The sequence below is a fragment of the uncultured Porticoccus sp. genome (genome assembly GCF_963975625.1).
Taxonomy (GTDB): Bacteria; Pseudomonadota; Gammaproteobacteria; order Pseudomonadales; family Porticoccaceae; genus Porticoccus.
Genome location: NZ_CAXBHS010000012.1, coordinates 1 through 110,788 on the forward strand (window position 1 = coordinate 1; position 110,788 = coordinate 110,788).

Annotated in this window: 96 protein-coding genes and 5 tRNA genes; 41 read left to right on the plus strand and 60 right to left on the minus strand. The window is 52.6% G+C overall.

What is annotated here, in order from left to right; genetic code table 11:
* Nucleotides 1–306: 306 nt before the first annotated feature.
* From AACZ64_RS11035 to AACZ64_RS11045, 3 genes are all read left to right on the plus strand, one after another.
* Nucleotides 307–666 (plus strand): hypothetical protein, encoded by a 360-nt coding sequence (locus tag AACZ64_RS11035; protein ID WP_339640070.1) that lies wholly within the window; start codon nucleotides 307–309, stop codon nucleotides 664–666.
* Between the two features lie 68 nt (nucleotides 667–734).
* A complete protein-coding gene (locus AACZ64_RS11040) occupies nucleotides 735–1,139 on the plus strand; it encodes a hypothetical protein (protein WP_339640072.1) in 405 nt (134 codons plus the stop codon).
* A gap of 41 nt (nucleotides 1,140–1,180) precedes the next feature.
* Nucleotides 1,181–1,507: a DUF1330 domain-containing protein gene (locus AACZ64_RS11045; protein WP_339640074.1), complete on the plus strand. Its 327-nt coding sequence runs from the start codon at nucleotides 1,181–1,183 to the stop codon at nucleotides 1,505–1,507.
* Between the two features lie 642 nt (nucleotides 1,508–2,149).
* Here AACZ64_RS11045 and AACZ64_RS11050 read toward each other — a convergent pair.
* Nucleotides 2,150–2,650 carry a DUF2489 domain-containing protein gene (locus AACZ64_RS11050; protein WP_293615299.1) on the minus strand — a complete coding sequence of 167 codons (501 nt, stop codon included), beginning with the start codon at nucleotides 2,648–2,650 and terminating at the stop codon, nucleotides 2,150–2,152.
* A gap of 71 nt (nucleotides 2,651–2,721) precedes the next feature.
* Nucleotides 2,722–4,059: a DNA recombination protein RmuC gene (rmuC, locus tag AACZ64_RS11055; protein WP_339640075.1), complete on the minus strand. Its 1,338-nt coding sequence runs from the start codon at nucleotides 4,057–4,059 to the stop codon at nucleotides 2,722–2,724.
* A gap of 85 nt (nucleotides 4,060–4,144) precedes the next feature.
* On the opposite strand from rmuC, the gene AACZ64_RS11060 reads away from it, so the two are divergent.
* The 3 genes from AACZ64_RS11060 (at nucleotide 4,145) to AACZ64_RS11070 (ending at nucleotide 11,427) form a co-directional block, all read left to right on the plus strand.
* Nucleotides 4,145–6,838 carry a PD-(D/E)XK nuclease family protein gene (locus AACZ64_RS11060; RefSeq protein ID WP_339640076.1) on the plus strand — a complete coding sequence of 898 codons (2,694 nt, stop codon included), beginning with the start codon at nucleotides 4,145–4,147 and terminating at the stop codon, nucleotides 6,836–6,838.
* Nucleotides 6,835–10,233, plus strand: coding sequence for a UvrD-helicase domain-containing protein (locus AACZ64_RS11065; RefSeq protein WP_293615297.1), 3,399 nt, complete (start codon nucleotides 6,835–6,837; stop codon nucleotides 10,231–10,233). The genes AACZ64_RS11060 and AACZ64_RS11065 overlap by 4 nt, the downstream gene beginning before the upstream one ends.
* A gap of 129 nt (nucleotides 10,234–10,362) precedes the next feature.
* Complete coding sequence (locus AACZ64_RS11070) at nucleotides 10,363–11,427, plus strand: 3-deoxy-7-phosphoheptulonate synthase (protein ID WP_293615296.1); 1,065 nt, start codon at nucleotides 10,363–10,365, stop codon at nucleotides 11,425–11,427.
* 75 nt (nucleotides 11,428–11,502) lie between these two features.
* On the opposite strand, the gene AACZ64_RS11075 is transcribed toward AACZ64_RS11070, so the two are convergent.
* Both AACZ64_RS11075 and nfuA read right to left on the minus strand, forming a co-directional pair.
* Complete coding sequence (locus AACZ64_RS11075) at nucleotides 11,503–12,093, minus strand: TetR/AcrR family transcriptional regulator (protein ID WP_293615295.1); 591 nt, start codon at nucleotides 12,091–12,093, stop codon at nucleotides 11,503–11,505.
* A 95-nt stretch (nucleotides 12,094–12,188) separates the two neighbouring features.
* A complete protein-coding gene (gene nfuA, locus AACZ64_RS11080) occupies nucleotides 12,189–12,770 on the minus strand; it encodes a Fe-S biogenesis protein NfuA (protein ID WP_293615294.1) in 582 nt (193 codons plus the stop codon).
* 198 nt (nucleotides 12,771–12,968) lie between these two features.
* Between nfuA and metH the strand changes: the two genes are divergently transcribed.
* A complete protein-coding gene (metH, locus tag AACZ64_RS11085) occupies nucleotides 12,969–16,661 on the plus strand; it encodes a methionine synthase (RefSeq protein WP_293615293.1) in 3,693 nt (1,230 codons plus the stop codon).
* Nucleotides 16,662–16,663: 2 nt separating this feature from the next.
* Nucleotides 16,664–16,879, plus strand: coding sequence for a DUF2970 domain-containing protein (locus AACZ64_RS11090; protein ID WP_036860500.1), 216 nt, complete (start codon nucleotides 16,664–16,666; stop codon nucleotides 16,877–16,879).
* A 90-nt stretch (nucleotides 16,880–16,969) separates the two neighbouring features.
* On the opposite strand, the gene AACZ64_RS11095 is transcribed toward AACZ64_RS11090, so the two are convergent.
* Nucleotides 16,970–17,101, minus strand: coding sequence for a methionine synthase (locus tag AACZ64_RS11095; protein WP_152556826.1), 132 nt, complete (start codon nucleotides 17,099–17,101; stop codon nucleotides 16,970–16,972).
* A gap of 240 nt (nucleotides 17,102–17,341) precedes the next feature.
* On the opposite strand from AACZ64_RS11095, the gene AACZ64_RS11100 reads away from it, so the two are divergent.
* The 3 genes from AACZ64_RS11100 (at nucleotide 17,342) to AACZ64_RS11110 (ending at nucleotide 20,781) form a co-directional block, all read left to right on the plus strand.
* Nucleotides 17,342–19,009 (plus strand): nitrite/sulfite reductase, encoded by a 1,668-nt coding sequence (locus AACZ64_RS11100; RefSeq protein WP_036860502.1) that lies wholly within the window; start codon nucleotides 17,342–17,344, stop codon nucleotides 19,007–19,009.
* The gene (locus AACZ64_RS11105; RefSeq protein ID WP_036860503.1) at nucleotides 18,990–19,478 is read left to right on the plus strand and encodes a DUF934 domain-containing protein; all 489 of its coding nucleotides are present in this window, start codon (nucleotides 18,990–18,992) and stop codon (nucleotides 19,476–19,478) included. The genes AACZ64_RS11100 and AACZ64_RS11105 overlap by 20 nt, the downstream gene beginning before the upstream one ends.
* Nucleotides 19,479–19,614: 136 nt before the next feature.
* Nucleotides 19,615–20,781: a cation:proton antiporter gene (locus AACZ64_RS11110; RefSeq protein WP_036860505.1), complete on the plus strand. Its 1,167-nt coding sequence runs from the start codon at nucleotides 19,615–19,617 to the stop codon at nucleotides 20,779–20,781.
* A 24-nt stretch (nucleotides 20,782–20,805) separates the two neighbouring features.
* On the opposite strand, the gene sohB is transcribed toward AACZ64_RS11110, so the two are convergent.
* The 7 genes from sohB to AACZ64_RS11145 all read right to left on the minus strand — a co-directional run bounded on the left by sohB (nucleotide 20,806) and on the right by AACZ64_RS11145 (nucleotide 27,284).
* Nucleotides 20,806–21,828: a protease SohB gene (gene sohB / locus AACZ64_RS11115; RefSeq protein ID WP_036860507.1), complete on the minus strand. Its 1,023-nt coding sequence runs from the start codon at nucleotides 21,826–21,828 to the stop codon at nucleotides 20,806–20,808.
* 57 nt (nucleotides 21,829–21,885) lie between these two features.
* The gene (locus tag AACZ64_RS11120; RefSeq protein WP_036860509.1) at nucleotides 21,886–22,533 is read right to left on the minus strand and encodes a hypothetical protein; all 648 of its coding nucleotides are present in this window, start codon (nucleotides 22,531–22,533) and stop codon (nucleotides 21,886–21,888) included.
* Nucleotides 22,530–23,363, minus strand: a complete 834-nt coding sequence (gene nudC / locus AACZ64_RS11125; protein ID WP_036860511.1) for an NAD(+) diphosphatase — start codon at nucleotides 23,361–23,363, stop codon at nucleotides 22,530–22,532. Before nudC ends, AACZ64_RS11120 begins: the two co-directional genes overlap by 4 nt.
* 29 nt (nucleotides 23,364–23,392) lie before the next feature.
* A complete protein-coding gene (locus AACZ64_RS11130) occupies nucleotides 23,393–25,045 on the minus strand; it encodes a hypothetical protein (RefSeq protein ID WP_293615292.1) in 1,653 nt (550 codons plus the stop codon).
* A 203-nt stretch (nucleotides 25,046–25,248) separates the two neighbouring features.
* On the minus strand, nucleotides 25,249–25,983 hold the full coding sequence (gene dnaQ, locus AACZ64_RS11135) for a DNA polymerase III subunit epsilon (protein WP_293615291.1): 735 nt from the start codon (nucleotides 25,981–25,983) through the stop codon (nucleotides 25,249–25,251).
* Nucleotides 25,984–26,009: 26 nt separating this feature from the next.
* Nucleotides 26,010–26,459, minus strand: coding sequence for a ribonuclease HI (rnhA, locus tag AACZ64_RS11140; protein WP_293615290.1), 450 nt, complete (start codon nucleotides 26,457–26,459; stop codon nucleotides 26,010–26,012).
* On the minus strand, nucleotides 26,460–27,284 hold the full coding sequence (locus tag AACZ64_RS11145) for a methyltransferase domain-containing protein (protein WP_293615289.1): 825 nt from the start codon (nucleotides 27,282–27,284) through the stop codon (nucleotides 26,460–26,462).
* A 78-nt stretch (nucleotides 27,285–27,362) separates the two neighbouring features.
* Here AACZ64_RS11145 and gloB point away from each other — a divergent pair, with 78 nt between their 5' ends.
* Both gloB and AACZ64_RS11155 read left to right on the plus strand, forming a co-directional pair.
* Nucleotides 27,363–28,130: a hydroxyacylglutathione hydrolase gene (gloB, locus tag AACZ64_RS11150; RefSeq protein WP_293615288.1), complete on the plus strand. Its 768-nt coding sequence runs from the start codon at nucleotides 27,363–27,365 to the stop codon at nucleotides 28,128–28,130.
* 305 nt (nucleotides 28,131–28,435) lie between these two features.
* Nucleotides 28,436–29,857, plus strand: a complete 1,422-nt coding sequence (locus AACZ64_RS11155) for a LysM peptidoglycan-binding domain-containing protein (protein ID WP_339640079.1) — start codon at nucleotides 28,436–28,438, stop codon at nucleotides 29,855–29,857.
* A gap of 32 nt (nucleotides 29,858–29,889) precedes the next feature.
* Here the strand turns inward: AACZ64_RS11155 and nqrM are convergent, their stop codons facing one another.
* From nqrM to AACZ64_RS11205, 10 genes are all read right to left on the minus strand, one after another.
* On the minus strand, nucleotides 29,890–30,135 hold the full coding sequence (gene nqrM / locus AACZ64_RS11160) for a (Na+)-NQR maturation NqrM (protein WP_293615286.1): 246 nt from the start codon (nucleotides 30,133–30,135) through the stop codon (nucleotides 29,890–29,892).
* On the minus strand, nucleotides 30,136–31,140 hold the full coding sequence (locus AACZ64_RS11165) for an FAD:protein FMN transferase (protein ID WP_293615285.1): 1,005 nt from the start codon (nucleotides 31,138–31,140) through the stop codon (nucleotides 30,136–30,138).
* Nucleotides 31,141–31,181: 41 nt separating this feature from the next.
* Entirely contained in the window at nucleotides 31,182–32,405 is a 1,224-nt protein-coding gene (gene nqrF, locus AACZ64_RS11170) for an NADH:ubiquinone reductase (Na(+)-transporting) subunit F (RefSeq protein WP_293615284.1), read from the minus strand.
* 21 nt (nucleotides 32,406–32,426) lie between these two features.
* Nucleotides 32,427–33,044, minus strand: a complete 618-nt coding sequence (gene nqrE / locus AACZ64_RS11175; protein ID WP_339640080.1) for an NADH:ubiquinone reductase (Na(+)-transporting) subunit E — start codon at nucleotides 33,042–33,044, stop codon at nucleotides 32,427–32,429.
* On the minus strand, nucleotides 33,044–33,703 hold the full coding sequence (locus AACZ64_RS11180) for an NADH:ubiquinone reductase (Na(+)-transporting) subunit D (protein WP_339640081.1): 660 nt from the start codon (nucleotides 33,701–33,703) through the stop codon (nucleotides 33,044–33,046). Before AACZ64_RS11180 ends, nqrE begins: the two co-directional genes overlap by 1 nt.
* A gap of 5 nt (nucleotides 33,704–33,708) precedes the next feature.
* On the minus strand, nucleotides 33,709–34,482 hold the full coding sequence (locus AACZ64_RS11185) for a Na(+)-translocating NADH-quinone reductase subunit C (protein WP_339640083.1): 774 nt from the start codon (nucleotides 34,480–34,482) through the stop codon (nucleotides 33,709–33,711).
* Nucleotides 34,475–35,677, minus strand: a complete 1,203-nt coding sequence (locus tag AACZ64_RS11190) for an NADH:ubiquinone reductase (Na(+)-transporting) subunit B (RefSeq protein ID WP_339640085.1) — start codon at nucleotides 35,675–35,677, stop codon at nucleotides 34,475–34,477. The genes AACZ64_RS11185 and AACZ64_RS11190 overlap by 8 nt, the downstream gene beginning before the upstream one ends.
* Before the next feature lie 2 nt (nucleotides 35,678–35,679).
* Nucleotides 35,680–37,026, minus strand: a complete 1,347-nt coding sequence (locus tag AACZ64_RS11195; RefSeq protein ID WP_339640087.1) for a Na(+)-translocating NADH-quinone reductase subunit A — start codon at nucleotides 37,024–37,026, stop codon at nucleotides 35,680–35,682.
* A 280-nt stretch (nucleotides 37,027–37,306) separates the two neighbouring features.
* Nucleotides 37,307–38,767: a glyceraldehyde-3-phosphate dehydrogenase gene (locus AACZ64_RS11200; protein WP_339640089.1), complete on the minus strand. Its 1,461-nt coding sequence runs from the start codon at nucleotides 38,765–38,767 to the stop codon at nucleotides 37,307–37,309.
* A gap of 205 nt (nucleotides 38,768–38,972) precedes the next feature.
* Nucleotides 38,973–39,623 carry a hypothetical protein gene (locus tag AACZ64_RS11205; protein ID WP_339640091.1) on the minus strand — a complete coding sequence of 217 codons (651 nt, stop codon included), beginning with the start codon at nucleotides 39,621–39,623 and terminating at the stop codon, nucleotides 38,973–38,975.
* Between the two features lie 120 nt (nucleotides 39,624–39,743).
* On the opposite strand from AACZ64_RS11205, the gene mfd reads away from it, so the two are divergent.
* Both mfd and AACZ64_RS11215 read left to right on the plus strand, forming a co-directional pair.
* Nucleotides 39,744–43,193, plus strand: coding sequence for a transcription-repair coupling factor (gene mfd, locus AACZ64_RS11210; protein WP_339640093.1), 3,450 nt, complete (start codon nucleotides 39,744–39,746; stop codon nucleotides 43,191–43,193).
* A complete protein-coding gene (locus tag AACZ64_RS11215; RefSeq protein ID WP_293614850.1) occupies nucleotides 43,194–43,997 on the plus strand; it encodes a CsiV family protein in 804 nt (267 codons plus the stop codon).
* 51 nt (nucleotides 43,998–44,048) lie between these two features.
* On the opposite strand, the gene AACZ64_RS11220 is transcribed toward AACZ64_RS11215, so the two are convergent.
* Genes AACZ64_RS11220 through nagZ form a run of 3 tightly spaced genes read right to left on the minus strand, consistent with a single transcriptional unit; the run spans nucleotide 44,049 to nucleotide 46,936 of the window.
* Complete coding sequence (locus AACZ64_RS11220; RefSeq protein WP_293614851.1) at nucleotides 44,049–44,804, minus strand: S-methyl-5'-thioinosine phosphorylase; 756 nt, start codon at nucleotides 44,802–44,804, stop codon at nucleotides 44,049–44,051.
* Complete coding sequence (locus tag AACZ64_RS11225; RefSeq protein ID WP_051921422.1) at nucleotides 44,801–45,904, minus strand: mechanosensitive ion channel family protein; 1,104 nt, start codon at nucleotides 45,902–45,904, stop codon at nucleotides 44,801–44,803. The genes AACZ64_RS11220 and AACZ64_RS11225 overlap by 4 nt, the downstream gene beginning before the upstream one ends.
* 18 nt (nucleotides 45,905–45,922) lie before the next feature.
* Entirely contained in the window at nucleotides 45,923–46,936 is a 1,014-nt protein-coding gene (gene nagZ, locus AACZ64_RS11230; RefSeq protein WP_339640094.1) for a beta-N-acetylhexosaminidase, read from the minus strand.
* Between the two features lie 320 nt (nucleotides 46,937–47,256).
* Here nagZ and AACZ64_RS11235 point away from each other — a divergent pair, with 320 nt between their 5' ends.
* Nucleotides 47,257–47,574, plus strand: a complete 318-nt coding sequence (locus AACZ64_RS11235) for a DUF6763 family protein (protein ID WP_036860529.1) — start codon at nucleotides 47,257–47,259, stop codon at nucleotides 47,572–47,574.
* Nucleotides 47,575–47,603: 29 nt separating this feature from the next.
* Here AACZ64_RS11235 and AACZ64_RS11240 read toward each other — a convergent pair whose 3' ends face one another.
* Nucleotides 47,604–48,260 carry a TIGR00730 family Rossman fold protein gene (locus AACZ64_RS11240; protein WP_339640096.1) on the minus strand — a complete coding sequence of 219 codons (657 nt, stop codon included), beginning with the start codon at nucleotides 48,258–48,260 and terminating at the stop codon, nucleotides 47,604–47,606.
* A gap of 221 nt (nucleotides 48,261–48,481) precedes the next feature.
* On the opposite strand from AACZ64_RS11240, the gene lexA reads away from it, so the two are divergent.
* Nucleotides 48,482–49,099, plus strand: a complete 618-nt coding sequence (gene lexA / locus AACZ64_RS11245) for a transcriptional repressor LexA (RefSeq protein WP_339640097.1) — start codon at nucleotides 48,482–48,484, stop codon at nucleotides 49,097–49,099.
* 75 nt (nucleotides 49,100–49,174) lie between these two features.
* On the opposite strand, the gene AACZ64_RS11250 is transcribed toward lexA, so the two are convergent.
* From AACZ64_RS11250 to AACZ64_RS11265, 4 genes are all read right to left on the minus strand, one after another.
* Nucleotides 49,175–49,423: a hypothetical protein gene (locus AACZ64_RS11250; protein WP_036860532.1), complete on the minus strand. Its 249-nt coding sequence runs from the start codon at nucleotides 49,421–49,423 to the stop codon at nucleotides 49,175–49,177.
* A gap of 113 nt (nucleotides 49,424–49,536) precedes the next feature.
* Nucleotides 49,537–50,049, minus strand: a complete 513-nt coding sequence (locus tag AACZ64_RS11255) for a DUF6586 family protein (RefSeq protein ID WP_293614854.1) — start codon at nucleotides 50,047–50,049, stop codon at nucleotides 49,537–49,539.
* A gap of 12 nt (nucleotides 50,050–50,061) precedes the next feature.
* A complete protein-coding gene (gene topA, locus AACZ64_RS11260; protein ID WP_293614855.1) occupies nucleotides 50,062–52,695 on the minus strand; it encodes a type I DNA topoisomerase in 2,634 nt (877 codons plus the stop codon).
* 115 nt (nucleotides 52,696–52,810) lie between these two features.
* A complete protein-coding gene (locus AACZ64_RS11265; protein WP_293614856.1) occupies nucleotides 52,811–53,335 on the minus strand; it encodes a hypothetical protein in 525 nt (174 codons plus the stop codon).
* A gap of 61 nt (nucleotides 53,336–53,396) precedes the next feature.
* Here AACZ64_RS11265 and AACZ64_RS11270 point away from each other — a divergent pair, with 61 nt between their 5' ends.
* The 6 genes from AACZ64_RS11270 to AACZ64_RS11295 all read left to right on the plus strand — a co-directional run bounded on the left by AACZ64_RS11270 (nucleotide 53,397) and on the right by AACZ64_RS11295 (nucleotide 58,894).
* Entirely contained in the window at nucleotides 53,397–53,825 is a 429-nt protein-coding gene (locus AACZ64_RS11270; RefSeq protein ID WP_293614857.1) for a universal stress protein, read from the plus strand.
* 107 nt (nucleotides 53,826–53,932) lie between these two features.
* Nucleotides 53,933–55,900, plus strand: a complete 1,968-nt coding sequence (locus AACZ64_RS11275; protein ID WP_293614858.1) for a transglycosylase SLT domain-containing protein — start codon at nucleotides 53,933–53,935, stop codon at nucleotides 55,898–55,900.
* Complete coding sequence (locus AACZ64_RS11280; RefSeq protein ID WP_293614859.1) at nucleotides 55,897–56,718, plus strand: TatD family hydrolase; 822 nt, start codon at nucleotides 55,897–55,899, stop codon at nucleotides 56,716–56,718. The genes AACZ64_RS11275 and AACZ64_RS11280 overlap by 4 nt, the downstream gene beginning before the upstream one ends.
* A 164-nt stretch (nucleotides 56,719–56,882) precedes the next feature.
* Nucleotides 56,883–57,401, plus strand: a complete 519-nt coding sequence (locus tag AACZ64_RS11285; protein WP_293614860.1) for a DUF3365 domain-containing protein — start codon at nucleotides 56,883–56,885, stop codon at nucleotides 57,399–57,401.
* Between the two features lie 30 nt (nucleotides 57,402–57,431).
* Nucleotides 57,432–58,394, plus strand: a complete 963-nt coding sequence (gene dmeF, locus AACZ64_RS11290) for a CDF family Co(II)/Ni(II) efflux transporter DmeF (protein WP_293614861.1) — start codon at nucleotides 57,432–57,434, stop codon at nucleotides 58,392–58,394.
* Nucleotides 58,395–58,477: 83 nt separating this feature from the next.
* The gene (locus AACZ64_RS11295; protein ID WP_293614862.1) at nucleotides 58,478–58,894 is read left to right on the plus strand and encodes a hypothetical protein; all 417 of its coding nucleotides are present in this window, start codon (nucleotides 58,478–58,480) and stop codon (nucleotides 58,892–58,894) included.
* Between the two features lie 7 nt (nucleotides 58,895–58,901).
* Here AACZ64_RS11295 and AACZ64_RS11300 read toward each other — a convergent pair whose 3' ends face one another.
* The 3 genes from AACZ64_RS11300 to rlmKL all read right to left on the minus strand — a co-directional run bounded on the left by AACZ64_RS11300 (nucleotide 58,902) and on the right by rlmKL (nucleotide 63,031).
* Entirely contained in the window at nucleotides 58,902–60,548 is a 1,647-nt protein-coding gene (locus AACZ64_RS11300; RefSeq protein ID WP_293614863.1) for a SulP family inorganic anion transporter, read from the minus strand.
* Nucleotides 60,549–60,632: 84 nt separating this feature from the next.
* Complete coding sequence (locus AACZ64_RS11305; RefSeq protein ID WP_293614864.1) at nucleotides 60,633–60,875, minus strand: glutaredoxin family protein; 243 nt, start codon at nucleotides 60,873–60,875, stop codon at nucleotides 60,633–60,635.
* Nucleotides 60,872–63,031: a bifunctional 23S rRNA (guanine(2069)-N(7))-methyltransferase RlmK/23S rRNA (guanine(2445)-N(2))-methyltransferase RlmL gene (rlmKL, locus tag AACZ64_RS11310; protein WP_293614865.1), complete on the minus strand. Its 2,160-nt coding sequence runs from the start codon at nucleotides 63,029–63,031 to the stop codon at nucleotides 60,872–60,874. The genes AACZ64_RS11305 and rlmKL overlap by 4 nt, the downstream gene beginning before the upstream one ends.
* A 220-nt stretch (nucleotides 63,032–63,251) precedes the next feature.
* On the opposite strand from rlmKL, the gene AACZ64_RS11315 reads away from it, so the two are divergent.
* Nucleotides 63,252–63,458: a ribosome modulation factor gene (locus AACZ64_RS11315; protein ID WP_293614866.1), complete on the plus strand. Its 207-nt coding sequence runs from the start codon at nucleotides 63,252–63,254 to the stop codon at nucleotides 63,456–63,458.
* 133 nt (nucleotides 63,459–63,591) lie between these two features.
* Here AACZ64_RS11315 and AACZ64_RS11320 read toward each other — a convergent pair whose 3' ends face one another.
* Complete coding sequence (locus tag AACZ64_RS11320) at nucleotides 63,592–68,460, minus strand: NAD-glutamate dehydrogenase (RefSeq protein ID WP_339640103.1); 4,869 nt, start codon at nucleotides 68,458–68,460, stop codon at nucleotides 63,592–63,594.
* A gap of 198 nt (nucleotides 68,461–68,658) precedes the next feature.
* Between AACZ64_RS11320 and AACZ64_RS11325 the strand changes: the two genes are divergently transcribed.
* From AACZ64_RS11325 to AACZ64_RS11355, 7 genes are all read left to right on the plus strand, one after another.
* Entirely contained in the window at nucleotides 68,659–69,618 is a 960-nt protein-coding gene (locus tag AACZ64_RS11325) for a MoxR family ATPase (protein WP_339640104.1), read from the plus strand.
* Nucleotides 69,619–69,621: 3 nt separating this feature from the next.
* Nucleotides 69,622–70,557, plus strand: coding sequence for a DUF58 domain-containing protein (locus AACZ64_RS11330; protein ID WP_339640105.1), 936 nt, complete (start codon nucleotides 69,622–69,624; stop codon nucleotides 70,555–70,557).
* Nucleotides 70,554–71,045, plus strand: coding sequence for a DUF4381 domain-containing protein (locus AACZ64_RS11335; protein WP_339640106.1), 492 nt, complete (start codon nucleotides 70,554–70,556; stop codon nucleotides 71,043–71,045). The genes AACZ64_RS11330 and AACZ64_RS11335 overlap by 4 nt, the downstream gene beginning before the upstream one ends.
* Nucleotides 71,039–72,028, plus strand: coding sequence for a VWA domain-containing protein (locus AACZ64_RS11340; RefSeq protein ID WP_293614870.1), 990 nt, complete (start codon nucleotides 71,039–71,041; stop codon nucleotides 72,026–72,028). The genes AACZ64_RS11335 and AACZ64_RS11340 overlap by 7 nt, the downstream gene beginning before the upstream one ends.
* Nucleotides 72,028–73,875, plus strand: coding sequence for a VWA domain-containing protein (locus tag AACZ64_RS11345; RefSeq protein WP_293614871.1), 1,848 nt, complete (start codon nucleotides 72,028–72,030; stop codon nucleotides 73,873–73,875). The genes AACZ64_RS11340 and AACZ64_RS11345 overlap by 1 nt, the downstream gene beginning before the upstream one ends.
* A 6-nt stretch (nucleotides 73,876–73,881) precedes the next feature.
* The gene (locus AACZ64_RS11350; protein WP_293614872.1) at nucleotides 73,882–75,591 is read left to right on the plus strand and encodes a BatD family protein; all 1,710 of its coding nucleotides are present in this window, start codon (nucleotides 73,882–73,884) and stop codon (nucleotides 75,589–75,591) included.
* Nucleotides 75,592–75,822: 231 nt separating this feature from the next.
* The gene (locus tag AACZ64_RS11355) at nucleotides 75,823–76,617 is read left to right on the plus strand and encodes a ParA family protein (RefSeq protein ID WP_293614873.1); all 795 of its coding nucleotides are present in this window, start codon (nucleotides 75,823–75,825) and stop codon (nucleotides 76,615–76,617) included.
* A gap of 207 nt (nucleotides 76,618–76,824) precedes the next feature.
* On the opposite strand, the gene pepN is transcribed toward AACZ64_RS11355, so the two are convergent.
* From pepN to AACZ64_RS11395, 8 genes are all read right to left on the minus strand, one after another.
* Nucleotides 76,825–79,458 (minus strand): aminopeptidase N, encoded by a 2,634-nt coding sequence (gene pepN, locus AACZ64_RS11360; RefSeq protein WP_293614900.1) that lies wholly within the window; start codon nucleotides 79,456–79,458, stop codon nucleotides 76,825–76,827.
* Between the two features lie 8 nt (nucleotides 79,459–79,466).
* Nucleotides 79,467–80,294, minus strand: a complete 828-nt coding sequence (locus tag AACZ64_RS11365; protein ID WP_339640112.1) for a DUF2797 domain-containing protein — start codon at nucleotides 80,292–80,294, stop codon at nucleotides 79,467–79,469.
* 3 nt (nucleotides 80,295–80,297) lie between these two features.
* Nucleotides 80,298–80,570: a DUF1315 family protein gene (locus AACZ64_RS11370; protein ID WP_293614875.1), complete on the minus strand. Its 273-nt coding sequence runs from the start codon at nucleotides 80,568–80,570 to the stop codon at nucleotides 80,298–80,300.
* Between the two features lie 81 nt (nucleotides 80,571–80,651).
* The gene (locus AACZ64_RS11375) at nucleotides 80,652–81,515 is read right to left on the minus strand and encodes a rhomboid family intramembrane serine protease (protein ID WP_293614876.1); all 864 of its coding nucleotides are present in this window, start codon (nucleotides 81,513–81,515) and stop codon (nucleotides 80,652–80,654) included.
* 5 nt (nucleotides 81,516–81,520) lie between these two features.
* Nucleotides 81,521–82,441 (minus strand): NAD(+) kinase, encoded by a 921-nt coding sequence (locus tag AACZ64_RS11380; protein WP_339640115.1) that lies wholly within the window; start codon nucleotides 82,439–82,441, stop codon nucleotides 81,521–81,523.
* 363 nt (nucleotides 82,442–82,804) lie between these two features.
* Nucleotides 82,805–83,536: a helicase associated domain-containing protein gene (locus AACZ64_RS11385; protein WP_293614878.1), complete on the minus strand. Its 732-nt coding sequence runs from the start codon at nucleotides 83,534–83,536 to the stop codon at nucleotides 82,805–82,807.
* A 379-nt stretch (nucleotides 83,537–83,915) separates the two neighbouring features.
* Nucleotides 83,916–83,992, minus strand: a tRNA-Asp gene (locus AACZ64_RS11390).
* Between the two features lie 20 nt (nucleotides 83,993–84,012).
* Nucleotides 84,013–84,088: transfer RNA gene (locus AACZ64_RS11395), tRNA-Val, on the minus strand.
* 118 nt (nucleotides 84,089–84,206) lie between these two features.
* On the opposite strand from AACZ64_RS11395, the gene queD reads away from it, so the two are divergent.
* Together queD and thpR are read left to right on the plus strand one after the other, a co-directional pair.
* Nucleotides 84,207–84,569 carry a 6-carboxytetrahydropterin synthase QueD gene (gene queD, locus AACZ64_RS11400; protein ID WP_339640124.1) on the plus strand — a complete coding sequence of 121 codons (363 nt, stop codon included), beginning with the start codon at nucleotides 84,207–84,209 and terminating at the stop codon, nucleotides 84,567–84,569.
* A 13-nt stretch (nucleotides 84,570–84,582) separates the two neighbouring features.
* Nucleotides 84,583–85,098 (plus strand): RNA 2',3'-cyclic phosphodiesterase, encoded by a 516-nt coding sequence (gene thpR, locus AACZ64_RS11405; protein ID WP_339640117.1) that lies wholly within the window; start codon nucleotides 84,583–84,585, stop codon nucleotides 85,096–85,098.
* Here thpR and AACZ64_RS11410 read toward each other — a convergent pair.
* The 6 genes from AACZ64_RS11410 to AACZ64_RS11435 form a co-directional block, all read right to left on the minus strand.
* Complete coding sequence (locus AACZ64_RS11410; RefSeq protein ID WP_293614880.1) at nucleotides 85,095–85,997, minus strand: TIGR01777 family oxidoreductase; 903 nt, start codon at nucleotides 85,995–85,997, stop codon at nucleotides 85,095–85,097. The two genes, thpR and AACZ64_RS11410, sit on opposite strands and share 4 nt — an antisense overlap.
* A gap of 78 nt (nucleotides 85,998–86,075) precedes the next feature.
* Nucleotides 86,076–87,428: a phosphomannomutase CpsG gene (locus AACZ64_RS11415; RefSeq protein ID WP_293614881.1), complete on the minus strand. Its 1,353-nt coding sequence runs from the start codon at nucleotides 87,426–87,428 to the stop codon at nucleotides 86,076–86,078.
* Nucleotides 87,429–87,489: 61 nt separating this feature from the next.
* Nucleotides 87,490–88,422, minus strand: coding sequence for a UTP--glucose-1-phosphate uridylyltransferase GalU (gene galU / locus AACZ64_RS11420; RefSeq protein WP_293614882.1), 933 nt, complete (start codon nucleotides 88,420–88,422; stop codon nucleotides 87,490–87,492).
* 218 nt (nucleotides 88,423–88,640) lie between these two features.
* On the minus strand, nucleotides 88,641–89,960 hold the full coding sequence (gene mgtE, locus AACZ64_RS11425) for a magnesium transporter (protein ID WP_293614883.1): 1,320 nt from the start codon (nucleotides 89,958–89,960) through the stop codon (nucleotides 88,641–88,643).
* The gene (locus AACZ64_RS11430; RefSeq protein ID WP_293614884.1) at nucleotides 89,950–90,804 is read right to left on the minus strand and encodes a hypothetical protein; all 855 of its coding nucleotides are present in this window, start codon (nucleotides 90,802–90,804) and stop codon (nucleotides 89,950–89,952) included. Before AACZ64_RS11430 ends, mgtE begins: the two co-directional genes overlap by 11 nt.
* The gene (locus AACZ64_RS11435) at nucleotides 90,791–91,618 is read right to left on the minus strand and encodes a hypothetical protein (protein WP_293614885.1); all 828 of its coding nucleotides are present in this window, start codon (nucleotides 91,616–91,618) and stop codon (nucleotides 90,791–90,793) included. The genes AACZ64_RS11430 and AACZ64_RS11435 overlap by 14 nt, the downstream gene beginning before the upstream one ends.
* 447 nt (nucleotides 91,619–92,065) lie before the next feature.
* On the opposite strand from AACZ64_RS11435, the gene AACZ64_RS11440 reads away from it, so the two are divergent.
* From AACZ64_RS11440 to AACZ64_RS11450, 3 genes are all read left to right on the plus strand, one after another.
* The gene (locus AACZ64_RS11440; RefSeq protein ID WP_293614902.1) at nucleotides 92,066–94,504 is read left to right on the plus strand and encodes a vitamin K epoxide reductase family protein; all 2,439 of its coding nucleotides are present in this window, start codon (nucleotides 92,066–92,068) and stop codon (nucleotides 94,502–94,504) included.
* A gap of 386 nt (nucleotides 94,505–94,890) precedes the next feature.
* Nucleotides 94,891–95,316 (plus strand): CBS domain-containing protein, encoded by a 426-nt coding sequence (locus AACZ64_RS11445; protein ID WP_293614886.1) that lies wholly within the window; start codon nucleotides 94,891–94,893, stop codon nucleotides 95,314–95,316.
* Nucleotides 95,317–95,390: 74 nt separating this feature from the next.
* The gene (locus AACZ64_RS11450) at nucleotides 95,391–95,711 is read left to right on the plus strand and encodes a rhodanese-like domain-containing protein (protein ID WP_293614887.1); all 321 of its coding nucleotides are present in this window, start codon (nucleotides 95,391–95,393) and stop codon (nucleotides 95,709–95,711) included.
* A 69-nt stretch (nucleotides 95,712–95,780) separates the two neighbouring features.
* Here AACZ64_RS11450 and AACZ64_RS11455 read toward each other — a convergent pair whose 3' ends face one another.
* On the minus strand, nucleotides 95,781–96,242 hold the full coding sequence (locus tag AACZ64_RS11455; protein ID WP_293614888.1) for a hypothetical protein: 462 nt from the start codon (nucleotides 96,240–96,242) through the stop codon (nucleotides 95,781–95,783).
* 744 nt (nucleotides 96,243–96,986) lie between these two features.
* Here AACZ64_RS11455 and AACZ64_RS11460 point away from each other — a divergent pair.
* Nucleotides 96,987–97,685 (plus strand): DUF5666 domain-containing protein, encoded by a 699-nt coding sequence (locus AACZ64_RS11460; RefSeq protein ID WP_293614889.1) that lies wholly within the window; start codon nucleotides 96,987–96,989, stop codon nucleotides 97,683–97,685.
* A gap of 182 nt (nucleotides 97,686–97,867) precedes the next feature.
* Here AACZ64_RS11460 and AACZ64_RS11465 read toward each other — a convergent pair whose 3' ends face one another.
* The 10 genes from AACZ64_RS11465 to thrS all read right to left on the minus strand — a co-directional run bounded on the left by AACZ64_RS11465 (nucleotide 97,868) and on the right by thrS (nucleotide 106,912).
* On the minus strand, nucleotides 97,868–98,809 hold the full coding sequence (locus AACZ64_RS11465) for an FRG domain-containing protein (RefSeq protein WP_293614890.1): 942 nt from the start codon (nucleotides 98,807–98,809) through the stop codon (nucleotides 97,868–97,870).
* Nucleotides 98,810–99,394: 585 nt separating this feature from the next.
* A tRNA-Pro gene (locus AACZ64_RS11470) sits at nucleotides 99,395–99,471 on the minus strand.
* Nucleotides 99,472–99,522: 51 nt separating this feature from the next.
* On the minus strand, nucleotides 99,523–99,879 hold the full coding sequence (locus tag AACZ64_RS11475) for a MerR family transcriptional regulator (RefSeq protein ID WP_293614891.1): 357 nt from the start codon (nucleotides 99,877–99,879) through the stop codon (nucleotides 99,523–99,525).
* Nucleotides 99,860–100,162, minus strand: a complete 303-nt coding sequence (ihfA, locus tag AACZ64_RS11480) for an integration host factor subunit alpha (protein WP_036860585.1) — start codon at nucleotides 100,160–100,162, stop codon at nucleotides 99,860–99,862. The genes AACZ64_RS11475 and ihfA overlap by 20 nt, the downstream gene beginning before the upstream one ends.
* 7 nt (nucleotides 100,163–100,169) lie before the next feature.
* Entirely contained in the window at nucleotides 100,170–102,551 is a 2,382-nt protein-coding gene (gene pheT, locus AACZ64_RS11485) for a phenylalanine--tRNA ligase subunit beta (RefSeq protein ID WP_339640121.1), read from the minus strand.
* Nucleotides 102,552–102,602: 51 nt separating this feature from the next.
* Nucleotides 102,603–103,616, minus strand: a complete 1,014-nt coding sequence (gene pheS / locus AACZ64_RS11490) for a phenylalanine--tRNA ligase subunit alpha (RefSeq protein WP_293614893.1) — start codon at nucleotides 103,614–103,616, stop codon at nucleotides 102,603–102,605.
* A 113-nt stretch (nucleotides 103,617–103,729) separates the two neighbouring features.
* Nucleotides 103,730–104,086, minus strand: coding sequence for a 50S ribosomal protein L20 (gene rplT, locus AACZ64_RS11495; protein ID WP_036860588.1), 357 nt, complete (start codon nucleotides 104,084–104,086; stop codon nucleotides 103,730–103,732).
* Nucleotides 104,087–104,114: 28 nt separating this feature from the next.
* Nucleotides 104,115–104,306, minus strand: coding sequence for a 50S ribosomal protein L35 (rpmI, locus tag AACZ64_RS11500; protein ID WP_036860590.1), 192 nt, complete (start codon nucleotides 104,304–104,306; stop codon nucleotides 104,115–104,117).
* Nucleotides 104,307–104,429: 123 nt separating this feature from the next.
* Complete coding sequence (gene infC, locus AACZ64_RS11505) at nucleotides 104,430–104,972, minus strand: translation initiation factor IF-3 (protein ID WP_293614903.1); 543 nt, start codon at nucleotides 104,970–104,972, stop codon at nucleotides 104,430–104,432.
* A gap of 23 nt (nucleotides 104,973–104,995) precedes the next feature.
* Nucleotides 104,996–106,912: a threonine--tRNA ligase gene (gene thrS / locus AACZ64_RS11510; RefSeq protein ID WP_293614894.1), complete on the minus strand. Its 1,917-nt coding sequence runs from the start codon at nucleotides 106,910–106,912 to the stop codon at nucleotides 104,996–104,998.
* 222 nt (nucleotides 106,913–107,134) lie between these two features.
* Here thrS and AACZ64_RS11515 point away from each other — a divergent pair.
* Together AACZ64_RS11515 and AACZ64_RS11520 are read left to right on the plus strand one after the other, a co-directional pair.
* Nucleotides 107,135–107,211: transfer RNA gene (locus tag AACZ64_RS11515), tRNA-Val, on the plus strand.
* Nucleotides 107,212–107,509: 298 nt separating this feature from the next.
* The gene (locus tag AACZ64_RS11520) at nucleotides 107,510–107,923 is read left to right on the plus strand and encodes a hypothetical protein (protein WP_293614895.1); all 414 of its coding nucleotides are present in this window, start codon (nucleotides 107,510–107,512) and stop codon (nucleotides 107,921–107,923) included.
* Nucleotides 107,924–107,950: 27 nt separating this feature from the next.
* Here the strand turns inward: AACZ64_RS11520 and uvrB are convergent, their stop codons facing one another.
* On the minus strand, nucleotides 107,951–109,969 hold the full coding sequence (uvrB, locus tag AACZ64_RS11525; RefSeq protein WP_293614896.1) for an excinuclease ABC subunit UvrB: 2,019 nt from the start codon (nucleotides 109,967–109,969) through the stop codon (nucleotides 107,951–107,953).
* 126 nt (nucleotides 109,970–110,095) lie between these two features.
* On the opposite strand from uvrB, the gene AACZ64_RS11530 reads away from it, so the two are divergent.
* Nucleotides 110,096–110,171: transfer RNA gene (locus tag AACZ64_RS11530), tRNA-Asn, on the plus strand.
* Nucleotides 110,172–110,463: 292 nt separating this feature from the next.
* Nucleotides 110,464–110,712, plus strand: coding sequence for a hypothetical protein (locus tag AACZ64_RS11535; RefSeq protein WP_293614897.1), 249 nt, complete (start codon nucleotides 110,464–110,466; stop codon nucleotides 110,710–110,712).
* Nucleotides 110,713–110,788: the final 76 nt, after the last annotated feature.

A 110,788-nucleotide genomic window follows, 5' to 3' on the forward strand; every position in this document is an offset into this window, starting at 1 on the left:
ACACAGGTTGACTCAATCCCGGCCTTCAGACTCATTTAGGGATTGGAAAATACTGGCCTACGCACCCCTCGGGGGCACTGATTGTTGGTAACGGTGTCATACGGACGACTTTTCAGTGGCAAATACTGGAGCAAATACTGATGGATCCAGTAGGGAACAGGCTTTTTACCAGCACCACCTCTGTTCACGAGATTTGCACTTGCGGCAAATCTCGTGTTTTATTGCGGCTGCTTTACCGGGAAAGCCTATTTAACCCGTTTAAAACCCATTCGATATAACCAATTCTCTGGATAGTTAGTCACGCTTATGCAGCCCATCAAAGCATCTCTTATCGGACTGGCAACTTTCTTTATCTTTTACCTGTCCATGCTTAGCGTACAACTGCCATGGATGTTGGCAGCGGGTATTATCGGTTTGTTGGCAAACACGTTCCTTTCCGGGTTCAGTGCCCTATATCATCTGAGAGATGGCATGATGACGGCCCTCGCTTATAGCGCACCAATGGCCGTTTTTTCAGCTTTGACAGTGGGTGATTTGGTACTACATGGAAAGAGCGGACCTTTTATTTTCTGGTGTACAACCGCATTCGTTACGCTCTGCGCAGGTTTTTTGGGCGTTGCCGCCATTTATCTGTTTCGTCTGGCCCGTTCTGGAAACAAACAATAGTATGGTCAATATTCCGATCCCAGTAATGACCCAGGACATCGTTTTCATGTACCACTGGAGACGATGCGGTGAATGATATCGTAATAAAGAAACCGGCTGTTTACTCACCTCTGCAAATTGGACTGGGATCATTTTTCGGTGGTCCCATCGCCATGACGTATTTCTTGTGGGAAAACTTTCGCACCCTGGATAAGATGCCAGCCGCCAGAAATACACTGGCGTTTGGTTTTTTATTTATCGTGGCATTACTGGTTTTCACGCCGATGCTGCCCGGTGAGCTGCCAGCTATCGCAGTCCAGTTCATCTACTCACTGGTGGCATTGCAAATGGCCGTTACCTGGCAACTGCGAAAGGACGCTATAACACACTCCATTCGTTACTGTTTTCAGTCAAACTGGCGCGTACTGTTATTCTGTATACCTTTCTATTTCACATGGCTCGGCGTGTGCCTGTTGGCTGCCAAAATAAGCTGAAAAGAACCGTCAAAACACCAGACAATATCGGAGTATGAATTATGGCTGTTTATTTAATCGCTGATGTCACTGTGACCGATGAAGCATGGATAGCGGATTACGCCACCAACGTGCACGACATCGCCCACAAACACGGCGGCAAGTACCTATCCCGTAGTGCCAACATCAGTACTGTTGAGGGAGAACCGTGCACAGCGGACATGATCGCTCTGGTTGAGTTTCCTGATATGGCTGCGTTACAGGCGTTTATCAACGATCCCGAATACAAGGCATTCCGGGAGTCAAGAATAAAAGGCAGTATCAGCAATTTGCATGTGATCGATGACTCTGACGCGGCAAAGACCATTCCCTATTTGCCAAAAGGCTGATCATTCAGCCCACTCGCCCCGCACCAGCCACTCCGTACCAGCCAGAGCTCACAACCTGCCGGGACTGCAGCCTCGCAGTCATGCTACTGGCTTGATACCTGCTTTCGGTCATCATTATTGTTTGACTGTTTCTGTGATTCGACGGTGTGTGCAACTGTGGCAGATTGGCCATCGGGTTGGGGGATAATTCGACACACAGGCCAATTTTGCTGCTTTAGACCCTGATTACCCTGCTGGATCGTTTTGTACGACGACTGACGTTTCTCATACAATTTACTCATAACCTAAAACTCCTTTTCAAATCTGACCTAGCCAAAGAGCATGGCAAAATAACGAAACTCAATCATATGAAGAGCTTCGCCACAGTTCTGATAACTGGCGCACAAAATTCTCTTTAATAAAGTATAGGTCTTTCCTTGTTGCAGACTTATTTCATTTTCATTTCTGGTGGAGACTTATTCCCCAAACAGCTTACAAAGTTTTAATCAAAAACTTTTGGCTGACATCACCGACATGCATAACACGCACTCACTCCCCATGCGGGTTACAACAATGCAGCCTAGGGAATATAAGGACTTTTACCCCCTATACAAATGACGTTCACGTCAAAACAGCCAGGCACCAAGAAATGGCACCCGACGACTAATGTCGGCCAACCGGATAGAATAGCGGTTCTGCATCCTGCCCAGGCTGAGGAGGTTGCTGCAACACCTTACTCGCGGCATTTACCGCGAACTCCCGGTACTTTTTCTCAATGTCCTCCCGTTCCTGATCATAGCGCAGTTTGTCGCGGGTACTGAGTTTCTGCCATTCATCAAGGATCGGGATATGGGCTGTGGCCTCCGTCAATTGGAAAAACACCTGGTAATGCTCCCGCTCGTACTCGGGAAGATCCAGTTGCGCAGCCATCATGCTGATGCGAATGGCCCCTTCCGTGAGTGTGACCTGATCGGCCACAATAGCCGAGGCAATCACATGTATACTCTTGCGGTAGTGGGCTTTACGATCATCCTGCTCTACTGCCAACGCTTCTTCCCTGGCGTTCTGTGCGTTTTTCAACTTACGCAGTTGCAGGTAAAGGTATAAGGCATAGCCACTCAAGCCAATTAAAATAACCAGCGCCAGACTCGTGATCAGTTCCATTACAAACTCCTCTGAAAGATGTGCGACCAGATACCGGATCGCAGTCGTCCGATAAACCCGCTAGCGGGCAATTATTCCGGCTGATGAAGGCTGGCCCGCAATGAGACATCATCCTGTTCGGTGGCCTGCTCGACCAGATTATCGGGTAGTGAACGCTTGGTGCGGGCACCCAGTTTTTTGATGTCTTCAAATTTTTTGATCAGGTTGCCCCTGCCATCGACGAGGCGTTTACGGGTTTGTTGCCAGGCCTCCTGACTCTTGTCGATGTGCCGACCCAGGTCGTCCAGAGACTCCACAACCAACACCAGCTGGTCATACAGCTTGCCCGCTTCAGCAGCAATCTGCTGAGCGTTGCGGTTCTGGTCTTCATAACGCCAGATATTGTGGATCGTTCGCAATGTTGCCAGCAGGGTGGAAGGACTCACTAGAATAATACCCTTGTCGTAGGCATCACGAAAAAGTGTATGGTCATTTTCCAGCGCCAGCATAAAGGCAGCCTCCACAGGTACAAAAATCAGCACAAAGTCCAGACTGTTTACGCCTTCGAGTTGCTCGTACGCTTTGCGGCTCAGTCCATTAATGTGTGCGCGCAGGGAAAGAATATGTTGTTTCAGCGAGCGCTGTTTCTCTTCGGGCAATTCTGCGCGGCAATAGCGTTCGTAGTCCGTTAATGACACTTTCGCATCCACCACAATGTCCCGCTGATCCGGCAAGTGAATAATAACATCAGGGTTTCGACGATCGCCCTCCTCGTTCTTTAGAGCCACCTGGGTTTCATATTCACGCCCCTTGGTCAGCCCGGACTGTTCCAGAATCCGCTCCAGAATAACCTCACCCCAGTTGCCCTGGAACTTGCTCTCACCCTTCAATGCATTGGCCAGCAAAACGGCGTCTTCCCCAACCTTCTGGGCCTGTTTCTGCAGCTCTACGATCTGACCCACCAGTTTGTTGCGCTCGGCGTTTTCCTTGTCATAGGCATCCTCAACTTTCTTTCGGAAATCGTGGATCTCCTTTCTCAGCGGATCAATACTGCTGTTGAGTGTCCGACTGCTCTGCTCTGAAAATTTTTGCTGTTTTGCATCAAAGATGCGATTGGCAAGGTTTTCGAACTCCTGAACTAGGGACTCACGGGCCTGCCTGAGCAACTGCAATTGCTCTTCGTAACGGGTCCGCTCACCTTCGAGACGGGCCTCGAGTGAGGCTTTGTCACGGTTGAGCGCACCAAGCTCTGTCTCGCGCTGATGAAGTCTATTGCCTTGGTTTTCCAGATCTTCTGACAAACGGGAAATGGTCACATCGGACACTGCACGCTGTTTTTCAGACAGCTGGCGGGTCAGCAGAAAAGTCAGCAATACGCCGGTAACAAAGCCAGCAGCAAGCAATAAAAACGTGTTCAAGGTCAGAAGCATGATGTTTCCCGGGTACAAAAATTTCAGTGCTGGCAAACAACACCATCACGGTACTGTTTTGGTAAACATTGAGGGTTGTGCGATCATGAAAGATGATTCAAGGATAACAAAGAAACCCACCATGATGCGCCCGCTTTTTGATATTGACCCACTCAGGGAAGAGCTCGGTAAGGGCGCATTGATTCTTACGCCCAACAATCGACTGGCCAGCAAAATCCGTCAGGCCTGGGGCTTTTCGCAACATTCCTGCACTCTGCACTGGTCGGCACCCGAAGTTTATGCCCTGGAGCAATGGGTCCATGAACAGTGGCTGCGCTGCTGTGACGCCGGTTTCATCGAGGCAGCGGCAGGTTCCGGACTGAGTACTGCCATGGAGTTATTCCTCTGGGAGCAGGTGATTGCAGAAGACCGCGAGCGACCCGCCACGGTATTGCCGGCGAATTTTGCCAGATTGGCGAGTAACAGTTATGCCAACATCCAAAACCACCTGGTACCGGATACCCGTCTACAGCAGGAAGCACCACTGCTGTGGCGGTGGATCAGTCATTTTCGCGAAAAGCTCAGGCAACACAGCCTCATCACATCAGCCGATAAGGTAAAAATACTCCAGCGGGCTTATAGCTGCGGGATCCTGCCCGCCATTCCAACCATAACACTCTGCGGGTTTGATACCCTGCCCCCCTTGCACCGTAAACTGCTTGAAGGAATCAGCAATAATCTCGCCTTTGCCGAGCCAAAACCCATTCTGCCACAGCCGCAACAGGTCGCGTTATACGATCAACAAGCCGAGCTGACTGCCGCTGCCGACTGGGCAGTGGCCCATTATCTGGCCGCACCTGAAACCCGCATTGGTATCCTTGTTCCGGAGCTGCCAAAACTGCGCAACAAAATTGTGCGGCTTCTGCAAACCCGCCTGCAACCGGATTACAGTGAGCCGGGGCAGGTAAGAGCCAGCGCGTCTTTCAACTTGTCAGCGGGCATACCGCTCGCTGAAACACCACTGATCGCTTCAGCATTGCTACTGTTGACGCTCAATCGGGCCGAATTACCGCTGACGGATTTTTGCCGTATGCTCAACGCGCCCTTTTGGGGCGACCTGTCTCCCGAACCGAGAGCCAAAGCGGAGTTATTGCTACGCAAACAGGGCAGAGTCTCTCTCCGAAGTGGTGAGTTTCGCCATCTGGTCAATGAGGTGGAGAAAATCACCGACTCCGGCATCAGCCAACGGTTGTCAAAAATGGAAGTCCTCCGTCGGTCATTGCCGTCGACTGCCGGGTTTTCTGCATGGCTGGCACTGTTTCAGCAACAGTTGACCACGCTGGGGTGGCCCGGTGAACGCACACTGGACAGCGAGGAATATCAGCAGCGACAGCATTGGCTGGACATACTGGAACAATACCAGTCACTGGACCAGCTGAATTGCAAGGTAAGTCTGAACGAAGCATTGCAACAGCTCCAACAACTGGCTTATAGCACTGTTTTTCAGGCAGAAACACCCGATAGCAGTATTCAGGTTCTGGGGTTTCTCGAAGGTGCGGGGCTGCATTTTGATCATCTCTGGGTCATGGGCCTGGACAACCGCCGCTGGCCACAACCCACAGCGCTCAACCCGCTGTTACCGGTTGGCCTGCAGCGAGAATTTGGCATGCCGAGAACTGACCCCGGGCGAGAACGCGAACTGGCAGAACGGCAACTGGCCAATCTGATGAAGGCGGCGCCCAAAGTCATCTTGAGCTACAGCCAGTTTGACGGTGACCAGCAGTTACAACCCACCAACCTGATTACTGGCGCAGCAAAAATCGAACCGGATGAACTGCCTCGAAAAACCGGTCAGGCTACGAATTTCGTCGCACTGGAATCGGTTTCCTGTGAGTTTGCACCACCACTTGCTACAGCAAAAGAAGCTGTTAGAGGTGGCACCCGTATCCTGAAAAATCAGGCCAGTTGCCCCTTCAACGCCTTTGCCATTCATCGATTGGGCGCAGAGCAACCCCGGGAACCCTCCATCGGTCTCAATGCAGGAGATCGAGGCTCATTGATTCATGAATGCCTCAGGCAACTCTGGCACGACCTGGAAAACCAGCAACAGTTGCTGGCACTGTCCGAACCGGAGCTGGCTTCATTGATTGAGTCAACCGTCAATACTGCCCTGAAACCCTGGCAGATGCGACGGGCAGACCTGTTCGGCAAGGCGTTTACCCGCATCGAACAACAACGGTTGGCTGGGTTACTGAAACAATGGCTAACCGTTGAGAAACAGCGGCCACCCTTCAGCGTGGCCGCACTCGAAAAGCACGAAAATACGCAGTTTTGTGGCTTACCGCTACATTTGGTCATCGACCGGATTGATCAGTTGGCTGATGGCCAGACGGTCATTATTGACTACAAAACTGGCAAAGCGGCGACCGGCCAGTGGCTGGGAGATCGCCCGGATGATCTCCAGCTACCGCTTTATTTATTGTGCAGCGAAACACCCGCATCGGCTATTTGCTTTGCCCTCATCAACCCATCGGAACCTCTGTTTACCGGCTATTCCGAGACCGACGGCCTGCTGGCGGGGGTAGCTCCACCCAAGGGCAAAAAGAACGAGCCGGAAAGCTGGCAGGCCCTGATGGATCATTGGCAACAGGCTGCGGCTACCCTGGCGGACGAGTTCAAGGCCGGCTATGCCGCTGTCTCTTTCCATGGCGATTATGCCCTGCGGTATCAGACCGAGCTTGAACCGCTGAACCGGGTCGCAGAAAGGCAGCAGCTATTTGCAGATGAGGACGAGGTATGACCGTAGCAGATGCGGCACAACGCCAGCGGGCACTGGATCCAGAACGATCCTTTGCGGTTGCCGCACCGGCTGGTTCCGGCAAGACAGAACTGCTTACCCAGCGGGTATTGGGGTTACTGGCAACGGTGGAAGCACCGGAAGAAATTCTCTGCATGACCTTTACCCGGAAAGCGGCGGGTGAAATGCGACATCGCATTATTCAGGCACTGACAATGGCAGATAGTCATTCTCTGCCGGACAGCGACCACCAGCAGGCCACACTGCAACTCGCTACTGCGGCCCTTGCCAGAGACCGGGAAAAAAACTGGCAGCTCCTGCAGTCCCCCAACCGCTTGCGGATCCAGACCATTGATGGCTTTTGCCTCAACCTCGCCCAGCAACTGGGCCTGGAAAGTGGTATCGGCGACTATGCCGAGCCTCTGGAAGATGCGGAACCCCACTTTCGCCTGGTCATTGCCGAATGGCTGCTCCGCGAGCTGGAACAGCAAACAGCTTTGGGACAGGCAGTGGAAACCCTCCTCCAGCATCTGGATAACGACCTCGACAAGCTGGAGCAGCTGCTGATCGCATTACTGAAAAAGCGCGAGCAGTGGCTGTCCCATATGTTCAGTAGCAGGGATGCCCGGGATTACCTGGAATCATTCCTGAACAATGTGATTGAAGAAACATTGGCCGCAACAGCCGAGCTCCTGACACCCTTCGCTAGCGAACTGGCCCTACTCGCTGATTATGCCGGTAGTCAGCTGCCATCGGAGAAAAATGATCTGCCGCTCAAATTGTGCAAGGGAATGATGGGATTACCCGGCCACTCCGCCGAAGAGTTACCCATCTGGCTGGGCATTTGTGAGCTCTTGCTGACCAAGGATTTAAAATGGCGGAGCCGCGTGGACAAGAACACGGGCTTTCCAACCGAGGTCAACGGCGACAAGATCCTGGCCAAACAGCAAAAGGCGAGCTATGGCGAGTTGGTCGATCAACTGCAGGCCATCAGCGGCCTGAAAGACCTGCTGGAAGATATTCGAGCACTGCCCGCGCCCCGCTATGAAGAAAATCAGTGGTTGGCACTCAATGCACTGACCTATTTACTCCCCACCCTGGCGGCGGCGCTTAGCCTGCATTTCCAGCAGCATCGGGTGTGTGATTTTACCGAAATCACCCTGGCCGCCCTCCGCGCATTGGGTCCCGAAGATGAACCAACCGATCTGGCACTGCGGCTGGACTATCAGATCAAACATATTCTCACCGATGAGTTTCAGGATACCTCATCGGTACAGTTTGATATTTTGCGCCGTCTTGTTGCAGGCTGGGAGCAAAATGATGGCCGCACGCTGTTCATCGTCGGCGATGCCATGCAATCGCTGTACAGTTTCCGCAACGCTAATGTGGGCTTGTTTCTGGAGGCTCGAACACTGCCCATCGGCCAACTGCAACTTGAAGCACTGGATTTGCAGGTCAACTTTCGCTCCCAGGAAAACCTCATCCACTGGGTAAACGACGCCTTCCCCCATATTTTCCCTGCACGCGACGAGATCGGTCGTGGCGCCGTCAGTTACAGTGCCGCCACTGCTTTTCATGGTGCTCTACCGGAGCAGCCGGTCACACTGGATGCCTTCATCAATGCACCTGACAACAGCGCTGAAGCCTCGCGGGTAGTGGCACTGGTTAATGCCGCTAAAACACGCAATCCTCAGGGTTCGATCGCCATACTGGTCCGCACCCGAACCCAGCTGCCCGACATTCTTGCAGCACTCCGGGAGGCGGGGCATCACTGGCAGGCAACCGATATTGACCCACTCGGTAACCGCATGCCCGTGGTCGATCTGATGTCCCTGACTCGCGCACTCCTGTCACCTGCTGACCGGATTGCCTGGCTGGCTGTGCTCAGGGCACCCTGGTGCGGACTGGACATGGCTGACCTCCTGACGATCAGTACAGCGGAACCCGCTCGAGACGACTGCGAAACAACGCAGGAGCGTTTTCCACTAATGCTGAACCAACTGGCTCGCATAACAGCAATATCAGGTTTATCGCCAGACGGTCGACAAATCCTCCAACGGGTTGGGGAAACACTGATTGAAGCCTGGCAACAACGCCAGCGACTCCCCCTGCGCTGCTGGATTGAGGGAACCTGGCGTGCCCTTGGGGGTACCGTTGCACTGAACTCAATCACGGACCAGCAACACTGTGACCAGTATTTGGATTTGCTGGAAAAACACGAGTCTGCAGGAACTCTCGAGCATTGGCCCACCTTTGAAAAAGCAGTTAAATCGCTCTACGCCAAAGCCGATGTCGGATCGGACAGCACCCTCCATGTGATGACCATTCATAAAGCCAAGGGACTGGAGTTTGATACGGTCATTCTCCCCGGCCTGAACCGTAAACCCCGGGGAGAAGACAAACAATTGCTATTGTGGCAAGAGCGCACCAGTAGCAACGGGGAGAATCAACTGCTCATCAGTCCACTGTTCCGGACAGACCAACAGAACGACTCGCTTTATCAGTTCCTGAACCGCGAGCGAAAACTGAAAATTAAACTCGAAACCGCACGAATCCTTTATGTTGCGACCACACGCGCCATTGGTCATCTACACCTGCTCTGCACCATGTCTGGTGACAATCCGGCAGCAGGCAGCCTGCTGGATAGCCTTTGGCCAGCGCTGAACGCCGACTTTGAATCCAGAGCCACGTGGATTCAGTGGCACGATTACCCACCCGGAGAAAACACACCTGTGCGTGCCCATGATACGGCGCTCAGTTCTCTGCGCCGTCTACCGGCTGACTGGGGCACACCACCAACAACCGGAGCTATACAGACTCCACCAACTGCAGTAAAGGAGTCCTTGACACAAAATGAGCTGGGCGGTGGCAAGACGGCTCCGGAAGCTCGCCATACCGGTACCGTATTACACCGTATTCTTCAGCAGATAGTGATTGAAGGTGTTAACCAATGGTCCACAGAGACTATTCAGCAACGCATGCCTTTCTGGAAGATTCAGCTACGACAGCTCGGTCTATGCGCTACTTCAGCGCCCTTGGCAGTATTGGCTAAGGCTGTAGAAAACTGCCTTAGTGATCCAACGGCCAGGTGGATTCTGGACAATCGGCACCAAGATAGCGCCACCGAACTGGCTATTGGCTACATGTCACCAAACGGTGAGCCGAAAACGGCTGTCGTCGATCGAAGTTTTGTCGACGGGGGCATCCGCTGGATCATCGATTACAAAACCGCCGCCCCGGCAGTAGGGCAATCAGACCAACAATTTCTGAAGCAACAAGTGGCCCAATATCAGGAACAACTTCAGCGCTACGCCCGGCTGTTCGAGGAACCCACTGCCACACCCATCAGGAAAGCGCTGTATTTTCCTTTACTGCAGGCAATCGAGACCATTCCCTGAGTATTTTTTAGTGACTTGCCGCCCCCGGAGACACCATCTTCCTCTCCGCAAGGCCTGTAGAGTGCCAAAGCACCCGGAGTTTCATGTAGAATAGCTTGCTGACTGAACCCTTATCGATTCGAGAAACCAATGACCAACGCCGTTGATAACATTAATATTCTCTCTCAGGATGTGCTGATCACGCCAAGAGATTTGAAACAGGAATTGCCCCTGTCCGATGCTGCCCGAAAAACCATCACCGAGGGCCGCCAAGTCATTCAGAATATCCTGAACCACAAGGATCACCGAATTCTTGTGGTCGTCGGGCCCTGCTCTATTCATGACACCAAAGCTGCGCTGGATTATGCCGCACGACTGAAGAAACTGGCCGATGAGGTCAGTGATTCGCTATTTATTGTCATGCGTGTGTATTTTGAAAAACCCCGCACCACCACCGGCTGGAAGGGGCTAATCAACGACCCCTACCTGAATGACTCCTTCAAGATATCCGAGGGGCTGCATGTGGGGCGCAAGCTGTTACTGGATATTGCCGAGCTGGGTTTGCCTACTGCGACCGAAGCGCTCGATCCCATTTCTCCGCAATACATTCAGGATTTGATTTCCTGGTCTGCCATCGGTGCGAGAACGACCGAATCCCAGACCCATCGGGAAATGGCTTCCGGGCTGTCGTGCGCCGTTGGTTTCAAAAACGGCACTGATGGCAGCCTGAGTGTCGCCATCAACGCACTGAAATCCGTTGCCAGCCCCCACCGTTTTCTCGGTATCAATGCCGAAGGCAGCGTGGCCATTGTTACCACCGCAGGTAATCCCTATGCCCATGTGGTATTGCGGGGAGGTGACGGCAAACCCAATTATGATTCCGTCAGTGTCAATCTGGCAGAACAGGAACTGAACAAGGCGGGTATTACCCCAAATATCATGGTGGATTGCAGTCACGCCAACTCCAACAAAAATCATGACCTGCAGACGCTGGTCATGGAGAACGTGACCAATCAGATCCTGGAGGGGAATCAATCGATTATCGGTCTGATGATTGAGAGCAACCTGAAATCGGGCAACCAGAAAATACCTGCCGACCTGAGTGATCTCGAATACGGAGTATCAATCACCGATGCCTGTATAGACTGGGACACGACGGAAGAGGCATTGCGCAGTATGCACAACAAGCTCAAGGCGGTTTTACCACACCGCTAAGCAATACCCCCATCTCTCTATACAACATTAAAAAACGGGCCTAACAGCCCGTTTTTTAATGTTTTTTATCATAATCTATCGAGTAAAAACCGTACTCAGCCCGGCATCAATGACCCGCCTCAATACCGCTGTATTGGCACCGGATTTACACAGAGTGCGCAAACCTGCCACAAGCGCAATCAGGTAGTCGGCCAACCCTTCAATATCCTGCCCGGAATCGACCTTCCCCAACTGTTTCGCCTCCAACAACCGGGTATAGAATAATTGACGAATCCAGTGGACCGATTCCCGGGCTTTACCGGCCAGCTCAGGCTCATTATTACTGAGTTCGGAGATCGCGTTGAAAAACAAACAGCCATTGGCTAACTGACTCTGGTCGGGTTCAAAGAATGCTTTGTCAAAAAAAGAGGTGATTGCCTCACAGGGATCTTCGACACTGACCAGTGTGCAGTTAAATAAATGGCACTGAAGATAGGCCATATAATGGTCAAGCACTGTACTGAACAACAAGGCTTTACTACCGAAAGCGCTGTAGAGACTACCTCTATTGAGGTTCATCGCCCTGAGAAGTTTGCTGATGGAACTGGCTTCATATCCATCCGACCAAAACAAAGACAGTGCGTTATCGAGGACCTCTTCCCGATCAAACTCTGGCAGCCTGGGCATTTGATGCTCCTTACCGGCCTATTGAGAACCAGCTGCTGGATTATTATTTCAAGTTCACAGCATCAGTATATATAAAAAGCACTTGTGGTGCGGTTCTAGATATAAGCCTGGCTCCGATCAGAGTGATCAGTGACATCCCTGATACCTTTGAGCTCAGGAATTTTTTCCAGCATGGTCTTCTCCACACCTTCCTTGAGGGTCACATCGGCCATGCCGCAACCCTGGCATCCGCCACCGAAACGCAGTACAGCCACATTGTCTACAATTTCTTCAAGACTGATGACCCCGCCGTGGGCTGCCAGTCCAGGATTGATTTCGTTGTAAAGCAGGTAGTTAATTCTGTCTTCAAGCGGGCTGTCGTCACTGACCCTGGGCATGCGTGAATTGGGTGCCCTGATGGTCAACTGCCCACCAAACTTCTCGTCGGCATAATCCACCTTGGCATCTTCAAGAAAAGGCAGACTGCGGTGATCAAAATACGCCCTGAAACTGTCCAGTTCCATCACCTCATCCTTCTCCTGCTCTTCACCTGGACGACAGTAGGCAATACAGGTTTCTGCCTTCGGTGTGCCCGGATCGGTGACGAACATACGGATACCGATGCCTTCGCAATCCTGCTTGGCCAACAGTCCCGCAAGATACTGTTCGGCGGATTCGGTGATAGTGATACTCAGCATAAGAACAACCTGATAGATATACCTGACTAATTTAGTCATGTATTCTAACAGCCTTGCTTGAACGCGACAATCAAACACCGAACTTTTTACCCGGACACAGTCCACCGGCAGAACCAGGTGCCCGGCAAGCTGAGAACCAGCTGATAAATCTGCTAGAATGCAGCCCCTTGTTTACCCCCAGTTACAGAGAAACACACCTTGAATAATCGGCAAACTCGCATCGACGCTCTTCACCGGGCAGCAACACAACGCATTCTGATTCTGGATGGCGGCATGGGCACCATGATCCAGTCCCATCGTTTTACCGAGTCCGATTACCGGGGTGAACGCTTCGCCGACTGGTCACAGGATGTAGCCGGCAACAATGATTTGCTCACACTGACGCAACCCGAGGTGATTCGTGCGCTTCACGAGGCCTACCTCGAAGCCGGTGCGGATATTATCGAGACCAACACCTTTAACTCCACCGCCGTATCCATGACGGACTACGGCATGGAATCTCTGGCCCGGGAGCTGAACGAAGCGGGAGCCAGGATTGCCCGAGAAGCCTGTGATGCCATCGCCACACCGGAAAAGCCCCGCTGGGTAGCCGGCGTCATAGGCCCCACCAGCCGCACCTGCTCCATATCGCCGGACGTCAACGATCCCGGCGCGAGAAACACCAGCTTTGATGAACTGGTGACCGCCTATATGGAAGCCACTGAAGGACTGATTGCCGGTGGCTCTGACATTATCCTGATCGAGACTGTGTTCGATACACTGAATGCCAAAGCGGCAGTTTTTGCGGTACAGGCTGTTTTTGAAAAGCTCGACACCGAACTGCCCCTGATGATTTCCGGCACGATTACAGATGCCAGTGGCCGCACGCTGTCGGGTCAAACTCCCGAAGCCTTCTGGAACTCACTGGCTCACGCCAGGCCGTTTTCGATCGGTCTCAACTGTGCTCTGGGCGCCAAGGAACTCCGACCACACATTGAAGAGTTATCACGGGTTGCCAACACCCTGGTCAGTGCCCACCCCAACGCGGGACTGCCAAATGAGTTTGGTGAATACGATGAAAGCGCAGCCGAGATGGCCGAGATTGTCGAAGAGTTTGCCCAGAGCGGCCTGATCAATATTCTCGGCGGATGCTGTGGCACCACGCCCGACCATATCCGGGCAATTGCCGAAGCTGTGGCCACCAAGGCCATTCGACAGGTACCGGAGATTGCCCCTGCCTGTCGGCTTTCCGGTCTCGAAGCATTCAACATTACTGACGACTCGCTGTTCGTCAATGTGGGAGAGCGCTGCAATGTCACCGGCTCTGCCCGTTTCAAATCGCTGGTCATGAACGGTGACTACGACACGGCACTGCAGGTGGCACGACAGCAGGTGGAAGATGGCGCACAGATCATCGATGTCAATATGGATGAGGGCATGCTCGATGCCGTAGAGGCCATGACCACGTTTCTTAAACTGGTGGCATCGGAACCGGATATTTCACGTATACCGCTGATGATCGACTCATCGAAATGGCATGTGATCGAAGCCGGTTTAAAGTGGGCCCAGGGCAAATGCGTGGTCAACTCGATCAGCCTCAAGGAAGGTGAAGCGTCCTTTATCGAACAGGCCAAACTCTGCCTGCGCTATGGTGCGGCAGTGGTCGTCATGGCGTTTGACGAAGACGGTCAGGCAGACAACCTGGAAAGACGCAAGAAGATTTGCCAGCGCTGTTATGACATCCTGGTCAATCAGGTAGGGTTCCCGCCCCAGGACATTATCTTTGATCCCAATGTGTTTGCCGTGGCCACCGGGATTGATGAACACAACAACTACGCCATGGACTTCATCGAAGCCTCAAGCTGGATCACCCGGAACCTGCCCCACACACTGATCTCCGGGGGGATCAGCAATGTGTCTTTCTCCTTCCGGGGCAATAATCCTGTGAGGGAGGCAATTCACTCTGTTTTTCTCTACCACGCCATTAAGGCCGGGCTGCGGATGGGCATCGTCAATGCAGGGCAGCTGGCCGTGTACAGCGACTTACCCGATGAGCTGCGAGACCGGGTTGAGGATGTGATCCTCAACCGTCATGCCGAGGCCACGGAAAATCTGCTCAACATCGCCGAAAAATATCGCGGCGATGGCAGTGGCACAGAACGCAAAGAAGATCTGGAATGGCGTTGCTGGCCAGTAAAAAAACGCCTGGAGCATTCACTGGTAAAAGGGATAACCAGCTATATCGAAGAGGATACCGAAGCAGCGAGACAGGAAGCTGAACGCCCTCTGCATGTAATTGAAGGCCCACTGATGGATGGGATGAACGTGGTTGGCGACCTGTTCAGCGAGGGCAAAATGTTCCTCCCACAGGTAGTAAAATCTGCCCGTGTCATGAAGCAGGCAGTCGCCTACCTTCAGCCATTCATAGAGGCTGAGAAAGAGGAAGATGCCCAGGCCAACGGCAAGATTCTGATGGCTACGGTCAAGGGCGATGTCCACGATATCGGTAAGAACATTGTCGGTGTTGTCCTGCGCTGCAATAATTATGAGGTGATTGATCTGGGCGTCATGGTGCCCGCTGACAAAATCATCGATACAGCACTCAGAGAATCTGTAGACATTATTGGTCTCTCAGGGTTGATTACACCCTCACTCGATGAAATGGTCCATATCGCCAGCGAACTCGAGCGACGCCAGCTGAGCTTTCCGCTACTGATAGGCGGTGCCACTACATCCAAGGCCCACACTGCAGTTAAAATTGATCCGAAATATCAACGCAATCAGACGGTTTACGTACCCGATGCATCCCGAGCCGTTGGCGTTGCCAGCAAACTTCTCAGCAAGGATCTCCGCGATGCCTTTGTGGCAGACCTCCAGCTGGAATACGAACAGGTTCGGCACCGTACGGCCAACCGCAAACCCCGCGGAACCATTCTCACCTATAACGAAGCCCGAAAAGCCGGCCTGAAAACCGATTGGAGCAAATATCAACCATCGGTCCCCGCCAAACTGGGGGTACAGGTCATGGAGGACTACCCACTGGAAGAACTGGTGGAAATGATTGACTGGACACCCTTCTTCATTACCTGGGGCCTGTCGGGCAAATACCCGAAGATTCTTGACGACGATAAAGTCGGTGAAGCGGCACGGAATCTGTTTTCTGATGCAAAAGGCATGTTGCGAAAATTGATAGACGGCAAACTGATCAAAGCCAGAGGTGTCTTCGGACTTTGGCCGGCCAATACCGTCAATGCGGACGACATTGAAGTCTATGCCGATGAGTCGCGCAAGGATGTCATCGGCACACTGCACCAGATTCGTCAACAAACCAGAAAGCCGGGCGCCCCGCCACAGATGATGTCACTTGCAGATTATGTGGCGCCAAAGGAAACTGCTATTCAGGATTATATCGGCGCCTTTGCGGTCACTGCTGGCATCGGTGCCGATGAATTGGCCCGGGAATACGAAGCTAACGGCGATGACTACAACAGCATCATGGTAAAAGCACTGGCAGACCGGTTCGCAGAAGCCTTCGCAGAGCGGCTTCACCAGCGCGTCCGAACCGAATTTTGGGGCTATGCCGCTGATGAAACACTGGACACGGAGGCACTGATAAAAGAGGCCTATCGCGGTATCCGGCCCGCGCCGGGTTATCCCGCCTGCCCTGACCACAGTGAAAAAGAGACGCTTTTCAGGTTGCTTGATGCCACCGCCACAACCGGGATTTCACTGACTGAAAGCTTTGCCATGTTGCCCGCGGCCTCAGTGAGTGGCTTTTATTTCTCACACCCGCAGGCGAAATACTTCAATACAGGGAAAATGCAGCGGGACCAACTTGAGAGCCTGGCCGAGAGAAAGGGTGTTCCCATCGCCCAAATGGAGCGCTGGTTGAGTCCGGTGCTGGACGATTGAGCATGAACGATGACAACGACCAAAAACCTGGCTTCTGGCAGATTGTATTCAGCACCCTCGCGGCCTTTTTTGGCGTACAGAGCAACAAAAACCGGGAGCGGGACTTTAAACACGGCAATATTTACGCTTACATCGCTTCGGGTCTGATCTTTACCGCCCTATTTATTTTCTGTGTGGTAGTGGTCGTAAAACTGGTACTCAAAAGTGCTGGCATGTAAGAAAATTCTTTCAGAGCTCACACATGGACAGTGCAAGGATTAAAAAGGCGGCCCATAGGCCGCCTTTTTAATCTTCTTTGTGCTTCGAACCTACAAAGTGGTCAGCCAGAAAACAACGGCCAACACAACAATCGTCACAGCTGCGACGGTGGCAATAGCATCGACGCTACTGTCATCATTCCTGGACTCTTCAGGTTGGGCAACTTCCGCTTGATCAGACATTTTTTAACCCTCTATGGCTTCATAAAAACGGCGCCCGGCATTGTAGCAACATCGATGGCCATTGTCCCAGCCATGACAGTCACCACAGCCCCGTTATTCCCCAACGGCCGGTACTTAGAGAGAAAAAGTTTTTCAAAAATGCTGACGTGGGCGCTATCATCCACATCCCACTGACAGTCCACGGGAATACCTGTAGAATTCGCGCCTTTCTTTGTCCAGCTGCTGAAAACCTGACAATTTATGTACCAATATACTGAAAACGATCAAAAAATCATTGAAGAGCGAGTCGCCCAGTTTCGCGGTCAGACCAGCCGTTATCTGGCCGGCGAACTGACCGATGAAGAATTTCTGCCCCTACGCCTGCAGAATGGCCTCTACATTCAGCGCCTGGCACCCATGCTTAGAATTGCAGTGCCCTACGGTCTGCTCAATTCAACACGACTGCGCAAGCTCGCAGATATTGTCAGAACCTATGATAAAGGCTATTGCCATATCACTACCCGGCAGAATATCCAGCTGAACTGGCCACAACTGGAAGAAGTGCCGGAAATCCTGGCGCAACTGGCAGAAGTACAGATGCATGCTGTCCAAACCAGCGGTAACTGTATTCGCAATATCACGTCGGACCAGTTTGCAGGTGTTGCTGCTGACGAAATTGAAGACCCACGTCCCTGGTGTGAAATTCTTCGTCAGTGGTCAACCTTCCACCCCGAGTTCGCCTTTCTGCCGCGTAAATTCAAAATTGCCGTCAGCGGCACCGAAGGGGACCGTGCGGCCATTCTGGTTCACGATATCGGCCTGCAGATAGTCAGAAATGATGTCGGGGAGATCGGTTTTCAGGTACTGGTCGGTGGCGGTCTTGGACGCACACCGGTAATAGGCAGTGTTATCCGTGAATTTCTGCCCTGGCAGCATCTGCTGACCTATCTGGAAGCCATTGTGCGTGTCTACAATCGCTACGGTAACCGCGCCAACAAGTACAAAGCCAGAATCAAGATTCTGGTTCGCGCCTGGACGCCCGAAGTCTTTGCTGAAAAAGTCGAGGCGGAGTGGGCCCACATCAAAGACAGCCCAGAAACACTCACCGAGGAAGAAGTAAAACGGGTAAAAGCCTACTTTACCGAACCCGCTTATGAGTCACTGGACGATGCCACTGCAGAAGCCTCACTCAGTAGCCAGGCGCAGGAACACAAAGCCTTCAGTCGCTGGCTGGAGCGCAACACCCACCCTCATCGGATACCGGGTTATCGAATTGTCACCCTGTCACTAAAACCCACTGGTGTTGCCCCCGGCGATGTAACGGACAGTCAGCTGGAAGCAATCGCCGATCTGGCAGATCAGTATTCCTTCAGTGAAATTCGTGCCACCCATAATCAGAACCTTGTCTTGGCAGACGTCAAAAAATCGGATTTGTTTGCCCTCTGGCAAAAAGCCAAAGTGGCCGGTTTTGCCACACCCAATATCGGCACCCTGACCGACCTGATCTGCTGCCCTGGAGGGGATTTTTGCTCACTGGCCAATGCTAAATCCATCCCTGTGGCTGAAGCTATCCAGCGCCGCTTCGATGATCTGGACTACCTCTATGATCTCGGCGACCTGACACTGAACATATCAGGCTGCATGAACGCCTGTGGCCACCACCATGTTGGCAATATCGGGGTACTCGGCGTCGATAAAAAAGGCGAGGAGTTCTACCAGATTCAACTGGGAGGCAGGGCTGGCACAGATGCCGAACTAGCCAACGTGCTGGGGCCTTCTTTCGGCCGTGAAGAAATGCCCGACGTCATTGAGAAAATTCTCAATGTGTATTTACAAAACCGCCGCGGGGATGAACTGTTTATAGACACCTGTCGCCGCATTGGTCTCGATCCCTTCAAGGAGAGCGTCTATGCCAAAAATCATCATTAAGGACAAAATTGTCGATGACAAATGGGAGGTTCTCCCCAAAGTATTTCTGGGCGAACCCCCGGTCAACAAACTCCTTTTACTGCCCATGAAGTACTGGCTGGAACACTCAGAGAATCTCCGTTTACCCGTACTCGGTATCTGGATAGACAGTGATGAAGAAGTGGAAGACATCGGCGAGAAAGCGAATATGTTTCCGGTCATTGCCATTAATTTTCCCTCATTTACTGATGGACGTGGTTTTACTGCCGGCCGGCTGCTACGCGAGCGCTATGGCTACAATGGGCAGCTGCGCGCTATAGGCCATGTCATCCGCGATCAGTTATTCTATCTGAAGCGCTGTGGCTTCGATGCTTTTCAGCTCAGAGAAGGCACTGACCTGGAAGAAGCACTGAAATCCCTGAATGATTTCAGCGTTACCTATCAGGGTGATGCGGACGACCCCAACCCACTATTCCGTCGCAACGAGTAAGCTTTATGTCTGGCCTCAACACGGCAGTAGACATTAATCCTGACGTGTTAAACAGCCTCCCTGACATTACGTAACCGTCAGACAGGCTTGTCGCTCCAGAATCCATCACGCACAATACGGATTCTGGAGTGGTTCTATGTCCGAAACGGTTTTTCAATCGTTCTTTCTGATCTTCACTGGCTCTGCCATTATCGCCTCCATGGCGATCTTTGGCCGGCAGCCACTACTGGTCGCCTATATCACACTGGGGGCATTGATTGGCCCCTACGGTCTTGGCTGGGTACAGGACGTGCATCTGCTGTCCGAGATCTCAGAAATCGGCATTATTTTCCTGCTGTTTCTACTGGGCCTCGACTTGCAACCCAAATCTCTGCTCCGAGCCTTCAGGAAAGTTACAGTGGTAACGCTGATCAGTTCGTTAATCTTCGCCTGTGCCGGCTACCTGATTGCCCGACTGTTTGACTTCACAACGACCGAATCTCTGATCATCGGTGCTGCGATGATGTTTTCCAGTACCATCATTGGTATCAAGTTGTTACCCACGACAATCCTTCATCATCGCCATATCGGCGAGATGATGATCGGTCTGCTTCTAATGCAGGATTTTCTCGCCATTTTTGTATTATTGGTGCTGCTGAGTGGCGATGGCGGGCAGATTAATATCACACAAATCGGTATTACCCTGCTCGCTCTCCCCCTGTTGATACTGCTTGCCTGGGGGTTCGTACGTTGGGTATTGCTCAAGCTAATCGCCAAGTTCGATCAGATGGGTGAGTATATTTTCCTGCTGGCCATCGGCTGGTGCATGGGATTATCTGAACTGGCAGAGGTACTTGGCCTGTCGCGGGAAATCGGTGCCTTTCTGGCAGGTATCACGATCGCTTCAAGCCCAATCTCTCAGCACATTGCGCTAACACTGAAACCTCTGCGGGACTTCTTTCTAATCATGTTTTTCTTTTCCCTGGGTGCCGGCTTTAATCTCGGCTTATTACCGGAAATCGCTCTCGCAGCGGCGACACTTGGGGTAACCATGCTGATTCTAAAACCCTTGATATTCCGAGTCCTACTCGAACGCCAGAGCGAGAAGAAGGTACTGGCCTGGGATCTCGGTTTTCGGCTTGGGCAAATCAGCGAGTTTTCCCTGTTGATCGCCTACGTCGCCTTTAATGCTTCACTGATAGGCGTCATGGCGTCACACCTGATTCAGGCTGCAGCCATATTGACCTTCCTGGTCTCCAGTTACATTGTCACATTCAACTTCCCCAACCCGATCGCGGTGAGCGAAAAACTCCGACGCAATTGACCAGGCTTAAAAGAGTTGCATTGATCAAACGGAGTAACGACTGTTACACAACCGGTTCCACCACCTGAGTAACAGATTGTCCACCCTATTTTCCGCGGCAAGCCCCAATTTTTCAGGCAAAGACTTGTGATGCAGGTAACTGACCTGATAAATATCCGCCTGATTTGAACGATCAACCAGGTACTCATCACTGGTCATGAGCTCGTCCACCAACGATTCCTCAAGCGCTCGGGTGCCCAGCCAGACCTGCCCCGTAGCAATTTTGTCGATATCCAGATCTTTTCTGTGGCTACCAACAAAATTTTTGAACAGATCATGGATTTCCTGAATATCCTCAATAAATTTTTCCCGTCCCTCATCGGTGTTCTCGCCAAACATCGTCAGTGTCCGCTTGAATTCACCGGCGGTGTGTAATTCCACATCGACATCGTGTTTTTTAAGCAATCGGTTAAAGTTGGGTAGCTGGGCAACCACACCGATAGAGCCAATCATGGAAAAAGGAGCCGCGAGAATCTTGTCTGCCACGCAAGCCATCATGTAACCGCCACTGGCAGCTATTTTGTCAACACAAACCGTGAGCGGAATACCCCTTTTCTTGATGCGATCAAGCTGGCTGGCGGCCAGACCATAGCTATGCACCATACCTCCAGCACTTTCCAACAGCACAACCACTTCGTCTTCCGGTTTGGCTTGACTTAAAACGGCGGTGATCTCCTCTCTCAGGCTTGCCACCGCGGAGGCACGAAGATCACCCTTGAAGGCAAGCAGAAACACCCGTGTCTTTTCTGATACCTGCTTGAGCCGATCTTTTGCTTCTTTCTTTTTCTGCTTTGCCAGTTTTTTTCTTTCGGTGCTCCCGAGCATGGCTGTCTGTACAGCATTCCCCAACTGCTCGATGGTATCGTTGATTTTCTCAACTTCCAGAACACCCTCCTGCTTGCGGATGCGGCCACCAAGATTGATGAGCAATCCCAGTACTACCACCAAAGACAAAGCAACCGTAATGACTTTGGCCAGAAAAAGTCCGTATTCCAGTAAAAAATCCAATGTGTGACTCCCTTATCCGTCTACTCTCAAGAAATAACGTGCATTTGTTCGTGAAGGTCACCGCCAACCGGATACAGCTCGCTTGGCTTCGCTATTGATCGGACGGGCAAACAACCCGCCATAGGCCAGCGTCACCTCGTAAACTGCACCATCTGCCATCGGCTGGTAAGTTGCAGTGCCCTGCTTAGCGCTAACCCACTCCTGCAACCAGGGTACCTGTCCGAGTAATTGCCAGGCATCAAAACCATAGGGGCTGACTTGCAGCGGGTGTACCGTCTGCTCGCCATGTTGTTGTTCAATTATATCCTCATAACGGCCACTGATTCTGTCCAACCGGTACTGGGATTTAAAGCCGATACTGGCCAGGGAAGGATGCCAGCGCAAGGTCCGGGCATCCAGTTGCCACTGATCCCCCAGCAATTGCAGGTGGTGTTCTTCTCCATCAACCTGAACAATTAACACACGGTAGCTCTGTGGCGCCAGTTTGACAAACCGCAAGGTGGCCACGGGTTGCTCCGCCAGCAATCGTTTATAGGTCAGCAGATCGTAGCCACCGAGAAAAAACGTGGCGCTGACTGCCAGAAACGATAACCCCAGCAAGGCTCGTACGATTGCCTTGAGCATGCCCCCGCTGAACAGCAACCTGAGTGCCAGCAGCAAAAAAATGATGCCTACAATGATCGGCACTAGCGTGGAAGCAGTCATGGTAGTGGGCCTATGCCCAGACAGCTATCAACAAAATGCTGGATCAGTTGACCCGAGAGGGTTCGCGAGCTCGGACAGGGCGGCAAACGATCAAATCGCCACCAGTCCGCCTGGGTGATTTCGATACCGTCCACCTGGATAACCCCGGAGTGATAATCTGCATGGAAGCCAATCATCAGCTGCCCTGGAAACGGCCAGGGCTGACTTCCGAAATAGCGCAGGTTATCTACCCGAATACCCACTTCCTCCATCACCTCACGGTGGATTGTCTGTTCTGCCGACTCCCCCGGCTCAATGAAACCCGCCAACGCACTGTAAAGCTTTCCCTGGTTACGAGCACTGCTGGCCAGTAAACAATGGTCGCCCCAGGTTATCAGGACAATCACGCAAGGCGATATTTTGGGGTAAAAAAACGCATGGCAATCATTGCAACGCCGCGACCGGTCACCCGCAGAAACCACTGTCTGACTGCCACAGAAACCACAGTAACGATGCTGGAGATCCCATTGAGCAACCTGACAGGCACGACCGGCCAGATTGAAAAGGTCAGCGGAGAGATTCTGTAACAACGCACGGAGATCACGCCATTCAGTTCTCGCCGGCAGTACCTGGGCATGCGTCATATCCACCACATAACAGGGGCAACAGTGAAACAGTCCGAGCAAATGCACCGGGAAACCTGAGGTGTCGACTTCATCGCCATCAAACAGGATGCCGGGATCCGAGTTCGTTCGGCAGAGCAATTGCTGACCACGCACCAGCAGAAATAGCGGTTGACGGCTATTATGCTCGGGAATACGTATACAGGGCTCAAAGTGACAATCGGACATTGGCTGCTGCTTCTCTGGAGGGTATAAAACTAGCTTTCCAGTTTCTCAAGACACTCTTCAGCCACACCGAGAACGGTATCCTCGAAATCGGGATTCCAGCGGCGATTATCCAGGTAGTACTCCAGGCTCACCACGGCATCGGCAAATACCTCGATGATGGATGACAGTGGCAGCTGACTGGCCGGGCCCAAGCTGTGATTGATAATATCGAGACAGCGGACTGTTACGTTCTCAGCACGCGTCAAGCCGAGTATGCCAACCGCACCCAATATCATTTTGAAGTTATCGGCCAGCGGTTTGGCCAGCTCATCGCCGGCAATACCATCACAATAATCCGAGGTCAGTTGCATAATACTGGCCAGATGACTCGACGCTTCCTGCAACACTCGCCGCTGCGCATGACTGATTATATTTTCTTCAACAACTTCTTTAATGCTCAACGCATTAATTTTAATGCGCTCACTTTCATAGTGCGGCCGCGACTGGAGCTCCAGAATAATTGAGTCCAGATATAGCAGCGTATCTGCCATCTCCTCCATAATCCCAGAGGGCAATGTACTGTCCGTCAGGTTCGCAATGGCAAGAGCATGCTGAGAACAACGCTCTTTAGCCAAACCCAGCCCACAGTTTTTCAACTCTTCAGATAGTGCAGAAAAAAGTACAGCGGCTTCCTTGAGGGGTCCGCTCCCGATACTTTCCTGTTTCACCTGATCATCCAGCAAGCTCCGCAATTGCTCAATCTGGGTAGCGATCACGGCAAGGAGCTCGACAAAAGACTGATTGCCCTCTTCCACAAACATAGCCCGCACATTGCGGATATCGGTAGCGGTAAAATCCAGTGGTGAGATGCCAAGGCGGGCCGCCAGTTTGGCAGCACCCTCGGTATTCATGCCGGACAACAGAAAGTTGGCCAACATATTCTGTTGCAGCGATATGGGGTAACTTTGTTCAGCGGGTGCGTTGTCAGACAGCATGCGCAGCTGCCGCTCAATAGCCATAAGACTTCGCAAACGACTCTGCTCAAAACCAAGCGCACCGCGATAAAGTGCACCTAACACATCGAATACCAATGCCCAGTAGATGGCCTCTTTTTCTTCGCTAAGTGAATTGCGCAAACGCTGTATACCATGGGCCATCACTTTTATCGCGGTGGGACGAGTACTCCCCTTGAGAACATGGGCCAAACCCTGTTGGTAAAGCTGTCGGGCGACCCGGATCGCCTCGATTGAGTGATGATCCTTCTGTGCCACCGAGGAAATCGTTGGTACATCCGGCATTAAACCATTCAGAAGCTGGTATTCATTGAGCTGAGGCTGCTTACGGGCTGCCCGTAACTGATTGATCTCTGGCAACAACAACAGGGGACTGTCCTTACCGTGCATTTGCAGCTGGCAGACATAACCGGGCATCAGTTCCAGTGAGTGTTTGACAGTATTCACCACCGGTGAGCCAAGAGAGCCATCCTCCGCTTTTCTGACGGTCTCCTGCATTTCGTCCAGAAGCATTTTTCCGCCGGCCATTTCCAGTAGCGAAAACACCCCATGAAGCTGAGATAAGCCCCGGCTGCATTCAGACCAGTCAATGGACTCCACCGGCTGCTCAAGTAGATCAACCAGGATACCGACTTCCTTATCGATCTCTTCCCTGACCAGCTTTAATGCCTGTGTATTTATTTGATACATACCATCAAATGCCTATTTCAGATCACCGACCATTACAAAAACAAAAGCCAGCTATACTGTGTAACATACTTAGATATTTTGATAATAACATTATTAGTTACCGTGGTTTGAGGCTGAATCGACAGACCAGCGATTTAATGGCTATCACACATCTCAGCCAATTTATGGGGTGTTTATCACCGGGAAAGAGCCGTGTCTATTCCCTAGCAAGAGGCTTCATCAACGGCATCGACCGTGGCAAGCCAGACACACTGACCATCGCTGATTTGTTGAATACGGGTAAGCTGACCACAATGCAGGGCAACCTCTTCTGCCGTGGCCTTGATGACCGGCAGCATCGGACGGCCAGATGGTAAACGGCGTATCTCCTGAGTTCCGAGATCACCGGTGGTATGACTCTGTCCGCCCAGAACAAGATCCACTTGGCCACCCGTCATCATCAAGTAAACATCTGCGAGAATTTCAGCATCCAGCAACGCACCGTGTAAATCACGCTGGGCATTATCCACGGCATACCGCTTGCACAGGGCGTCGAGGTTATTTTTCTGGCCTGGGTGACGCTGTCTGGCCATCACTAGGGTATCCACGATTGTGCAGTAATCCATCACCTTGCCAAAACCGTCCAGTTTTCCGAACTCATGGTCAATGAATCCCACATCAAAGGGGGCGTTGTGAATGACCAGCTCAGCGCCTTCAATAAACGCGAGGAATTGCTCGGCAACGTCGGCAAATAGTGGTTTATCGGCAAGAAACTCATTACTGATCCCGTGCACCTCCATCGCCCCATCGTCCACTTCACGCAGGGGGTTAATATATTGGTGATAATGTCGACCGGTGAGACGGCGATTAACGAGCTCAACACAACCGATTTCTATAATCCTGTGATCCTGGCTCGTTTCCAGTCCCGTGGTTTCTGTATCGAGGACGATCTGTCGCATGGCAACACCTTGTTATGCTGTGTTATTTACTGTCTGTGGTTTGATAAAAGCTCATCGATACCAAGATTTGCCAACTGATCGGCAATCTCGTTTTCGCGGTGACCGCTGTGACCCTTTACCCAGTGCCATTGAACCTCATGTCTGGCCACCTGCTGATCCAACTGCTGCCAGAGATCAATATTTTTCACAGGCTTTTTTGCCGAGGTCTTCCAGCCTTTCTGCTTCCAATTGGACAACCAGGTGGTAATCCCCTGCCGCACATATTCGGAGTCAGTGGTCAAAGCGACCCGGCAGGGTTTCTTTAATGCAGAGAGCGCCTCAATAGCAGCCGTTAGTTCCATACGGTTATTGGTTGTATCAACAGCACCGCCGTATAGTTTTTTCTCAAGATTCCCGTATCGCAGTAGTGCGCCCCAGCCACCGGGGCCGGGATTTCCCCGGCAGGCACCATCAGTAAAAATTTCTACATCCTTCAATTACTGGTCTCCATCAAATGCTTTTTTTATAACGCCATTTTTCTTTGTGGCCGGCAACACCGGGATGCTGATTGAACGCCACAATCCGGGTTTAACCGGAGTAAGTCGGGTGGTGTATTTTCTGGCCACCACAATATAAAAGGAACCCCAGGGCAACTTGCTCTTTTGGCCGATAGATTCCAGGAAGCTTCTTCGGTCCAACGTAGTCGGATGTTGCAGTGGCCAGCCAAAGCAACCTGAAACGGCCTGTACGGGTTGCAGGTTCAGCAACCGCAACCAATCGAGCAGACGGCCGTAACGGAGGCTGTGATAGGACCATATCGCACGGGAAGAGAAATATCGTGCGACCCATTTGCTTAAACCAAACAGACTTAACGGATTTATCACCACAATCACCACATGACCACAGGGCGTCAAAACCCTTGCCACTTCATTGAGCACTTCGTGGGGATAAACAGAAAATTCCAGTGCATGGTGTAATAACACTGTATCAATGGTCTCCGAGGGCAACGGCAGTGCATCGAAATCTGCGATTGCCGATGCGCTGCCTGGTAGCGTTGCAGAGGCACCAATAGAAAAACTCTGCAAATGATTAAAATCATCGACCAACAAACGGTTTGAACTGGCACCCAGATACATGAGACGGTGGGCACCCGGTCCCGGCATCATATGCTCAAGCATGGATCTTTCACGATGCAACAACACCTGGCCATAGCGTGACTGAAACCAGCTGTCCAGCGAACTCTGCGAGTCGGCCAGAGGGCGGACAAGATGTCTCTGTTCGAGATATTCCCTTGCTGATAGCAACCAGGTTTGCGGTTTCATTTAAATTTCCGGTTTTCACCCACGGGACGAAGTTGGTTATTATGGGAAATATCTTTTTTTAAAACCACTGGACCTATCATGCCTCTTATTGTGCACAGGTTGCCTGCATTTTCAGACAACTATCTATGGCTATTTCATCAACCCGGCAGTCGATTGGCCTTTGTCGTCGATCCGGGGGCGGCAGAACCGGTTCTGCAGGCACTGACGGATCTTGACCTGGATCTATCGGGTATTCTGATCACACACCATCATCCCGACCACGTGGGTGGGGTCGACTCACTGCTTCACCATACGGCAGTTCCCGTCTATGGGCCACCGGACATACACCAGACAACGCATAGCCTGGTCGATGGCGACCAGCTGACTCTCGACGGCACCCACTTTAAGGTGCTTGGTGTACCGGGTCACACCCTGGATCATATTGCTTTTTTTGAGGCAGAAACCCCTTTGGTATTTTGTGGGGACACCCTGTTTGCAGGTGGCTGCGGCCGATTATTTGAAGGCTCACCCGAACAAATGTGGCGATCATTGTCGCGGCTTGCCGCCTTGCCGCCGGAAACGAAAATCTATTGCGCCCATGAATACACCAAGGCCAACCTTTTATTTGCCCAAGCCGTGGAGCCGGAAAATCGGGCAGTGCAGGAACGCTTACAACGGGTCATTGAACTGCGCAATCAGGCACAGGCCACGGTCCCTTCAAGTTTGGCAGAAGAACTGGCAACCAACCCCTTTCTGCGCGTAACCCAAGGTTCCGTGAGGAAGGCAGCCAGTGCCAGGGGGCTTCCCTCCGGGGGAACCGTTGACGATGTATTCGCTATTATTCGCCACTGGAAAGATCAATTTTAGTCCGGTTTTTTGCTACACCCCGGCTCAATACCCATTGCAGAGCCCAAGTATTCCAAACTGGGCGTTTGTTCACAACACCTCCCGAAGTGTCAGAGATAAATTGATCTTGATGGCGCAGGTAGTTAGAATCCTTAAGCTGGTACTGGCAAAAAGAACATAATACCATGCAGATTTTTTTTCGAGCGTATCTTATTGTTTTTATTGCCTTAATCTCCGGTTGCGCGCAACAGTCAAGCCAAAACTACCCACACAGCGCGGCCACCCACCCCAGTAAAGCGAAGAAGCCCAATACACAGGTTTCCACTTTGCCTCGGGAAAAACGGTGGATCATCTTCTCCGGAAAAAATACTGACAAAACTGAACCGGTCAACCTCAGGCCCGACCCTGCCGATGACTTGTGGCGGCGAGTGCGCGACGGAATGACCCTGCAAGGGCACTACGATGATCCTCGCATCGCTAAACAGGTCGAATGGTTCAGCAATAACCAGAGTTATATTGACCGTGTCATGAGCCGCGGCGAGCTGTATCTCTATCATATTGTTGAGGAGCTGGAACACAACAATCTACCTCTGGAGTTGACACTACTGCCGGTTGTTGAAAGCGCCTACGACCCTTTTGCCTACTCTGGCAGCCACGCATCAGGTCTCTGGCAGTTCATCCCGATGACTGGCGATCGATTCGGCCTTAAACAGGACTGGTGGTACGACGGCCGCCGTGATCCGCTGGCGGCAACCGAAGCGGCAATCAGTTACCTGACATACCTGAACAACTATTTTGAAGGAGACTGGCTGTTGGCTCTGGCGGCCTATAACAGCGGTGAAGGCACTGTCAGAAGAGCTATTGAACGCAACAAGCGCGACGGCAAACCAACAGACTTCTGGTCATTAAAATTGCCCCGTGAAACCAGGGCCTATGTACCGCAATTGCTGGCGATATCCCGGGTAATTGCAGACCCCGAATCTCACGGCATCGTATTGCCTTCCATTCCGGATTCGCCCTATTTTGATGTCGTCGATTTACCGGAACAACTCGATCTGGTTAAAGCGGCGGAGATGGCCAGTATTGACAGCGACACACTGCATCAGCTCAATGCCGGCTTCAGCCGCTGGGTCACACATCCCGAAGGTCCCCACCGTATCGTCCTGCCGGTAGACAGCGTAGAAGGGTTCAAACTGGTGTTAAACAATACACCTGTAGCACAATGGGCACCGATCAAGGAATACCAGGTCAGATCTGGGGACACACTGTCAGGCATCGCTGCTGAATATGGAATAAGTATTCCTCAGTTACGCATGCAGAATGACCTGCGGGGGGATTTACTCAAAATTGGCCAACGCCTGAAGATTCCCGGTACTGGCCTCGATCACCACCCACAGACGGTCTCTCTAGCCTCATACCGGGTGCAGACCGGGGATACGCTTTGGCAGATTGCCAGGGAGCATAAGGTCAGCGTTCAAGATATCGCAACATGGAGTCGACTGGACATCAATGCACCCTTAAGACCGGGGCAATTGCTTAATGTGAAAGCAAACTCAGGCTCATCAACATCGGTAAAAGGAGAAAAAAGGGTCAATTACCAGGTTCGCCGGGGCGATTCTCTATATCGCATCGCCAGCAAGTTTGACCTAAAAATCGACGACATTTTGAGCTGGAATAAACTGAACCCTGAGAATTACCTCAAACCGGGACAACAGCTGACTTTATTCATTAATCCGTTGCGTATTTGAGCCACTAGCCAAACCATAATCACCAATCTGTATTATCGACTGGCCGCATCGTAGGCTAAATCAGTGCGCCGAGCGTCACCACCTGGGGCCTGACTGATCTCATCACATTTATTCGGGTCATCACCGCAGATATCACAGCTGTAGTTTTTTTCACCCAAAGCAGCACCCACACCACCACAGGATCCCTTTAATGGTTTCCTTCCCATCATCACGCCAACAGCCATGGCTGCAATAATCAACATCAGCACCACAAATACAAGCACGAACAGCAACATCATCTAATCTCCTAACAAAAAAGGGGCAAAAGCGGATGAATAGTAGCTTTTAAAAGCCTCACCTTCTTTGACCAACAAATAAACCGCCAGTTTATTTTCTTCGGCTATCTTAAGACTGGCATCAGCCCCCAGCACCATAAATCCAGTGGCCAATGCATCAGCAAACGCTGCCGTTTCGGCAATAATGGTAACAGAAGCCAGTTGATGATCGAGTGGATAACCGGTGCGCGGGTCGATGGTATGCGAATAACGCTTACCGTCTTTTTCAAAATAATTGCGATAATCTCCGGAAGTTGCCACTGTGGCATCTCCGGGAATCAGGACTTTCTGAACCAGACCTCTTTCGAGGGAAGGTGCTTCAATGGCAATACGCCAGGGATCCTTGTTTACTTTTACACCTTTCAGGCGAAGTTCACCACCCACTTCAACCAGATAGTTGTTGAACCCCTCTTGCTCCAGTAATTCTGCAACAGCATCGACTGCGTAGCCCTTGGCAACCGCAGACATGTCCAGCGCGATATCGCTGGATCTGATAATGCTGGCACCATCCGGGGTGATCTGCAGCTTATTGAAATCAACCAATGTCAGTTCAGCGGCTATATCTGCCTCAGCAGGAATCTGGTTGCCTGTGTTTTGCGGACCAAATCCCCATAGATTTACCAGTGCGCCCACGGTGGGATCAAATGCCCCAGACGTCAGTTGGTGTACTTCCTTGGCAATATTCAACACATGCAACATGTCCTGTGAAACCGCATAGGTCTGGCCCACTGGTGCACGATTCAGCAACATCAGTTCCGAATCCTGCTGGTAAGTCGTGAAGGTATTGTTCAGGTTATCCAGTCTGGATTGAATTTTTTGCCCAAGGTCGTCACTGACTGATTGCTCACCTGGCACCAACTTGACCTGATAGGTAGTTCCCATCGTCCGACCGTCGAAGACCAATTGGGACTGTCGATCGCAGGCAGACAACAGAGAAACCATTACAGCGACAAATAAAAACGAGGCCATAGGCCCCGCTTTTATTTTTAATCGATTGATCAAACGATTCATTAGCCACCGAAGTCGTCAAGAAGGATGTTTTCTTGCTCTACACCCAGGTCAACCAACATTTTAATCATTGCGGCATTCATCATGGGCGGGCCACACATGTAATACTCGCAATCTTCCGGAGCCGGATGATCTTTCAGATAATTTTCATAAAGTACCTGGTGAATAAAGCCAGTGAGCCCTTCCCAGTTATCTTCGGGCTGAGGATCCGAAAGAGCCAGATGCCACTCAAAATTGGGATTTTGTTCGGCCAGCTCGTCATACTCCTCGCTGTAGAAACACTCCTTGAGGCTGCGAGCGCCATACCAGAAGGTCATCTTGCGATCAGTTTTTATCCGGCGAAGCTGGTCAAAGATATGCGAGCGCATGGGCGCCATCCCAGCACCACCACCGACAAACACCATTTCCGCATTGGTGTCCTTGGCGAAGAATTCGCCAAATGGACCATACACTTTAATTGTATCACCGGGTTTCAGGCTAAAGGTATAAGAGGACATCTGACCCGGGGGAATGCCTTTGGATCCAGGTGGAGGGGTCGCGCAGCGAATATTGAATTTCACCACCCCTCGCTCTTCAGGATAATTGGCCATGGAATAGGCGCGAATAACGGTTTCATCCACTTTCGACTCAAGATCCAGAAATCCAAACCGCTCCCAGTCTGCCCGGTATTCGGGCTCAATATCAAAATCTTTGTATTTGACATGATGGGGAGGGCATTCGAGCTGGACATAACCGCCCGCACGGAAGTTGACATTTTCACCCTCAGGTAAACGCAACGTCAGCTCCTTGATAAAAGTCGCCACATTCGGATTGCTGTCAACCGTGCACTCCCACTGTTTGACCCCGAAAACGTCCTCTGGCACCTCTACACGCATATCCTGTTTAACGGGTGTTTGACAGGAAAGGCGCCAGCCCTCTTTGGCTTCACGGCGGGTAAAGTGAGACTCCTCAGTAGGCAACATGGCACCGCCACCATCGAGGACAATGCACTTACATTGAGCGCATGTGCCACCACCACCGCAGGCGGAGGGCAGGAAAAGCCCCGCGTTGGACAGGGTTTGCAAGAGCTTGTTACCAGCAGCTACGGTAATTGTCTTCTCTCCATTGATATCAATGGTCACATCCCCTGAACTGACCAGCTGTGACCTCGCTGCCAGAATAAAAGCCACCAATGCCAGCACGACAACGGTAAACATGACGACGCCGAGTATGATTTCCAGATTCATTATCTATCCTCTCTTCGTCGATTACAGGGATATGCCGCCGAAGGACATAAAACCCAACGACATCAAGCCAACCGTGATAAATGTAATGCCCAGACCACGCAGACCCTCTGGCACATCACTGTATTTAAGCTTTTCTCGAATACCTGCCAGGGCCACAATGGCAAGCGCCCAGCCAGTGCCAGCTCCGAACCCATATACAGTACTTTCAGCCAGATTGTAGTCGCGCTCCACCATAAACAATGCAGCACCGAGAATGGCACAGTTCACGGTAATCAATGGCAGGAAAACGCCCAGTGCGTTGTAGAGGGCCGGAACATACTTATCCAGGAACATCTCCATAATCTGAACGATGGCAGCAATCACGCCAATATAGCTCAACAAACCCAGGAAGCTCAGGTCAACATTGGCCAATGCCTCAATACCTGTCCAGGCAAGCGCTCCTTCAGCCAGAAAGGCTGTGTAGATGATATTGTTAACCGGCACGGTGATCGTCAACACCACAATGACAGCTATCCCAAGCCCGATAGCGGCTTCGACTTTCTTCGAGATGGCGATAAACGTACACATGCCCAAGAAAAAAGCCAGGGCCATATTTTCAATAAATATTGCCCGTATCAGAAGACCTAGATAATGTTCCATTACATCGCCTCCTTGGTGCCACTATTGGCCGAAATTGTAAAGTCCGCCGGCTCTACCTGATCTTTCTTCCTGGCGCGTATCGCCCAGATAATGAACCCAATGATAAAGAAGGCGCTTGGGGGTAAAAGCATCAGGCCATTCGGAACATACCAGCCTCCGACATTGGTAGCGGCCATGATTTCGACACCCATCAATTTCCCCGTGCCCAACAATTCACGGAAGAAGGCCACCACAATCAGAATCATGCTGTAACCAAGACCATTGCCGATACCATCCAGAAAGCTGGGGATCGGTGGGTTTTTCATGGCAAAAGCCTCTGCACGACCCATCACAATACAGTTGGTAATAATCAGCCCCACAAAAACGGACAATTGTTTACTGATATCGTAAGCCACTGCCTTGATAACCTGATCAACAACTATCACCAGAGAAGCAATGATCGTCATCTGTACGATAATACGAATGCTACCGGGAATGTGATTACGAAGCATTGAAACAAACAGGTTGGAAAATGCCACCACAACTGTCAATGCAATACACATAACCAGTGATACTTTCATACTGGAAGTCACTGCGAGCGCAGAACATATTCCCAATATCTGTAAGGCAATCGGGTTGTTATCGAAAATAGGTCTGACAATAATGTCTTTGATTTTCATAGTGATTACGCCTCCCCGGCTTTCAGGTTGGAGAGAAATTTACCGAAGCCATTTTCACCCATCCAGAACTCAATGAGGTTATCAACGCCCCGTGTTGTCAGGGTAGCACCAGACAAGCCATCCACCTGATGAATAGCCTCCTGACGGGATTTATCAACAGAACCCTTGATCACCGTCAGTTGAACGTCCCCGTCATCCCCGTAAATTTTCTTGCCCGGCCAGTTATCCTTCCAAAGTGGATTATCAACTTCGCCACCCAGGCCAGGGGTTTCGCCGTGCTCGTAGAAACCCAAGCCTGCAACTGTATTGAGATCACCCTCAATGGCAATAAAACCATAAAGCGTGGACCAGAGCCCGGGGCCCCTGACAGGTAGCACCACCTTTTCAAGGTCATCACCATCACGCACCAAATATACGACCGCATATTTTGCACGACGGGAGATGCTAGCCACATCCTCCTCTTTCGAAAGACTCACCGAGAGCTCCGGGTTCTTTGCTGCTTTGCGCTGATCGTAAGTGTCTGGAGAAACGTCATCGGTAAACTTACCGGTGTCGATATTCACCATTTTGACCTCGATTTTTTTAAATTGTTCTTCAACACTCATACCGGGTTCAAGCAATCCGGCGGCAGAAAGAATATTGGATTTCTTATCCAGCGCCTTGTTGGCCTGCTGGGCATCACGCAACAGCACAGCTGCTGACGATACCACCACGGAACAGACCAGACACAACGCGACAGCAACCGTCAGAACTTTACCTATCCCTTCATTACTAGCCACGTGCAAGTCTCCTTTTGATATTGGATTGCACCACGAAGTGGTCGATCAGAGGCGCGAACAGATTGGCAAAGAGTATCGCCAGCATGATTCCCTCCGGAAAGGCCGGATTTACAACGCGTATCAACACCGCCATAACACCAATCAATACGCCGTACCACAGTTTGCCCGTATTGGTCATTGAGGCAGAAACGGGCTCAGTGGCCATAAATATCATGCCGAAAGCAAATCCGCCTACCACCATGTGCCAGTACCAGGGCATGGCAAACATGGGATTGGTTTCAGAACCGATAAAATTAAACAGGGTGGACAATGCAATCATACCGATCATTACGCCGGCAACAATGCGCCAAGAGGCAATCTTGGTAATCAACAACAGGGCACCGCCGATAAAGATGGCCAGCGTGGAAACCTCACCGACCGACCCATGCAGGTTGCCAAAGAACGCATCCAGCCAGGTCACCTGATTCTGCAGTGCTGCCATTCCCTCACTGGCGGCAACAGACAGGGCTGTCGCGCCAGTATAACCATCGACAGCGGTCCATACCGCATCGCCAGACATTTCGGCAGGATAGGCAAAATACAGGAAGGCTCGACCGGCGAGTGCCGGATTGAGGAAATTTTTGCCGGTACCACCAAAGACTTCCTTGCCAATCACCACACCAAAACTGATACCCAGAGCCACCATCCACAGCGGCATGTCCGGGGGGCAAACAAGGGCGAAAAGGATTGAAGTGACAAAGAAACCTTCGTTGATTTCGTGCCCCCGAACGGTGGCAAACATAACCTCCCAGAAGCCACCCACAACAAAGGTCACCACATAGATGGGAATGAAGTAAACGGCGCCATACCAGAGGCAATCCCAGATACTGTTCGGATCATGTCCGGCAAACAGTGTGATTAAAGGTCCCCTCCAGCCTTCTATGGATGTGGCATCCATACCGGCCAGAATCGTGTTGGCCTGGAAACCGAGGTTGTACATACCATAAAACATGGCCGGAAAGGCTGCCAGCCAGACGGTGATCATGACACGCTTCAGATCAATGCCATCGCGGATGTGTGAACCGTTTTTGGTCACTGTCCCCGGAGAGTAGAAAATCGTATCTACCGCTTCATAGAGCGCATACCACTTGTGCAATTTGCCGCCATGCTCGAAGTGAGGCTCAATTTTATCGAGATAATTACGCAATGCTTTCATGATCAGCCCTCCTTCTCAATGCGGGCCAGATTATCCCGAAGAATCGGACCGTATTCATACTTTCCTACGCAGACATAGGTACACAGTGCCAGATCTTCCTCATCCAGTTCCAGACAGCCCAGCTTCTGAGCTGTCTCCGTATCACCGACAATCAGTGCCCGCAATAACTGGGTGGGCAATATATCCAGTGGCATTACTTTCTCATAGTTACCCAGCGGCACCATTGCCCGCTCACTGCCATTGGTGTTGGTCGTGAAATCAATTTTTTTGCTCTTATTCAGCGATGACAGATAAATGGGCATCGCTGAGTGCCGGCTACTGCCTGGGGAAAGATAACGGAAAAACTCCCGTTGTCGACCTTCCAGCAAAACAGAGACCTGGACATGGTAACGACCCAGGAAATCAAAAGGTCCACTCGCTGCTCTACCAGAGAGCACTGACCCGGACACCAATCGATTCTGGCCATCCTTTAGCTCACCTGCACTCAATTCGGAGAGATTTGCACCCAACCTTGTGCGAACCAAACGTGGTCTCGCAACTTGGGGGCCCGCCAGCGATATGACTCTGCGGGTATCAATATGGCCTGTTGTGAATAATGCCCCTATGGCCAGTACATCTTGGTAACCCACTGTCCAGACCGTTTTGTGTTCGCTCACCGGATCAATGAAGTGAATATGAGTACCGGCGAGTCCAGCGGGGTGTGGGCCTGAAAAACTGTGAAGTTGAACACTGGTCGCTCCTCCGCTTTTAATAACGGAGTCACTGGAAGTGCAAAGGTGCACTGCCCCGTCCGTCAGACGGCTTATTACGGTCAGCCCGTTCTCAAAGTCAGCTGCGCGCTCGGCAATAACCAGTGCCGGATCTGCCGAGAGCGGGTTGGTGTCCATCGCAGTGACAAAAATGGAATTGGGCGACGTCGCAGATGGCGACGGCACTTTTGAATAGGGACGCGTGCGCAGTGACGTCCACAGGCCTGAATTAACCAGATTCTCTACCACTGCCGCGCGGTCGAGGTGACTCAGCTCATCGTTGCTGTATGCAGCAAAGGTTTCCTCTTCATCACCCTCCACATCGATCACCACTGACTGGAGCACTCTCCGCTCACCGCGGTTGATGGCAGCGACCACCCCGGCAGCCGGGGCGGTATAACGGACGCCCTCGGTTTTTTTGTCAGTAAAAAGTAATTGGCCCAGTTTGACCCTGTCGCCTTCTTTGACTTCCATGGTTGGCTTCATACCAACGTAATCAGGGCCAACAACAGCAACAGATTTCACTGTGGGACCATCGTGAATGACTTGCTCGGGCGAGCCCGAAACAGGTAAGTCCAATCCCCGACGGATCTTAATCATAGGTAATGCCTATTACGAAATATCATTAATTATTGCTCTTCTCGAGCCCCAAAAATGCAGCCGAAATCATCATGGTCATCCTACGGCAGCACCAGTGCTTTTCGTGCAAGGTGGCTTGCTGGAAGCACACCGACACCGGCAAATAAATCGGCGCGATTATAAAGGCGGAGGCTTCCCATTACCAGTACAGACATTGTGGTAATTGATTCTCGACAAAGCACCCACCACCAACCACTTTACCCGAACCGCAACTTAACAGTGTGGAGAGACAGGCTACCCATCAGGCTGTCGGGTACATCGGCCAGGATACGCCAGCCAGATTTTCCAGACATCGCACCACTTGACAGCTATAGCCAAACTCATTGTCGTACCAACAATACAGCACGACACTGTCACCACTCACAATGGTCGCCTCTGAATCATAAACACAGGCATGCCGTGAACCGACAAAGTCGGTCGAAACCGCCTCGGAAGAAATTGTATAGTCAATCTGTTGCTGCAAAGGCGAATAGAGTGCGGTTTTTCTCATGTATTCATTGAGCTCTTCTCTGGTTGTCTCACGACCCAGCTGCAAATTGAGAATCGCCATGGATACGTTGGGAGTCGGCACCCGTATCGCATTACCGGTCAGTTTGCCAGCCAGTTCCGGCAATGCCTTGGCCACAGCCTTGGCAGCACCTGTCTCGGTAATCACCATATTTAGTGCGGCACTACGACCTCGACGTGACCCTTTGTGATAGTTATCAATCAGGTTCTGATCGTTCGTGTAGGAATGCACAGTTTCCACGTGCCCACGGTCTATGCCGAATTCGTCCATCAGGGCTTTCAGAACGGGCACAATGGCATTGGTGGTACAGGACGCGGCAGAAATTATCTTGGTATCTGCAGTAATTTCATTTTGGTTGATACCATAAACAATATTCGGAATATTGCCTTTGCCAGGCGCAGTGAGGATCACCTTGCTGGCACCAGGGCACTGCAGGTGTCTGGATAGGCCCTCTTCATCACGCCATACACCCGTATTGTCAATCACAATTGCATTGCTGATACCATAGCGGGTGTAATCTACCTCCGCAGGAGAGTTGGCGTAAATCACCTGAATGGGGTTGCCGTTACACACCAGAATATTTTTATCCTCAATGACTCTGATGGTGCCATCAAACGCACCGTGAACAGAATCGCGTCGCAGTAGGCTGGCTCGTTTGGCCAAATCATCCGCACTGCCCCCCTTGCGAACCACAATGGCACGCAATCGCAACAGATCACCGCTACCTGTCTTTTCAATCAGCAACCTGGCCAGCAACCGGCCGATACGGCCAAAACCGTAAAGCACCACATCCTGGGGTTGTGGCAGCGGCTTGCGCACGCGACCGATGTCGTCACCCACCTCGCGCTGCAGGAACGCAGTCAGATCCTCGCCATTACCGGACTCCTGGTATTTGACAGTCAACTTGCCCACGTCGATATGGGCAGGCCCCAAATCCATTTCCGACAACGCCAGAATCAGAGGGAAGGTTTCAAATTCCGAAAGCTCATTTTGTTCAATCTGGCGAACAAAACGATGGACCTTCATCAGATCAATCACTGAACGATTGACCATATTCTTGCCATACATATAGAGAGAGACGTTATTTTGCCTGTAAAGCTTTCCGATCAGAGGGATCATGGCTTCGGCCAGCGACTCACGCTCTTTCCAGTCAGCAAAAAAATCGGCAGGAATGGGGCGGTGTTGTTCGGTCACAGGTAAACCTCTCTTTTGTTGGTCTGACACGATGGGCGGCACTCCCATCACGGGTTGGGGCGCTATTATCGGTATTCAGCCTTTTAAGGGCAACAAAGTGCGGTGAATAACCGGTACTGCGGTTCGACGATGGTTGATCTGGATCAGTGAACCATGTGGTCAAAAAACCTGACACCGCAACGATGATCACTGGTCAGGGGAGTATTTAGAGGGGGATAAATGCCATGCTGGCCACATTCAGGGCAACTGTTTTGATGACCCGCTGGTTTTTCTGGGCGATGATCAAGGCAAGCATATCCTGATGGGCAATCAACTTACCAAACAGGCGCTCGTAACTGAGGTTATACCCCTCCCCCTTGCGACTATTGGTAAGGATCAGGGACTTACCCTGCTCGTCCAGGTGCGTTCTGATTCGCCATATGGCAATTTCAATGTTGCGGGCACTGTGATAAAGCTTCTGATGATCCAGTTTACTCAACATGAAAAACTCGGTTTTCAGGCCGTAGGACTCCCTGATCATTCCCGTCATCCCCACTATCAGCGCAAACACACGGTCGCCCCTGAATTCCGGGTCCAAAGATAGTTCAAGGGCATCGATACCGCCGCCCCCGAGCTCAGCAAACTGGGGCTTTCCCGGATGGGTGAAAATTTGTGTAACACGGGAATCTATCGTCTTGCCGGGGACCTTCTGTAACTCTCTCGGGTTTCGCTTATAGAGCTTCACCGTCAGCTCTTTGAGCAACAGCTCGACCTGCTGATAGTGCAAGTCCGCCACCATGTCGATATCCGTTTTCGCCAGATCCTGGACCCGAAAGGAGGAGCCACTGCAGCCGGTCATCACCAGCAGACACAGCAAACAAAACCCTATCAGCAATCTGCCTCTGAATGGAAAACACGGGTACAGCATATCAATCTCTCTATTGCCCCGCTAAAATAGCATACCTTCAAGGTTAACCCACAGAAGTGCCATTCCAGTATGTCGATTTTGTCACTACCGCCAGTCAACACAGCTGGCGACAAGCGCGTTTGGCAGGATGTAAACGGCGGCAGCGCCCTGGTCATTGCCGAGGCAAGCCAACAAGCACCCGGGCTGACCGTCGTCATTGCAGACTCGGCAAAAACTGCAGCTGAGCTGGAATCTGAACTGCGATTCTTCCTCGGCGAAGGGGCCGCTGTACTCCATTTCCCTGACTGGGAAACACTCCCCTACGATATTTTCTCGCCGCATCAGGATATTGTCTCCGAGCGATTGCGAACCCTGTCTCGCTTACCGCAAACCCGCACCGGTGTCGTGATAGTGCCCGTTGGCACCCTGATGCACCGTTTGCCACCAACCGAGTTCGTCAACCAGCGCGCCTTCGATTACCGACGCGGTGACAAACTGAATCTCGATACGCTGCGCACCCAACTGGAATCCGCCGGCTATCGCTGTGTTGATACCGTGGCCGAACACGGTGAGTACGCTGTTCGCGGCGCTCTGATTGATATTTTCCCAATGGGCGCCACGCTACCTTTTCGGATCGATCTGTTCGACGATGAAATTGAAACGCTTCGCACCTTCGACCCGGACACCCAGCGCACGCTGGAACAAACCGATCACATACACCTCCTGCCCGCACGGGAAGTCCCATTGGACAAACCGGCTATCCGGCGCTTTCAGGACAACTGGCTGTCCCGCTTTGATGTCGATGAGCGACGCTGCCCGGTCTTCAGGGATGTCAGTGAGGGTATTCCACCCCAGGGAATCGAGTATTTTCTGCCCCTGTTTTTTGAAGAAACCGCCACCCTGTTTGATTACCTGCCCGATCACAGCCTTATCTTTACCGAAGGAGCTGTGGAGCAGGCCGCCGAAAAATTCTGGCAGGATGCCAGCCAGCGCTACCAGGAATACGGTGTTGATCCAACCAGGCCCCTGCTCCCCCCGGCAGCCTTATTTGTCCCGGTCGAAGAACTGTTCGGCCATCTGAAAAAATACCCCTGCACACGAATCAACAGTGAATCCGATCCGCAGAAAAATCATTTTTCCCTGCACATATCCGCTCCGCCACCGGTGGCGATTGATGCCAAGGCAGACAATCCCCTGAAAAAACTCCAGGGGCATCTGGCCAACGCCAGCCAGCGGGTACTAATCTGCGCGGAATCAGCGGGCCGCAGGGAAACCCTGCTGGAACTACTCGGCCGCCAGTCCATTCGCCCAGAAGATGTAACCAACTGGGAATCTTTTGCCGAAGGAACACAACGCCTCGCCATAATCGCCTACCCGCTGACCCGCGGCTTTGTTGTAACGCCGGCAAATATCAGCTTGATCACCGAGACAGAACTGTTTGGTCAGCAGGTCATGCAACGTCGCCGACGCAACAAAGAACGTACCGATGCCGACCAGGTCATCAAAAACCTGACTGAACTGAGCGTTGGGGCGCCCGTGGTCCATATTGATCACGGTGTCGGTCGTTACCTGGGATTGCAGACCATCAACGCCAGTGGCGAACCGCAGGAATTTCTGACGTTATCCTATGCCGACCAGGCAAAACTCTACGTCCCGGTATCATCGTTGCACTTAATCAGCCGTTACAGTGGTGCAGAAGACAGCCTCGCGCCCTTACACCGACTGGGTACAGATCAGTGGCAAAAGGCCAGAGACAAGGCCCTGCGACAGATCCGCGATACCGCCACCGAGTTGCTGGACATCTATGCCACTCGCGCGGCACGCAAGGGGTTTGCCTGCCGCGACCCGGCAGCGGACTACCGCGCTTTCTGTGCGGACTTTCCCTTCGAGGAAACGCCCGATCAGCTGGACACCATCGAAGCTGTCAGACGCGACATGCTGGCTGAGCAGCCCATGGATCGGCTTGTCTGCGGGGATGTTGGCTTCGGAAAAACGGAAGTCGCCATGCGCGCCGCCTTTATCGCCGTGGCCAGCGGCAAACAGGTGGTGATGCTGGTGCCGACCACCCTTCTGGCCCATCAGCATCTGGAAAACTTTCGCGACCGCTTTGCCAACTGGCCAGTCACCATCGAGGAGCTGTCGCGGTTCCGCTCCGACAAGGAACAACAGGAGGTCCTTCACCGTGCCGGTCTGGGAAAAGTCGATATTCTGATTGGCACCCATAAGCTACTTCATGCCAAAGTGAACTATAAAAACCTGGGGCTGCTTATTATTGATGAAGAGCACCGCTTCGGCGTCCGTCAAAAAGAACAGATCAAGGCGCTACGAGCCGAAGTGGACATCCTGACACTGACGGCCACCCCCATTCCACGCACCCTGAACATGTCAATGTCAGGCATTCGGGATCTGTCGATTATCGCTACCCCCCCGGCGAGAAGGCTCTCGGTAAAATCGTTTGTCCGCCAGAACGATCCCCGAGTGACCCGGGAGGCGATACTGCGGGAAATTCTACGTGGCGGGCAGGTCTATTATTTGCACAATGAGGTCAAGAGCATTGGCAAAACGGCGCAGGTGATAGAAGAACTGGTACCGGAGGCACGGGTTAATATCGCACACGGCCAGATGCGCGAACGCGAACTGGAAAAAGTCATGTCCGACTTTTACCACCAGCGTTTCAATGTGCTGGTCTGTTCCACCATTATCGAGACCGGAATCGATATCCCCAGTGCCAACACCATCATCATTGACCGTGCCGACAAATTGGGGCTGGCTCAACTGCACCAATTGCGGGGCCGAGTGGGACGCTCTCACCATCAGGCCTATGCCTATCTGCTCACTCCCGAGCCAAAAACCATGACGGCTGAGGCCATCAAGCGGCTCGAGGCCATCACCCACGCAGATCACCTGGGATCCGGATTCACACTGGCTACCCATGATCTGGAAATTCGCGGTGCTGGCGAACTGCTCGGCGAAAATCAAAGCGGCCAGATTCAATCGATTGGTTTCACGCTTTACATGGAACTGCTGGATCGTGCTGTTGATGCCCTGCGCAAAGGGAAGGCAGTAGAGCTGAATATACCTCTGGCCGAAGATATCGAGATCAATCTGAACCTGCCGGCACTGATACCCGAAGATTATTTACCGGATGTTCACATGCGTCTGATGATGTACAAGCGCATTGCCAACGCCACAACAGAAGTTGATTTATGGGAGCTTCAGGTAGAAATGATCGATCGTTTCGGTTTACTTCCCGATTATCTGAAAAACCTTTTTCAAGTCACGTCACTGAAACTTCAGGCCAGACAACTCGGTATCTGCAAGGTGGAAGCCGGACCAACCGGCGGGCGGATTGAATTTGGCAGTGATACGTTGGTTGAACCCCTGGTCATTGTACAAATGGTCCAAAAAGAGCCCACTGTTTTTCGACTTCAAGGGGCGTCAACCTTGAAATATACTCTACCGATGGAAACGAAAGAACAGCGAATTGAACAGATCCAGGCGTTATTGACTCGGCTAACCCCTGCAAACAATGGACATTAAATGAGACCACTCAGAACCGCTGGCATGCCTTTCAGGTATTTACTGTTTTTGGCAGTCACCTTAAGTACAAGCCTCGCCGAACAGACCCGAGCGGATCAAAACGAAGACTGGTATCAGGTTGAGCTGATCGTATTCAGCCAGCAGGATCTTTATCAGAATGAACGACACCCCACCAACATCACATTGGAATACCCTCAAAACTGGCAACGGCTTGAGAGCGATACCTCCACATCGGCGGACAACCCCCGACCTGCGGAACAATCGTTGATTCCTCTTGAGACAAAAGACTTCAGCCTGGGACCCGATGAATACACATTGAGCCGCGCTGCAGGCTATCGAGTACTCACCCACATAGGATGGCGCCAACCCGGACTGGGGCAGGCACAGAGTCCCTGGATTATTGTTTCGGGAGGCCATCGCCATGGCAACCACCATGAGCTGGAAGGCAGTATTCGGCTGGTAGTGACCCGCTATCTACACATTCAGGCAGATATTTGGAAAACCAGCTTTGCCAGTACACCGGGGACTGGTGGCGCCTTGCGCGGCAATCCTCTCCGACCAGACAACTGGCCACGATTGCCGGTGAAACCCTGGTTATCTGCTCTTCCGGTGTCTGACGACGCCTCACCAGTGACCACCATCGATACAAACAGTTCCGTCGATCAACGCCACCCGCCGATTAAAAAGATAGTTGTTCTCAATCAGTCGGAACAGGTGGACCTGAATAAACCGACCTATCTGGATCACCCTGAAATGGGGGTACTGGTATTGGTAACACACCATACATCGGCTACGGCTGACTGACGTCGGTATTCACCAATTATGACAACGAAGGTTTGAACTGGAAAAACACCATCAGTGCTGCCGACTCGCCAATGCCTTGGTCAAAACCATGCGTACCAGCGGCATACTGTTCGCCATTACAGTGTCCATCTGCCCAAAAGAGATCCGCTCCTCACTCATACCAGCTGCCATATTCACCACCAGCGCCAGACAGGCATAGGGAATCTGCAACTCCCGAGCCAGTGCCGCCTCCGGCATACCGGTCATGCCGACGATGTCACAGCCGTCATTGGCCATTCGCGCGATTTCGGCAGCGGTTTCCAGCCTGGGGCCCTGGGTGGCGCCATAAACAGCCTCTGCATGAATCCTTGTCTCACAGGCAGTCCCACAGGCAATAGCCGCCTGCAACAGTCTGTCCCGCAGGCTATCGTCATAGGGAAAAGTAAAGTCGATGTGCTGTAATGCCTGATCCGGGCTATCCGAGTAGGTGTGATCCCGTCCAAACGTATAATCAATAATCTGATCGGGGATAACCAGATCCCCCGGGCCCATTTCGCCATTAATACCACCCACCACATTGACGGCATAGATAGCCTTCACGCCCTCCGCACGCAATGCAGCAATATTGGCCCTGTAATTGACCCGGTGAGGCGGCAGCCGATGAGTCACACCGTGTCGCGCCAGGAATACAACCTCCGTATTGCCCAACGTGCCAAAACAGAGGGGAGCAGACGGCTCGCCCCACTCTGTGGTGACCACACGCTGCTCCTGAACGCTCAAATCGGAAAAGCTGTCCAACCCACTGCCACCGATAATGCCGATACTCATTCGACTTCCGAAGCTTGCAACAATCGCAGCTGGTCGGGAATATGGACAGTGGAGGTTGGGAAAGCAATCTCGGCACCGTGATCGGCTACGATATCGCTTACCTTTAACAGCACATCCTGTTTTACCTCGTGAAAAACCACCCACTTGGTGGTTTTGGTAAAGGTATAAACAAAAAAGTTAACCGATGAGGCACCAAAAGAGACAAAATTGACGATCATGGTCTGGTTCTGATCTATTTCCGGATGATCACACAGCATCTGTTTCACATCGGCCACAATTCCCGCCATTTTATCGACATCCTGGTAGCGAATACCCACCGTCTCGTAGATCCGCCGGTTAAACATACGCGAGGGGTTTTCCACCGCAATACTGTTAAACACCGAGTTCGGCACATAGAGTGGACGCTTGTCAAATGTGCGAATACGAGTCAGCCGCCATCCAATATCTTCGACAGTGCCCTCGATTTCCTTATCAGGGGATCGCACCCAGTCTCCCACCTTGAAGGGCTGATCCAGATAAATCATCAAACCACCAAAGAAATTTGCCAGCAGGTCCTTGGCGGCAAAACCCACTGCGAGACCACCGATACCGCCAAAAGCGAGCAAGCCAGAAATACTGTAGCCAAAAGCCTGCATGGCAATGAGCGTGGCGGTGATGATGACCGAAGCGCGCAGCAGTTTGCCAATGGCCTTGACCGTGGTCTCATCCATGGGATCACTGGTATATTCAGGATGCACCAGATTCAGTTCAGCGCGCTTAATCAGATTGAGTAAAAATAGCGCAGCCAAAAAAATGATGACAACCCGGTTAATGGGTGCCAGCAAATCGTACCATTCGGACCCAGCCTGTCTGGCGGCGACAGCCGCCGCATAGTTAACCCCCAGTATCCATATTGCCCAGACTACAGGGCGGCGGCACGCCTCAATCAAGGCATCGTCCCAGAAATTTGATGTCTTGAGTGCCCGTTTTTGCAGAAAGTTCAGTATCCGCGTCGCCAGAAATCCTGCTGTCATAGCGGCTAGGACAATCAGAAAAATTTCGGCAATCAACAGATAGCTTTCCCCGGTAATATTGACTAACCACGCTTCCAATTGCTGCATACTATGGATTCCTGTTCACTACTTATTCAGCTGTTTGGCAAGTTTTTGAGAAGTGATCTGCCAGCGCTCAGAGGCTCGCAATGCATCCCACTCCGGATGCTTCCTGGCCGCCATTTTAGCTAATCTTCCTGACGGCTCCACAGGATTTTTAGATAGAAAATCAATCACTTCCAACGCGCCTTTACGATTGTTACAGACCAGCACCATATCACAGCCGGCCTGCAGCGCACGGCTGGCTTTTTCCGGGTAACCACCCACCAGGTCAGCCCCTTTCATGGACAGGTCATCGCTGAAAATGACACCCTGAAACTGTAATTCGTTTCGCAGTATTTTCTGCAACCAGATAGGAGAAAACCCCACCGGTACAGATTCAACACAAGGGTAAACAATATGGGCGGGCATGATCGCATCCAGCTCATCGGCAAGCCGCGCAAACGGTTGCAAGTCCCGATCACGCAATTGCTGAAGAGAGCGGTTGTCATAGGGAGTTTCGTAATGACTGTCGGCGACGACTCCTCCGTGGCCCGGGAAGTGCTTTCCTGTTGCCGCCATGCCGGCCTGATGCATACCGGTAATAAAATGATGGGCGGCCCGGATGGCTTCCTCCGGATTATCAGCAAACGACCTATCGCCAATTACCGCACAACTTTCACGGTCCAAGTCCAGCACCGGGGCAAAGCTGAAGTCCAGCCCACAGGCAAGTAATTCAGAGGCCATCAGCCAACCGGCATCCTGAAGCAGTGACTCACCACCCTCTTCCTTCAACAATAAATCACCCAGCATCTGCATCGGCGGCAAATGGGTAAACCCATCGCGAAAGCGTTGCACTCGCCCACCTTCCTGATCGACGCAGAGTAACAAGTCACCTCTTATTGCACGAATGTCTGCCACCAGCGCAACCAGCTGACTGTAACTCACAAAATTTCGGGAAAAAAAGATAATACCGCCCACTGATGGATTGAGAATCAGGACTCGTTCTTCCGGGGTCAGCACCAGTCCTTCCAGGTCGAGCATCAATGGACCAAGCGTCATGTCTTAAACCTTTGTTAGCAGGGGGCAAAATAAGAAGGCTGCGGAGACTTGTCAACCTTCTGACAAATTAGACGAATTTTTCATTTTAAAAACAACCTGTTATGACATTCAGCACTTAAAGAATTATCACTTCAGATCAATGAGAGAAATTATCTCCTTCCAGGAAAGGCAGTTACATCATTTATTTAAATAAAAGCTCATAAAAAAGTAACTTTCACCCTGTTTACCGGCTATTCCACTCGTCAGAAATGCACCCGGTAGCCAGTGCACTTTTTTCCCGTTGGTGATACGTTCAATGAACTAATGAGGAGGATTAAATCATGGCTTCACAAGTTCCAGTCATTGGCGCCTGGTACGAGGACGCCTCCCAGGATGACATTTTCGAAGTTGTTGCTCTGGACGAGCACAGCGGTTCCATAGAAATCCAGCACGTCGGCGGAGAGGTCAGTGAAATTGACTTCGAAACCTGGCAGCAATTGATACTGCTACCGGCTGAGCAACCCGAAGATTGGCGGGCATCATATGAATTGAGCAACGAAGACAGTCACTTTCCAGATGACATCTTTATCCCTGATAACTGGAATGATCCATTGACGGACATTGATGCCGATACCGTTTACGGGCTCGATGATTTTTAGGGTACCGGCAGTACTGTTTGATGCCCGGATTATTCGGCGATCTCCTGTGCCTGCAGCATGCGAGCATGTTGCAGGATTATCTTTGCCGCACTCTCGGCATCGTCTACCAGACTAAATAAATGTAAGTCTCTTTCCGAGACACAGCCGTTTTCCAACATCGTCTCCCTCAGCCAATCGAGTAGGCCCTGCCAATAACTGGTCCCCAATAGAACGATGGGAAAAGGCCGCACTTTATTAGTCTGTACCAGAGTCAAAGCCTCAAATAATTCGTCAAGGGTGCCATAGCCTCCCGGAAATATGACAAACCCCACGGCATGTTTAACAAACATGAACTTGCGCACGAAAAAATAGCGGAAATCCAGCGATACGTCCTGAAAAGCATTGTGGTTCTGCTCCAACGGCAGGGAAATATTCAAACCCACGGAAGTCGTGCCTGTGCTATAACAACCCTTGTTTGCTGCCTCCATCACCCCGGGTCCGCCACCGGTGATGATGGGCACTCCCTCTTTTCCCAGAATCTCACCAAGTTCCACGGCTTCCTGATAGTAGCGGGAGTCGGGCTGAAGGCGCGCACTACCGAACACAGACACCGCACCGCCCATGCCTGACAGTGACTCGATTCCATCCACCAGCTCAGACTGAATACGCAGCACACGCCAGGCTTCGGGGATTTTGATTTCTTCCATAAGCTACTCCAATGTCCGAGAAAACGCCGTCATCGTGTTTCCATAATCCACTTTGCCAGCAATCCTACTGATACCCTGAGAATATAACGTTGAAAAAAGTTTTTCCCACTATCAATTTAACTTTATACTGTAAATAATTACAGGCTATATTTATTTACAGCAGTATGGGCAATAACCTGTCGATTGCTGCAATACATTCCCATAGGCCCCGAGGTTAGAAAATGGCGAATACATCACTGACTGCCCGACAACAGGAAATCCTGGACCTGATCAAACAACATATTGGTCAAACAGGCTACCCCCCCACCAGAGCGGAGATTGCTACCGAGCTGGGATTCAAGTCTCCTAACGCCGCTGAAGAGCATCTCAGGGCCCTGGCGCGCAAGGGAATGATCGAGATGATTTCAGGCGCATCCCGCGGTATTCGTCTGCTGGATGAGCAGCCCGCCGGCCTTCCGTTGATTGGCCGTGTCGCTGCCGGGGATCCTGTTCTTGCGGCAGAAAACATTGAGGACTATCTCGACATCGGGGCCAACCTGTTTAACCCTAGAGCGGACTACCTGTTGCGTGTTCATGGTATGAGCATGAAAAATGCCGGCATCATGGACGGTGATTTACTGGCTGTTCACAAAACGGGGCAGGCACAGAAAGGCCAGATTGTGGTCGCACGTATTGAAGACGACGTCACTGTCAAGCGTCTGGGTAAAAGCCTGAAACGCCATGAGATACTGCTCGAACCGGAAAACGAAGAGATGCTCCCCATTGTGGTCGACTTGCGGGAAAAAAGTTTTGTCATTGAAGGCTTGGGGGTCGGGGTTATTCGGACGAATCCCCAATAATATTTGTCCAGCTACAGGCCCTGAGAGTGAGTCGAGCCGACTGTACGATAAACGACCGTCATGGGCAGGCTGATCTCAGTGAAGCACCCGGTTTTTGATCATGGTGCCCTCTTCCATCTGAAAATTGTCTGCACCCAACTCCTCAAAGACCTCAATTCCGGCATCGATCATGGCTTTGGCGACATCAACCTTGGCCTCCTGAAGAAACGCCTTGGCCTCTCCCGAAAAACTGATTCTGATCAATGGCGCATCCTCTTCATCTGTCCGCTGCAGAGCGACATCTCCATCAGGTAAAATTACGATTTCAAACAGGGAGATAGCCATTGAATATTCCATCGGGTTTTCAAAAACAACATGCCTGCATTGTACCAGAGGGGGTCCGGCATTAATAACCCGAGAACAAGAATTAGCTCCCAAGCCGGCTCAGTCAACGGCAGTCAGCATTCAATCATGTGCTCGCGATGACGCTCAATCAGGCTCCGAAAGGCTTCCAACCATCCGCTGAGCAAATCAACACTCAACTCATCCCTGTCTTCACCCTGCTCAATTTGCACCACAGCAATGGGTGACGCAGCATTGGCCGCCTCCTGAGGCTGAACCGCGAGCAGACGATCTCGGGCATTCAGCAAGTTGGCAAGCCAGCTCCCCTTATCTGCCTCCAGGTTAGCCAACTCCTCGGCCTCAGATGGTGATTGATCAATGGACTCCATCGCCGCAATCAGCCCCTCAACAGATGAAATTGACTCTGCAGCTCTATGTCGATAAGTAGTCGCCACCTCACGCAGATAGAGACGATAGGCGACTTCGAGCTGGAACAGTGCTGACTGGCAGAGCGCCAACTGCAGGTTTGCAGCTGGCCCGACAACATGAGTCAGATTCCGGTCAACCTGCTGCAATAACAAGTCACAGAAGTAGAGCTTCTGATTGACGGCCGGCAGAAAGGGATTCACAGATAGTCTCCTCTATTTCTTACCCTTGCGGTCATCCTTTGCCCGCCAGACACCCTGGTCATAAAACGCCTTCCAGCCAGTGGGTTTACCCTCTTGTTCAGACTGGACATACTGCTCACCAGTTTTGCGACTGAAGCGAATCACCGTGGGGATACCATCGGGGTCGGCGACGGGAGCATCAAAGAGAAACTGATACTTCGGATCAATTTCTTTTGTATGGGGTAGCAACTCGGCAACCAAAGGCGCGCGGGTTTCACGATGCCGGGGAAACTGACTGGCCGCCAGAAACAGACCGGATGCGCCATCCCTGAGAATATAATGATCCGTTACTTTCTCGCAGGTGAGCTCTGGCATGGGTACAGGATCCATCTTGGGGGGAGCGGGCTGACCACTCCGGAGTAACTTGCGGGTGTTCTTACAGGCATCGTTGGTACAACCGAAATATTTGCCAAAACGGCCCGACTTGAGCTGCATATCGCTACCGCATTTATCACACTCAATCAGCGGGCCTTCATACCCCTTGAGCTTGAAAACGCCGGTTTCCACTTCAAAGCCATCGCAGTCGGGGTTGTTGCCACAGACGTGCAGTTTTCGACCCTCATCAATCAAATAAGCATCCATTGCCGTATTGCAGAGGGGGCAACGATGACGATGCATCAACTGCCTTGATTCAGCCTCATCGTCCTCGTCGACATTAACTGCCTCATCTCCGGGAATAAGGTTCAGAGTGCCTTTGCAGCGCTCTTTAGGCGGCAGGTTGTAACCGGAGCAGCCGAGGAAAACCCCCGTCGTCCCCGTGCGAATCATCATCGGCCGATCACATTGGGGGCAGGGAATATCCGTGAGCGATGGCTCATTGGGACGCATACCACCATCAGCCTCGGCCCGGGTCAGCTTGGCTGAGAAATCCGAATAGAATTGATCAAGCACCTGCTTCCATTCCAACTTGCCCTGAGCAATTTCATCCAGATAGGCTTCCATTGTGGCCGTAAAACCATAGTCCATCAGGTCGGTAAAATTTTCGTTCAAGCGGTCCGTAACAACATCACCAATTTTCTCCGCATAGAAACGGCGATTGTCGACCCGTACATACCCACGATCCTGGATCGTGGAAATGATAGAGGCATAAGTCGATGGGCGACCAATGCCACGCTTTTCCAGCTCTTTGACCAGGGAGGCCTCTGAGTAGCGGGCCGGGGGTTTGGTAAAATGCTGCATGGGAATCAGCTTGTTGAGCAACAATTGTGCCCCAACGGACATCTCCGGCAGCTCGATGTCATCACCTTTTTTGGACATCGCAGGCAGCGCTTTCAGATAGCCATCAAACAGTGTCACCCGACCTTTTGCTCGAAGTTCGAAGTCCTCTGCCTTCACTGTCACCGTGGTACTGGTAAATCGTGCCGGCACCATCTGGCAGGCGACAAATTGCTGCCAGATTAACCGATACAGTTTTTTGGCATCCTCTTCCATCGCATCCAGATCACCTGGTTTGATATCAATATTGGAGGGCCTTATCGCCTCATGCGCTTCCTGGGCACCGGCTTTACTACCATAAGTCGTGGGCTTTTCAGGCAAGTAGTCAGTGCCATAGCGCGTTTTGATAAAGTCGCGGCAGACACTCACTGCATCAGCACTGAGGTTGGTGGAGTCTGTTCGCATGTAGGTGATATAACCGCCTTCGTAAAGGCGCTGGGCAAGCATCATGGTTTTTTTCACCCCATAACCAAGCCGCGTGCTGGAGGCCTGTTGCAGGGTTGAGGTGATAAACGGTGCCGACGGTTTGCTGGAAGTGGGCTTGTCCTCACGGGCAACCACCTCATAGGAAGCATTTTTGAGCGCGGCCAGCGCGGCTTCTGTCTGGCCCTGACTGACAGGTCTAAACTGATCGGAGCCCTGTTTCTTCACCTCAAAGCGGACCAGATCTTCCTCAGTGGTCTCCAGATCGGCGTGAACTGTCCAGTACTCTTCCGGCTCAAAAGCACGAATTTCACGCTCGCGCTCAACGATCAATTTAACGGCTACCGACTGCACACGACCGGCAGAAAGCCCTCTGGCCACCTTACTCCAGAGCAGTGGCGACACCATAAAGCCAACGACCCTGTCGAGAAAACGGCGCGCCTGCTGGGCGCTTACCCGGTTGGTGTCGAGCTTGCCTGGTTTTTCAAAAGCCGCCTTGATCGCTTTTTTGGTGATTTCATTAAAGACAACGCGCTGATAAAGATCGGGATCACCGCCGATGGCTTCCATGAGGTGCCAGGCAATCGCTTCCCCCTCCCTATCAAGATCCGTGGCGAGATAGATATGATCCGCATCCTTGGCCAGCTTTTTCAACTCAGCGACAACTTTTTCCTTGCCGGGCAGAATCTCATAGCGCGCTTTCCAGCCATGTTCGGGGTCTATTCCCATGCGGTTGACCAGCTGTTCCCTGGCTCTTCTGGAACGCTGTTTTGCTTTTTCATCGTCCGACAGTTTGCGGGTGGCCGCAGCCGTCCTGGCCCGTTCTTTTGGGTCTACCGTTTTACCACCACCCGTAGGCAGATCCCGAATATGCCCGATACTCGACTTCACAATGAAGTCGTTGCCGAGATACTTGTTGATCGTTTTCGCCTTGGCCGGCGACTCGACGATAACCAGTGATTTACCCATGAAGCAGCCGTTTATCCTGTAGATTAATTGCCCAAAGTGCTACCGGATGGCACCACGAAAGCCTGAAAGGGAGCGAATATACATGTGCCGCCGGTGGTTTGGTCAAGGTAATTTTTCACTTGGCTATCAATCTATCGAGTGATTTTTCGGGCCGGATCGCACTTCTGAGGTGCTTCAACTGGGTATCTATCCGGTCAATATCAGCCAGCTCACCGCGCTCCTGCCAGACAATAGCTACACCCTCACGGTTAACCTCAACAGCGATCACGTCAGCTGGCAGAGCTGCCAGCACTGCCCCGATAACGGGTTGCAACCGGTCATTGGCTTCATGGCCCAACCATTGCCAGCCCTCCCAGGGAGAGTGATCGCCGCGGCGGGTACCCCGAACCAACAGCCACTTTTCCATCCGGGAAAATGGCGATGGACTGGAGTCTGGCATCCAGAGCAGGGTATAACCTGCGTATTCAAGGCGGCCTTCTCCCTCTCTGGCATCCGGAGCATGAACGAGTCGAACCCGAAGTCCACGGGACGAAGCCAGACGTCGCATCTCCGTGATCATTTTCTGACGAGGGCTCTGGCGAAACCAGAGCAACGGTGAAATGATAAGCGCCAGTATCAGTAGAATTAACAAATAGGTCATTATCTGCTACAACCTTATATACTTGAGGAAGCGTTGATGAACCAGTTACGGGAGATACTTCATGTCCGCCTATAAACACATTCTGATCGGTCTGGACCTATCTCCAGAATCACAGCAAGTGGTCGAGAGAGTCAAGTCCCTGTTTGGCAACGGTGAGAGCCAGTTGAGCCTTGTTCATGTACAGGAACCGTTGTCATTTGCCTACGGCGGTGATATCCCGATGGACCTTACCGAGGTCCAATACCAACTGGAGGAGCAGGCGAAGCAGCGTTTGACCGTCATCGGCAAAGATCTTGGAGTTTCCATTGAGAGCCAACATGTGATCATCGGTCAACCCGCCCAGGAAATGCACCGGTTTGCCAATGACAACCATGTGGACCTGATTGTGGTCGGGAGCCACGGTCGCCATGGTATCAGTCTGATACTGGGCTCAACGGCGACCGGTGTACTGCATGGTTCCCACTGCGATGTGCTAGCGGTCCGGGTATAAGCGGGGTATCAGGGCTTTTATTGATCGGGAATCTAATTTCGCAAGACCTGTCTAACATGTTTGCGGTTCAACTCATTTGCCTTTCACGGAATACCAACCAAACCTTTATGAAAAAATGTCATGGCAGCATCGTCGGCACCCTTTTACTGGCAGTATGCGTGCTATTACCCAGTACCTCTTTTGCCAGAAATCCGACCCTCGACGAACAGCGCGCCCTCTACCGCGAAGCCAAAATTGCAGTGACAAGGGGCAGCAAAGCCAACGTCCACAGACTTGTCAATGCCCTCGGAGACTACCCTCTCAAGCCGCACATCGAATATTTATGGTTAAGCGACCGGTTGAGACACGCGAAGACCACTGAGGTTTCGACCTTTCTCAACAATTACGACGATAGCTCACTGGCCAACAGACTGCGTTACCGCTGGCTCGATACCTTGCATCATCAGCGCCGTGAACAGGATTTTCTCGCCTACTACCGACCAGCCAGCGCCAGCACGGAACAGCAGTGTTATTTCCATTTCATACATCTGAGCAGAGGAAAAAAGGAACCTTTTCTGACAGGCGCCATATCACTCTGGAGCGTGGGGAAATCCCAGCCCAATGGCTGTGATGCGCTTTTTGACTACCTCATTGAAAACCAACATATCACTGATGAAATTGCCTGGAATCGTTACTCGGCCGCTGTTCTAAATCACCAGTACCGGCTGGCAAGGTATCTCCAGCGTTTTTTCACGTCAGATCGCTACCAACTGTTAGCCAAGAACTTCCTGAAGGTGGACCTTGAACACGAACTCATAGGCAACTATTCATTGTTCAGTGATTTTAACGACGCACTGAACGGTGATGAAGTACACGCCATCATTGCCCATGGACTGACTCATCTGGCAAGAACTGATGCAACCACTGCCCTCAAACACTGGAGTTATTACCAGCAGATCCACTCCTTTACCAGCGAGCAAAGAAAACAGGTCGTAACAGATTTGGTTAAGGGTCTTTATGACCAGGAACGTCCTGACATCGCAGACAACTACCTGGTTGACTACCTGGACATCATTGATCCATCCCTGCTGGAATGGCGTGCCCGGGAATTTATCAGTCAGGCGGATTGGCAAAGTGTGCTCACATGGATAGAGCGCATGCCGCTCCAGCTCCGGGAAACTGACCGTTGGCTATATTGGCGAGCCAGGGCGGCAGATCTCAACAACACGGCCAAACAACCGCCAGAGCAAAACAGCGCCTATCAGGTGTTGTCGCGTAGTCGCAGCTTCTACGGTTTCCTTGCCAGCGAATGGGCTGCCAATGGCTATTCCATGGCGTTCAAAAAAGCCCGCGTTTCTCCAACAGACATCGCTGAACTGGAAAAACAACCAGGAATCCTCAGAACACGGGAATTCGTCTTTCACGAAGATTACCTGGCCGCCCGTCGGGAGTGGTATCACACCACACGCAATTTTACAGAACAGCAGTGGATTACCGCAGCCCATATTGCCAGCAGCTGGCAGTGGCACAACGGGGCCATCACCAGCATGATCAGCGCCGGATTCTGGGATGATATCAACCTGAGATTTCCTCTTGCTTTCAAGGACGCGTTCTACAGTCATGCCGACAAGACCGGTGTTCCGGTGCATTTGCTGTTTGCCGTAGCACGCCAGGAAAGTGCACTCGCACAGGATGTACAATCCCGTGCCGGGGCAAAGGGGTTAATGCAACTGATGCCGGCAACAGCCAGAGAAACAGCGCGCAAACACGGTATCAGCTACCGTGGCAGCCACCAGCTGTTTGAGCCGGAGATCAATATTACTCTGGGCAGTCGCTATTACCGGGAAATGTTGCAGCGTTTTGACAACAATCGAATTCTTGCCACAGCCGCCTACAACGCTGGCCCCCACCGGGTCAGTAGCTGGTTGAAAAAAAGTCAGGGATCACTGCCCTTTGATGCATGGATTGAAACAATTCCCTTTCTGGAAACACGCAACTACGTTCAGAACGTGCTGGCCTTTTCCATGATCTATGCCTACCACCTGGAAAGTGAAGCACGCATTCTCTCTGAAAAGGAAAAACAGCATCGGCTATGAATGACGTAGAAAACAGCACGCCACTGGTCGATATCGGGGTAAATTTGAGCAATCCCTGCTTTCAGGATGACTGGCAGGGTGTGCTGCAGCGAGCACTGGATGTCCACGTTACCCAGCTGATTCTGACTGGCACAAATCTGGCTGAGAGCGAGCAGGTACTCAGCCTTTGCCAACAATTCAGCGACGACTTCCCCGACATGCTTTACAGCACCTGCGGTGTCCATCCCCATGAGGCAAAGCAGTACTCCGCCGAAACAGGCTCTCAACTGCGCTCTCTGGCAGAGGCACCCCAGGTCGTGGCGATTGGTGAAACCGGGCTCGATTTTAATCGCAACTATTCACCACCCAGCGACCAGGAAAGGGCCTTTGAAGCACAACTGGAAATGGCTATCGAATTACAGCTGCCGATTTTTATGCACGAGCGGGATGCCCACCAGCGACAATTTGAGATCCTCAAGAACTACCGCGATGAGCTGCCGGACGGCGTGATCCACTGCTTTACCGGTGATAGGCAGGCGCTGTTCAACTATCTCGACCTGGACCTGCATATCGGCATCACGGGGTGGATCTGTGATGAGCGGCGCGGCGGGCAACTTCAGGCACTGGTGAGCAGCATCCCTCTCAACCGACTGATGCTGGAAACTGATGCCCCTTTTCTACTGCCCAGAACCCTGCGGCCGCGACCCAAAAAACGTCGCAATGAGCCTGCTTTTCTGCCCTGGGTGCTGGAGGAAGTTGCCAGATGCCGACAGCAATCAGCGGCCGTTATCGCCGAACAAACCACGGTGACGGCCAAACGTTTTTTTAGAATAAACTAGTAGTGCCCGCTCACCTTTTTTCAATAGCGGCCGACGCATTTACCCGCACCTCTGGACGACCAGATTGGTTAAGCTAAACTGGAGCAGACTGTATCTTTGAATGGAGCATACCCATGGCGTGCAAGGCAATATATCGGAGTGTATTTTTTTGTGCTGTTATCACGATGCCCACGCTGATAAATGCAGGCGGAGACCCTTTATTAATACTCGAACGGCAAGCAGAAAGTATCGTCAAGCAATTTGCCGGCTCGCTACAGCCGCGTCTGATGGAGGCAATCCAGACTGGGGGTCCGGTGGAGGCCATCCGCGTCTGTGCCACGGCAGCACCAGAAATAGCCAGCCGGCTAAGTCGGGAAACCGGCTGGTCTGTCAAGCGAGTCAGCCTCAAGGCCCGCAACAAATCTGCAGAACCCGACCACTGGGAACGGAATACCCTTCTGCAGTTTGAATCTCGCCTCGCCGCAGGAGAGATGCCTGCACAACTGGCCCAGGTCGATCAGATCGATGGGCAATTCCGCTATATGAAGGCTCAGATTGTTCAACCGCTCTGCCTCAACTGCCATGGCAGCACACTCGACCCAGACGTTGCACAAGCACTGCAAAACCATTACCCGGAAGACGCTGCGACAGGCTATCAACTGAGCGAAATCCGTGGGGCATTCAGCCTGTCCGCTCCGCAGTAATCCAGCCAATCTGCCGAATTGATTTCTCCTATGCACCAGGAACACTTACATCGCTGGCAACACCAGCACGACTTTTCCACGGCAAATGCTCACGGCGAGCGCCGCACCAAATATGTATTGATACTGACTGCCGTCACGATGGTAGCGGAGATCATTGCCGGTACGGTATTTGGCTCTATGGCCCTGCTGGCAGATGGCTGGCACATGGGCACCCATGTGGCCGCCTTTATGATCACGATTTTTGCGTACCGCTATGCCCGGAAACATGCCGATAATCCGGCCTTCAGTTTCGGTACCGGCAAAGTGGGTGTACTGGGGGGCTTTGCCAGTGCAGTGGCACTGGCAGTTGTCGCCCTGATGATGCTGGTCGAGTCGCTACAGCGACTGGCGTCCCCCCAGCTGATTCAACTCGATGCCGCTATCGCGGTGGCTGTGCTGGGACTGGTGGTCAATATCATTAGCGCCCTGTTGTTAAAAGATCATCACTCTCACCAGCGCCAGGACGGAGACGATACGCATCAGCAGACTGGCGAAGGTCACCATGACCAAAACCTTTATGCCGCCTATATGCATGTACTGGCGGACGCTCTCACCTCGTTACTGGCCATTTTCGCGTTATTGTCGGCCAAGTATTTCGGCTGGTATGCACTGGATCCCGTGATGGGAATTGTCGGTGCAGCGATTATCACCTACTGGGCAATCGGTCTGATCCGGCAATCGAGTCCGATTTTATTGGACGGCGGCATGAGCGATTATTATCAGGAGCGGATTACCCGGGCCATTGAAGAGGATGCCGACAATCAAATCACGGATCTGCATATCTGGAAGATCAGTGAGCACGACTACGCGGCGATTATTTCCCTTGTCACCCACCACCCCAGGCCCGCGGATTATTACAAATCACTACTGGCCGACTTTAACTGGCTGTCACACCTCACCATTGAGGTGCAGCGCTGCGAAGACACTCACATTACTGAGCCTGGCATCGAATAATCGACCAGAACATCTCTTCAAAGAAAATAAAATTTATTAAAATCCATAAATTGCCACTTATTATCCTCAGTGGACTGTTGGCGATGCCCGTGGTCAGTCACAGCGACCCCTCAGAATCAGTCGGTCTGGCTGCCGGGATAATGGCCAATGCGCTGTTCAATGAAACCGAAAAACGGGTGTTCGGCGACTACTTGCGCCGCGATTATTATGGCGACGACTACCAGAGTGGAGGTAAACAGAAGAGTCTGCCCCCCGGTTTGCGCAAAAAGCTGGCATGCGACGGCGAATTGCCGCCGGGTTGGCGGAAGAAGGTTGCACGGGGCGAAGTCCTCGATCGCGAACTGTACTTGATGAGTCGGGACCTGCCAGAGGATCTACTGGGACGGCTCCCCAGATCACTGGATGGCACATCGCTGCAACAAATTGATGATCGTATTTTCAGGGTCATGGATGCAACGAACACCGTCCTCGATGTGTTTTATCAGGCCACACGGCAATAGTATCCGGTCAATGTAGCCCGTCCCGGTCGATATAATCCATCGCGTCACGCAACACAGAAAACCTGTGTCGCTCATTGAGAAACTGCAGCGCACCCAGTCTTTTCAGGTCGGCGCTGGTTCGTTCGGAAATACCCACCAGCAACACATAGCGCTGGTGATGCTGTTCGTTGCGAATCAGCTCATCGAGCATCATTGCGGTCGAGGTGCCCACCAGCTGGGCCCCGGTCAGATCCACAATAATAATTTCGTGAGAAACATGACCGGCGAGACGGCGGCGCAGCCCCCGGCCCACCCCAAAGCTGAGGGGACCAGCGAGACTGAGCAGAGCAACCCGGCCCTGTTGAGCCGCCAGCCATTCGTCGACAGGATCCGGATCAGGCCTTGTCACCTCACCGCTTTTAAAATGGACATTATCCAACTGAATCGTCGTCAAACGCTCGACGGTAATCATGTTGGATAAAAATACCCCCACCAATACGGCGGTAATCAAATCGACAAAAACCGTCAGAAATAACACCAGCACCATCAGTGCCGCAGTATCCAGAGGCAGCTGGCCAAGGCGTCGCAGATAGGGCCAATCGATGATATCGATACCCACCTTGATCAGGATACCCGCCAGCACAGCCAGGGGTATATGGCCCGCGTACTGACCCGCACCAAGCATCACCGCCAGCAACACCAATGAGTGGATCATTCCGGAGTAGCAGGTCTTGCCGCCCGTTCGTATATTGACCACTGTGCGCATGGTGGCACCGGCACCGGGCAACCCGCCGAAAAAACCGGCCACCGTATTGCCAATACCTTGCCCGATCAATTCACGATCGGAATCGTGCTGCTGTTTGGTAAGGTTGTCTGCCACTAGTGACGTGAGTAAAGAATCGATGGAACTCAGTACAGCCAGTAATACTGCGGCATACAAAAGATCATCCAACATATCCAATGAGAACATTGGCCATTGCAGCGACGGAAATGCCGAGGGAATTGCACCGATTGTCGCCACGGTCCCCTCGGGGAGCCAAAGCACACAAAACGTTCCGAGCAACAGCACCAACAGAGGCGATGGCAGCCAGACATTCCAGCGATGGGGCCATAAATAGACACCCGCGATCGCCAGCAAACCCAATGTCAGGTCATGCCAGCTGATCGCTGTTAGCCATTCGGGAAAATAGTCCAGCGTTGCCAGCAGTGAAGGGGTGCCCGTGTGCCCAAGTATGGGACCCAGTTGCAGCACGATGATGATGACGCCTATCCCGGTCATAAAACCTGAAATAACCGAATAGGGAACCAGAATGAAATACTTGCCCAACTTCAGCAACCCAAAGCCGATCTGGAGAATGCCGGCAAGAATCACGGCGCTGAAGCCCATCAACAGGCCCGCTTCCGGGTGTTTCGCCTGAATTGAGGTAAACACACCGGCCATCACCACCGTCATGGGGCCGGTAGGGCCGGATACCTGGGCGGGCGTACCACCAAACAGCGCGGCAAAAAAACCGACAAAAATGGCACCGTAAACACCCGCAGCGGGACCCGCGCCGGATGCCACCCCAAACGCCAACGCCAGCGGCAAGGCAACCACAGCGGTGGTTAGCCCACCGGCAAAATCCCTGGGTAAGTGACGAGTGGAAAGAGAATTGAAAAACGTAATCCCGCGCATGACAGCCTCTAACCGACATCTGAAGTGAGAACATACCCCAGACATACCGCCACTGACAGCAGTGGTCGGGGTTTGTCACCCGGTCTAGGGGCCTGAAATCAGGCGCCGCACCTGGCCAGCAGTAAAGGGCCACCCTTTCTCACGCCCATCCGGAGTGACAATCACCGGGATGCGAATACCGTATTTTTCCGTCAGCACCTCATCCTCATTGATATTGACCTCATGCAAACGCCAACCCTTCTCCTGAAGAACCGGATAGAGCAGCGCTTTGGCCTGATCACAGAGAGGACAGTGGGTACCGCTGTATAGCGTCAGAATGTCACTCATTGTGGATGCCTGATCAACCAGCAATTGTGAAGCTTCTGATCGCGCTGAAAATCCGGATCGAAGGTTTGCTCGGTGATCGCCTCCACCTGCCAGTTCTGCAGCACCGCCTGATCCATGGAAAATTTACGGAAGTTATTGGAAAACACCAGGGTACCGCCCGGCGCCAGCACAGCCATGGCATGCCCGATCAATGCCCCATGGTCTCGCTGAATATCCAGTACCTGTTCCATTTTCTTGGAGTTGGAAAAGGTCGGTGGATCGAGAAACACAAGATCAAAGACACCCTGCTCTCTCTCCAGCCACTCCAGACAATCTGCCCGCAGCAACTGATGTTGCTTCAGGTCCAGTCCGTTCAGGACAAAATTGCGTCCGGCCCACTCCAGATAGCTGTTTGACATGTCGATGCTGAGGCTGCTTGTCGCCCCGCCAAGCGCCGCATGAACACTGGCGGCTGCAGTGTAGCAAAACAGATTGAGCACCCGTTTGCCCCTGGCCATGGCACCGATCATCCGGCGCACCGGTCGGTGATCGAGAAACAGGCCGGTATCGAGATAATCTGACAGATTCACCTCAAAGCGGGCAGCACCCTCTGTGACTACCTGCACCGCATTATGACTGGAGCCGCTGGGCTGGCGCTGGTACTGGCTATCACCCTTCTGGCGGCGACGCTCTTTAAAAAATAATTTACCGCGGCTTTCCGGATAAAGCGATAGCAGCGCCTGACGGATCTCGGTGAGGTGACGGTTGGCGCTCGCCTCATCGACAGTGATGGGTGGGGCGTACTCCTGCACATGGATGGCGTCCTGATAGACATCGATAGCCACGGCATACTCCGGCATATCCGCATCGTACAGACGGTAACAGCTCACCCCTGAAGCCTTCAGCCAGCCCGCCAGTTTTCGGGCATTTTTTTTCAGCCGATTGGCAAACATCTGCGCGCCTTCACCAAGCGCCGCTGCAGACTCATCGGAGCGCGGCTGCGGGTTCCGGTCATCAGCCTCCCGAAGCTGAAAGAGCAATAGCTGACTGGGAATCGTGCCGTTAAAAAACTGGTACTTCTTGTCGGCTCGCAAACGCAACTCACCGGCCAACTCGGCATTGCCGGTAATCACCGCCATACGCCAGCCGGGGCATTCCCTTTTAGCCACTTCACCCAATGTCTGGTAGAGCGGTTTTAATTCTTCCATCTCGCCCCAGCGTTCACCGTAGGGGGGATTGCAAATAATCAATCCATCCCCCGTTTCACGGTGTGTGGGCTTTTTGAACGCCTCGATGGGTTTCGCCATGACCCGCACCCACTTTTCCAACCCCGCACAGGCAATATTTTCCTGGGCTGCACTTACGGCCCGGGTATCCTTGTCATAGCCACGGATTTCAGGTATCTCGCGGGACAGGCCTGCCTCGCAGCGGGCCAGCGCCTCCTGCCGGATGTCTTGCCACAATGTGTCATCGTGCTTCGCCCAGCCGTGGAAACCAAATCGTTCCCGAATCAGCCCGGGGGCCATATCGGCAACCATCATCGCACCTTCAATCAAAAACGTGCCACTGCCGCACAAGGGATCAATCAAAGCGCCACCCCGTGCTGCAATCTCCGGCCAACCCGCCCGCAACAACAGGGCAGCGGCCAGATTTTCCTTCAACGGTGCCGGCACCATAGCCACACGGTAGCCCCGCTTGTGCAGGCTGCCACCAGACATATCAATACTGACGGTGGCAGCGCCCTTCGCCAACCGCACATTGATTCGCAGATCCGGATTTTGCAGATCCACATCCGGCCGTTCACCGAAATAATCCTGGAGCTGATCGACTATCGCGTCCTTGACCTGCTGGGCACCAAATTTGGTGTGTCTGATGGCATCGTTGGTACCAATAAAGTCAACCGCAATGGATTGCCGGGGCGTCAGGTGTGTTTCCCAGGGAATCGATCTGACGCCCCGATACAGATCATCGGCACTACTGACCTCAAACCGCTCCAGGGGCAGGAGCACCCGATTGGCCAGGCGTGACCACAAACAGGCCCGATAGGCAAAGGCCAGCGTACCTTCCACATAGACACCCGCCACGGTCTCCCGGGTTTTTTCCGCGCCCAGCGAGATCAGTTCATTGACCAACAGGGACTCAAGTCCTTTCGGACAACTGGCAAACCACATACCCATAAAAGATGTTCCAACCCACAAATCAAGCCTTGATGTCAGGAGAGCAATGGAAACACAAAATCGATTGATTACATAAGGGAATTAAAAACTACTACTTATAGACAAATAAAATCTTCGACAGCGCTAACAACATTTGATGTGATGGAAGGGCTAGACCATAAAAACCAGCAAACCACTTTAATCACAGAAAGTGGCCCTAGAAATCAGGAGTTCATGTCATATGAAAAGACAAAAACGAGATTCCTCCCACCGCGCTTTCATCAAAGGTTACCAAGCAGGCTACCATGGCCGAAACAAGACACTATGTCCTCATGCAGAAGAAACCACACTGGCTCAGGACTGGTGCAACGGTTGGCGGGAAGGTCGTGAAGATAACTGGAGCGGCTACAAGGAACAGGCCGTTCAGCAGAAAGTCAGCAACCTGTAAATTTCTACCCATTTTCCCTAACGGGGCACTGTCCCCCTGAAAGGTCCTGACCGGACTCAGGAAGCGGCTTGTGGAGGTGCACAACCTCCCGCCGCTTCCAACCAGACCCGGCCTCCATATCCCCAAGCAGCCTTCAAATCGGGCAAAACGGCACTGTATCACGGTGGTTGATGGTGGCCTGAACAAGATCCAGCAACTCCCGCAGGGCCACTGAGAACATGGCAAAATCCCGACCTGGCGTAGTGTGCAGCTCATTCATCATATCCATCCAGCGGGCAATCAGGTGCGGGTGTGTGGCTTTCCAGGCCTGGATCGCCCCATCGATATCCCGGACACCGTTAACCCCGGCCAGCAACGCAGCACACAACGCTCGACGCTGTCCCTCCAGATCATCTACATAAGATTCACGGGCGAAATCCTGCCAGCGATTGTCCGGTTCGAGCTGAATAATCTGTTCGCCAAACCAATCGAGATCCAGTTCCGTACCCAGTTTAAAATAGAGCTCCAATACCAACCCAACAGGTTTCCTATCGGTGGCTGCCAGATCAGCTATACCAAAGCCGAAAAACAGAAAATTGGCACTGGCCACCAGCATCGCCACATCCTCCTGCACCCCGAGTTCAATCCGGCGCTGCACCTCTTCCTGCCAGTCATTGGCTTCTTCCCGATGAAACAGCGTCGGCAACAGGAGTTGCAACTCCACTAGCTTCGGCCTGAGCGTCTGTACCTCCTGTTGTGGATTGAGGCAGGATCGGCGATTTCGCAGTACCCACCGCGAGGCACGCCGTCCCATCCGCATCAGGGCGTGGAACAGTTCGAACTGCACCTCTGCCGGAACCAGGTAATCCAGGGATTCAACCCGTCTCCAGAAATGGTCGATGCGCAACAGGTCCCTGGCGACAGCAAATGCCCGCATCACATCACTGACACTGGCACCGGTGGAGGCAATCTGTCGCTGAAAATAGGGGACCCCCATCAGGTTGACCATCTCGTTGACCAGCTGGTTGGCAATAATTTCACGCTTCAGACTGTGCTGTAACAGTCTGTCGGGATAATTCTGCGAGAGACTCTTGGGAAACGCCCCGGCAATCATTTTGGTCAGATAGGGATCTTCTGGCGCATCGGATTTGAGCACCTGATCCTTGATCAAAATTTTGGCATAGGACACCAGAATTGCCAGCTCGGGATGTGTCAGGCCAAGCTGACGTTTTTCACGGTCCTTGAGCGTCTCGTCATCGGGTAAATATTCCAGTGAACGGTTGATCAGGCCACTGGCTTCCCAGTCCACTATCGCCCGCCAATACTCTGAAAAATTGGTTTTACAACGGTAGTGCGCAAGACTGATGGTCAGGGTCTGGCGATAATTATTGGCCAACACCAGCTCGGACACTTCCTCCGTCATGTCCACCAACACCTGGTTGCGCTGCTTAGTGGTGAGATCCTCGCTTTGCACCAGGCCATTCAGCAGAATTTTGATATTGACCTCATGGTCAGAGCAATCCACACCTCCCGAGTTATCGATAAAGTCGGTATTGCAGGCACCCCCATTCAGTGCATATTCAATGCGGCCACGTTGGGTCATACCGAGATTGCCCCCCTCACCGAATACACGGCAGCGCAATTCACGGCCATCGATACGAACACTGTCGTTGGCACGATCGCCAACATCCTGGTGACTTTCCCCCGACGCCTTCACATAGCTGCCTATACCGCCGTTCCAGATCAAATCAACCGGTGCTTTCAATAGGGCATTGATCAGCTCGTTGGGTTTCAGTGCAGCCTGGCTGATATCCAGCGATGCCTGAATTTCCGGGGTCAACTTGAGTAACTTTGCGCCGCGGGAAAAAACCCCACCACCGGGTGATATCAACGTCTGGTCATAATCTTCCCAACTTGAGCGCGGAAGATGAAACAACCGCTCCCGCTCTGCAAAACTCGCCTCGGGATCGGGGTTAGGGTCGATAAAGATATGTTGGTGGTTAAACGCTGCCACCAACTTGATATGCCGGGACATCAGCAAACCATTGCCAAACACATCTCCCGCCATATCACCGATACCAATAACAGAGAAATCCTCTATCTGGGTATTGAGTCCCAATTCGCGAAAATGGCGCTGTACCGACACCCAGGCGCCCCTGGCAGTAATACCCATCTTCTTGTGATCGTAGCCGTGGCTGCCACCGGAAGCAAAGGCATCCCCCAGCCAGTGACCGTAGGCCAGCGATAGCTCATTGGCATAGTCAGAAAAAGTCGCTGTTCCCTTATCCGCAGCAACCACCAAATAGGGGTCATCCTCATCGCGCCTGACCACGCAGGGCGGCGGAACAACGTCATCGCCAGCCACGTTATCGGTAAGATCGAGGAGTCCTGAGACAAACAAGCGGTAACAGGCAATACCCTCCTGCAATAGCGCTTCCCGACCCGGATTGCGCGGCATTTGCTTCGCCACGAAGCCACCTTTCGCACCGGTCGGGACAATCACTGCGTTTTTAACCTGCTGGGCTTTCACCAGACCCAGCACCTCGGTACGATAATCCTCCAGGCGATCAGACCAGCGCAGCCCACCCCGCGCCACCCTGCCCATTCGCAGGTGAACACCCTCCATCCGGGGAGAATAGACAAAAATTTCGTAAAGCGGCCGAGGTTCCGGCGCATCGGCGAGTTCTCCGGGAGCCAGTTTCACTGCAATACAGGGCTTTTGTTGATCATCGGCTCCGAGCTGGAAGTAATTGGTACGCTTGGTGGCGTTGATCAATTGCTGGTAGCTGCTCAACACCTTGTCCTCGTTGAGATTGCTCACCTGTTCCAGAGCCTCCTGGATTTTCTGGTTGAGGCGTTCGGCACGACCGTATTCTTCACTTTGCGGGGTCACAACCTTGGGATCAAACAGGCAGCGAAACAGCGCTACCAGATTTCGGGTAATGTCGAGGTTGGCAGCGAGCGTATCCGCAATAAAATCCTGACTGAAGTTGCTACCCAGTTGCTTCATGTAACGGGCATACAACCGCAACAGGGAAACCATTCGCCAATCCAGCCGGGCACCGACCACAAGATGGTTGAAGCGATCATTTTCTGTTTGCTGGGACCAGACAGCTTTGAATGCCTCCTGGAAAGTATTCCGGACCAGTGATACATCCACATCCACGTCCAGCCCGAAGCGCAGCGTGAAATCATGTAGCCAGATCTCACCGCCCCGCCGTGGCGTAATCTGGTAGGGATGCTCCCCCAACACCCTGAAACCGAGGTTTTCCAACATCGGCACAAGATTGGAGAGTTCTAGCTGGTGATGGCGATGGAACAGCTTGAAACGCATGACGTTCTGATCAGCACCCGCCTGCTGATAGAAACCGGTGGCAATTTCCTCATCGTTGCCGAGATCGTGAAACAACTGAATATCATGAATGGCCGAACGGTGGTCAAAGTGATCCATATAGCTGGCGGAAAAGGCATCCCGGTAAAAGTGGGCCATGTCCCTGCCCAGCGACTCACCCCACTGATCCAGTGCCGAACGCTCGAGCTCATCATTCCAGTCGAGGGTCAGCTCAACAATCCGACCGATCAGTTCATCCCGGTCAACTTCCCGATAACGACTGGAATTGAGTCTCAGGACAAACTGGGTACGAGCCAGCAGCGACTCGGAGAAACTGGTATTGAACTCGCACTCGGTGGCATCAAATTCGTTTTTGAGCATGTGCTCAATCGCGGTGCGAATGGAAGTGCGATAGATATCTCGCGGCATGTACACCAGACAGTTGATGAATTTTTCGAAAGGGTCAACCCGAATAAAGAGCCGTACCAGACGCCTTTCACTGATCTGCCAGATACCGACCAACGTCTCGTACAACTCATCGGCAGAGGAATGAAAAAGCTCGTCCCTCGGATGCACTTCAATCAATTGGGAAATCGCTTTGAAGTCGTGACTGCCCGCACTGAAACCGGTGCGATCCAGCACGTTTTGAACCCGCTGGCGAATCAATGGAATCTTGAACGGGCTGACGTTATAAACTGCTGAGGTATATAGCCCCATAAACAGGTATTCACCCATGACAACGCCCTTTTTGTCATAGTGCTTCAGTACAATAAAATCCGGGTAAGCCTGTCGGTGAACCCTCGAACGCAGAGATGACTTGGTAAAAGCCATCGGGGCATCGCCCTTGTAGAATGCCTGGATACCAGGACTGAGTTCGCTAAGCGCCTGTTTTTCAATATTGATCTGATGGCGGCGGAAAATACCTAGCTGCCGTTCCGGAAGGTGTTTCAATGCGGGGGAGCCCCGGTCTTTTAAAAGACGAAACTCGGAGCAACCCTGAAAGATAAAAGCGCCGTCACGCAGCCATTCGAGAAAGGCCGCCAGTTCATCCGCCTCACATGCCGGTAGGTTCGCATGGTTATCCCTGACACCGGCTATTGCGTGATTGAGACGTTCGGCCATCGGGAGAAAATCGTCGGTCACCGCCTCGACATCGCGCAATACATCCAGTATGTCGTGCTCCAGCGACTGATGTTCCTCACTCGACGTACGCAGATCCACATCGATATAGATCAGCGCTTCAGCACGGCTACCGGGCGTTGACGGGTCGGCAAACAGATCGATCAGGACACCGTTCTGATCGCGAACAACCTGAAAGACCGTACTCTTGATCAGCTGAATATTGAGTCCTGCGCGGTTAATCTGGATACGTACAGAATCCACCAGAAACGGCATATCCCGCTGTAATATGAACAGTGCAGTAGCATCATTGACCCAGCCATCCTCCTCCAGGACCGGGTTGAACACGCGAACGGCAGGATGATCCGGCGCCACCCTGCGGGTAAAGTTGTACAGACTGAATACAAAACCCTGGATATCATCCAACTGCTCATAAGCCAGTTCCTGCAAAGGAAACAGTTCGAAGATTTTTCTCGAGAATGGCACTAACTGCTCTGCCAGTTCCGTCGGATATTTTTCGATTATCTGCGCTTCAAGGGAGGCAAAGAAATCGCCTTCAAAAACTCGCTGCATGATTACCTCTTTCCCGTATTTTTATGTGTAAACCCTTACTTGCTGATTCCCTGTGCCCAGTACGGCAGCATACGCCGTAACTGAACTTCATCTGCTACCTACAGTCTAGATTAACCTCATATGATTGCCCTGTTTGGGTTAGCGGCCACCAGGCATTACAATCTCTGACCACCGTTATAACAAGAAGTAAGCATCAGCATGACTCATCAGCAAAAAATTTTGCAGCTCCGCGATTATCTCAATACCCAGATTGTCGGCCAGCCACACCTGATAGACCGGCTGATCATTGCCATTCTGGCCGATGGACACCTGTTGGTGGAAGGGGCCCCCGGGTTGGCAAAAACCAAAGCCATCAAAACCCTGGCGGATGGCATCACTGGAGATTTTCACCGTGTCCAGTTCACGCCAGACCTGTTGCCCTCCGACATCACCGGCAGTGATATCTACCGCCCGGAAGACGGCAGTTTTCAATTCCAACCTGGCCCGATTTTTCACAACCTGGTACTGGCAGACGAAATAAACCGGGCACCGGCTAAAGTCCAGTCAGCGCTGCTGGAAGCCATGGCAGAGCGCCAGATCAGTGTCGGCCGCAGCACCTACCCACTGCCCAGGCTTTTTCTGGTTATGGCCACTCAGAACCCTATCGAACAGGAAGGTACATACCCGCTGCCGGAAGCACAAATGGACCGCTTTCTGATGCACGTCAACGTAGACTACCCCGAGGCAGAGGCAGAGCGACAGATTTTGCGCCTGGCTCGCAATGAAGCATTGAACGAACCGGTAGCTGCCGTCGACAAAGTCACAGAGGAAACCTTGCTGGAAGCTCGCAAGGAAGTTTTGTCAGTCCACATGGCAGAGCCCGTGGAGGAATATATCGTCCAGTTGATCCTCGCCACCCGCAATCCCACCGATTATTGCGAAAAACTGGGCAGCTGGCTTGATTTTGGTGCCAGCCCAAGAGCCACCATATCGCTGGATCGCTGTGCCCGGGCCTGCGCATGGCTGAAGGGCCACGACTACGTTTCCCCGGACGATGTGCGCAGCGTGATTCACGATGTATTGCGCCATCGTCTTATTCTGAGTTTTGAGGCAGAGGCCAGCGGTATTACCCCGGACCGGGCAATCGATACCCTGATCAGCAACGTACCCTCTGCCTGATCAATGGACGATCCCGATCTCAACAATCCGGCCATCGCCGATGTCACCACGCTGGTAGGCATGCGGTTTGGTACGCGCGACCTGAAGTTTTTCCCCCGGCGAATGGCGAAAACCTCGCTGATGGGAGGGCACCACTCGCGGACGCGAGGCCGGGGTATGGATTTTGAAGAAGTCCGGCAATACCAGCCCGGCGACGACATCCGCTCCATCGACTGGCGAGTCACGGCACGTACCCTGACCCCCCACACCAAGCTGTTTCGGGAAGAGCGGGAGCGGCCCATCCTGGTGATCACCGATTTACGTCCCAACATGTTCTTTGGCTCAAAAATGCTGAAATCCATCACTGCCTGCCAGCTGGCTGCGGCACTCGGCTGGGCCGGCCTGAACGCCAATGACCGGGTTGGCGGGCTGATTATAGGCGCAGAGCAGCATCGTGAAATCCGGGCTCGTCGCAGCAGCCACAGCGTCTTGCAGTTAATCCACCAGTTAAGGGATTTCAGTGAACTGCTGACCCACTCAGTGCCCGGCAAATACAGCATGACCGATATTATACGGGACAGTCGCCGAGTGGCACTGCCCGGCTCAACACTGTTTCTGATCAGCGATTTCCATGACCTGAACAAAGACTGCGAACAACACCTTTTCGAACTGGCCAGACACTGTGATGTCAACCTGTGCCAGATCCATGACCCACTGGAAAAACAGTTGCCACCGCCGGCCCTCTACCAGGTGAGCGACGGTAATCAGCAGTTTTCACTGAATGCGCGAAGTCGTGAATTGCGCGAGGAGTTTGAACAACACTTTCTGCGCCACCAGGCACGGCTGCGACAACTGTGTACGCAATTGCGCATGGGACTGATGGCTTTTGAAACAGGAACTTCTGTCATACCGATCCTGCAGCAGACCTATAGCAGAAAAAAAAGCGGACGGCACCCATGAACCCCCAGGATCCACTTTCACAACTGCGAGACATTCACCTGCCCGATCCGATCGGCTGGTGGCCCCCTGCCCCGGGCTGGTGGTTACTGGCACTACTGCTACTGAGCGCAATGATTTACTGTCTCTGGAGGTTGAAAAAGCGGCACCAGGACAATCGCTATCGGCGGGAGGCACTGGATTGCCTGGCCGAGCTGGAGCAATCTCTGGCGGAACAACCGCTCGAACATTGCCATGCCATGCTGACACTCTTGCGCCGCACCGCGAAAACGGCCTATCCGGATCAGGCCCTCGAATCGGAACTGACACCAGAGTTATTACAGCGGCTTAATCAGCAATGCCGGCGAACGCTATTTGATGAAACGCTACAGCAACAGTTGAAAGTCTTGCCCTATCGGGCTGACCCGGAAAATATTGACCATCTGGTTATTTCCCTGCACACCGCCATCAAGCAATGGCTCGCACAGCATCGGCGGAGTTCATCATGCTGACGTTTGAATGGCCCTGGCTGTTTATCCTGTTGCCGGTGCCGATAATTTACCGGCTGGTGCGCAGCCGGGCGGAAGCGACAACACCGGCCCTGAAGGTGCCTGTCTACTCGGCGCTGTCGAGGAATGTAGCAGTGCTAAAAAACGGCGGGGGTTGGCACTGGTTGGCACTGGCACTGCTGACGGCCACCTGGATTGCTCTGCTCGCAGCGGCTGCCCGCCCCACCTGGGTTGGAGATCCCATTGCCATACCCAGCACTGGTCGGGATCTGTTGATGGCAGTGGACATCTCCGGCAGCATGCAAGAGACCGATATGCAGATAGGTGGCAATACCGTTGACCGGCTCACTGCTGTCAAACAGGTAATCGGAGAATTTGTCGAACGCCGACAGGGCGACCGCATGGGGCTGATTCTGTTCGGTACGCGCCCCTACCTGCAAACACCGCTGACATTTGATCGAGAGACCCTGAATGTGCTGCTCAATGAAGCGCAGATTGGCTTTGCGGGCGACCGCACCGCCATTGGTGATGCCATCGGTCTGGCGGTGAAACGCCTGCAGCCTCGCCCCAAAAACCATCGAGTCCTGATTTTGCTGACGGATGGTGCAAATTCTGCCGGCCGGGTTAAACCGCTGGAAGCGGCCGATATCGCTGCCAGGGAAGGCATCGTAATCCACACCATTGGCATTGGTGCAGAAGTAAAGCTGGAACGAAGTCTCTTTGGCACGCGACGGATCAACCCCTCCAGTGACCTGGATGAAGCGACCCTGACTGCCATCGCCGAAAAAACCGGTGGCCAATATTTTCGCGCTCGCAACCCGGAGGAGCTTGAAACGATCTACAGACGGCTTGATCAGCTGGAACCCGTTGCCCAGGAAGCGGAAACCCTGAGACCGACCAAAGCATTATTTTACTGGCCACTGGGGTTTGCGCTGCTCTGCAGCTTTGCAATGGCAGCCCTGGCGAATCGCGGGGATAACAGCTGATGAGCACGATACAAGCCCTGTCCGAATTTCATTTTCTCCGGCCGGCTTGGTTGCTGGCCATTCTGCCGGCGCTACTCACCAGCTGGTGGTTACACCGCTCCCAGATCAGGCGGGGCAATTGGCATCGGGTCATTGCACCGGAACTGTTGCCGCTGCTACTGGATGAATCCACCCATCACAAACGGCGTTCACTGGTGGTGATTTCACTCCTCGGCTGGATCATCGCCACACTTGCCATGGCGGGTCCCACCTGGGACCGGACACCCCTGCCAATCCACAAGCAGGAAAGTGCGCTGATCATCCTGTTCGACCTCTCGCCCTCCATGTTGTCCCAGGACCAGAAGCCCAACCGGCTTACCCGTGCACGGCTGAAACTGATCGAGTTGCTGCAGCAACGCAAAGAGGGGACAACGGGGTTGATCGCCTACGCTGACGATGCATTTGTGGTCAGCCCGCTGACCGATGACGCCAAGACGCTTACAGCACTGGTTCCGGCTCTGGACCCCAATATCATGCCCGGCCCCGGCAGTCATGTTGAATCCGCCGTACAAAAAGCCATGGAACTGGCACTCAATGCCGGAGCCACCCGAGCGGATATATTGTTAATGACCGATGGTATTGCCGAGCGCGCCCGGGATGAGCTGGACAATATCTTTCAGGGCATGGGCGACTTCCGTCTTTCGGTGTTCGGTATTGGTACCGCAGAGGGGGCGCCCATACCCATTGGCGGCGGCGGATTTGCCAAGGACAGCAACGGTTCCATCATTGTGCCGCGTCTGGATGAACGGGGGCTCAAACAACTGGCAAACCGGCATGGCGGCCGCTACAGCGCCATCACGGCAGACAACACCGATATCAACTACCTGCTGGAAGGCTTCAAAATCGGACCGGACGCGTCCACCCGTCAGCTTGAACGCAACTTCGATAGCTGGCATGACACAGGCTATTGGCTGGTGCTGCTACTGTTACCGATACTGGTGCTGGCTTCACGCCGCGGCATAGTCCTTGCCTGCTTGATACTGACACCACTGTTTGGTCTACCCGTACCCGCTCACGCCCTGAGCTGGGATGATCTCTGGCTGACACCTGACCAGCAGGCATTACGGGCACTGCAGGAAGGTGATACAGCCTCGGCCCAGGAAAAATTCAATCACACGCAATGGAAAGCGGCCGCCGCTTACCGCAATGGTCAATACGACCGCGCGACCGAACTGTATCAGGGTGATTCAGCCATCGATCACTACAATCGCGGCAATGCACTGGCAAAAGACGGCAAGCTTGAAGAAGCCATTGCCAGCTACAATCAGGCCCTGGCGCTCGCACCGGAAATGGAGGACGCCCAGTTTAATCGTGAATTGGTGGAACAACTCAAGCAGCAGCAACAGAATCAGCAGCAGGATCAGCCGAAAGGAGATCCCCAGGAAAAACCTGAAGATCAGAAAAACCAGCAACAGCCCGGCGAACAGGACCCCGAAGATACCAATGACGGTTCTGACAACCCGTCCGGAAGCAATAACCAGAACAGTGCCGAGCCACCCGACCCTGAAGCAGAAGATGGGCAACAGGAAGGCGAACAATCACAGCCGGAAAGCCAGCCAGAACCCTCCGATCAGTCGACCGATCCGCAACCCTCTCCCGGTGATGGCGAGAAAAGTGAACAACCATCACAGGGAGCACTGCCGGAAATGAGTGAGGAAGAAAAACAGGCCATGGAGCAATGGCTGAGAAAAATCCCGGATGATCCCGGTGGCTTACTGCGGGAAAAATTTCGCTATGAATCAAGAAAGCGTGAATTCGAGGAACGTCGTGGTATTAACCCGCCCGGCGATCAGGAACAGAGGTGGTAAAAGTTGATGAACGCTGATTGGGGTAGATCACTGCTATGTTACGTGTTTGTTCCGCTATTCCTGTTGCTGGGCAGCACCGGGGCCACGGCTGACAACTTGTCAGCGACAGTGGACCACAACCAGCTCAATCGCGGTGAAACTGTCGAGTTGCGGGTTCGGTTCGACAGCCAGACAACTGGCGAGCCGGACTTTTCTATCCTGGAGGAGGAATTTGAGATCCTCTCCCGCCGCCAGCAAAACCAGTTTTCACTGATCAATGGTACAGCGGTCTCCTACACTGAGTGGCTACTGGAGCTGCTGCCCAGAGGAACGGGGGAAATACTGATTCCGGAGCTTGATTTTAAAGGCGTAAACAGCGAGGCAATCATCCTGCAGGTAGAAGATAGTCGCCCAGCGGCGAGAAACAGGGAACCGATATTTGTTGAAACCGAGCTGGACAAAACCACCGCCTATGTTCAGGAACAGCTGTTGCTGACTTTGCGGATTTTTACGTCAGAACCCCTGCTCGGCCTCAGCAGTGACGGTTTATCAATAGACAATACCTCCATACTGCAACTGGCGGAGAACCAGTACCAGACTCGCGAAAATGGTGTGGCTTATCAGGTCAACGAAATCAAATATGTGTTGTTCCCGGAGGCCAGTGGCGAACTGGTCATACCTCAGGTTCGTCTGAATACGGCCATTCCAGATCGCCGCGACCCTTTCTCGGGCTCCCTCTTCGGAAACCGGGGCAAGCGTGTCCTGCTCTATTCGGATGAGCAGCGAGTGACGATTCTGCCTCGCCCCGCCAATTCTGGCAGTGGGGCATGGCTTCCGGCCAAGGGGCTTAGTCTCACCGAACGCTGGAGCCGCCCGCCCGATGATCTGGTGGCGGGGGAACCGATCACCCGCACCATCACACTGACCGCCCAGGAGCTGGCCGCGACCCAACTGCCGCCTCTGCGCATACCCGATGGCGATGGTTACAAAATCTACCCGGACCAGCCTCAAATGGATAACAGTGGTGATAGCAGTGGTGTGATCGGTTCACGGGTGGAATCCATGGCCATTGTCCCATCCAGGGCAGGAACCATCACACTACCCCCGGTTACAGTCCAGTGGTGGGACACCGTCAGTCAGCAACCGAGACAAGCGGTCCTTGAACAACGCACACTGACAGTGAAAGCTGCTGCAGGCCAAGTGCCGGATGTGAGCGAAACTGATAAAACTGACAGAACCAATGCAGCCGAGCCGATAGTGACTCCCGTTGTAGCTCAGGAGTCCGGACTACTGATATGGATATTGATCAGTGTGAACCTTGTGCTCCTGATCGCCGTCGCAGTATTGTTTTTGCTGTGGCGCAATAGCAGTCGTCAACCGGCATTGAACGTCACCCCAGTAGAAACAGTAGATGAACCCAAAGAAAACACATTGTTTGCGGAGCTCCAACGACAATCCAAAGACGATAACCCACGGGCATTCCGTCATGCCCTGCTGCGCTGGGCAAGGGTCTATTGGGACAGGCCCTTATTGACACTGCAGGATGTGGCCACTACAGCAAACAGCGGCAAACTGGCCGAGACACTGGATGCGCTGGATCGTTCGCTCTACGGCGGCGCCCCGGAGAATGTCAACCTGCCGACAATCTTTGAGCAATTAAAACAGCTAAGAAAAAACCGAAAAGGCCTGGGCAAAGATCAAAAAGGGACGCCACTGGCGCCGCTGTACGGCAAATAAACCGACAGCAGGTTTCTGTTGCTGGGGTCACGCCTGTAAAAAGTGCATTAAAAAGCACAAAATGCTGCTATTTTGTGCACTTTCCCCCCCATTGATGAGCGCTTACCCACAGCGAGGGCGAAGAAGCTTCGCGTCAATCAGGGGATTCCATAAAATGACAATTTGGCATTTTTCATGCAGGATGCTTTACCGAAAAGCCATCCATTTCAACGCTAGGCAAGGATCCAGAGTATGCGTCGAGTTGTTTTCAATCAAAAAGGCGGTGTAGGCAAGTCCAGTATCACCTGCAATCTGGCGGCTATCGCTGCCAACAGTGGGAAACGGACACTGTTACTCGATCTAGATCCACAGGGCAACTCTACCCAATATCTGCTGGGTGAAAACCCCGATACGGCCAACACCATTGCCGATTACTTTTCTCAAACCCTGTCCTTTAATCTCTCACCGAAGAAACCGGCTGAATTTATCACTGAGACACCCTTCGCCAATCTGTCGATCATGGCGTCGGACCCCGAACTGGAAGAGATCGAACAAAAGCTGGAATCCCGCCACAAAATTTACAAGTTGCGTGACTTGCTAAACAAGCTGGAACCACACTTTGATCAGGTGTTTATTGACACGGCACCGGCGATGAACTTCTACACCACTTCAGCACTGGTAAGCGCCGATCGGGTATTGATTCCCTTCGATTGCGACGCATTTTCACGACATGCCCTGTACAACATTCTGCATGTCATTGGCGAAATACGGGATGATCACAACGAAGACCTCTTGATCGAAGGAATCATCGCCAATCAGTTTCAGCCGAGAGCCAATTTGCCGACACAAATCATCAATGAGCTGATTGCAGAAAAGCACCCGGTGCTGCCCATCTATCTGAATCAGTCGGTAAAAATGCGCGAATCACATCAGGCGGGAAAACCGCTGATTCACTTTGCGCCCAGTCATCCGTTGACCCAGCAATTCCTGGCACTTCATGATCACTTGAATAACAAAAAACGAACAAAAAAAACCACTGCCAGATAATCAACTCAAAGGAGTCGTCCAGAACAGCAGGCAAAAAAAAGGAGAGCCAGAGGCTCTCCTAAATATTAACGATGAAAAACCCCTTCAACAGGGGTTGCTGTCACTTCGGAGATATGCCTTTTTGGCACATCTACCTAGCCAGTGTCTGCTTATTCATCACCGTTGTCATTGATCCGCATCAAGTCAACAGAGTGCAGCGGTTATCCCTCAGAGACTCTTCGAAGCGATCTCATACGTATCACGAGACAAACCAGGCGCTGCCAGCACACGGGAAAGTTGCTCCTGCATCAGTGACTGTGCCGACAGGTCATAACGTCGCCACTTGGTCAGCGGCGTCAGTTGACGGGAAGCGATCTGTGGATTCAGTTTGTCCAATGCCAGTACATTATCAGCCAGGAACTGGTAGCCAGCGCCATCATGCCGATGAAAGTTAACCGGGTTACTGTTACAGAACACACCCACCAGGGCACGCACCTTGTTGGGGTTATGAAAGTCAAAAGCGGGATGCTGCATGAGTTTTTTCACCCGTTCCAGGCCACCCGGACGCACACAGGAAGCCTGTACCTGAAACCACTGGTTCAGCACCAGCGGCTCCTGTTGCCAATCCTGGTAGAATTTCTCCAGCGCCTTCTCCGCCAGTGTCACCGCGGCGTCCCGCGGGTCATTAACCAGTCCGGACAACGCTGCCAACCGATCGGTCATGTTATCCGCGGTCATAAACTGGTCATGGGCCAGTGACAGGGAATCCTCGACGCCGCTGTTCAACAGATAGCGCAGGGAAAGGTTTTTCAGACTCCGCTGCGCCATGGCAACACCCGACAGCGCATATTGTGGCTGCACGTTATCCAGATAGGCTTTACGCCAAGCGGTCGCCAGAGTTTTTCCCAACTCAGCACAGACAAAGCGACGAACCTGATGGATGGCTTCTACATCAATCACGTCGGACAACTCTGCCAGCAGAAACTCAGTAGGCAGCGTCAGTACCAGTGCCTGCATGGCCTGATCGGCCTCGATTTCATCCAGCACCTTGGCAAAGGCCGCTGGCAAACGGCTATCCAACTGCAGTGGTTCACCGCTACGAAAATCTTTAATCAACGACTGCATTAACTCGATGGAGAGCCGCTGACCGGCATCCCAGCGGTTGAAGCCATCGCTATCATGGGCCATCAAAAAACCCAGCTCATCAAAACTATAGGGATAATTCAATTTTACGGGGGCCGAAAAACTGCGCAGCAGAGATGGCACCGGTCGACAATCGATGTGCTCAAAAACTACCGTCTGCTCGGTTTCGGTAATTTCCACAACCTGGCTGGTTTCACCCGCAGCACTCAACGGCAAATCCCCTGCGTCTGTCATCAGCCCCACCGTTACCGGAATATGAAAAGGCTGCTTGTTCTGGCTCTCGGGAGTGGGCGGACAACTCTGTGAAAAATGCAATCTGAACTGTCGCTGCTGTTCATCGTAATCACTGGTGACAGTCAGGCGGGGGGTGCCGGCCTGGCGGTACCAGTTCATGAATTGACTGAAATCCCTGCCACTGACCTCGGCCATGGCGGCGACAAAATCTTCGATGGTGACAGCCTGACCATCGTGGCGTTCAAAGTAGAGATCAGAGCCACGACGGAACAGTTCCGGACCCAGCAGCGTATGGATCATTCGCACTACCTCAGCCCCCTTCTCATAAATGGTGGCCGTGTAGAAATTGGAGATCTCCATATAGGATGCAGGCTGCACCGGGTGGGCCGTCGGGCCGCCATCCTCAGCAAACTGCACCGTGCGGAGCATATTGACATTTTCTACCCGCTTGACCACCGGAGACCCCATGTCCGCAGAAAACTGCGAATCGCGGAACACGGTAAAACCTTCTTTCAGACTCAACTGAAACCAGTCCCGGCAGGTAACACGGTTGCCGGACCAATTGTGGAAGTATTCATGAGCCACCACAGCCTCTACCCGATTGAAACCATCGTCGGTGGTAGTGGCCTGATGGGCCAGCACGCAGGAGGTGTTGAAGATGTTGAGGCCCTTGTTCTCCATGGCCCCCATATTGAAATCGTCCACCGCCACGATCATATACAGATCGAGATCGTACTCGCGACCGTAGACCTCTTCATCCCAGCGCATGGCGTTTTTCAGGGAGGTCATGGCGTGATCACATTTCTCCAGGTCCTTGGCTTCCACATAAAGCTGCAGTAACACATTGCGGCCACTGCAGGTAGTGAAATTGTCTTCTACCACAGACAATTCACCCGCCACCAGTGCAAACAGATAGGCGGGCTTGAGAAAGGGATCGTGCCAGGTTGCCCAGTGGCGACCATCCGGTAATTCACCGGTTTCCATCAGATTGCCATTAGACAGCAATACCGGACATTCGGCCTTGTCAGCCACCACCGTTGTGGTAAATTCCGACATCACATCGGGGCGATCCAGGTAGTAGGTAATACCGCGAAAACCTTCTGCTTCACACTGGGTGCAGTAGATGGTGCGGGATTTGAATAGCCCCTCCAGGGACGAATTTTCCTTCGGACGAATAATCACTTCCGATGTCAGGGTGAACTGCTCGGGGACGCTGTGGATCAACAACTCGTCTGCCGTCGCGCTGAACTGCTCGGGCGTCAACGGCTTTCCGTCGATACTCAGAGATTGCAGCGACAGGCCCTGACCATCCAGTACCAGGCTGGTTTCCCGGTCACTGGTATCCGGGTTGCGCCGCATGTCCAGCGTAGCCAGAACAACGGTGTCATCCTGGCGAATTTCTACCCGCAACACTGTTTTATCGATCAGGTAGCGTGGGGCCGTGTAGTCTTTCAGGTAAATATTGCCCGGCTGGGCATCTCTCATCATCATAATTAATGGGTCACTTCTACATGGTAGGCTGTGTATTTGCGAATATTGATGACCCCGCTGTCAAAAATCAGATACTGGCCTTTTATACCCAGCAGGGTTCCCTCTAACGAAGGCACCTTATCCAGATTGAAACTGGTCACTTTTGTTGGGTACTCCAGCACCGGGTAATCAATATTCATGGGGACTGCATCATCGAGCCGCTGAAGGGCCTGAACACCAAAACGGTTTTCCAGAGCAGTCAGTTGTGTTTCAGTCCGATCAAATAGTGCATCCCGAATAGCCGGCAGGTCGGCGGGAACAATCTCGCCCTTCAGCATGGTTCGCCAGTTCGTCTTGTCTGCCACATACTGGCGTAAAACATCCTCCACCAAGCCGGACTGCTGGCGAGTCTTGACTCGCATGATGGGCAGCGCCTGCAAGGCTCCCTGATCGATCCAGCGGGTGGGCAGCTGGCTCTCGCGGGTAATGCCAACTTTCACCCCGGATGAATTGGCCAGGTAGACAATATGATCCACCATGCAATGTTGTTCACCCCATTCCGGCTCCCGGCAGGTACCCTCGAAATAATGGCATTTTTCCGGGCTGACAATGCAGGTATCACACTGCGCCAGTTTCGTAAAACACGGATAGCAGCAGCCCTGACTGAAACTCTTGTTACTGCGCCGACCACAATGAATACAGTGAATCGTACCGCTGTACTGAATACGTAGGGTTTGACCAAGCAGATCGTTCAACGGCAGGCACTCGTCGTCCAGCGGCAAACCGTACTGCACCGGGCCGTCCGCCAGAGCTGCCCGCATTTTCTTGAGGTGTCCCGAATAATCAGGCATAAATTACGACTGCCATTTGAGAGGCTGTAGATCCTCGCTGTGATCAGGCCGCTTATTCGTATCACAGGGTTCAGTTTTTTTCTTGGGCGGAATATAGCCAACGCGCTGATCTTCAGGTATGTGGCGGAGATCATAGGCAATAATTGCCTGCATACTGTGTTCCCGCTGAGTTGCGGTAAGCTTTTTGCCATCGGGCCATTTGCCCCGCTCCACAGCCAGCTTGAGACTTTCGTAAATATCGGGGGTGATGGAATCGATCAGTTGCTGAAAATCCATGGTTTACCTCAGTGACAACTCGGTAGCCGCTGTCACCCAACCACTACCTTAAGGATTTATGTCTGTGCAAAATTATACCAGCTACTGACGATGCCCGCCGGTAGCGATAGCTCCAGCCCAGCCCCCCAGCACCATGCCGCTAATCAGGCCGATCGCATGGGCGGCATTGGCGATATTGACTCCCATCAATAGCTCCATAAAACCGCTCATCCCTGCCAATAGCCAGATCAACATGAAGCCCAGCAACCCCCCGGGAAGAGAGAGTATTGGACTGGGATATACCCGGTTTCTTATCCAGATATAGCCGAGCAGACCATAAACCACACCGGACATACCGCCAAACAGTGCGGGGCCACTCCAAAGGTATTGCCCCAGGTTAGAGGCAATCGCCATCAACAACACAATCATCAACATGTGCAGACTGCCTGCAAGGGTTTCGATTCGTCGTCCCAACTCCCACAGCCAAAGGCCATTAAAGGCTAGGTGAAAAATACCAAAGTGCAAGAAAACCGGCGTTACCAGCCGCCAGTATTCGCCCCGACCCAGTGCGATCTCCGCATACTCAAAGCGGATGCTTTCGCCGACCAAAAGGTAGTCCTGGAAGGTCAACCAGTGCACCAGTGGAAACGCGTGACTGACCAAAGCAGCACCGGTGACACTGAGTAACAGCAGAATCAAGACTACCGGGACTTTGTGTAACTGTTGCTGAAAACTCAAGGCGGGAGGACCTGACATGGCGGGAGAAAATGTTGACCTCGCTTCCTCCAACAGACTGATAACCTGCGGCAACTGCTCGGGTTGTTCTATCCACAGTTGAACCCACTCACCATGGAGTTTGAGCTGATGGGATATTCCCAAGCTGTTTAACCGGGTATAGAGGTCGCCCATATCAAGCTGAGCGGGGATGTCTGCCACATGTGTCCAGGTTGAATCCAGTTCACTCATGGCAATTAGTTGACCGGCTTACTAATGCGTTCACTGGTGCGTTCATCAATACCCAGTCGACTGCCCCACCCAAGCTTGGTCCGACAGGTTTCATAAAAATTGTGTGCCACCGGATGAATCAACTGCACCTGGCGGGCTTTCTTGTGGATTTGAATGATATCACCGGGCTCGGACTGCAGGTCAGTCTGACCGTCACAGGTGACCAGCGGATGCAGCTCATTGCGGGAGCCCACCCTGATCTCGATATCGCTCTTACCGCCCACGACAATGGGTCGACTGGACAACGTATGGGGATTCATCGGCACCAGAACAATCGCATCCAGATTGGGATGCATGATTGGCCCACCCCCAGAGAGTGCATAAGCTGTAGATCCCGTCGGGGTGGAAACAATCAGACCATCGGAACACTGACTGTAGACAAACTGCCCATCAATATACAGCTCAAACTCCATCATCCGGACGGATTTCCCTGGGTGAAGCACCACATCATTCAGTGCCGCACCGGTTCCGATAACAGCACCTTTTCTGCTAATGGAGACATCCAGCAGAAAACGACTGGAAACAATATACTCGCCGGCCAGCACGCGTTTCATCTGTGATTCCATTTCATCCGGCAGGATATCGGTAAGAAAACCCAGTCGACCCCGATTGACACCCAATAAGGGGATATCATATCTCACCAAACTGCGCACAGCGCTCAGCATACTGCCATCGCCCCCAACTACAATGATAAGATCCACTGACGTCTCTAGACTGTCACTATCAAATACCGGCAATTGGCTATCACCGACCAGTTCCGCGGTTTTCTGCTCAAGCAACACCTGGTAGCCGGATTGTGTCAGAAAAGTGATCAGTCGCTTCAGGGAGTCGATAATCTCGGGCAACTGGATATTGGCCACCAGCGCAATATGTTTGAAGTCAGTCATGGAGTAACCGGAAGAGCCCCTTTAGAAATACCGTTGGATTATATACCCAGAATCATATCGGTTTCGCCCAAAAAGGGTGATAAAGATTCGTTGCGGGAGTAGAGACCGGTATCGCCAGGAGTCACTGAAGGACCAAGGCAAACAGTCGAGGGTGAAACTTATTATGAGCAGCCCGGCAACCGAAACCCGGGCCAAACGGGTTTTAACGAGGGTGTCTCCATGACGTGAGACAAGGTCGACACGGGAGCCCGCACAGTAACGTTTGCTATAACCTTATGGGTATAATCTGGCGACCGAGAATTATTGGGAACAAGGTCACAATAAATCTCAGCGCACCAGATCAGTCATTTCCTACCAGCTCGTTTAAAGCGGGCGACTTGAAGTTGAAATATTACTTTTTTTACTGTTGTCTCGCGGCACAAACAACACGTGCGGCAAATCATCAGCCGTCGCCCAGCAGAATCCCAGCCTGTTCAGTTTTGACAGCTTCACCTGTGTAAGATAATTATGTGCCAAATCTGAACGCTGCCTGGTTACCCACATACTGAGATCAACGCCCCCCTCGACTATATAGCCCGCCGGCACAAGGCAATCACCGTACTCTTTCTGATAGGCCTCAAGCGCAGCGTACATCCGATCCCACGCGTATTCGCGCAAATCCCAGACAAAGCCAAGATCGGCGAGTCGGTGATATTTTTCTCTGGGGTAATTGCCCTCAAAATAGCGTTGCTTCCATGTCCACAGGCCGAGGGGATAATTATCTCTGGTCACATAACCATCGGGAACCAGGCAATCGCCGAACTCTGCCTTGTAGATCTGTAATGCAGCAAATCCCTTCTCCCAGGGCAGGTCCTGCAGGTCCCATACGAACTTCAGACTGTTAAGTCGTTCAATCTGATCTTCTGAAAGTTCGCCCTTGGCTTTGTCCCGGCACATTTTCCGCACCCAGTACCAAAGAGGGTAACCCTCCGGGGTCTTGTAATTATGAGGTACCAGACAGTGGCCCTTTTCCGCTTTAAAGGCCGTTAGCATTTCAAACCACTGATCCCAAGGGGTCGCAGTGGTCTCTTCCATTTTTGTATCAAGATCTTTCATGAATATACCTTTCCAGATTAACTGGGTTAAATCAAGGGAACGAATGGCATCAAGGTAGAGTAAAAGAGGCTGAAAAGAAAGAGATCATTTACCCACGCGGACTTAAAAAAGCAATAGGAGAAACGCTATGGTTCAACAACAACAGGATAAAAAACCCGCACGCCTCTTACCGTCACCCTGGTTATCCAGGCCTGACCTGGTAAGGCAATATGGACAGGGGCAAGAAACGGACCGGCCTGACCCGCACTCTGGATAAACCCCGCCCGTCGTTCCTCCGGCCCTGATTGGCTGCGCCAATCGGTCGAACCCCTTCGCGGGTTCTCGTCCCTGAAAGTTCTTCCCATAAAAAAACCACCCGGGTGGGTGGCTTTTTAAAATATGGCGGACCGGACGGGACTCGAACCCGCGACCTCCGGCGTGACAGGCCGGCATTCTAACCAGCTGAACTACCGGTCCGCAAAATGCTACTTTTACACTGGTGGGTGGTACAGGGGTCGAACCTGTGACCTACGGCTTGTAAGGCCGTCGCTCTACCAACTGAGCTAACCACCCTCCTCAGAGAGAGGCGCATTCTACCGAAATATCGGTCGGTGTCAAACATTTCAGTTGCAGGTTTGTGTACAAGGAAAGATCCGCAAATTACCATAGGCCAACTTTTCAAATGACCGGTATACCCATGGAAATTTTCAAGGAATTTACCTTTGAGGCAGCACACCTTCTACCCAATGTGGCAGAGGGACATAAATGTGGTCGGTTGCACGGGCACTCCTACCATATCAGGCTTTATCTGAGCGGCACCGTCGGCAAACAAACCGGCTGGGTAATGGACTTTGGCGATCTTAAAGATTACTTCAAACCGGTCTATGACCAACTCGATCATCATTATCTCAACGAGATCGACGGACTGGAAAATCCCACCAGTGAAAATATAGCCAGATGGATCTGGGCACGGTTAAAACCGACGCTCCCCTTGCTGAGCAAAATCGAGGTTCGGGAAACCTGCACGTCCGGCTGCATCTACTGCGGCGACTGACTTGGTAATCCTTGTGCGACTGTTCATCGCCCTGCCACTCACAGAAACAGTAAACCGACTGCTGGATGATATTTGCCAACAACGGTTGAACGATGCCAGTCGCTGGGTGCCTGCACAACACCGCCATCTGACATTGAAGTTTCTCGGTGAGCAAACAACCGAGCAGACCGCCATTGCCGAACGGATCGTCCAGGCCCTCTGCGCTGAACAATTTGACTTATTGCTGAAAGCTGTGGAGCGATTTCCAGGCAGGGAAAGTCGGACTGTCGCCGCCATTCCCGAATATTCGACGTCATTGATGGCACTGTACCAGCAGCTTTCCACATCCCTTGCTGCCAGCGGCTTTGAAACGATGCAGCAGGCATTCAGGCCGCACATTACGTTGGGAAAAGCCTCCGCTAAACCCAGTGCAAAAATCAACCTGGATATCGATATCTGTTTACCTGTTAGGCAGATAACCCTGTTTCAGAGTCAACTGACAGCCAATGGACCTTTGTACAGCCCTCTGGCAACTGTAAACCTGCGCTAAACAATATCCCCAAGCGCTTCATCCAGTTCGGAAAAATGGAAGGAATAGCCGGACTCGAGCAGTTTTCGCGGGCACGCCCGCTGCCCCGTCAGCAATAACTCCCTAGCCATTTCACCAAACAGCAGTACTGCCACGGGTTCCGGCATGGGGAAGATGGTCGGACGGTGCAGCGCAGAACCGAGCGCCGTGGTAAATTGACGATTCGTCACCGGATTCGGGGCCGTGGCGTTGACCGCTCCCTGCAGAGCAGATTGTTCTAGGCAATAAAAAATGATCGCCACTTCATCGGCTATATGAATCCAGGGCATCCACTGCTTACCAGAACCCAGGCGGCCGCCCAATCCCATACGGAAAGGCAACAACATTCGACTCAGTGCGCCACCACCAGCCCCCAGCACTATGCCGGTCCGCAGGTAGCATATCCGGGTTCCCAGCGAAGCAAACTGTGAGGCACTCTGTTCCCATTCCAGACAAAGACGGCTGGCAAAACAATCGTGCTGAACACCATCCTCCCCCAGCGGCTCGTCTTGGTGAGGGCCGTAATAGCCTACGGCGGAACCGCTGACCAATACCGAAGGTGGTGCAGACGCTTTCTGGAAATGCTCGAATAACCGGTTGGTAGTGCCGACCCTGCTGTCTATGAAGGCCTGTTTGCGCCGGTCATTCCAGCGACCGGCAACCAGCGGTTCACCAGCCAGATTGACGATATAGTCGATGGGTTGTTCCGGAGACAGGGCGTCAAGATTCCCAATAAACTCGACACCGGGAAGTTTTTTTAGTGCCTGTTGTGGGTCACGACTCAGACCAATTACCCGGGCACCCCTGGATAGGGCCTCACGGCAGAATCGGCTGCCGATAAACCCGGTAGCACCGGTCACCAATACTGTTTTATCCTGCATGACACGCTCCCGGAAATGATTGGTTGATTTACTGATTCCGAACCGGCCAATCGCACTCAGTGCGCCATACCAGTTACCTCAATCGGCACCCATCAGGCTGAGTAGCTCAAGGGTTTTCTGTTCCATCAAGGCCCGGTCACTGGCTTCCACATTGAGTCTGACGACTGGCTCGGTATTACTGCTGCGCAGATTAAACCGCCAATTAGTATAGGCCACACTCAGTCCGTCCACCCGTTCGATGCTCACTGCGCCATTGCTGTAGTGTTCTTCAAGTAGTGTCATCACTTGTTGGGGATCATCAATACGGCGATTCAGTTCACCGGAACAGGGGTAGTCTTCCACCATTGACTGAATCATGGCCGACAGGGGCTGACCGGTCACACTCAGCAACTCGGCCACTAAAAGCCAGGGAATCATGCCACTGTCGCAATAAAAGAAATCCCGGAAATAATGGTGGGCACTCATCTCACCGCCATAGATGGCATCCTGCTCACGCATGACCTGCTTGATAAAAGCATGACCACATTTACTTTGCACCGCCTCACCAGCAAATTCCCGGCAGACCGCCTGGGTATTCCAGATCAAACGGGGGTCATGGACAATCTTTTCTCCCGGATGCTTGCGCAGAAACGCTTTTGCGAGCAACCCGACAATATAGTAGCCCTCAATAAATTCGCCCTGCTCATCGAACAGAAAACAACGATCAAAATCCCCATCCCAAGCCAGGCCAAAGTCGGCGCCAGACGACTTCACCAGATCACTGGTGTGATGGCGGCTCTCCGGCAACAACGGGTTTGGAATACCGTTGGGAAATTCCCCGTCCGGGTCATGATTCAACTTGATCAGCTCAAAGGGCAAAAAGCTTTCCAGCGCATCGAGCACAGGACCGACTGCACCATTGCCGGCATTGACGACGATTTTCAACGGCCGAAGTTTGTTTCGCTCCACATACGAGAGCAGGTGTTCAATATAGGCACCGGAACAACTGATACGACGATAGGTCCCACGTTGACTGGGCTCTACCGGAGAAAAATCTGTTTCTTCGGCCAATGCCTGGATCGCCTTCAGCCCGGTATCGGCACTGATCGGCCTAGAGCCCTCCCGCACCATTTTCATGCCATTATAATCAATGGGATTGTGGCTGGCCGTCACCATGATGCCACCAGACAGATTGAGGTGCGCCGTCGCAAAGTAGATTTCCTCGGTGCCGCACAGTCCAATATCCAGCACATCGACGCCTTCATCGCGCAACCCCGAGGCCAGCGCACTTTTTAACGTCGGGCTGGAGGTGCGGATATCCCCGCCAACCACCACGGTTTCAGGTTTCAACCAGCGGGCATACGCCCTGCCAATACGGTATGCAATCTCTACGGTCAGCTCGGAACCGAGCCGGCCCCGAATGTCGTATGCCTTAAAACAGGTAATTTTCATAATACTCACATCACAGGGACACCCACCCCACACCGGTATGGTGTCATCACAAAGGGTCAGACTATTGGCGCGGTTTTTCCAATGTCGCTGGAGCATCAACATGGCGATTGTTTTTGAGGTATTCTTTAACCCCTTCGCCAATTTCATCATGCTGCAGGGCATAGGCAATATTGGCCTGTATGTAGCCAAGTTTACTGCCGCAATCATGACTGCGGCCAACAATCCGGTAGGCCTCTACCACCTCCTGTTTGAGCAATTCTTCCAGAGCATCCGTTAACTGGACCTCGCCACCCACCCCGAGCGGCGTTTTTTCCAGCAGTTCCCAAATGGTCGGCGACACCACATAGCGCCCCACAACAGCCATGTTAGACGGGGCATTCTCCGGTTTCGGTTTTTCGACCATGCTGTGAATTCTCGCCACGCCGCCGGCCATCAACTCGACGCCCTGGCAATCGACAACACCGTATTTGTTAACGTCTTCCCAGGGAACCGCCTCCACCATAATCTGACTGTGACCTGTGGCGGTAAAGTTATTCACCATGGACGATAAATTGTCTTTTTTCGAGTCCGCCCGATATTTGTCCACCAAAACATCCGGCAACAGAATGGCAAAAGGCTGATCACCTACCACCGGCCTCGCACAGCTGATCGCATGTCCAAGGCCCTTTGCGTAGGGTTGCCTGACCGAAATGATGGTCACCTCCTGGGGCACGATCGAGCGGACATCGTCTAGCAACTGGCGCTTGACCCGCTTTTCCAGCTGCGCCTCCAGCTCAAAACTGGTGTCGAAGTGGTTCTCAATGGAGTTCTTACTGGCATGTGTGACCAGTACGATCTCGGTAATGCCCGCCGCAATAGCTTCATTGACGACGTACTGGATAAGCGGCTTGTCCACCACCGGCAACATTTCTTTTGGAATAGCCTTGGTGGCCGGCAACATACGAGTGCCCAGCCCGGCGACAGGAATAACAGCCTTGCGTACAGTTAGAGTCATATCGGGGGAAATCCATTTTTGGGTAATTAAAGGTGCTGCACCATTGCATACACCGTATTGATGAGTCGAGCATCGGCAGTTGACAGCACCAATCGGTGGCTATTATGCCTCACTAGTCCGGCCTTTGCAGGCAACAGGACCGCGAAACCCAACCTGGTTATCAACGACGACCGGCCCCACCAGAAGATTACTATCCTCCCGCTTTACCGGGTAAGTTGCTACAGCAGCCCCGACAGCAGTGCCGCGATCCCCAGAAAGGCAAAAAAGCCGATAATATCGGTGACCGTGGTAAGAATGATGGAAGATGCCTGTGCCGGGTCCTGACCCAGCCGCACCAGCACAATCGGCACCACCGCACCGGCAAAACCCGCCGCGATCATCGCCAGCACCATCGCCGAACAGATCACCAGCACCAGCCCGATTGACTGGCTCCAGACGAATACGCCAATACCGCAGGTCACAGCAATACCAATACCGTTTATCAGGCCCACCCGCACTTCCTTGAACATCACCCTGAACCAGTGACGAACCGTGATTTCACGCAATGCCAGACCGCGCATGGTAACCGCCAGAGCCTGTGCCCCGGCATTACCCGATTGGCCAGCCACCACCGGCAACAGCACGGCCAGAGCCGTAAAGCTGGCAATCGTGCTTTCGAATATTCCCACCACCGATGCGGCCAAAAAAGCCGTGAGTAGATTGACCTGCAGCCAGGGCATGCGCTTTTTCACGGCAAACAGTGGCTTCGACAGGGCGCGTTCTTCACGGCTGGCACCCACCATGGCCAGCACATCGGATGACATGTCCTCCTGGGAAACCTGAACCAGACTGCTGTGGTGGATAATACCCAACAGACGACGATCAATATCAACCACCGGCAAGTCGAGCAGTTGATGTTTTTCAAACAACTCGGAAATCTCCTCTTTTCCTGCGGTACCCGCAACCACCGCCGTAACCGGTTTGGCAATCGCCCCCAGGGATGTGCCGGGATCGGCGATAGCGATGTCCTGCAAGTGAACCTTGGCGCTCAGGCGACCCTCGGCATCAACCAGAAAGACACTGCGCGCAGTCTTCAGTTGGCGCTTGCGGAGAATTTCCAGCGTCTCTGAAATGGTCATGCTGTCCCGAAACACCAGGGCACGGGTATCCATCAAACGGCCGGCACTGTTTTCCGGGTAGCTCATCAGTTCAGCCAACTCCCTGCGGATTGACTCGTCCAGGGTCTTCAGCAGGGCATCCCGTGATTCGTCATCCAATTGACCAATCATCCGCACCGAATCCAGAGGTGGTAGTTCGCTGAGCAGTTGACGGCTGTGCCCTTCTGGCAAACAAACCAGAATCTCGGCAGCGACATTGGGCGTCAAATACCGCCACAGGGATAAAAGCACATATACGGGCTGCAGGCTCAGCACTGCGGCCACATCCCTCGGAGCCAGCGCTTCAATTTTCAGGGCTGCATCCCTGGGATAATCCAGCAGAAATTTGCGGGTCAATGCCATATCAACCGCGCGGGGATCCGGGGAAGCATTAGTCGTCATGGTATGCCCCTTCTTTATCAGACAACCAGGTTGCATGACTGCCCGGTGCCATTTGTACCATACCGGTCGCAGTGACAATCATGGCGCGGGCAAGGTGGGACAACAGGGAATCGCCCAGTGAGGCATCCGCTGAAGGGGCCTTCTCCAGTGCCGTACGCAATACTGAGCGCGTCACAGTCCCAAGGTAAACACCACTCGAATTGCGGACCGGTAAAACGGGGTAACAGTGCCAATCAGACAGATTGACAGCCATCTGGATGCTCATCTCTGCGGCCAGCGGTTGCTGCGCAGAATCCATCAATTGACCCAGCATTTGCTCATCGGAGCTGGCCAGCAGCTTATCCAGGCCGATCATGCCAATCACCTGATGGGATTGATTGATAACCACCAGGCTGGTACCAAACGAATCCGAAGACTTTTTCAGTAACGCCAGACACTCACCGGCCGGGAGCTCAGAGTAAAAACCCGGTGTGGACATATCCATCCAGGCACCAACCGTGTTTTCCTGATAAATCAGCGACACACTCAAAGACCGGGAAAGCTTGGCGGGCAGCACCGCCAGCAGCTCGGTGCGCCGTGCGCGCTGCTGCAAGCGCAACAGGGCAGCAACCGTCTGGTAAGGGAGCTGCGCAAAAATCGCGGCATTCTGTTCCAGTGATAACTGGTCGAGAATGCGCGATGCCGGCCATACCTGCATTTCCTGCAGCACAGGGGCAACAATCCGGACCGGCACCTCCTGCAGGTAAATTGCCGCCTCTTGATCCTCCAGCGACTGCAACACCTGGGCTGCGGCCTCGGGCTTACTGATGAGAAAATCCAGACTCAGGGGATTAGAGTTCGTCATCCATCGTCTCCCGGGTAATCACACTGAAAGACTGTTGCATACAGAGCCGGGCCGGAATCAGTTTTCGGCCATCAGCCGTTTCCACCACCATTCCGGTGGCAGTGAACTCCAATACCCTGCCCCGCTCATTGCCGGTCTCGACAATCTGCCCGGGCCGGACAAATTCCTTGAGATGACGCGTTGCGATGAGATTCTCCACCAGCGGTCTGGCACCGAGGCCAAAGGCCAGAGAAAATCCCGTCAAAACGGCAGCAAAACCAATACCAAACAGAATGACCAGGAAACTGACATCGACGCCCACCTGGCCAAGCCCCATGACCACGCCGACAATAACAAAAGAGATCTGCGCAATCTGACCGAGCAGCGCTGCCTGGGCAATATCGGCTGAGGCCGCCGCATGGGTGATCAGATGGCGTACCACACTGCCGAGAATAAAGCCGCTGATAATAATCAGGCCACCCGCCATCAGAGAGGGCAGATACACCATTAAACGGTCGAGCCAGACAGTCGCCCCGGCAACGCCCACCACCCTAATGGCGACAATGGCAAATATCAGAATAGTGGCCCAGAACACCACAAAACCAATCAACCTTTCTGTGGCAGCCGGTATGCGGACAAAGTGAAGGTTTAAGTTTTGTAACTGGCGATCCAGCAGATGATTGAGGGTGCGGATAAAGCGGGTAACCAGCAGATGTAAAAAACGGGCCAGCAACCAACCGGCCAGCAATAACAGTAATCCACCCACCAGATTGGGAATATGAACGATCACCGAAGTTAAAACATCCAGAATTTGTTGCTGGATTGATTCGAGCATGGAGTGCCCCTTTGTCAGATTCAATCTGCCTGTTGAAACCAATCTGCCTGTTGAAACACAACCGCCTGTGTCAAAACTGACCGGAAACCCACCAACCCGGAATCACTGTCAACAGGTACCTTCAACCTTAGGTGAGACTAGCACTGTTTATATGACCAATGGAAATATCCCGGCAAGCCGAAAATAGCGCAAGAGATATGGTTTTACCCCATTTACCATTTTCTCAACGGCACTTCCAGTTGGAACAAATACAGATTATGAACTAGATTTTTATGTGTGTAGGGCAACAGCAGCATTATCCAGCAACATCGTTTCATCACTGCATATATGACGTCAGTGGCGTCGGGCGGGTGAAAAAAGCCCGCACCATGTCAGTCAATACAATTTGTAGAGAGGACCCTTATCAAGAACACCAGGCAAAAGTCATCTAACAAACCCATTGTTGTTATTACCGGTGCGGGTGGAAATATTGGCACAGCCCTGACAAAAAAGCTCAAGGCAAACTATCAGGTTGTGGGGATGGATTTGAAGCCTGATAAATGCGATATCGTTGCCGACCTCACCTCTGCAGATTCTCTCCGTCTGGCATTCAATCAATTGCATCGAGAGCATGGCGACAAAATTGCGGCAGTTATTCACCTGGCGGCCTACTTTGATTTCACCGGTGTCAAATCGGTTTTATATGAAGAGGTCAACGTCGAGGGAACACGCCATCTACTGGATGCCCTCGAGCCCTTTGATGTGGAGCGCTTTATTTATTCAGGCACCATGCTGGTTCACAAGCCGGTGTCGCCGGGTGAATATGTAACGGAAAGTTCCCCCCTGGCCCCCGGCTGGGCCTACCCGGAATCCAAGGCTGAAACTGAAGAGGTGATCCAGCAATACGGTGAGCGTATCCCCTACACGCTTTTGCACCTGGCAGGCCTCTACGACGAAAACACCGCCGTGCCAACACTGACACACCAGATTGCTCGCATCTATGAGCGCGCCATGGAGTCGCATCTGTATTCCGGAGACCTGGATGCCGGTCAGGCATTCATTCACCTGGAAGACATGCTGGAAGTCTTCAAACGCTGTGTCGACAGGCGTAAGGAGATGCCGGCTGCCTGTACCCTGCTGGCAGGAGAATCCGAGGTGATGAGTTACAGGGAACTACAGGACACACTGGGGTATCAGATCCACGGTGAAAAGCAGTGGAGTACATATACCCTGCCTGAGTCTATTGCCAAAGCGGGAGCCTGGGTTCAGGAAAAAGCCGAACCTGTGGTGCCCGATGCACTGGACCATGGTGAAAAGCCTTTTATCAAGCCTTTCATGATCAACCTCTCTTCCGATCACTATGCTCTGGACCTGAGTCGGGCCAAACAGCTTCTCGACTGGGAGCCCCGACATTTCATAGGTGATGAATTGCCCAATATGGTTGGAAACCTTAAGAAGGATCCGGCTGCCTGGTATCAACACAACGGTATCCGGCCCCCCGACTGGATGCTTGATGCGGCAGAAAAAACCGACAAACCTGAAAGGCTGCGGCGTCGGCACGAACACTGGTACCGTGAAGAGCATGCCCGCAACCTGTGGGGACATCTGTTCAATATCGGTCTGGGTTTCTGGCTGATAATGTCCGTTGTACGCCTCGATTACCAATCCACAGGCATGATTTACAGCGACATTCTCGCCGGTTGCGCCATTGTTGTGTTTGCCTTTTTATCCCTGTCCTGGTCTCTGCCAGCAGCGCGCTGGGCCACTGCTGCTGTGGGCCTCTGGGTCATGTCGGCCCCCCTGCTGATGTGGGCCCCGGAGCCTTCCGCCTATCTCAACGGCACTCTGGTAGGAAGTCTGGTGGTCGGCTTTTCAGTATTACTGCGGCCCGCCCCCGGCGTGTCACCACTGGCAGCCATGACAGGGCCGACCATCCCGCCGGGCTGGCACTATTCCCCGTCCGGCTGGTTCCAACGACTGCCCATTATTGTCCTGGCATTTATCGGGTTTTTTATTTCCAGCTACATGGCCGCTTATCAGCTAGGTCATGTGGATGGGCTGTGGGAGCCCTTCTTTGCCGGCGCTGTGCCGGGGGACAGTAAGAACGGTACCGAAGAAATCACTACATCGTCGGTTTCCGAGGCATGGCCAGTGCCCGATGCCGGCGTCGGAGCCCTGGTGTATTTAATGGAAATTCTCGTGGGTGTGGCCGGTTCAGCCCGGCGCTGGCGGACCATGCCCTGGCTGACCACACTGTTCGGCATTCTTATCGTACCGCTGGGGGCGGTATCCATTACCTTTATTATTATCCAGCCAATCCTGCTGAATACCTGGTGCACTCTGTGCCTGATTGCCGCCACGGCCATGCTCCTGCAGATTCCACTTTCCGTGGATGAACTGGTAGCCACTGGTCAGTTCCTGTGGCGTCGCAAGTGCCAGGGCCACTCCCTGCTGCGAGTCTTTATCTTTGGTGACACCGATGAGGGCCGCGTACAAAAAAACGCCGGGGATAGTTTTCAGATGGTCTCACTCAGAACAGCAGCGAGAGAAGTTTTCAGTGGCAATGTCAGGTGGTCCTGGGGATTGGGAACCTGCATTGCCGCAGGTGGTTTGCTGATGTTAAGTCGTATTCTATTCGGGGTGGAGGGTCCTCTGGCGGATGCTCATCACTTGATAGGAGCTTTACTGATCACTCTTTCAGTGACTGCTTTGGCGGAAGTGGCAAGACCTGTTCGGCTAGTCAATATTTTCCTTGGGCTAGGGCTCCTGATTTGCACTTTTATTCTTGAGGCCGGGTTGCTGGCCACCATGGCGAGCCTGGTACTGGCGATAGTCATCATAGTTTGCAGTATTCCCCGTGGGCCGGTGAAGGGCTCGTATGGTAACTGGAATCGGATTATCTTCTAGGTGAAACCATGGAAGGGCACTGCAGTGCTGCCGAAAACATCCTGAAGAGCCAAGTGTAGTGGAACAACAAGAGTCCTGGCTTTGGTTGGGCAACTTCTCGGTGAGGTGAGGGACATCTAATGTACTTGCTGGACAATATTTTTACACTTGCAATTCCTTGACCGTCCAGAAGAATTTTACTAAACCTCTCTGAACAAACTACAAATTTTAAAAATCAAAGTAACAGCGCAACAGATAAAAATACTGGATTGCCAGTAATGTTTTTATCGGGCGTTACACCATGCCTTTATTCCCATAGATTGGAAAACCGGAAAAACTAGCGTCGTTTTTTCTGATGTTATATATGGCATTTTCTTTTCACCATCAGGCAATGAGGAGATCTTATTATGCAAGTTCAGCAAATCATGAGCACTAGTGTGGAATACGTGCCCACAGACACCACGCTCGCGCAGGCGGCAAAATATATGCGTGATCTAGATACCGGGTTTTTGCCTATCGGTGATTCACCCCAAGGCAGATTGCAGGGAGTAATTACCGACAGAGACATCACTGTTCGTGGCGTTGCAGCAGGCAAGAATCCTGAAAACACAACGGTAGACCAAATGAAAACGGACAAGATACTTTATTGTTTTCAGGATGAACATGTAAATGCTGTCGCAAATAATATGCAGGATCAGAAAGTCTATCGCCTGATTGTTCTGAACAATCGCGACGAAAAGCGTTTATGCGGTGTTGTCAGCCTGGGCGACATCGTACGCCATGACAGTGCCAAACTGGGTGGCGAAACCGCTCGGGAAATCAGCCAGCATTAGGCCCGGTTTACAGTGCAGCCGCCGCCCTAATCAGGGATGGCATTTTGTTCAGCGATGATTTTAGGAGTAAACCTATGCAAACGATCAGTCGAGAGGAACTGGAAGCCATGAATGGCAGTGAAAAAAGGGATTTTGTCTTGATCAACGTGTTACCTCGCGAGGACTTCAGGCAGGAACATATTCGCACCTCCATCAATATTCCAAAGGCTTCCGAGGATTTTAGCGATGAGGTGGAACGTGTGGCAGGTAGCAAAGAGCGGGAAGTGGTACTTTATTGCGCCAATTTTGACTGTCCGTTATCTACCGAAGCGGCCAGAGAGCTGGATGAGAAGGGCTTTAATCATGTATATGATTATGAAGGTGGTAGTGCTGACTGGTTAAAACACCGCCACTGAGACCCTATCTTAAACTCACCTGACCGGGGGCAGGCCTCCGTGAGGCTGACCATATTCTGTCGGCGCAGTTTACATATCATGAATCGAGTCGGCCCTGCGGGTAAATGCCCGGCCCTCGGCTTTTTCCAGTTGCAAGAGATTTTCCAGTAACTCGCAGGCCTCTTCTGCGGCCACCTCATGCAAGGCTCCCTCCATTAAATTAATCTGGTAGCCGTGTAACTTCTGACCCAGTTGGCCGATTTGCTCAACCGTACCGGCTCCTTCTGCCCTGGCTGCAGCCACGAGATCCTGTGGGTCCTCCTCCAGGGTGAACTGCATATAGGTATTGAGGGTACCGGTTGGCGTGCGATGGAGAAATTCTCCTAGCAATTTCGCCATCTCTAACTCCTTGTCGGCCATCTCCCCCAGTAGAATCCTGCAGCGCTCGTCAGAGCTCTCATTCTCCAGTGAGCGGTACAATTCGGCAGCCTGATGATGAATCTCGATGGAATTGTGAATCAGGCTTTCCAGCGTTTTAAACGTCGTGTTCATTGCTTGTTGCTCCTCGTAGTCATATACACTTCTGCCAGTCGTGCTTCTTATCCAGCAAAGGCTCCGGAGCCTCCCCTAAGGGATGGCCAGTCGTCCATGGTTCGCTTCCGAACAAGTCGCAAGCTATCCCGGCTACTTTGTCCAGCCTGTGATTATTATCAGCTATTCAGGTGGCGAACCAGCATCAGATTGTCGAAAAGGTCTAAAGTCTGAGTTTGGGACATTCTAGTATTCTATGCCTGATCGAGACAATGTAACCATTGTGGTGACCACGCCACTATCCGGGAATTAGTGAAGACTTTCCCGGGGTGGAGATACCGATACTGTGCGGTCAGGACACGGCTGAAAACCCTGAGCGCTACGCTTACAGTTTGCAAGACCCAGTCGCTTGAACTACGTTTACAGGTATGTCTCGCGGATCAACTAAACACTGTCGGGAACAAAATAAATCAGAAAATGTCGAGAGACTTAACCACACTGTTTAATTGATGGAGGAATTTTTAAACAGCCTATGCCAAGCAATCGATGCCAATGTATAGCAGCACAATTGTTCGAAGCATCCAATCAATCATTTGACTCAATACGCCTTACCAAATACAGGTGGGCTTCCGAGCACCCTACATCCGATAAGTCCCCTGTAAAACTCTAATCAGATTTTTTATGACAGGCTGAAGGTCCAGCGGCCTGCCCTGTCAATGTCTTTCGTGTAACTGTTAATCACTCAAACGATACGGAGGTATCATTATGATTTGCCGTACTTTTAATACCCTGCTAATGATGTTGGTCATAGTGTTTTCCATCGGTGCTTACGCTGAAAAACCAATGGAAAAACTAACTGAAAAACCAAAGAGCTACCCGGATGGCACATGGCTCAACATTGACGGGACCGTTAATCGTGTCGGTCCGAACATGTTTGTCCTCGACTACGGTGAAGGCAATATCACTGTCGAGATGGACGATGTCGATAGGGATGCCGATGCCTACGTGCTGAAAAAAGGTGACAAAGTACGCGTCTCCGGCATGGTGGATGATGACCTGTATGAAAGCGCCACAATTGAGGCCGGCAGTGTCTATGTGGAAAATCTTGGAACCACCTTCCACGCCAGCTCCATGAAGGAAGAAGATTCGTACCTCTCGGGGAACACGCCCGTGGTTGTTTCCCGCGGTACGGTACAGGGGCGTATCACTATCGTAGCTGATGACAGTTTCACCCTGGATGCTGACGATAGAAAACTCACGGTTAAGGTAAACACCATGCCCTATGATCCGCTTGATAACGCAGGCTACCAACAACTTAAAGTGGGCGACTACGTATCGGTTACCGGCACCATTCAGCGTGGCTTTTTTGACCACAAAATCCTGAAAGCCACCTCCGTCACTACTTTTTTTGACGGATCAAAGCCACGTACAACCCCACAATTCTCGACAGATCCCAATCTTTAACGGGTCCTGATCACGGTAACAATGGGCTGCGTAAAGCAGCCCATTTTTTTGTGCAGAAATGAAAAAACAAAACTGAGGTCAGGTACAAATTTCCTGAAAAATCACGCAGGCAATGTCAGTTTAGAGCAGTTAAGAAGTTGTACCTGACCCCATTTATCTGTGTGAACTGCCTTGCATTCCTTTCACCCCTTTGGCCACAAGGCTCGTTTGTAAGCGAGATGCTCCGCTGCATTTTCAAATGACGGCATGACAGTGAGCTTTGAGACATCGAGCCTATAAAGCAAACGCAAAAGGTTATCTGCTTCATCCGCTGGCAATGAAAGCCGAATCAAGGGAGAACGTGTGTATAGTGTTCCCAGGTCCCGCTCATTAGCTACGGCATCCTCGATGCTAGGCCACTTTCCATTTTCAAGGAAATACTGATTGGCATTTTTGATTAGCGTGAAGGCACCACGCTGAGCCCTTAGAAAGTGATTGCCTGCTCTTGGAGCGGAGACATATTTCAGGCTGCTCACTTCGCGAAGAAGCTGTGTGCCGAGACAAATAATTGAGAACTCTGATTGCACTCGGTCAGAACCGGCTAGTGCTGATGCCTGCTCGGCAGCGAAATAAGCTGCTATTAGGGGCGATTCAGTCCAGTCCAAAAGTCTGGTTGGAACACCATAATGTTGTGCCATTGCCATACTTGTCAGAAACTGCGGGGCTGGAAACTCTGAATTCAATTCAATTTCTTGGCCTGAATTCAAATCTTCAAAAATTTTCTGGTGTAGCGCCAAAGAGTTGTAGTCAAGCGGGGTATTAATCCCAACCTTATCAGCTGACTCTAAGAAGAGTTGAACAGCTCTTAGTTCCGCATGAATATGTAGTGCCAAATACTCCCTTCGCTCACTTTCCTCCGGAATCGTCTGGCCAGGTGGTTGAGGCGTGTAATTCTTGAGCACATCAGGCGTGCGATGCGCTGATGGTATAAGAGACCAATCCTTTCGCGCCTGCCCACGAAATAGATACCCTCTTGTGAGTCGCTCACTGACATCAAAAAGGCTTTGGGGAGCCAGAATATTTTCGTCGAGAAAACAATCAATTAGCTCTCTAGCACTTTTGAATGAAATATCCTCGTCAAACATCTGTGTTCCTTGTTCTAGCCCTAACATTTGTATATGGCGCACTCGCGCTTTGCCAAAACTGATATTCGGCACTTTTTGATAACGGATTGATACAGAAAATAAATGGGGTCAGCTACAACTTTTCAAAATAAGCGTGAATATCAACTAGAAGCAGCTTAAGAAAATTGTACCTAACCCGAATTATCACTTGTTATTGAAGCACGACTATTAAAATCCTGCGATCTTGATTGTTAGTGACAGTGATATGGCTTTGAACCTGCATGGCAGCATAGTCCTGGAGGACTATCTTTGCGGCAACCTCCACTGTGAGCTAGAACCGCTGACGAAAAAACTACAATTGAGATGATTAGGAAAAACTTTTTCATGGACGTTCTCCGGTATAGCTATTAGTGAATAACTAAACGTCCATATTTAATGGTACAACAATACCATTTGTGGGTGCTTTTGGTTCCCATTCAAAAAAGACAAAGAAGTCCGGCTAATATTCACCCTGCCTGATCCACAAGCTCCCGCTTGCCGGATGGCACGAACGGGCACAAAAAAGCCGCTCAAGCTAAGCTGTAAGCGGCTAATTTATTTGATTTTTGGTCGGGACGACAGGATTTGAACCTGTGACCACTACACCCCCAGTGTAGTGCGCTACCAGACTGCGCTACGCCCCGAAGAGGAAGGCGCACATAATACCGGATGCACCCCACAATTCAAGAATAAAATCAGGCCTTCAGGACCTGTAACAGGTCTTCCAGCTCGCCGACTGTCTGGTCGATCAGCTGTTTCACCTGCGTGGCCTCTTCCTTGGCATCCTCACCGGTCATGCGCTGACGGGCACCGCCAATGGTAAAACCCTGCTCATAGAGCAATGAACGAATCTGCCGGATCAGGATGACATCCTGGCGCTGATAGTAGCGGCGATTACCACGGCGTTTTACCGGGCTGAGAGTGGGAAACTCCTGCTCCCAGTAACGAAGCACATGGGGTTTGACATCGCAGAGTTCACTGACTTCACCGATGGTAAAGTAACGCTTGCCGGGAATGGCCGGCAACTGATCGTTATTGCTCGGTTCCAGCATAGCTTTCTACTCTCGCTTTAAGTTTTTGTCCGGGTTTGAACGTCACTACTCGTCTGGCAGAAATGGGGATCTCTTCACCGGTTTTTGGATTGCGACCGGGGCGGGTTTTTTTGTCGCGCAGTTCAAAGTTACCAAAGCCTGATAGTTTGACCTGTTCGTTTTTCTCAAGGGCGGTTCGGATCTCTTCAAAAAACGATTCGACGATTTCCTTGGCCTCGCGTTTGTTCAAACCCAGGTCTTCGAAAAGCATTTCTGCAAGGTCGGCTTTGGTAAGTGCTGACATAACTCGCTTAACCCCTGAGACTCGCTGAATGTTGTTCTTTTATGGCGCTGACCACTTGATCCACAGCCACCGTTATTTCTTCTTCGGTAAGAGTGCGCGAACTCTCTCTAAAGGTCAAGCCAACTGCAATACTTTTTCTATTGATTTCAACACCTTTCCCTTGGTAGACGTCAAATATCTTTAAGTCAACGAGGTAACAACCCGCCGCCTCTCGAATGGTTTCACAGAGTGTGCTGGCAGAAAGGTCCCGATCCACAATCACCGCCAGGTCGCGGCGGACTTCCGGGAACCGGCTGACACCCCGAAAAGCGGGCAGCTCACCCTCGACCACAGCACCCAGGGCAAGCTCAAAGACATACACCGGCTGGGATATATCCAGCAGCTTCTGAACACGCGGGTGCAGCAGACCGATATACCCTACCGGCTCACCATTTCGCTCAATGGCGGCACATTGTCCGGGGTGCAGCGCGGGATGTGCAGCAGGCACAAAGCGGTACTGATCAAACACATGGTTCTGCTTGAGGAGCGCTTCCACATCGGATTTGATATCAAAAAAATCCACCAGATCACGCGGGTTTGACCAGCGTTCCGGCAAACGGGTGCCGGTGACGGCACCGGCAATCATGGATTCCTGCTTCACGCCACCCGCTTCGGGCATGAAGCTCAATCCGGACTCAAAAATCCTGACACGGGATTGCTGGCGATTGAGGTTGCGGCGTACGGCCGGTAGCAGACCGGACCAGAGGGTGGTTCTCATCACCGACATATCACTGGCGATGGGGTTGGCCAGTGCGACACCCTCTATGTCTGGAAGCAGGTGTTTCTGGACGTCGGGATCGACAAAACAGTAGGTAATGGCTTCGCGGTAGCCCCGGGCAACCAGCTGCTGGCGCAACAATGACAAACCGGTGCGGGTTTCGCGACAGACTTCAATCGGCAGACTGGCGCTGATCGTAGCGGTCGGCAAGCGGTTGTAGCCGTAGATGCGGGCCACTTCCTCTATCAGGTCCACTTCAATCGCAATATCGAAGCGCCAGCTGGGAACCCTGCAGCGCCAACCGTCTTCATCCTCGGCAAGAATTTCCAGACCGAGACGCTGTAACATGCCGCTAACCAGCCCGGCATCCAGTGACAGACTCAACTGCTGTTGCAGTTTGCGCCGGGTCAGCCTCACCTCCCCGGATCGGGGCAAGTGCGCTTCTGACTCGGCCACAGTTACCGGACCGGCCTGCCCCCCGACAATGTTCAGCAGCAGTGCGGTGGCACGCTCAATCGCAAGAGACTGCAACTGCCAGTCAACGCCGCGCTCGAAGCGGTGGGATGAATCGGTATGGAGCCCGTAATTGCGTGGGCGACCGGCAATCGCCAGCGGATCAAAATAGGCGCTTTCTAGAAAAATATCCCGGGTATCCGCCGTGACAGCAGACAGTTTGCCGCCCATGATTCCGGCGATAGCCAGCGGTTTTTGGTGATCGGCAATCACCAGTGTGTCGTCGTTCAATGTGGCCTTGGAACCGTCCAGCAATTCGAGTGACTCACCCTGCTCCGCCATGCGCACCCGAATACCACCGTCCAGCGTGGCAAGATCAAAGGCGTGCATCGGTTGACCCAGCTCGAGCATCACATAGTTGGTCACATCGACCACCGGGTCGATACTGCGAATACCGCTGCGGCGCAGTTTTTCCTGCAGCCACAGGGGAGACGGGGCAGCCAGATTGACGCCGCGAATCACCCGACCGACATAACGGGGACAGGCAGCGGAGGCGTCCAGTACGACGGGCAAATGGTCGTCGACCGTGGCCGATACCGGATCAAGGGAAGGCCCGGCCACCGCAACCGTATTTAATACGCCCACCTCGCGGGCCAGACCCCGAATACTCAGACAATCGCCGCGATTGGGGGTTAAGTCGACCTCGATCAATTGATCATTGAGGCTCAGATAGTCGCGCAGATCCGCACCCGCTGGCGCATCGGAGGGCAGCTCCCACAACCCGGAACCATCACCGCCCAAACCAATTTCATCCTGACCGCAGAGCATACCGAAGGACTCCACGTCCCGCAGTTTGGCTTTACGTATTTTCATGTCGCCGGGCAACGTGGCACCCACCGTTGCGAAGGGCACTTTCAGACCCTGGCGGGCATTGGGTGCGCCACAAACTACCTGGACCGTTTCACCGGCAGCGCCGGTCACCTGACAGACTCGCAATTTATCGGCATTGGGGTGTGGATCCACCGCGCCAATTTCACCGACCACCACGCCATCGAACGCCGGGGCCACGGCGTCAACCGCATCCACTTCGAGACCCGCCATGGTCAGCTGAGCAACCAACTCTGCCGTGTCAATACTCGGACTAACCCACTCACGCAACCAGGATTCACTGAATTTCATTGCTCACCAAATCAAATTATTTACTTTATATAAATAATGTATCTATTTGTTTTAAAACTGTTTTAGAAACTGAATTTCGTTATCAAAAAACAGGCGAAGGTCATTGACCCCGTAGCGCAGCATCGCCAGCCGCTCGACGCCCATACCGAAGGCAAAACCGGAATATTTCTCGGCATCAATGCCACAATGACCGAACACATTGGGATGCACCATGCCGCAACCCATCACCTCCAGCCACCCGGTATTCTTGCAGATGCGGCAACCGGCACCGCGACAGTTAGTGCACTGGATATCCACCTCGGCAGAGGGTTCAGTAAACGGGAAATAGGACGGGCGGAAGCGCACCGGCAGGTCCGCCTCAAAAAAGGCTTTCAAAAACTGATCGATCGTTCCTCTGAGGTCCGCCATGCTGACATCGCGATCCACCACCAGACCTTCCACCTGATGAAACATCGGGGTGTGGGTCAGATCGGAATCGCAACGGTAGACGCGCCCGGGACAGATAATGCGGATAGGGGGCTCCTGCGTCTTCATGGTACGAATCTGCACCGGCGAGGTATGGGTGCGCAACACGGTATTTTCCGTCACATAAAAAGTGTCGTGCATGGCTCTGGCCGGATGGTGTGATGGAATATTCAGGGCTTCGAAGTTGTGATAATCATCTTCAATCTCGGGGCCCTCTTCCACGCTGTAACCAACCCGGCTGAAGAAAGACTCAATCCGCTCCATGGTATGGGTAATCAGGTGCAGTCCGCCGCTGTCCTCACCGCGACCGGGCAGTGTCACATCCAGTGCTTCGCTGGCCAGCCTGGCCTCCAGATCCGCATTTTCCAGATCAGTGCGATGGCGATTGATCTGACTCTGGAGCTGCTCTTTTACTTCATTAATTTTCGCACCCGCTGCGGGGCGCTCTTCAGCCGAGAGTTTGCCCAACCCTTTTAACAGATCCGTCAGCCTGCCTTTCTTGCCAAGATATTCGACCCGCACCTGATCCAGTGCTGCCAAATCCTGTGCCTGCTCTATGGCCTGCTGCGCCTCACGGGCCAGAAGCTCAAGGGTTTCCATGCTCACAACCTTATCAAGCGGTTCATATCAAAAACAAAAAAGGGAAAGAGCTGCGGCCCTTTCCCCTTTCAATCTGCATTATTTGATGCCGGGAAAACCTCGGCACAAATATATCAAGCCAGGGCAGCCTTCGCCTGTTCTGCGACAGCAGCAAATGCCGCTTTATCGTGAACAGCAAGGTCAGCCAACACACGGCGATCCAGCTCAATATTGGCTTTCTTCAGTCCAGCGATCAGGCGGCTGTAGCTGATACCCTCAGCGCGTGATTGCGCATTGATCCGGGTAATCCACAGAGCGCGGAAGGTACGCTTTTTGACACGGCGGTCACGGTAGGCGTACTGACCTGCCTTGGTGACAGCCTGTTTGGCAACGCGAAATATACGACTGCGAGCACCGTAGTAACCCTTTGCAGCCTTCAGAATTTTCTTGTGGCGACGGTGTGCGACAACACCTCTTTTTACACGTGACATATCAATATCCTCTCAAATAATCGGTTAATCAGGAGCGCAACATACGATCGACCAGGGGCGAATCAGAACCGTTCATGGTGCTGGTGCCACGCAGGTGACGCTTACGCTTCTGCGACATTTTTGTGAGGATGTGACTTCTGTTGGCGTGTTTGTGCTTGTAGCCAGCGCCGGTTTTCTTGAAGCGCTTGGCGGCACCGCTATGTACTTTTGCTTTTGGCATTTTGTGTCTCCGTTTATAGACGGGTTAAATAATGAAGAAGTCACTCCCGGACAGTCTGCCAGGGGCTGCGCGCGGGTAGTGCCCGGTGAATCCTGATATGGCCGGAGGCCAGAGGGGGTCGGGTTACTTCTTCCTGCTTTTCGGGGCGATCACCATGGTGAGTTGCCGCCCTTCCATTTTGGGGAATTGCTCGACAGAACCCAGCTCCTCGAGATCCTGCTCAATACGCTTGAGCATTTCCATACCGAGTTCCTGGTGAGCCATCTCGCGGCCGCGAAACCGGAGGGTTACTTTGGCCTTGTCCCCATTTTCGAGAAACCGGATCAGGTTACGTAACTTGATCTCGTAGTCTCCCACATCCGTTCCCGGACGAAACTTCATTTCCTTGACCTGAGTCTGCTTCTGCTTCTTGCGTTGTGCAGCCTGCTGCTTCTTCACTTCAAACAGCTTCTTGCCGTAGTCCATGACCTTGCAGACGGGCGGCTCGGCGTCCGGAGCGATTTCCACCAGATCCAGACCGGCGGCCAGGGCTGCACTCAGGGCATCTTCAATGCTGACAATGCCAGCCTGTTCGCCATCGGCGTTAACCAGTCGAACCTCGGGGACGTCGATCTCCTCATTCATTCGAGACCGTTTTGCTGCCCCCTTGCCATAATTTTTCTTGATAATTTAATCTCCGACTATTGTCTTTAAATAACGCGACCGCGGCGCTGTACGTCTTCTGCGAGGAGTTCGGCAAAATCTGAAACCTGCATGATGCCCAGATCCTCACCACCTCGCGTGCGCACTGCCACGGTCTGCGTTTCTACTTCCCTATCTCCGATTACCAACAGGTAGGGAATCTTCTGAATTGTGTGCTCGCGGATTTTAAAGCCGATCTTTTCGTTTCTCAAGTCATTTTCCACCCGGAAGCCCTTGTTTTTCAAGGTATCAGCCACCTGATGGACATAATCTGCCTGCGCATCGGTAATATTCATCACCACCGCTTGCTGGGGCGCGAGCCAAACCGGGAAAGCGCCCTCAAAATGTTCGATCAGAATACCGATAAATCGCTCGAATGAACCGAGGATAGCGCGGTGCAACATCACCGGCACCTGGCGGGAGCCGTCTTCGGCCACATACTGGGCATCCAGCCGTCCCGGCATGGAGAAATCCACCTGGATCGTACCGCACTGCCATACCCGTTCGAGGCAGTCCTTCAGAGAGAATTCGATTTTTGGACCGTAGAAAGCGCCCTCTCCCGGCAACAACTCATAATCCAGCCCTTTTGTAGACAGCGCATCCGCCAGCGCCTGCTCCGCTTTATCCCAGACGGCATCACTGCCGACCCGTTGCTCCGGGCGGGTGGAGAGCCGGATAAGCACGTCTTCAAATCCGAAATCCCGATAGACCTGAAACAACAGATCCACAAAGGTTGAGACCTCGTCCTGAATCTGTGCTTCAGCACAGAAGATATGCGCATCGTCCTGGACAAAGCCCCGCACTCGCATCAGGCCCTGCAGGGTACCGGAAGCCTCGTTGCGGTGACAGGAACCGAACTCCGCCAACCGCAACGGCAGATCGCGATAACTTTTCAGGCCCTGATTGAAAACCTGAATATGGCAGGGGCAATTCATCGGCTTTACCGCGTAATCTCGCGATTCGGATTCCACGGTAAACATGTGTTCCCGGAAAATATCCCAGTGACCAGACCGCTCCCAAAGGGACCGATCCACCACCTGGGGCGTCTTGATTTCCCGATAGCCATTGCTGCGCTGCACATCGCGCATGTAGCTCTCAATCTGAGTGTAGATACTCCAACCCTTCGGATGCCAGAACACCATCCCCGGGGCTTCTTCCTGCATATGGAATAGATCGAACTTCTTGGCCAGTTTACGGTGATCGCGCTTTTCCGCCTCTTCCAGCCTGAACAGGTAGGCATTTAATTCCTTCTTGCTCGACCAGGCCGTGCCATAGATGCGCTGCAGCATTTCATTGTTGGAGTCACCTCGCCAGTAGGCCCCGGCCACTTTCATCAACTTGAAGTGTTTGAGCTTTCCCGTTGAGGGCACGTGCGGTCCGCGGCAGAGGTCTTCAAAATCTCCCTGCCTATAGAGAGAAAGTGTCTGGTCCGGGGGAATACTTTCAATGATTTCCGCCTTGTAGGCTTCACCGATGCCGCGGAAATAGGCCACAGCCTCGTCGCGGGACAATTCACGGCGCACCACCGTTGTATCCGCCTGGGCAAGCTCACCCATTTTGCGCTCGATGGCATCGAGATCTTCCGGGGTAAACGGCCGCTCATAGGCAAAGTCATAATAGAAGCCGTTATCAATCACCGGGCCGATGGTGACCTGCGCACCCGGAAATAACTGTTTTACAGCCTGGGCAAGCAGGTGGGCAGTAGAGTGACGAATTACCTCCACACCCTCATCAGACCTTTCGGTGATAATGGCCAGCTCGGCATCTGAGTCAATCAGATAAGACGTATCAACCAGTTCACCGCCGACTTTGCCAGCCAGCGCAGCTTTTGCCAGTCCGGGGCCAATATCGGCGGCCACGTCATGAATAGTCACAGGGTTCGGGTAATCGCGTTGACTGCCGTCAGGGAGGGTTACTACGGGCATGTTCAGATCCTTTCCAGTGGTGGCCCCTACCAAAGGCCACATGGTTTATGCTGCACGGGCAGCGCCAATTCGTGAGCCGGCCATTTTACCGGCTTGACCTGCATAAGCAAGCCGCCTTCAACAGCGGAAAAAGCGGCATAACGCTTGTCAGAGCCCCATAAAGCTTGTCAGAAGAGATGCTCGCTGGTAAATTACGCGCCTTCCTGATCATAGCAAGTCAGCAGGCACGTAGCTCAGTTGGTTAGAGCACCACCTTGACATGGTGGGGGTCGGTGGTTCGAATCCACTCGTGCCTACCAAACAGAAAGCCCATCGGCAACGATGGGCTTTTTTTATCTCTAGACAATAGATAAAAATAAATATAAGTCAATATTTTCAATTTGATAACACAATTACTTAATGCTAATTATTTTATAGTTACTGACTACCACTACGCCCACCAACCAGCTGATCACCCCATACTCCACGCAACGCCACCTATCAACAAAATACCCACAGCCACATACAGACCTGATCCAGTGCGGTAACATGTCAGTATACTTAATACTTGAGCTCCCAAACCGGGAGGCCATCAACTTGACAAAAGGTTTGGTCATTATGAAAAAAGGTATATTCGTTACCTTGTGTGCGTCACTGCTGATGAGCGCCAACCTGTATGCAAACGATAAAGAGCTCCATCTCTGCAGATATGTTCATATCTATCAGATAGCAACCGGCTCAGGTGTCAGTACAGACGGTGGCGACCTGGAAGTAACCATTGATGGCGATAATTTCCGGATTCATGGTGACAACAAAGATGCATCCGGGACCTTTGATCTCAAGATAACAGAACAATCGGGCCGGAGTATCACTGCCAAAAATGAGTCAATGATGTTCATTTTGAAGCCGCTTACCGGTGATTTCATGCTGAATACCGGCATCGGAGAATTCGGATTTAATGTCAACCAGGGGGGCCATAAAGGCCGTCAGATGCGGTACGCCGGCACGTGTGAGCGCGTTAAAAACTTCTGAGGAAAAACCGATGGGCAGTGTTGCCCTTCAGGCAACCCCGTCCGCCAACCGCTTGAGCTGGCCCACTTCGTCCCGTAGTCGGGCCGCCTCCTCGAACTCCAGATTCTTGGCGTGTTCGAACATCTTGTCCTCCAGCGCCGCTATCTGGCGCCACACATCACCGCTGCTGACTATCGGCCTGTCCTTGAGTGACTTATAGGTGGCCTGCGCATCCGCCACCTTGCGCCCCCCTTTACCGGGGATCATTCGGGCCCCTTCCATAATATCCGCCACCGATTTATAGATGCCCTTGGGTGAAATACCCTGGGCAAGATTGTGGGCAATCTGCTTATCCCGACGACGTTCGGTTTCATCCATGGCCCGCTGCATGGAGCCGGTAACCTTGTCCGCGTAGAGAATAGCGCGGCCCGCCACATTTCGCGCCGCCCGGCCAATGGTCTGGATCAGCGATTGCTCGGAGCGCAAAAAACCTTCCTTGTCAGCATCAAAGATAGCCACCAATGCCACCTCCGGCATATCCAGCCCCTCCCGCAACAAATTGATACCCACCAGCACATCAAACTCACCGAGCCGCAGGTCTCGGATAATTTCTACCCGCTCCACCGTTTCAATATCCGAGTGCAGGTAGCGCACGCGCACCCCGTGTTCCGCCAGATACTCGGTGAGGTCCTCCGCCATACGCTTGGTCAGCACGGTAATCAGCACGCGCTCTTCATTGGCCACACAGCGGTTGATCTCGGAAAGTACATCATCCACCTGGGACGTTGCCGGACGAACCTCGATCAAAGGATCCACCAGTCCTGTGGGTCTGACCACCTGCTCCACCACCTGCCCCGCTTTTTCCGCTTCATACTTTGCAGGGGTGGCGGAGACAAAGATCATCTGTGGCGCCAATCGCTCCCATTCATCAAACCGCATCGGGCGGTTATCCAGCGCCGAGGGCAACCGGAAACCATATTCCACCAGGGTTTCCTTTCGCGAGCGATCACCCCGGTACATACCGCCCAACTGGGGAATCGTCACGTGGGACTCATCAATCACCATCAGGGCATCTGCGGGCAGGTAATCGTAAAGCGTGGGTGGGGCTTCACCGGGTTCCCGGCCCGAGAGATAGCGCGAGTAATTTTCAATGCCGGTGCAGTAGCCAAGTTCCTGCATCATTTCCAGGTCGTAGCGGGTGCGCTCGTGCAGGCGTTGCTCCTCTACCAGCTTGCTCACTGAACGCAACTGCTCCAGTCGCTCGGCCAGCTCGGTTTTAATGTGTTCCATCGCGTCAAGTATGGTCTGGCGCGGTGTCACATAATGGGATTTCGGGTATACGGTGACACGGGGCACCCGACCAAACACCTCGCCGGTCAGCGGGTCGAACATCGACAGGTTTTCCACTTCATCGTCAAATAACTCGACCCGGACGGCTTCGCTGTCCGAATCCGCTGGATAAATATCAATCACATCACCCCGCACCCGATAGGTCGCGCGCTGAAATACAGCATCGTTTCGAGTGTACTGCAACTCGGCGAGGCGTCGCAGGATAGCGCGCTGATCCACCCGGTCGCCACGCACCAGATGCAGGACCATCTTCAGGTAGGACTCAGGATCACCCAAACCGTAAATTGCCGACACGGTCGCGACGACAATCACATCCTTGCGCTCCATCAGTGCTTTGGTAGCCGACAGACGCATCTGCTCGATATGCTGATTGATTGAGGCGTCCTTCTCGATAAATGTATCCGATGAAGGCACATACGCCTCGGGCTGATAGTAATCGTAGTAGGAGACAAAATACTCCACCGCATTGTCGGGAAAAAAGTCCCGAAGTTCGCCGTAGAGCTGAGCTGCCAGCGTTTTATTGTGCGCCAACACAATGGTGGGACGCTGTACCCGGCTAATCACATTGGCAATGGTAAATGTCTTGCCCGAACCGGTGACCCCCAGCAGCGTCTGTGCCGCCAGCCCCGCTTCAAGCCCGGCCACCAGTTTCTCAATCGCTGCGGGCTGGTCGCCCGCTGGCTGGTAGGGGCTCTTGACCGTAAAGGGTTTTGACACGTTTGAATCGCTCCGAATCAGTGCAGAAAACCGCGTATTATACGCCAGAAAAGGCCCCGGCGGCGCGGCCCCGGCAGGGGTTGACTACCCCAAAATCGATCTATAAGATACGCGCCTCTTGACCGTTCCGCCTTAGCTCAGTTGGTAGAGCAAATGACTGTTAATCATTGGGTCGCTGGTTCGAGCCCAGCAGGCGGAGCCATATAAATTAAAGGGTTGCAGAAATGCAGCCCTTTTTTATTGCTTCAATTTATTAACCTGCCACCATTGTGCAACCGTTTATCTGTTCTTCATATGACTACCCTGACCACCCTCTTCGCTCTTCAACCATAATTAACCTCTTTTGACAGCCGACAATATCCGGTCAAGAAAGCGTAATGGTGTATTGCTATCCGACTTGGTCGGTCTTATCTACAATGAAAGCTCAAAGCAAGACATCGATACGTTTGGCGCGGTTACAAAATGCAGCCCAGAACAACTGACGAGGGAATACTATGGACAAGCCGAAAGTACCGGAGCAATCGAGAGCGGTGTTATCGACGACAGCTGGGCAGGAGCTAACGCGGCAAATGCTGTCGGGTAAACCCCTGACGGACGAAGCGAAAAAATCACTGGCACAATTGCGCCCGAATCAAGGGCCAGCCAAGGAAGTCAGCCCACTGCTGAGGGCATGGTTCAGCCCGGAGGAGCTAGAGTCGGAACCGAAATTTTCGATCAGAGGCTGGCGCAATGAGCCGCATTAGAGAATTTTTCCGGCGCCTGAATCGTAAGCTTCCCCAATAGCTGGACAGGTAATAAGTAGAGCTTTCTGGAATAATA

What these genes read in the sequence shown, in the direction of transcription:
- AACZ64_RS11035 (WP_339640070.1), top strand. Translation starts at nt 307, where the DNA reads ATGCAGCCCATCAAAGCATCTCTTATCGGACTGGCAACTTTCTTTATC.
- AACZ64_RS11045 (WP_339640074.1), top strand. Translation starts at nt 1,181, where the DNA reads ATGGCTGTTTATTTAATCGCTGATGTCACTGTGACCGATGAAGCATGG.
- AACZ64_RS11050 (WP_293615299.1), bottom strand. Translation starts at nt 2,650, where the DNA reads ATGGAACTGATCACGAGTCTGGCGCTGGTTATTTTAATTGGCTTGAGT.
- rmuC (WP_339640075.1), bottom strand. Translation starts at nt 4,059, where the DNA reads ATGCTTCTGACCTTGAACACGTTTTTATTGCTTGCTGCTGGCTTTGTT.
- AACZ64_RS11060 (WP_339640076.1), top strand. Translation starts at nt 4,145, where the DNA reads ATGAAAGATGATTCAAGGATAACAAAGAAACCCACCATGATGCGCCCG.
- AACZ64_RS11065 (WP_293615297.1), top strand. Translation starts at nt 6,835, where the DNA reads ATGACCGTAGCAGATGCGGCACAACGCCAGCGGGCACTGGATCCAGAA.
- AACZ64_RS11070 (WP_293615296.1), top strand. Translation starts at nt 10,363, where the DNA reads ATGACCAACGCCGTTGATAACATTAATATTCTCTCTCAGGATGTGCTG.
- AACZ64_RS11075 (WP_293615295.1), bottom strand. Translation starts at nt 12,093, where the DNA reads ATGCCCAGGCTGCCAGAGTTTGATCGGGAAGAGGTCCTCGATAACGCA.
- nfuA (WP_293615294.1), bottom strand. Translation starts at nt 12,770, where the DNA reads ATGCTGAGTATCACTATCACCGAATCCGCCGAACAGTATCTTGCGGGA.
- AACZ64_RS11090 (WP_036860500.1), top strand. Translation starts at nt 16,664, where the DNA reads ATGAACGATGACAACGACCAAAAACCTGGCTTCTGGCAGATTGTATTC.
- AACZ64_RS11095 (WP_152556826.1), bottom strand. Translation starts at nt 17,101, where the DNA reads ATGTCTGATCAAGCGGAAGTTGCCCAACCTGAAGAGTCCAGGAATGAT.
- AACZ64_RS11100 (WP_036860502.1), top strand. Translation starts at nt 17,342, where the DNA reads ATGTACCAATATACTGAAAACGATCAAAAAATCATTGAAGAGCGAGTC.
- AACZ64_RS11105 (WP_036860503.1), top strand. Translation starts at nt 18,990, where the DNA reads ATGCCAAAAATCATCATTAAGGACAAAATTGTCGATGACAAATGGGAG.
- AACZ64_RS11110 (WP_036860505.1), top strand. Translation starts at nt 19,615, where the DNA reads ATGTCCGAAACGGTTTTTCAATCGTTCTTTCTGATCTTCACTGGCTCT.
- AACZ64_RS11120 (WP_036860509.1), bottom strand. Translation starts at nt 22,533, where the DNA reads ATGACTGCTTCCACGCTAGTGCCGATCATTGTAGGCATCATTTTTTTG.
- nudC (WP_036860511.1), bottom strand. Translation starts at nt 23,363, where the DNA reads ATGTCCGATTGTCACTTTGAGCCCTGTATACGTATTCCCGAGCATAAT.
- AACZ64_RS11130 (WP_293615292.1), bottom strand. Translation starts at nt 25,045, where the DNA reads ATGTATCAAATAAATACACAGGCATTAAAGCTGGTCAGGGAAGAGATC.
- dnaQ (WP_293615291.1), bottom strand. Translation starts at nt 25,983, where the DNA reads ATGCGACAGATCGTCCTCGATACAGAAACCACGGGACTGGAAACGAGC.
- AACZ64_RS11145 (WP_293615289.1), bottom strand. Translation starts at nt 27,284, where the DNA reads ATGAAACCGCAAACCTGGTTGCTATCAGCAAGGGAATATCTCGAACAG.
- gloB (WP_293615288.1), top strand. Translation starts at nt 27,363, where the DNA reads ATGCCTCTTATTGTGCACAGGTTGCCTGCATTTTCAGACAACTATCTA.
- nqrM (WP_293615286.1), bottom strand. Translation starts at nt 30,135, where the DNA reads ATGATGTTGCTGTTCGTGCTTGTATTTGTGGTGCTGATGTTGATTATT.
- AACZ64_RS11165 (WP_293615285.1), bottom strand. Translation starts at nt 31,140, where the DNA reads ATGGCCTCGTTTTTATTTGTCGCTGTAATGGTTTCTCTGTTGTCTGCC.
- nqrF (WP_293615284.1), bottom strand. Translation starts at nt 32,405, where the DNA reads ATGAATCTGGAAATCATACTCGGCGTCGTCATGTTTACCGTTGTCGTG.
- nqrE (WP_339640080.1), bottom strand. Translation starts at nt 33,044, where the DNA reads ATGGAACATTATCTAGGTCTTCTGATACGGGCAATATTTATTGAAAAT.
- AACZ64_RS11180 (WP_339640081.1), bottom strand. Translation starts at nt 33,703, where the DNA reads ATGAAAATCAAAGACATTATTGTCAGACCTATTTTCGATAACAACCCG.
- AACZ64_RS11190 (WP_339640085.1), bottom strand. Translation starts at nt 35,677, where the DNA reads ATGAAAGCATTGCGTAATTATCTCGATAAAATTGAGCCTCACTTCGAG.
- AACZ64_RS11195 (WP_339640087.1), bottom strand. Translation starts at nt 37,026, where the DNA reads ATGATTAAGATCCGTCGGGGATTGGACTTACCTGTTTCGGGCTCGCCC.
- mfd (WP_339640093.1), top strand. Translation starts at nt 39,744, where the DNA reads ATGTCGATTTTGTCACTACCGCCAGTCAACACAGCTGGCGACAAGCGC.
- AACZ64_RS11215 (WP_293614850.1), top strand. Translation starts at nt 43,194, where the DNA reads ATGAGACCACTCAGAACCGCTGGCATGCCTTTCAGGTATTTACTGTTT.
- AACZ64_RS11220 (WP_293614851.1), bottom strand. Translation starts at nt 44,804, where the DNA reads ATGAGTATCGGCATTATCGGTGGCAGTGGGTTGGACAGCTTTTCCGAT.
- AACZ64_RS11225 (WP_051921422.1), bottom strand. Translation starts at nt 45,904, where the DNA reads ATGCAGCAATTGGAAGCGTGGTTAGTCAATATTACCGGGGAAAGCTAT.
- nagZ (WP_339640094.1), bottom strand. Translation starts at nt 46,936, where the DNA reads ATGACGCTTGGTCCATTGATGCTCGACCTGGAAGGACTGGTGCTGACC.
- AACZ64_RS11235 (WP_036860529.1), top strand. Translation starts at nt 47,257, where the DNA reads ATGGCTTCACAAGTTCCAGTCATTGGCGCCTGGTACGAGGACGCCTCC.
- AACZ64_RS11240 (WP_339640096.1), bottom strand. Translation starts at nt 48,260, where the DNA reads ATGGAAGAAATCAAAATCCCCGAAGCCTGGCGTGTGCTGCGTATTCAG.
- lexA (WP_339640097.1), top strand. Translation starts at nt 48,482, where the DNA reads ATGGCGAATACATCACTGACTGCCCGACAACAGGAAATCCTGGACCTG.
- AACZ64_RS11250 (WP_036860532.1), bottom strand. Translation starts at nt 49,423, where the DNA reads ATGGCTATCTCCCTGTTTGAAATCGTAATTTTACCTGATGGAGATGTC.
- topA (WP_293614855.1), bottom strand. Translation starts at nt 52,695, where the DNA reads ATGGGTAAATCACTGGTTATCGTCGAGTCGCCGGCCAAGGCGAAAACG.
- AACZ64_RS11265 (WP_293614856.1), bottom strand. Translation starts at nt 53,335, where the DNA reads ATGACCTATTTGTTAATTCTACTGATACTGGCGCTTATCATTTCACCG.
- AACZ64_RS11270 (WP_293614857.1), top strand. Translation starts at nt 53,397, where the DNA reads ATGTCCGCCTATAAACACATTCTGATCGGTCTGGACCTATCTCCAGAA.
- AACZ64_RS11275 (WP_293614858.1), top strand. Translation starts at nt 53,933, where the DNA reads ATGAAAAAATGTCATGGCAGCATCGTCGGCACCCTTTTACTGGCAGTA.
- AACZ64_RS11280 (WP_293614859.1), top strand. Translation starts at nt 55,897, where the DNA reads ATGAATGACGTAGAAAACAGCACGCCACTGGTCGATATCGGGGTAAAT.
- AACZ64_RS11285 (WP_293614860.1), top strand. Translation starts at nt 56,883, where the DNA reads ATGCCCACGCTGATAAATGCAGGCGGAGACCCTTTATTAATACTCGAA.
- dmeF (WP_293614861.1), top strand. Translation starts at nt 57,432, where the DNA reads ATGCACCAGGAACACTTACATCGCTGGCAACACCAGCACGACTTTTCC.
- AACZ64_RS11295 (WP_293614862.1), top strand. Translation starts at nt 58,478, where the DNA reads ATGCCCGTGGTCAGTCACAGCGACCCCTCAGAATCAGTCGGTCTGGCT.
- AACZ64_RS11300 (WP_293614863.1), bottom strand. Translation starts at nt 60,548, where the DNA reads ATGCGCGGGATTACGTTTTTCAATTCTCTTTCCACTCGTCACTTACCC.
- AACZ64_RS11305 (WP_293614864.1), bottom strand. Translation starts at nt 60,875, where the DNA reads ATGAGTGACATTCTGACGCTATACAGCGGTACCCACTGTCCTCTCTGT.
- rlmKL (WP_293614865.1), bottom strand. Translation starts at nt 63,031, where the DNA reads ATGGGTATGTGGTTTGCCAGTTGTCCGAAAGGACTTGAGTCCCTGTTG.
- AACZ64_RS11315 (WP_293614866.1), top strand. Translation starts at nt 63,252, where the DNA reads ATGAAAAGACAAAAACGAGATTCCTCCCACCGCGCTTTCATCAAAGGT.
- AACZ64_RS11320 (WP_339640103.1), bottom strand. Translation starts at nt 68,460, where the DNA reads ATGCAGCGAGTTTTTGAAGGCGATTTCTTTGCCTCCCTTGAAGCGCAG.
- AACZ64_RS11325 (WP_339640104.1), top strand. Translation starts at nt 68,659, where the DNA reads ATGACTCATCAGCAAAAAATTTTGCAGCTCCGCGATTATCTCAATACC.
- AACZ64_RS11330 (WP_339640105.1), top strand. Translation starts at nt 69,622, where the DNA reads ATGGACGATCCCGATCTCAACAATCCGGCCATCGCCGATGTCACCACG.
- AACZ64_RS11335 (WP_339640106.1), top strand. Translation starts at nt 70,554, where the DNA reads ATGAACCCCCAGGATCCACTTTCACAACTGCGAGACATTCACCTGCCC.
- AACZ64_RS11340 (WP_293614870.1), top strand. Translation starts at nt 71,039, where the DNA reads ATGCTGACGTTTGAATGGCCCTGGCTGTTTATCCTGTTGCCGGTGCCG.
- AACZ64_RS11345 (WP_293614871.1), top strand. Translation starts at nt 72,028, where the DNA reads ATGAGCACGATACAAGCCCTGTCCGAATTTCATTTTCTCCGGCCGGCT.
- AACZ64_RS11350 (WP_293614872.1), top strand. Translation starts at nt 73,882, where the DNA reads ATGAACGCTGATTGGGGTAGATCACTGCTATGTTACGTGTTTGTTCCG.
- AACZ64_RS11355 (WP_293614873.1), top strand. Translation starts at nt 75,823, where the DNA reads ATGCGTCGAGTTGTTTTCAATCAAAAAGGCGGTGTAGGCAAGTCCAGT.
- pepN (WP_293614900.1), bottom strand. Translation starts at nt 79,458, where the DNA reads ATGAGAGATGCCCAGCCGGGCAATATTTACCTGAAAGACTACACGGCC.
- AACZ64_RS11365 (WP_339640112.1), bottom strand. Translation starts at nt 80,294, where the DNA reads ATGCCTGATTATTCGGGACACCTCAAGAAAATGCGGGCAGCTCTGGCG.
- AACZ64_RS11370 (WP_293614875.1), bottom strand. Translation starts at nt 80,570, where the DNA reads ATGGATTTTCAGCAACTGATCGATTCCATCACCCCCGATATTTACGAA.
- AACZ64_RS11375 (WP_293614876.1), bottom strand. Translation starts at nt 81,515, where the DNA reads ATGAGTGAACTGGATTCAACCTGGACACATGTGGCAGACATCCCCGCT.
- AACZ64_RS11380 (WP_339640115.1), bottom strand. Translation starts at nt 82,441, where the DNA reads ATGACTGACTTCAAACATATTGCGCTGGTGGCCAATATCCAGTTGCCC.
- AACZ64_RS11385 (WP_293614878.1), bottom strand. Translation starts at nt 83,536, where the DNA reads ATGAAAGATCTTGATACAAAAATGGAAGAGACCACTGCGACCCCTTGG.
- AACZ64_RS11410 (WP_293614880.1), bottom strand. Translation starts at nt 85,997, where the DNA reads ATGCAGGATAAAACAGTATTGGTGACCGGTGCTACCGGGTTTATCGGC.
- AACZ64_RS11415 (WP_293614881.1), bottom strand. Translation starts at nt 87,428, where the DNA reads ATGAAAATTACCTGTTTTAAGGCATACGACATTCGGGGCCGGCTCGGT.
- galU (WP_293614882.1), bottom strand. Translation starts at nt 88,422, where the DNA reads ATGACTCTAACTGTACGCAAGGCTGTTATTCCTGTCGCCGGGCTGGGC.
- mgtE (WP_293614883.1), bottom strand. Translation starts at nt 89,960, where the DNA reads ATGACGACTAATGCTTCCCCGGATCCCCGCGCGGTTGATATGGCATTG.
- AACZ64_RS11430 (WP_293614884.1), bottom strand. Translation starts at nt 90,804, where the DNA reads ATGACGAACTCTAATCCCCTGAGTCTGGATTTTCTCATCAGTAAGCCC.
- AACZ64_RS11435 (WP_293614885.1), bottom strand. Translation starts at nt 91,618, where the DNA reads ATGCTCGAATCAATCCAGCAACAAATTCTGGATGTTTTAACTTCGGTG.
- AACZ64_RS11445 (WP_293614886.1), top strand. Translation starts at nt 94,891, where the DNA reads ATGCAAGTTCAGCAAATCATGAGCACTAGTGTGGAATACGTGCCCACA.
- AACZ64_RS11450 (WP_293614887.1), top strand. Translation starts at nt 95,391, where the DNA reads ATGCAAACGATCAGTCGAGAGGAACTGGAAGCCATGAATGGCAGTGAA.
- AACZ64_RS11455 (WP_293614888.1), bottom strand. Translation starts at nt 96,242, where the DNA reads ATGAACACGACGTTTAAAACGCTGGAAAGCCTGATTCACAATTCCATC.
- AACZ64_RS11460 (WP_293614889.1), top strand. Translation starts at nt 96,987, where the DNA reads ATGATTTGCCGTACTTTTAATACCCTGCTAATGATGTTGGTCATAGTG.
- AACZ64_RS11465 (WP_293614890.1), bottom strand. Translation starts at nt 98,809, where the DNA reads ATGTTTGACGAGGATATTTCATTCAAAAGTGCTAGAGAGCTAATTGAT.
- AACZ64_RS11475 (WP_293614891.1), bottom strand. Translation starts at nt 99,879, where the DNA reads ATGCTGGAACCGAGCAATAACGATCAGTTGCCGGCCATTCCCGGCAAG.
- ihfA (WP_036860585.1), bottom strand. Translation starts at nt 100,162, where the DNA reads ATGTCAGCACTTACCAAAGCCGACCTTGCAGAAATGCTTTTCGAAGAC.
- pheT (WP_339640121.1), bottom strand. Translation starts at nt 102,551, where the DNA reads ATGAAATTCAGTGAATCCTGGTTGCGTGAGTGGGTTAGTCCGAGTATT.
- pheS (WP_293614893.1), bottom strand. Translation starts at nt 103,616, where the DNA reads ATGGAAACCCTTGAGCTTCTGGCCCGTGAGGCGCAGCAGGCCATAGAG.
- rplT (WP_036860588.1), bottom strand. Translation starts at nt 104,086, where the DNA reads ATGTCACGTGTAAAAAGAGGTGTTGTCGCACACCGTCGCCACAAGAAA.
- rpmI (WP_036860590.1), bottom strand. Translation starts at nt 104,306, where the DNA reads ATGCCAAAAGCAAAAGTACATAGCGGTGCCGCCAAGCGCTTCAAGAAA.
- thrS (WP_293614894.1), bottom strand. Translation starts at nt 106,912, where the DNA reads ATGCCCGTAGTAACCCTCCCTGACGGCAGTCAACGCGATTACCCGAAC.
- AACZ64_RS11520 (WP_293614895.1), top strand. Translation starts at nt 107,510, where the DNA reads ATGAAAAAAGGTATATTCGTTACCTTGTGTGCGTCACTGCTGATGAGC.
- AACZ64_RS11535 (WP_293614897.1), top strand. Translation starts at nt 110,464, where the DNA reads ATGGACAAGCCGAAAGTACCGGAGCAATCGAGAGCGGTGTTATCGACG.